The 112,330-nt window shown below is 68.8% G+C and carries 110 protein-coding genes (2 of these 110 cut by a window edge); 50 read left to right on the top strand and 60 right to left on the bottom strand.

Going from position 1 to position 112,330, the window contains the following annotated elements:
* Both G537_RS0103280 and G537_RS0103285 read right to left on the bottom strand, forming a co-directional pair.
* Window positions 1-322: the beginning of an aldo/keto reductase gene (locus tag G537_RS0103280; protein WP_026868887.1), read on the bottom strand. It extends 512 nt beyond the left edge of the window; the window shows 322 of its 834 coding nt (coding positions 1-322); it begins with the start codon at window positions 320-322; its stop codon lies beyond the left edge, outside the window.
* A 17-nt stretch (window positions 323-339) separates the two neighbouring features.
* The gene (locus G537_RS0103285; RefSeq protein WP_026868888.1) at window positions 340-1,344 is read right to left on the bottom strand and encodes an LLM class oxidoreductase; all 1,005 of its coding nucleotides are present in this window, start codon (window positions 1,342-1,344) and stop codon (window positions 340-342) included.
* 193 nt (window positions 1,345-1,537) lie between these two features.
* On the opposite strand from G537_RS0103285, the gene G537_RS0103290 reads away from it, so the two are divergent.
* Window positions 1,538-2,440 carry an NAD-dependent epimerase/dehydratase family protein gene (locus G537_RS0103290; protein WP_026868889.1) on the top strand — a complete coding sequence of 301 codons (903 nt, stop codon included), beginning with the start codon at window positions 1,538-1,540 and terminating at the stop codon, window positions 2,438-2,440.
* A 221-nt stretch (window positions 2,441-2,661) separates the two neighbouring features.
* Here the strand turns inward: G537_RS0103290 and G537_RS36205 are convergent, their stop codons facing one another.
* Window positions 2,662-3,126 (bottom strand): SRPBCC family protein, encoded by a 465-nt coding sequence (locus tag G537_RS36205; protein ID WP_034850383.1) that lies wholly within the window; start codon window positions 3,124-3,126, stop codon window positions 2,662-2,664.
* A 77-nt stretch (window positions 3,127-3,203) separates the two neighbouring features.
* Window positions 3,204-3,989, bottom strand: a complete 786-nt coding sequence (gene lpxA, locus G537_RS0103300; RefSeq protein WP_034850384.1) for an acyl-ACP--UDP-N-acetylglucosamine O-acyltransferase — start codon at window positions 3,987-3,989, stop codon at window positions 3,204-3,206.
* A gap of 182 nt (window positions 3,990-4,171) precedes the next feature.
* Between lpxA and G537_RS0103305 the strand changes: the two genes are divergently transcribed.
* The gene (locus tag G537_RS0103305; protein ID WP_026868891.1) at window positions 4,172-5,722 is read left to right on the top strand and encodes an amidase; all 1,551 of its coding nucleotides are present in this window, start codon (window positions 4,172-4,174) and stop codon (window positions 5,720-5,722) included.
* An 89-nt stretch (window positions 5,723-5,811) separates the two neighbouring features.
* Window positions 5,812-6,423, top strand: coding sequence for a LysE family translocator (locus tag G537_RS0103310; RefSeq protein WP_026868892.1), 612 nt, complete (start codon window positions 5,812-5,814; stop codon window positions 6,421-6,423).
* Window positions 6,424-6,426: 3 nt separating this feature from the next.
* On the opposite strand, the gene G537_RS0103315 is transcribed toward G537_RS0103310, so the two are convergent.
* The 6 genes from G537_RS0103315 to G537_RS0103340 form a co-directional block, all read right to left on the bottom strand.
* A complete protein-coding gene (locus tag G537_RS0103315; RefSeq protein ID WP_026868893.1) occupies window positions 6,427-7,548 on the bottom strand; it encodes a DegT/DnrJ/EryC1/StrS family aminotransferase in 1,122 nt (373 codons plus the stop codon).
* 108 nt (window positions 7,549-7,656) lie between these two features.
* Window positions 7,657-8,100 carry a helix-turn-helix domain-containing protein gene (locus G537_RS0103320; RefSeq protein ID WP_026868894.1) on the bottom strand — a complete coding sequence of 148 codons (444 nt, stop codon included), beginning with the start codon at window positions 8,098-8,100 and terminating at the stop codon, window positions 7,657-7,659.
* Window positions 8,101-8,269: 169 nt separating this feature from the next.
* A complete protein-coding gene (locus G537_RS0103325) occupies window positions 8,270-10,384 on the bottom strand; it encodes a dipeptide ABC transporter ATP-binding protein (protein ID WP_051247754.1) in 2,115 nt (704 codons plus the stop codon).
* 4 nt (window positions 10,385-10,388) lie between these two features.
* The gene (locus G537_RS0103330; RefSeq protein WP_081688537.1) at window positions 10,389-11,282 is read right to left on the bottom strand and encodes an ABC transporter permease; all 894 of its coding nucleotides are present in this window, start codon (window positions 11,280-11,282) and stop codon (window positions 10,389-10,391) included.
* Window positions 11,283-11,292: 10 nt separating this feature from the next.
* Window positions 11,293-12,225 carry an ABC transporter permease gene (locus G537_RS0103335; RefSeq protein WP_026868897.1) on the bottom strand — a complete coding sequence of 311 codons (933 nt, stop codon included), beginning with the start codon at window positions 12,223-12,225 and terminating at the stop codon, window positions 11,293-11,295.
* 271 nt (window positions 12,226-12,496) lie between these two features.
* On the bottom strand, window positions 12,497-14,164 hold the full coding sequence (locus tag G537_RS0103340; protein ID WP_034850387.1) for an ABC transporter substrate-binding protein: 1,668 nt from the start codon (window positions 14,162-14,164) through the stop codon (window positions 12,497-12,499).
* Between the two features lie 310 nt (window positions 14,165-14,474).
* Between G537_RS0103340 and G537_RS36210 the strand changes: the two genes are divergently transcribed.
* From G537_RS36210 to G537_RS0103365, 5 genes are read left to right on the top strand one after another with little or no spacing between them, the layout of a single operon-like run.
* Window positions 14,475-15,110 (top strand): NUDIX domain-containing protein, encoded by a 636-nt coding sequence (locus G537_RS36210; RefSeq protein WP_034850388.1) that lies wholly within the window; start codon window positions 14,475-14,477, stop codon window positions 15,108-15,110.
* A 38-nt stretch (window positions 15,111-15,148) separates the two neighbouring features.
* On the top strand, window positions 15,149-16,177 hold the full coding sequence (locus tag G537_RS0103350) for a cysteine synthase A (RefSeq protein WP_026868899.1): 1,029 nt from the start codon (window positions 15,149-15,151) through the stop codon (window positions 16,175-16,177).
* Window positions 16,174-16,899, top strand: a complete 726-nt coding sequence (locus G537_RS0103355) for an alanyl-tRNA editing protein (protein ID WP_026868900.1) — start codon at window positions 16,174-16,176, stop codon at window positions 16,897-16,899. The genes G537_RS0103350 and G537_RS0103355 overlap by 4 nt, the downstream gene beginning before the upstream one ends.
* A complete protein-coding gene (sseA, locus tag G537_RS0103360) occupies window positions 16,896-17,759 on the top strand; it encodes a 3-mercaptopyruvate sulfurtransferase (protein ID WP_026868901.1) in 864 nt (287 codons plus the stop codon). Before G537_RS0103355 ends, sseA begins: the two co-directional genes overlap by 4 nt.
* Window positions 17,756-18,337 carry a GNAT family N-acetyltransferase gene (locus G537_RS0103365; RefSeq protein ID WP_026868902.1) on the top strand — a complete coding sequence of 194 codons (582 nt, stop codon included), beginning with the start codon at window positions 17,756-17,758 and terminating at the stop codon, window positions 18,335-18,337. Before sseA ends, G537_RS0103365 begins: the two co-directional genes overlap by 4 nt.
* 29 nt (window positions 18,338-18,366) lie before the next feature.
* Here G537_RS0103365 and G537_RS0103370 read toward each other — a convergent pair whose 3' ends face one another.
* From G537_RS0103370 to G537_RS0103400, 7 genes are all read right to left on the bottom strand, one after another.
* Window positions 18,367-19,539, bottom strand: a complete 1,173-nt coding sequence (locus G537_RS0103370) for a porin (RefSeq protein WP_162146076.1) — start codon at window positions 19,537-19,539, stop codon at window positions 18,367-18,369.
* A 432-nt stretch (window positions 19,540-19,971) separates the two neighbouring features.
* Window positions 19,972-21,150, bottom strand: coding sequence for a porin (locus G537_RS0103375; protein WP_162146077.1), 1,179 nt, complete (start codon window positions 21,148-21,150; stop codon window positions 19,972-19,974).
* A gap of 498 nt (window positions 21,151-21,648) precedes the next feature.
* Window positions 21,649-22,416 carry an amino acid ABC transporter ATP-binding protein gene (locus tag G537_RS0103380; RefSeq protein ID WP_026868905.1) on the bottom strand — a complete coding sequence of 256 codons (768 nt, stop codon included), beginning with the start codon at window positions 22,414-22,416 and terminating at the stop codon, window positions 21,649-21,651.
* 13 nt (window positions 22,417-22,429) lie between these two features.
* Complete coding sequence (locus tag G537_RS0103385; protein ID WP_051247756.1) at window positions 22,430-23,608, bottom strand: amino acid ABC transporter permease; 1,179 nt, start codon at window positions 23,606-23,608, stop codon at window positions 22,430-22,432.
* A 1-nt stretch (window position 23,609) separates the two neighbouring features.
* On the bottom strand, window positions 23,610-24,803 hold the full coding sequence (locus G537_RS0103390) for an amino acid ABC transporter permease (protein ID WP_026868907.1): 1,194 nt from the start codon (window positions 24,801-24,803) through the stop codon (window positions 23,610-23,612).
* Between the two features lie 96 nt (window positions 24,804-24,899).
* Window positions 24,900-25,928 (bottom strand): amino acid ABC transporter substrate-binding protein, encoded by a 1,029-nt coding sequence (locus G537_RS0103395; RefSeq protein ID WP_026868908.1) that lies wholly within the window; start codon window positions 25,926-25,928, stop codon window positions 24,900-24,902.
* Between the two features lie 341 nt (window positions 25,929-26,269).
* Window positions 26,270-27,208, bottom strand: coding sequence for a nucleoside hydrolase (locus G537_RS0103400; protein WP_026868909.1), 939 nt, complete (start codon window positions 27,206-27,208; stop codon window positions 26,270-26,272).
* Between the two features lie 133 nt (window positions 27,209-27,341).
* Here G537_RS0103400 and G537_RS0103405 point away from each other — a divergent pair, with 133 nt between their 5' ends.
* Both G537_RS0103405 and G537_RS36215 read left to right on the top strand, forming a co-directional pair.
* Window positions 27,342-27,539, top strand: coding sequence for a hypothetical protein (locus tag G537_RS0103405; protein WP_026868910.1), 198 nt, complete (start codon window positions 27,342-27,344; stop codon window positions 27,537-27,539).
* A gap of 76 nt (window positions 27,540-27,615) precedes the next feature.
* Window positions 27,616-28,338, top strand: coding sequence for a methyltransferase domain-containing protein (locus tag G537_RS36215; protein WP_051247758.1), 723 nt, complete (start codon window positions 27,616-27,618; stop codon window positions 28,336-28,338).
* A 74-nt stretch (window positions 28,339-28,412) separates the two neighbouring features.
* On the opposite strand, the gene G537_RS0103415 is transcribed toward G537_RS36215, so the two are convergent.
* From G537_RS0103415 to G537_RS0103435, 5 genes are all read right to left on the bottom strand, one after another.
* The gene (locus tag G537_RS0103415; protein ID WP_026868911.1) at window positions 28,413-29,381 is read right to left on the bottom strand and encodes a M28 family peptidase; all 969 of its coding nucleotides are present in this window, start codon (window positions 29,379-29,381) and stop codon (window positions 28,413-28,415) included.
* Between the two features lie 60 nt (window positions 29,382-29,441).
* A complete protein-coding gene (locus G537_RS0103420) occupies window positions 29,442-30,533 on the bottom strand; it encodes an ABC transporter ATP-binding protein (RefSeq protein WP_026868912.1) in 1,092 nt (363 codons plus the stop codon).
* Between the two features lie 72 nt (window positions 30,534-30,605).
* Window positions 30,606-32,066: an extracellular solute-binding protein gene (locus G537_RS0103425; protein ID WP_026868913.1), complete on the bottom strand. Its 1,461-nt coding sequence runs from the start codon at window positions 32,064-32,066 to the stop codon at window positions 30,606-30,608.
* A gap of 23 nt (window positions 32,067-32,089) precedes the next feature.
* Window positions 32,090-33,109 carry a carbohydrate ABC transporter permease gene (locus tag G537_RS0103430; RefSeq protein ID WP_026868914.1) on the bottom strand — a complete coding sequence of 340 codons (1,020 nt, stop codon included), beginning with the start codon at window positions 33,107-33,109 and terminating at the stop codon, window positions 32,090-32,092.
* The gene (locus G537_RS0103435; protein WP_026868915.1) at window positions 33,106-33,975 is read right to left on the bottom strand and encodes a carbohydrate ABC transporter permease; all 870 of its coding nucleotides are present in this window, start codon (window positions 33,973-33,975) and stop codon (window positions 33,106-33,108) included. The genes G537_RS0103430 and G537_RS0103435 overlap by 4 nt, the downstream gene beginning before the upstream one ends.
* Before the next feature lie 114 nt (window positions 33,976-34,089).
* On the opposite strand from G537_RS0103435, the gene G537_RS0103440 reads away from it, so the two are divergent.
* On the top strand, window positions 34,090-34,803 hold the full coding sequence (locus tag G537_RS0103440; protein WP_051247760.1) for an HAD family hydrolase: 714 nt from the start codon (window positions 34,090-34,092) through the stop codon (window positions 34,801-34,803).
* A gap of 7 nt (window positions 34,804-34,810) precedes the next feature.
* Here G537_RS0103440 and rnk read toward each other — a convergent pair whose 3' ends face one another.
* The 4 genes from rnk to G537_RS0103460 form a co-directional block, all read right to left on the bottom strand.
* On the bottom strand, window positions 34,811-35,224 hold the full coding sequence (rnk, locus tag G537_RS0103445; protein ID WP_026868917.1) for a nucleoside diphosphate kinase regulator: 414 nt from the start codon (window positions 35,222-35,224) through the stop codon (window positions 34,811-34,813).
* A 372-nt stretch (window positions 35,225-35,596) separates the two neighbouring features.
* Entirely contained in the window at window positions 35,597-37,678 is a 2,082-nt protein-coding gene (locus G537_RS45355; protein WP_155888479.1) for a calcium-binding protein, read from the bottom strand.
* A 253-nt stretch (window positions 37,679-37,931) separates the two neighbouring features.
* Window positions 37,932-38,858, bottom strand: coding sequence for a ribokinase (rbsK, locus tag G537_RS0103455; protein WP_026868918.1), 927 nt, complete (start codon window positions 38,856-38,858; stop codon window positions 37,932-37,934).
* A gap of 278 nt (window positions 38,859-39,136) precedes the next feature.
* On the bottom strand, window positions 39,137-39,586 hold the full coding sequence (locus G537_RS0103460; RefSeq protein ID WP_026868919.1) for an RbsD/FucU family protein: 450 nt from the start codon (window positions 39,584-39,586) through the stop codon (window positions 39,137-39,139).
* Window positions 39,587-39,749: 163 nt separating this feature from the next.
* Between G537_RS0103460 and G537_RS0103465 the strand changes: the two genes are divergently transcribed.
* Entirely contained in the window at window positions 39,750-40,889 is a 1,140-nt protein-coding gene (locus tag G537_RS0103465) for an LptF/LptG family permease (protein WP_026868920.1), read from the top strand.
* A gap of 122 nt (window positions 40,890-41,011) precedes the next feature.
* A complete protein-coding gene (gene recQ / locus G537_RS0103470; RefSeq protein WP_026868921.1) occupies window positions 41,012-42,823 on the top strand; it encodes a DNA helicase RecQ in 1,812 nt (603 codons plus the stop codon).
* Window positions 42,824-42,831: 8 nt separating this feature from the next.
* On the opposite strand, the gene G537_RS0103475 is transcribed toward recQ, so the two are convergent.
* Window positions 42,832-43,509 carry a methyltransferase family protein gene (locus G537_RS0103475; RefSeq protein ID WP_026868922.1) on the bottom strand — a complete coding sequence of 226 codons (678 nt, stop codon included), beginning with the start codon at window positions 43,507-43,509 and terminating at the stop codon, window positions 42,832-42,834.
* A gap of 112 nt (window positions 43,510-43,621) precedes the next feature.
* On the opposite strand from G537_RS0103475, the gene metC reads away from it, so the two are divergent.
* Entirely contained in the window at window positions 43,622-44,806 is a 1,185-nt protein-coding gene (gene metC / locus G537_RS0103480; protein ID WP_026868923.1) for a cystathionine beta-lyase, read from the top strand.
* Entirely contained in the window at window positions 44,803-45,201 is a 399-nt protein-coding gene (gene hisI / locus G537_RS0103485) for a phosphoribosyl-AMP cyclohydrolase (protein WP_026868924.1), read from the top strand. The genes metC and hisI overlap by 4 nt, the downstream gene beginning before the upstream one ends.
* A 28-nt stretch (window positions 45,202-45,229) precedes the next feature.
* Here the strand turns inward: hisI and G537_RS0103490 are convergent, their stop codons facing one another.
* Complete coding sequence (locus G537_RS0103490) at window positions 45,230-45,610, bottom strand: hypothetical protein (RefSeq protein WP_026868925.1); 381 nt, start codon at window positions 45,608-45,610, stop codon at window positions 45,230-45,232.
* A 359-nt stretch (window positions 45,611-45,969) separates the two neighbouring features.
* Here G537_RS0103490 and G537_RS0103495 point away from each other — a divergent pair, with 359 nt between their 5' ends.
* Entirely contained in the window at window positions 45,970-46,797 is an 828-nt protein-coding gene (locus G537_RS0103495; RefSeq protein ID WP_162146078.1) for a polysaccharide deacetylase family protein, read from the top strand.
* A gap of 58 nt (window positions 46,798-46,855) precedes the next feature.
* Here G537_RS0103495 and G537_RS0103500 read toward each other — a convergent pair whose 3' ends face one another.
* Window positions 46,856-48,178, bottom strand: a complete 1,323-nt coding sequence (locus G537_RS0103500; RefSeq protein WP_026868927.1) for an MFS transporter — start codon at window positions 48,176-48,178, stop codon at window positions 46,856-46,858.
* Between the two features lie 246 nt (window positions 48,179-48,424).
* Here G537_RS0103500 and G537_RS0103505 point away from each other — a divergent pair, with 246 nt between their 5' ends.
* The 3 genes from G537_RS0103505 to G537_RS0103515 all read left to right on the top strand — a co-directional run bounded on the left by G537_RS0103505 (window position 48,425) and on the right by G537_RS0103515 (window position 50,511).
* A complete protein-coding gene (locus G537_RS0103505) occupies window positions 48,425-49,024 on the top strand; it encodes a class I SAM-dependent methyltransferase (RefSeq protein ID WP_026868928.1) in 600 nt (199 codons plus the stop codon).
* A 143-nt stretch (window positions 49,025-49,167) separates the two neighbouring features.
* On the top strand, window positions 49,168-50,007 hold the full coding sequence (locus G537_RS0103510) for a hypothetical protein (RefSeq protein WP_026868929.1): 840 nt from the start codon (window positions 49,168-49,170) through the stop codon (window positions 50,005-50,007).
* A 12-nt stretch (window positions 50,008-50,019) separates the two neighbouring features.
* Window positions 50,020-50,511, top strand: a complete 492-nt coding sequence (locus G537_RS0103515; RefSeq protein ID WP_026868930.1) for a GNAT family N-acetyltransferase — start codon at window positions 50,020-50,022, stop codon at window positions 50,509-50,511.
* Here G537_RS0103515 and G537_RS0103520 read toward each other — a convergent pair.
* A complete protein-coding gene (locus G537_RS0103520) occupies window positions 50,508-51,695 on the bottom strand; it encodes an acetyl-CoA C-acyltransferase (protein ID WP_026868931.1) in 1,188 nt (395 codons plus the stop codon). The genes G537_RS0103515 and G537_RS0103520 overlap by 4 nt on opposite strands.
* Before the next feature lie 99 nt (window positions 51,696-51,794).
* On the opposite strand from G537_RS0103520, the gene G537_RS36225 reads away from it, so the two are divergent.
* The 3 genes from G537_RS36225 to G537_RS0103535 all read left to right on the top strand — a co-directional run bounded on the left by G537_RS36225 (window position 51,795) and on the right by G537_RS0103535 (window position 53,661).
* A complete protein-coding gene (locus tag G537_RS36225) occupies window positions 51,795-52,391 on the top strand; it encodes a TetR/AcrR family transcriptional regulator (protein ID WP_034850392.1) in 597 nt (198 codons plus the stop codon).
* A 56-nt stretch (window positions 52,392-52,447) separates the two neighbouring features.
* Window positions 52,448-53,314 (top strand): alpha/beta fold hydrolase, encoded by an 867-nt coding sequence (locus tag G537_RS0103530; RefSeq protein WP_051247764.1) that lies wholly within the window; start codon window positions 52,448-52,450, stop codon window positions 53,312-53,314.
* A gap of 62 nt (window positions 53,315-53,376) precedes the next feature.
* Window positions 53,377-53,661 (top strand): DUF1488 family protein, encoded by a 285-nt coding sequence (locus tag G537_RS0103535; protein ID WP_034850394.1) that lies wholly within the window; start codon window positions 53,377-53,379, stop codon window positions 53,659-53,661.
* A gap of 15 nt (window positions 53,662-53,676) precedes the next feature.
* Here the strand turns inward: G537_RS0103535 and G537_RS0103540 are convergent, their stop codons facing one another.
* Entirely contained in the window at window positions 53,677-54,189 is a 513-nt protein-coding gene (locus G537_RS0103540; protein ID WP_026868934.1) for a hypothetical protein, read from the bottom strand.
* Window positions 54,190-54,467: 278 nt separating this feature from the next.
* Between G537_RS0103540 and fhuF the strand changes: the two genes are divergently transcribed.
* Window positions 54,468-55,217: a siderophore-iron reductase FhuF gene (gene fhuF, locus G537_RS0103545; protein ID WP_026868935.1), complete on the top strand. Its 750-nt coding sequence runs from the start codon at window positions 54,468-54,470 to the stop codon at window positions 55,215-55,217.
* Window positions 55,218-55,752: 535 nt separating this feature from the next.
* On the opposite strand, the gene G537_RS0103550 is transcribed toward fhuF, so the two are convergent.
* The 10 genes from G537_RS0103550 to groL form a co-directional block, all read right to left on the bottom strand.
* Entirely contained in the window at window positions 55,753-56,094 is a 342-nt protein-coding gene (locus G537_RS0103550) for an ATPase inhibitor subunit zeta (protein ID WP_026868936.1), read from the bottom strand.
* A gap of 30 nt (window positions 56,095-56,124) precedes the next feature.
* The gene (locus tag G537_RS41865) at window positions 56,125-56,934 is read right to left on the bottom strand and encodes a universal stress protein (protein WP_162146079.1); all 810 of its coding nucleotides are present in this window, start codon (window positions 56,932-56,934) and stop codon (window positions 56,125-56,127) included.
* A 29-nt stretch (window positions 56,935-56,963) separates the two neighbouring features.
* Window positions 56,964-57,758: a Crp/Fnr family transcriptional regulator gene (locus G537_RS36235; protein WP_155888481.1), complete on the bottom strand. Its 795-nt coding sequence runs from the start codon at window positions 57,756-57,758 to the stop codon at window positions 56,964-56,966.
* A gap of 80 nt (window positions 57,759-57,838) precedes the next feature.
* Entirely contained in the window at window positions 57,839-59,428 is a 1,590-nt protein-coding gene (locus G537_RS0103565; protein WP_026868937.1) for an MBL fold metallo-hydrolase, read from the bottom strand.
* 80 nt (window positions 59,429-59,508) lie between these two features.
* Complete coding sequence (locus tag G537_RS0103570; RefSeq protein WP_026868938.1) at window positions 59,509-60,162, bottom strand: BON domain-containing protein; 654 nt, start codon at window positions 60,160-60,162, stop codon at window positions 59,509-59,511.
* Window positions 60,163-60,331: 169 nt separating this feature from the next.
* Window positions 60,332-61,180 carry a universal stress protein gene (locus G537_RS41870; RefSeq protein WP_051247770.1) on the bottom strand — a complete coding sequence of 283 codons (849 nt, stop codon included), beginning with the start codon at window positions 61,178-61,180 and terminating at the stop codon, window positions 60,332-60,334.
* 102 nt (window positions 61,181-61,282) lie between these two features.
* Window positions 61,283-63,985: a bifunctional acetate--CoA ligase family protein/GNAT family N-acetyltransferase gene (locus G537_RS0103580; protein WP_026868939.1), complete on the bottom strand. Its 2,703-nt coding sequence runs from the start codon at window positions 63,983-63,985 to the stop codon at window positions 61,283-61,285.
* Between the two features lie 161 nt (window positions 63,986-64,146).
* Window positions 64,147-66,687 (bottom strand): magnesium-translocating P-type ATPase, encoded by a 2,541-nt coding sequence (gene mgtA / locus G537_RS0103585; RefSeq protein WP_034850395.1) that lies wholly within the window; start codon window positions 66,685-66,687, stop codon window positions 64,147-64,149.
* Window positions 66,688-66,705: 18 nt separating this feature from the next.
* Window positions 66,706-67,425 carry a CBS domain-containing protein gene (locus tag G537_RS0103590; RefSeq protein WP_034850396.1) on the bottom strand — a complete coding sequence of 240 codons (720 nt, stop codon included), beginning with the start codon at window positions 67,423-67,425 and terminating at the stop codon, window positions 66,706-66,708.
* Between the two features lie 87 nt (window positions 67,426-67,512).
* Window positions 67,513-69,141 (bottom strand): chaperonin GroEL, encoded by a 1,629-nt coding sequence (groL, locus tag G537_RS0103595; protein ID WP_026868942.1) that lies wholly within the window; start codon window positions 69,139-69,141, stop codon window positions 67,513-67,515.
* 183 nt (window positions 69,142-69,324) lie between these two features.
* Between groL and G537_RS44460 the strand changes: the two genes are divergently transcribed.
* A complete protein-coding gene (locus G537_RS44460; RefSeq protein WP_169516718.1) occupies window positions 69,325-69,480 on the top strand; it encodes a hypothetical protein in 156 nt (51 codons plus the stop codon).
* A 213-nt stretch (window positions 69,481-69,693) separates the two neighbouring features.
* Window positions 69,694-72,180, top strand: a complete 2,487-nt coding sequence (gene ppsA, locus G537_RS0103605) for a phosphoenolpyruvate synthase (protein WP_081688545.1) — start codon at window positions 69,694-69,696, stop codon at window positions 72,178-72,180.
* A 413-nt stretch (window positions 72,181-72,593) separates the two neighbouring features.
* Here the strand turns inward: ppsA and G537_RS0103610 are convergent, their stop codons facing one another.
* Window positions 72,594-73,631, bottom strand: a complete 1,038-nt coding sequence (locus G537_RS0103610; protein ID WP_026868944.1) for a zinc-dependent alcohol dehydrogenase family protein — start codon at window positions 73,629-73,631, stop codon at window positions 72,594-72,596.
* Window positions 73,632-73,923: 292 nt separating this feature from the next.
* Between G537_RS0103610 and G537_RS36245 the strand changes: the two genes are divergently transcribed.
* The 3 genes from G537_RS36245 to G537_RS36250 all read left to right on the top strand — a co-directional run bounded on the left by G537_RS36245 (window position 73,924) and on the right by G537_RS36250 (window position 76,540).
* Window positions 73,924-75,447, top strand: a complete 1,524-nt coding sequence (locus tag G537_RS36245) for a PAS domain S-box protein (RefSeq protein ID WP_425402270.1) — start codon at window positions 73,924-73,926, stop codon at window positions 75,445-75,447.
* Window positions 75,440-76,066 (top strand): response regulator FixJ, encoded by a 627-nt coding sequence (gene fixJ, locus G537_RS0103620; protein WP_026868945.1) that lies wholly within the window; start codon window positions 75,440-75,442, stop codon window positions 76,064-76,066. The genes G537_RS36245 and fixJ overlap by 8 nt, the downstream gene beginning before the upstream one ends.
* A 135-nt stretch (window positions 76,067-76,201) precedes the next feature.
* Entirely contained in the window at window positions 76,202-76,540 is a 339-nt protein-coding gene (locus G537_RS36250) for a response regulator (RefSeq protein WP_051247777.1), read from the top strand.
* Window positions 76,541-76,609: 69 nt separating this feature from the next.
* Here the strand turns inward: G537_RS36250 and G537_RS0103630 are convergent, their stop codons facing one another.
* The 4 genes from G537_RS0103630 to G537_RS0103645 all read right to left on the bottom strand — a co-directional run bounded on the left by G537_RS0103630 (window position 76,610) and on the right by G537_RS0103645 (window position 79,967).
* Entirely contained in the window at window positions 76,610-77,062 is a 453-nt protein-coding gene (locus tag G537_RS0103630) for a host attachment protein (RefSeq protein WP_026868946.1), read from the bottom strand.
* Between the two features lie 91 nt (window positions 77,063-77,153).
* Window positions 77,154-77,279 carry a cytochrome bd-I oxidase subunit CydX gene (gene cydX / locus G537_RS41875; protein WP_051247779.1) on the bottom strand — a complete coding sequence of 42 codons (126 nt, stop codon included), beginning with the start codon at window positions 77,277-77,279 and terminating at the stop codon, window positions 77,154-77,156.
* A gap of 14 nt (window positions 77,280-77,293) precedes the next feature.
* Window positions 77,294-78,433, bottom strand: a complete 1,140-nt coding sequence (cydB, locus tag G537_RS0103640; RefSeq protein ID WP_034850397.1) for a cytochrome d ubiquinol oxidase subunit II — start codon at window positions 78,431-78,433, stop codon at window positions 77,294-77,296.
* 13 nt (window positions 78,434-78,446) lie between these two features.
* Entirely contained in the window at window positions 78,447-79,967 is a 1,521-nt protein-coding gene (locus G537_RS0103645; RefSeq protein WP_051247835.1) for a cytochrome ubiquinol oxidase subunit I, read from the bottom strand.
* A gap of 281 nt (window positions 79,968-80,248) precedes the next feature.
* Between G537_RS0103645 and G537_RS36255 the strand changes: the two genes are divergently transcribed.
* The 6 genes from G537_RS36255 to G537_RS0103675 all read left to right on the top strand — a co-directional run bounded on the left by G537_RS36255 (window position 80,249) and on the right by G537_RS0103675 (window position 85,794).
* Window positions 80,249-81,880 carry a bifunctional aminoglycoside phosphotransferase/ATP-binding protein gene (locus G537_RS36255; protein WP_081688548.1) on the top strand — a complete coding sequence of 544 codons (1,632 nt, stop codon included), beginning with the start codon at window positions 80,249-80,251 and terminating at the stop codon, window positions 81,878-81,880.
* Window positions 81,867-82,295: a hypothetical protein gene (locus tag G537_RS0103655; protein ID WP_245578882.1), complete on the top strand. Its 429-nt coding sequence runs from the start codon at window positions 81,867-81,869 to the stop codon at window positions 82,293-82,295. The genes G537_RS36255 and G537_RS0103655 overlap by 14 nt, the downstream gene beginning before the upstream one ends.
* 61 nt (window positions 82,296-82,356) lie before the next feature.
* Window positions 82,357-83,220, top strand: coding sequence for a polyphosphate kinase 2 family protein (locus G537_RS0103660; protein ID WP_026868950.1), 864 nt, complete (start codon window positions 82,357-82,359; stop codon window positions 83,218-83,220).
* A gap of 51 nt (window positions 83,221-83,271) precedes the next feature.
* Window positions 83,272-84,294, top strand: coding sequence for a zinc-dependent alcohol dehydrogenase family protein (locus tag G537_RS36260; protein ID WP_051247782.1), 1,023 nt, complete (start codon window positions 83,272-83,274; stop codon window positions 84,292-84,294).
* A 330-nt stretch (window positions 84,295-84,624) separates the two neighbouring features.
* Entirely contained in the window at window positions 84,625-85,353 is a 729-nt protein-coding gene (locus G537_RS36265; protein WP_051247784.1) for a helix-turn-helix domain-containing protein, read from the top strand.
* Window positions 85,354-85,401: 48 nt separating this feature from the next.
* The gene (locus G537_RS0103675) at window positions 85,402-85,794 is read left to right on the top strand and encodes a hypothetical protein (protein WP_026868951.1); all 393 of its coding nucleotides are present in this window, start codon (window positions 85,402-85,404) and stop codon (window positions 85,792-85,794) included.
* Window positions 85,795-85,890: 96 nt separating this feature from the next.
* Here G537_RS0103675 and G537_RS0103680 read toward each other — a convergent pair whose 3' ends face one another.
* Entirely contained in the window at window positions 85,891-86,586 is a 696-nt protein-coding gene (locus tag G537_RS0103680; RefSeq protein WP_211230268.1) for an Hsp20/alpha crystallin family protein, read from the bottom strand.
* Window positions 86,587-86,694: 108 nt separating this feature from the next.
* Between G537_RS0103680 and G537_RS36270 the strand changes: the two genes are divergently transcribed.
* Together G537_RS36270 and G537_RS36275 are read left to right on the top strand one after the other, a co-directional pair.
* Window positions 86,695-87,408, top strand: a complete 714-nt coding sequence (locus G537_RS36270; RefSeq protein ID WP_064742061.1) for a dienelactone hydrolase family protein — start codon at window positions 86,695-86,697, stop codon at window positions 87,406-87,408.
* 47 nt (window positions 87,409-87,455) lie between these two features.
* Window positions 87,456-89,138: an ABC transporter ATP-binding protein/permease gene (locus tag G537_RS36275; protein ID WP_162146080.1), complete on the top strand. Its 1,683-nt coding sequence runs from the start codon at window positions 87,456-87,458 to the stop codon at window positions 89,136-89,138.
* On the opposite strand, the gene G537_RS0103695 is transcribed toward G537_RS36275, so the two are convergent.
* Window positions 89,139-89,567 (bottom strand): universal stress protein, encoded by a 429-nt coding sequence (locus G537_RS0103695; protein ID WP_026868953.1) that lies wholly within the window; start codon window positions 89,565-89,567, stop codon window positions 89,139-89,141.
* Window positions 89,568-89,772: 205 nt separating this feature from the next.
* On the opposite strand from G537_RS0103695, the gene ftsH reads away from it, so the two are divergent.
* Window positions 89,773-91,647 carry an ATP-dependent zinc metalloprotease FtsH gene (gene ftsH, locus G537_RS36280; protein ID WP_051247788.1) on the top strand — a complete coding sequence of 625 codons (1,875 nt, stop codon included), beginning with the start codon at window positions 89,773-89,775 and terminating at the stop codon, window positions 91,645-91,647.
* Between the two features lie 51 nt (window positions 91,648-91,698).
* Here the strand turns inward: ftsH and G537_RS36285 are convergent, their stop codons facing one another.
* Window positions 91,699-92,499: a hypothetical protein gene (locus G537_RS36285; RefSeq protein WP_245578884.1), complete on the bottom strand. Its 801-nt coding sequence runs from the start codon at window positions 92,497-92,499 to the stop codon at window positions 91,699-91,701.
* 138 nt (window positions 92,500-92,637) lie between these two features.
* Window positions 92,638-92,931: a hypothetical protein gene (locus G537_RS0103710; RefSeq protein ID WP_026868954.1), complete on the bottom strand. Its 294-nt coding sequence runs from the start codon at window positions 92,929-92,931 to the stop codon at window positions 92,638-92,640.
* A gap of 401 nt (window positions 92,932-93,332) precedes the next feature.
* Between G537_RS0103710 and G537_RS36290 the strand changes: the two genes are divergently transcribed.
* The 4 genes from G537_RS36290 (at window position 93,333) to G537_RS0103730 (ending at window position 97,794) form a co-directional block, all read left to right on the top strand.
* Window positions 93,333-94,352 carry a 1-phosphofructokinase family hexose kinase gene (locus G537_RS36290; RefSeq protein WP_064742062.1) on the top strand — a complete coding sequence of 340 codons (1,020 nt, stop codon included), beginning with the start codon at window positions 93,333-93,335 and terminating at the stop codon, window positions 94,350-94,352.
* A 92-nt stretch (window positions 94,353-94,444) separates the two neighbouring features.
* On the top strand, window positions 94,445-96,526 hold the full coding sequence (locus G537_RS0103720) for an NAD(+) synthase (RefSeq protein ID WP_034850398.1): 2,082 nt from the start codon (window positions 94,445-94,447) through the stop codon (window positions 96,524-96,526).
* A 78-nt stretch (window positions 96,527-96,604) separates the two neighbouring features.
* On the top strand, window positions 96,605-97,309 hold the full coding sequence (locus G537_RS36295; RefSeq protein WP_051247790.1) for a phosphoribosyltransferase: 705 nt from the start codon (window positions 96,605-96,607) through the stop codon (window positions 97,307-97,309).
* 32 nt (window positions 97,310-97,341) lie between these two features.
* Window positions 97,342-97,794, top strand: coding sequence for a hypothetical protein (locus G537_RS0103730; protein WP_026868956.1), 453 nt, complete (start codon window positions 97,342-97,344; stop codon window positions 97,792-97,794).
* 5 nt (window positions 97,795-97,799) lie between these two features.
* Here G537_RS0103730 and G537_RS0103735 read toward each other — a convergent pair whose 3' ends face one another.
* The 4 genes from G537_RS0103735 to G537_RS0103750 form a co-directional block, all read right to left on the bottom strand.
* On the bottom strand, window positions 97,800-98,204 hold the full coding sequence (locus G537_RS0103735) for a DUF3775 domain-containing protein (protein ID WP_026868957.1): 405 nt from the start codon (window positions 98,202-98,204) through the stop codon (window positions 97,800-97,802).
* A gap of 26 nt (window positions 98,205-98,230) precedes the next feature.
* Window positions 98,231-98,668 (bottom strand): universal stress protein, encoded by a 438-nt coding sequence (locus G537_RS0103740; protein ID WP_026868958.1) that lies wholly within the window; start codon window positions 98,666-98,668, stop codon window positions 98,231-98,233.
* Window positions 98,669-98,726: 58 nt separating this feature from the next.
* Window positions 98,727-99,227, bottom strand: coding sequence for a Spy/CpxP family protein refolding chaperone (locus G537_RS0103745; RefSeq protein ID WP_155888482.1), 501 nt, complete (start codon window positions 99,225-99,227; stop codon window positions 98,727-98,729).
* Between the two features lie 91 nt (window positions 99,228-99,318).
* Window positions 99,319-100,218 carry an RMD1 family protein gene (locus G537_RS0103750; protein WP_245578886.1) on the bottom strand — a complete coding sequence of 300 codons (900 nt, stop codon included), beginning with the start codon at window positions 100,216-100,218 and terminating at the stop codon, window positions 99,319-99,321.
* Between the two features lie 57 nt (window positions 100,219-100,275).
* Between G537_RS0103750 and G537_RS0103755 the strand changes: the two genes are divergently transcribed.
* Window positions 100,276-101,289 carry a universal stress protein gene (locus G537_RS0103755; protein ID WP_162146081.1) on the top strand — a complete coding sequence of 338 codons (1,014 nt, stop codon included), beginning with the start codon at window positions 100,276-100,278 and terminating at the stop codon, window positions 101,287-101,289.
* Between the two features lie 20 nt (window positions 101,290-101,309).
* On the opposite strand, the gene G537_RS0103760 is transcribed toward G537_RS0103755, so the two are convergent.
* The 4 genes from G537_RS0103760 to G537_RS36305 form a co-directional block, all read right to left on the bottom strand.
* Window positions 101,310-102,716, bottom strand: coding sequence for a nicotinate phosphoribosyltransferase (locus G537_RS0103760; protein WP_245578889.1), 1,407 nt, complete (start codon window positions 102,714-102,716; stop codon window positions 101,310-101,312).
* A 340-nt stretch (window positions 102,717-103,056) separates the two neighbouring features.
* The gene (locus G537_RS42815; protein ID WP_081688551.1) at window positions 103,057-103,752 is read right to left on the bottom strand and encodes a YbhB/YbcL family Raf kinase inhibitor-like protein; all 696 of its coding nucleotides are present in this window, start codon (window positions 103,750-103,752) and stop codon (window positions 103,057-103,059) included.
* Between the two features lie 36 nt (window positions 103,753-103,788).
* Entirely contained in the window at window positions 103,789-104,781 is a 993-nt protein-coding gene (locus G537_RS0103770; RefSeq protein ID WP_026868963.1) for a ribose-phosphate diphosphokinase, read from the bottom strand.
* A 1-nt stretch (window position 104,782) separates the two neighbouring features.
* Complete coding sequence (locus tag G537_RS36305) at window positions 104,783-105,844, bottom strand: hypothetical protein (protein ID WP_051247794.1); 1,062 nt, start codon at window positions 105,842-105,844, stop codon at window positions 104,783-104,785.
* A gap of 159 nt (window positions 105,845-106,003) precedes the next feature.
* Here G537_RS36305 and G537_RS0103780 point away from each other — a divergent pair, with 159 nt between their 5' ends.
* The 8 genes from G537_RS0103780 to G537_RS0103815 all read left to right on the top strand — a co-directional run bounded on the left by G537_RS0103780 (window position 106,004) and on the right by G537_RS0103815 (window position 111,597).
* Window positions 106,004-106,666 (top strand): BON domain-containing protein, encoded by a 663-nt coding sequence (locus tag G537_RS0103780; RefSeq protein ID WP_034850399.1) that lies wholly within the window; start codon window positions 106,004-106,006, stop codon window positions 106,664-106,666.
* 38 nt (window positions 106,667-106,704) lie between these two features.
* The gene (locus G537_RS41880; protein WP_155888483.1) at window positions 106,705-107,376 is read left to right on the top strand and encodes a sigma factor-like helix-turn-helix DNA-binding protein; all 672 of its coding nucleotides are present in this window, start codon (window positions 106,705-106,707) and stop codon (window positions 107,374-107,376) included.
* A 21-nt stretch (window positions 107,377-107,397) separates the two neighbouring features.
* A complete protein-coding gene (gene trxC / locus G537_RS0103790; protein ID WP_026868966.1) occupies window positions 107,398-107,850 on the top strand; it encodes a thioredoxin TrxC in 453 nt (150 codons plus the stop codon).
* A gap of 271 nt (window positions 107,851-108,121) precedes the next feature.
* A complete protein-coding gene (locus G537_RS0103795) occupies window positions 108,122-108,547 on the top strand; it encodes a hypothetical protein (RefSeq protein ID WP_026868967.1) in 426 nt (141 codons plus the stop codon).
* Between the two features lie 48 nt (window positions 108,548-108,595).
* On the top strand, window positions 108,596-108,865 hold the full coding sequence (locus tag G537_RS42820) for a ChaB family protein (RefSeq protein WP_081688552.1): 270 nt from the start codon (window positions 108,596-108,598) through the stop codon (window positions 108,863-108,865).
* 132 nt (window positions 108,866-108,997) lie between these two features.
* Window positions 108,998-109,645 carry a BON domain-containing protein gene (locus G537_RS0103805; RefSeq protein ID WP_026868968.1) on the top strand — a complete coding sequence of 216 codons (648 nt, stop codon included), beginning with the start codon at window positions 108,998-109,000 and terminating at the stop codon, window positions 109,643-109,645.
* A 115-nt stretch (window positions 109,646-109,760) separates the two neighbouring features.
* A complete protein-coding gene (locus G537_RS0103810) occupies window positions 109,761-110,540 on the top strand; it encodes a universal stress protein (RefSeq protein WP_026868969.1) in 780 nt (259 codons plus the stop codon).
* Between the two features lie 109 nt (window positions 110,541-110,649).
* Entirely contained in the window at window positions 110,650-111,597 is a 948-nt protein-coding gene (locus tag G537_RS0103815; RefSeq protein WP_026868970.1) for a metallophosphoesterase, read from the top strand.
* On the opposite strand, the gene G537_RS0103820 is transcribed toward G537_RS0103815, so the two are convergent.
* Both G537_RS0103820 and G537_RS45360 read right to left on the bottom strand, forming a co-directional pair.
* Window positions 111,591-112,079 carry a CDP-archaeol synthase gene (locus G537_RS0103820; RefSeq protein WP_026868971.1) on the bottom strand — a complete coding sequence of 163 codons (489 nt, stop codon included), beginning with the start codon at window positions 112,077-112,079 and terminating at the stop codon, window positions 111,591-111,593. The genes G537_RS0103815 and G537_RS0103820 overlap by 7 nt on opposite strands.
* An 18-nt stretch (window positions 112,080-112,097) precedes the next feature.
* Window positions 112,098-112,330 carry the 3' portion of a DUF2934 domain-containing protein gene (locus G537_RS45360; protein ID WP_342665190.1) on the bottom strand. The gene runs 121 nt beyond the window's last position, so 233 of the gene's 354 nt are visible here — the last part of the coding sequence; its start codon lies off the right edge, out of view — the gene reads right to left on this strand; its stop codon occupies window positions 112,098-112,100.

Genomic DNA, 112,330 nt, shown 5'->3' on the forward strand with positions numbered 1-112,330 from the left:
GCCAGTGCAGCAGCAGCAGGTCGACATGGTCGGTGCGCAGCTTCTTGAGGCTCTCGTCGACCGAGCGCAGGAAGGCGTCGCGCCGGTAGTTGGAGACCCAGACCTTGGTGGTCAGGAACACGTCGTTGCGGGCGACGCCGGAGGCGGCCAGACCTTCGCCGACCTCGGCCTCGTTGCCGTAGATCTGCGCCGTGTCGATGTGGCGGTAGCCGAGCGACAGCACGTGCCGGACCATGCGGACCGTGTCCGGGCCGTTCATCCGGAAGGTGCCGAAGCCGAGCGCCGGGATCTCGGCGCCGTTGGCGGTGACCAGGGGAACCATATCTCAATCCTTTCTCGTCATTCGGCGGCGTCGGCCGCCGGGCGGAGGGGCTGCTGGACCTGCGGCAGGATCTCGCGCGCCAGCTCGTCGAGCACCTCCTCGACCGGCCGGCGGGAATGCCGCAGATGCAGCGCCAGGTGGTCGACGCCCAGCGCGGCGAGGTGCCGCAGATGCTCGACCAGGCGGTTCCGGCCGAGCCGCGCGCCGAAGCGGTGCGGCTGCGGCGCCGCGTCCGGATCCTCGGCGAGGTCGAGGTGGAAGGCGCTGATGAAGGGCCGGCGCGCCTCGTGCCTGCGGTGCCATTGCTGGGCCTGGGCGGCCAGCAGCTCCGGCGTGTTCGGATAGACGAACCAGCCGTCCATCTGCTCCCCGATCCACTCCAGGCTCTGCCGGCCGCGCCCGGCCATCACCAGCGGGATCGTCGGCTGGGCCGGCCGGGGCAGCAGGTCGAGCGTCGGGGCGCGGGTGCCGTCGCCGAGCGGCAGCCCGCCGGGCTGCCAGGCCTGGCGGATATAGGAGACGGCGTCGCGAAAGGCCTCGCCGCGGCCCTCGAAATCGAGCCCCAGCAGCGGGAACTCCACCGGCCGGTCGCCGGTGGCGACGCCGAGGATGAGCCGACCGCCGGACAGGGCGTCGACCGAGGCGGCCGCCTTCGCCGTCATCATCGGGTGGCGCAGCGGCAGCACCACCGCGGCGGTGCCCAGCGCGACAGTCTTCGTGATCCCGGCGAGGAAGCCGAGATGGGCGAAGACGTCGTAGACCGAGCCGGCATCGCCGAAGCGCTGCGGGTCGAAGACCGGGACGTCGCGCATCCAGATGGCGGCGAAGCCGGAACGGTCGACCTGCCGCACCCGGTCGGCATGGCGGGCCAGGTCGGGCACGCCGAAGGGACGGCCATCGGCGCGGCGCGCGGCCTCGTCCATCGGCGACCAGTCATTGTCGAGCGGCAGCTCGATGCCGAGCGTCAGACCCCGCGGCCGGCGGATCAGGTCGAGCGCCGAGCCTTCCATATGAGACGTCATGCTTCTCTCCGACTCCCCTGCCCCGCAGCGGCGGGCGGTTCGTGTCGGGGCGCAATGTGGGTCGGGGTCCCTCCGGCGATAACCCGGCGCGGCAGACCAGAAGTTGTGAATTCAGTTCACGAATGATCGGGTTTTCGGCCTCGAGTTCCGCCCCCATCTTCCTTGTCGACAAGGACACAGCAAAGGGTGCGGCATGACCATCTTCCTGACCGGCGCCAGCGGCTTCATCGGCGGCGCCGTCGCCCTGCGGCTGATGAAGGACGGGCACCGGATCCGTGGCCTGGTGCGGTCGCCGGAGAAGGCGACGCGGCTGCAGGCGCTCGGCATCGAGCCGGTGCTCGGCGACCTCGCGGACACGGCGCTGCTGGCGCGGGAGGCGAAGGCGGCCGACGCGGTGATCAACGCCGCCGATTCCGACCACCGGCCGGCGGTGGAGGCCTTCCTCGACGCCCTCGCCGGCAGCGGCAAGCCGTTCCTGCACACCAGCGGCACCAGCGTGGTGGCCGACGATGCCCGCGGCGACCGGGCCTCGGACCGCATCTACGACGAGGACACGCCGGTGGAGCCGGTGCCGGGCAAGGCGGCGCGGGTCGCCATCGACCGGGTTGTCGTCGACGCTGCCGGCCGCGGCGTGCGCTCCGTCGTGCTGTGCAACAGCCTGATCTACGGCACCGGCCCCGGGCTGCACCCGGACAGCGTGCAGATCCCGACGCTGGTCGCGCAGGCGCGCAAGACCGGCATGGTCCGCCATATCGGGCGCGGCCTGAACATCTGGTCGAACGTGCATGTCGACGACATGGCTGAGCTCTACGCCCTGGCGCTGGAGCGCGCCCCGGCCGGCGCCTTCTATTACGTCGAGAACGGCGAGGCCTCCTTCGCCGAGGCAGCGGCGGCGATCGCCCGGCGCCTCGGCCTCGGCGCGCCGCAGCCCTGGCCGGTCGACGACGCCATCGCCGCGCTGGGCTTCGGCCACGCCGTCTACTCGCTCGGCTCCAACAGCCGGGTCCGTGGCAAGCGCGCCCGGGCGGAGCTGGGCTGGGCACCGAAGCACGCCTCGCTCATCGACTGGATCGAGACCGAGATGCCTATCGCATAGAACAAGCCACGAAGGCTGGAGCGCGTTGCCTCTCCCGCAAGCGAGACCCTTTCACAACGGCCATTCCTCGCCGTCATTGCGAGGAGGCGAAGCCGACGAAGCAATCCAGGGGCCAAGCCAAACGGCCCTGGATTGCTTCGCTGCGCTCGCAATGACGATGTTTTGAAAAAGCCTCGCTTGCGGAAGACGCAACGTGACTGCGCCATAGCCTCGAGCGGCACCTAGCCTCTCAGGTATCGCGCAAAATCGGCGAGGATCAGCGGCCAGCCCTGCGGCGAGGCCATGCCGTCGCGCAGCCGCGCCGCCCCGTCGCCGTGCCGCGCGAGATCACGGTGCTCCAGCTCGATCCGGGTCCGCCCCTGCTCCGGCACGAAGCGGATCTCCAGCTCGCTCGCCCGCTCCGGCGGCTCCGGCGCCCGCTCCGGGCTGATGGCGAAGGACAGCACCAGCCGCGACGGCGGCTCATAGGCCCTGACCTCGCCCCAGGGCGTCTCCTTTCCGTCGCGGTCGCGCTCGAACCACAGCCCGCCGACCCGCGGTTCGACAATGGCGGTGTCGAACGCCGCCAGGGCCCAGGTGTAGGGGAGCGGCCACCACCGCCCGAGCCGGTTGGCGAAGGCGTCGAAGGCGCGGTCCTGCGGCGCGTCGACGGTGATGCTCACCCGAAGCGGGTCCGGTCCTGCCATGGCGTCCTCCCGAAGCGGCGCCGGCCGTGCGGCCAGGCTTCGACTCAATCAACGCGCGGGACGCCGGCCCGTTTCCGTCAGGCCGCGACCAGCCCGCGCCGGGTGTCGGACAGGAACTCCAGCAGCTCCGGCACACCCTTGTCGCCGGCATGGTCGCGCCGCACCCGGGCCATCCGCTCCGCCTTCGTGCCGGTGCCGCGGAACAGCAGGCGGAAGACGCGGCGCAGGGCCAGCACCTCCGGCTCGGTGAAGCCGTGGCGGCGCAGCCCGACCTCGTTCAGCGACACGAGGCGCGCCCGGTCGCCCTGGACCAGGCAGAAGGGCGGCACGTCCTGCGCCACCATTGCGCCGGCGGCGACGAAGGCATGGGCGCCGATGCGGGTGAACTGGTGCACCCCGGCCAAGCCGCTGACATGGACATGGTCGCCGACCTCGATATGGCCGGCCAGGGTCGCGGCGTTGGCGAAGCGGGTGTGGCTGCCGATGCGGCAGTCATGGGCGATGTGGGCGCAGGCCATGAACAGGTTGCCGTCGCCGATCTCGGTCAGCCCGCCGGAGACGCCGACGCCCGGCTGGATGGTGACGTATTCGCGGATGATGTTGTCGTGGCCGATGACGAGCCGCGTCTCCTCGCCCTTCCATTTCAGGTCTTGCGGCGGCGCGCCGACCGAGGCGAACTGGAAGATCTGGTTGCGGTCGCCGATCTCGGTCCGCCCCTCGACCACCGCATGCGGCCCGACGATGCAGTCGCGGCCCAGCCGCACCTTCGGCCCGATCACGGCATAGGGGCCGATGCGCGTGCCCTCGCCGATTTCGGCGCCGGGTTCGATGATCGCGGTTCGGTGGATCAGGGATGACGTCATGCGGGGTCCCGAACGGAGAGTGCCGGACAGTCCGGCACGCCGCCGATCCTGCCGCCCGGAGCACCAGGGGCAAACTCAAAATTTGTTACAAATCATTGCGTTGGCTGCCGGCGCCGCAGCGCGGGCCGGCTTGGCCGGCGGGCACCGGCACGCTATGGTCGCGCAACCCGCCGGGAGCTGCCATGACCACCGCCGCATCGGTTCCGTCCGCCCTCGATCCCGTCGAGATGACCGTCGCGGATGCGCAGGCCGCCTTCGCCGGGGGCATCACGGCGGAGGCCCTGGCACAGGCCTTCCTCGACCGCATCGCGCGTTACAACCCGCGCTACGTCGCCCTGATCACGATGAACCCGGACGCCCTGCGCGAGGCGCGCGAGATCGACCGGCGTCGTGCTGCCGGCGAGGCACTGGGCCCGCTGGCCGGGGTGCCGGTGGTGGTCAAGGACACGATGGACATGGCCGGGCTGCCCAGCACCGGCGGATGGCGCCTGCTGAGCGCCCGGGCCGGCGGCGTCGACCTGATCCCGGCGACGGATTCGCCCGTTGTGGCGCGGATGCGCGCCGCGGGCGCCGTCATCCTGGGCAAGACCAACGTCCCCGTGCTGAGCGCGTCCGGCAGCCATGCCGACGACAGCTGGGCCGGCGCCACGCTGAACGCCGCCGCCCCCGGCCGCATGCCGGGCGGCAGCAGCGCCGGCACCGCCACCGCGGTCGCCGGCAGCCTCGCCGTGCTGGGCCTGGCGGAGGAGACCGGCGGCTCGATCCAGAACCCGGCCTCGGCCCAGGATCTGGTCGGGGTCAAGCCGAGCTTCGGCCTGGTGCCCAATGCCGGCGTCATGCCGCTGGCCGGCAGCACCCGCGACGTCGTCGGCCCGATCGCGCGCTGCGTGCGCGACGCGGCACTGGCGCTGGACGCGATCGCCGGCTTCAGCCCGGAGGATCCGAAGACCGTGGCCGGCATCGGGCACAGACCGCGGGGCGGCACCGCCGCCGGTCTCGACGCCGGGTCGCTGCGCGGCAGGCGCTTCGGCCTGTACGGGCCGGGGTGGCGCAGCCAGCCGCTGTCGGCCGAGACGGCGGCGCTGTACCGGCGCGCGATGGGCGAGCTGCAGGCCCGGGGCGCGGTCCTGGTCGAAGATCCGTTCGCGGGGACGGGCTTCGCCGACATCGCCCGGCCGGCGCCGGGCGCCGAGGGGTTCGACCCGCGCGGCATCGAGGCCCTGCCCTACGACCTGGATGGCTATCTGAAGCGGCTGGGCCCGCAGGCCGCACTCCCGAACTTCGAGGCGTTCAGGACCGCTGTGGCGGCGGAGGATCCCTTCGCCCCGGGAGGCGTGCTCGCCTTCATGGCGGACCGGCCGGCCTTCCGGGCGAGCCTGGCCGACCCGCTGGCGCCGCCGGACCTGAGCGATTTCCTGGAAGCGAAAGAGGCCTATCTGACGATCTTCGCCGAGGTCATGGCGCGGCACGGGCTGGACGGGCTGGCGTTCCCGCAGATGCGGGAGGAGCTGCCGACCGTGGAAAGCTCCGGATCGGTGCAGGAGACCTCGGTCTCCGAGATCAACATCGCCGGCCTGCCCGCCGTTACGGTGCCGGCGGGATATCACGCATCGGGCGCGCCCTTCGGTCTGATCTTCATCGGCCCGATGTGGAGCGAAGCGGCCCTGCTGTCTTTCGCCTTCGATTACGAAAGCGCCACCCGGCACCGAAGACCGCCGGCCCTCAGCGCGTAAGACGCCGGCACGGCGCTGGCCGGCCCGACGGGCGCCGGGCATAATCCGGCGCAACGATGCGGGCGCCGCCTGCCGGGGAGGATCCGCCGATGGAGCTGTCGACGCTGCTGCTCTACGCCGTCACGCTCGGCGTGGCCTGCGCCGTGCCGGGCCCGACCACCGCGGCGCTGGTGGCGCGCGTGCTCGGCCGCGGCAGCCGGGGAGCGCCGGCTTTCTGCCTCGGTCTGGTGGCCGGCGACCTGATGTGGCTCGGCGCCACCGCGCTCGGCCTCGCCATGCTGGCCGCGACGCTGCAACCGGTCTTCGTGGCGATCAAATACGCCGGCGCGGCCTATCTGCTGTATCTCGCCTGGCGGCTGTGGACCGCCCCGGCGTCGGGGCCGGTCGAGGCGCAGCCGGTGCGCGGCGAAGGCCTGCGACTGTTCCTGACCGGCATCTCGGTCTGCCTCGGCAACCCGAAGACGACGCTGTTCTACCTGGCGCTGCTGCCGACCATCATCGACCTGCCGCGGCTGACCTGGGTCGGCTTCGCCGAGCTCGCCGCCACCCTGGTCGTGGTCTATGGCACGGTGCTGGCGGCCTATGTCGTGCTGGCCCTGCGCGCCCGCCGGATGTTCCGGTCGCCGCGGGCGCTCAAGGCGATCAACCGCGGCACCGGCGCGGTGATGGCCGGCGCCGCGGTGGCCGTGGCGACGCGGTAGTCCTCAGCCGACCGCTGCGATCACCGCGTCGCAGACGCGGTCGGCATCGGCATCCGACAGGAAGGGGTGCATCGGCAGGCTCAGCACCTCGCGGCTCAGCGTCTCGCTGACCGGCAGCGAGCCCTCGCCTTCGCCATGGGCGCGGTAGGCCTCCGCCAGATGCATCGGCGTCGGATAGTAGATCGCGGTCGGGATGCCGGCCTCGCCCAGCCTCGCCCGCACCGCGTCGCGCTCCGGCACGCGGATGGTGTACTGCGCCCAGGCGCAGGACAGGCCGTCCGGCATCACCGGCGTCTGGACGCGGTTGGACAGCCGGGCCGAATAGTGCCGGGCCAGCCGGTCGCGGGCCGCCAGCTCCTCGCCGAAGCTGGGCAGCTTGGCCAGCAGCACCGCCGCCTGGATGGTGTCGAACCGGGCGTTGAGGCCGACCCGCACGGTGTCGTAGCGGCTCTTGCCCTCGCCATGGACGCGGATCGACTTCAGCACCGCGGCCAGCTCGTCGTCATCGGTGAAGACGGCGCCGCCATCGCCATAGCAGCCGAGCGGCTTGGCCGGGTAGAAGCTGGTGGCGGTGACCGGCGCCAGCGACCCGACCGGGCGGTCGTGGAAGGCGCCGCCGAAGCTCTGCGCCGCATCGGCGATGACGAACAGGCCATGCGTATCGGCGATCGCCTGCAGCTTCGGATAGTCGACCGGCAGGCCGAACAGGTCGACCGCGATCACCGCCTTCGGCGCCAGCCTGCCCGCCGCCTGGGTGGCGGCGATGCGGCGCTCCAGATCGGCCAGGTCGATCAGATAGGTCACGGGATCGACGTCGACGAAGACCGGCGAGGCGCCGAGCAGCAGGATGGCCTCCGCCGTCGCGGTGAAGGTGAAGGCCGGCACGAAGACGGCGTCGCCCGGGCCGATGCCGCGCGCCATCAGCGGCATGATCAGCGCGTCGGTGCCGCTCGACACCGTCAGGCAGTGGCGGGCGCCGGCGCGGCGCGCCAGCTCGCCCTCCAGCTCCGCCACCTCCGGCCCCAGGATGTACTGGCCGTGGTCGAGCACCGCATGGATGCGGGCGTCGATCAGGGGCTTCAGGCGGGCGTATTGCTGCTTGAGGTCGACGAAGGGAAGCGACACGGGCGAGCCTCTCGGCTGTATTCAGGATCGCGGCTGATGTAGCCCCGCCCCGGCCGCGACACCAGCCGGAAACGCGATCCGGACAAACCGTCTCAGGATCGGGCCGCCTCAGTGCTCGGACACGTCCGGGCCGAGCGAGCGCAGCAGGTCGACCAGGCGGCGGCGGACCGTCGGATCCTCGATCCGGTAATAGGCGCGGACCAGCTCCAGCGTTTCGCGGCTCGCCACCATCTCGGTGTCGGTCACCGGATGGGCGGAGCCGCCGCCGTTCTGCGGCGCGTCGGCCATGCCTTCGAAGAAATAGCCGACGGGGACATTGAGGATGCGCGTCAGCTGGTGCAGCCGGCTGGCGCTGACGCGGTTGGCGCCGCGTTCGTATTTCTGGATCTGCTGGAACGACACGCCGAAGGCCGCGGCCAGTTTCTCCTGGCTCATTCCCAGAAGGGTGCGGCGCTGGCGCAGGCGGGCACCAACGTGGACGTCCACCGGATCCGGGCCATCCTCGGTGATGGTCTTGCGCCGGCGCTGTCGGTCCAAGCCGCGGGTGGCCATACTGTCACTTCCTCCTGCGGGCCTCGGCCCGACACCGAATACGATCGCGAACGACCGATCTGGTGCGGTCCCCCATTGCCGCAGTGTCGAACCCGGCCCGCCACATATGATGGTATGTTGCGAAGAACCGGGCCGCAATACCCGTATTAGGCGATCTGCACCGGAACGCTTAACCCGCACGCCCCAGAACGGGTTCCACCGCCGCGAGGTCCGGCAGCGGAATATGGCAGCGGATGACGTGGCCGTCGCCGTTGGCGCGCTCGGGCGGCGCCTCGGTCTCGCAGATTCCGCCCAGCTTGCGCGGACAGCGGGTGTGGAAGGGGCAGCCGCGCGGCGGGTCGAGCGGGCTGGGCAACGGCCCTTCCAGGATGATGCGCTTCTTCTCGACCGTCGGGTCGGCGACCGGCACGGCGGCGAGCAGCGCCTCGGTGTAGGGGTGGTAGGGCGGCTGGAAGACGGCGTCGGTCGTCCCCTGCTCCATGATCTGGCCGAGATACATCACCACCACCCGATCGGCCAGGTAGCGGACCACGCCGAGATCGTGGCTGATGAACAGGAGGGTGGTGCCGGAGCGGCGCTGGATATCGACCAGAAGGCCGGTGACCGCGGCCTGAACCGAGACGTCGAGGGCCGAGACCGGCTCGTCCGCCACCACCATGGCCGGGGCACCGGCGAAGGCGCGGGCGATGCCGACGCGCTGCTTCTGCCCGCCGGAGAGCTGCCGCGGCTTGCGGTCGATGAAGGCGCGCGGCAGCTTGACCAGGTCGAGCAGGCGCAGCACCTCCTCCTCCACCTCGCGCCGGCCCTTCTTCACCCCGAACTTGCGGATCACCCGGCCGATCTGCTGGCCCACGGTCATGCTGGGGTTCAGCGTGTCGTTCGGGTTCTGGAACACCATCTGCAGCGACGACAGCAGCTTGGCGTCGCGGCGCTGCACCGGCTTGCGGCCGATATCCGTGCCGCGGAAGGAGACGGTGCCGTCGGTCGCGGTCTCCAGCCCCATCAGCACCCTGGCGAAGGTGGACTTGCCGCAGCCGCTCTCGCCGACGATGGCGACGGTCTGGCCGCCGCGGGCCTCGAAGCTGATCGCCTCGTTGGCGCGGACCCAGCGGGTGCGGTCGCTGCCCAGAAGGGCCGCGATCGAGTTGTCGTAGACCGGGTAGTGCTTGCGCATCGCCGCGACCTCCAGCACCGGCTGGTCGTTCGCGGCCGCGGAGACGGAAGCGGCCTCGAGCGGCGCCGGGGCGGGCGCCCGGGACGACAGGAACGCTTCGATCTCCTCCCAGCGCAGGCAGCGCACCCGCCGGGTCTCGCTGGCCGGCAGCATCGGCACCGGCGCGGCGTCGCAGCGCCCGGGCTGGAAATGGTCGCAGCGCGGGCCGAACCAGCAGCCCTGCGGCCGGGCCTGCGGCAGCGGCAGTTGGCCGCGGATCGGCACCAGTGGCCGGCTGGACTTGTCGCGCGCCGGGGTCGGGATGCAGCCGAACAGGCCCTGGGTGTAGGGATGGCGCGGGGCGGCGAAGATCTGGTCGATCGTCCCCTCCTCCACCGCCTGGCCGGCATACATGACGCAGACCCGGTCGCAGGTCTCGCGGATCAGCCCGAGATTGTGGCTGATGTAGAGCATGGCCGTGCCGAGCGTCCGGCCCAGCTCCGCGATCAGGTCGACGATGCCGGCCTCGACCGTGACGTCGAGCGCCGTGGTCGGCTCGTCCAGCAGCAGCAGGGACGGGTTCGACAGCAGCGCCATGGCGATGACCACGCGCTGCTGCTGGCCGCCCGAGATCTGGTGCGGATAGGCCTGCAGCACCCGGTCGGGATCGCCGAGCCGCACCCGGGCCAGCATGTCGCGCGCCCGGGCCAGCGCCTGCTCGCGGCTGCAGCCGGGCTCGTGGCACAGCGGCACCTCGGCCAGCTGGTCGCCGATCCGCATCGCCGGGTTCAGCGCCGCCATCGGCTCCTGATACACCATGGCGATCTCGGCGCCGCGGATCCGCCGCAGCTCCTCCTCCGACATCGCCAGCATGTCGCGGCCGCGGAACTTCATGCTGCCGCCGGCGATGCGGCCGTTGCGGCCGAGATAGCGCATGATCGCCATCGCCACGGTCGACTTGCCGCAGCCGCTCTCGCCCACCAGCCCGACGCATTCGCCGGGGCGGATGGTCAGCGAGAAGTCGACCACCGCCGGGATCTCGGCGGCGCGGGTGAGATAGGAGATCGAGAGCCGGTCGATCTCCAGGATCGGCGAGGTGCTGTCGCGCGGCGGGATCAGCTCGACCGTCATCGCCTCAATCCTTCAATGAGATCTCGCGCAGACCGTCGGCCAGCAGGTTCAGGCCGAGGACCAGCGACGAGATGGCGATGCAGGGGAAGACCGTCATCCACGGCGCGAAGGTGGCCATGGCGCGGGTCTCGTTGACCATGCCGCCCCAGTCCGGGTCCGGCGGCGGCAGGCCGAGGCCGAGGAAGCCCAGCACGCCGATGGTGATGATGGTGTAGCCCAGGCGCAGGCAGGCATCGACGATCAGCGGCCCGCGCGCGTTCGGCAGGATCTCGACGAACATGATGTAGAGCGAGGATTCGCCGCGGGTCTGCGCCGCGGCGACGTAGTCGCGGTTGCGCAGGTCGAGCGTCAGGCCGCGGACGATGCGCATGATGCCGGGGGCGCTGGCGCAGGTGACAGCCAGCACGATGTTGATGCCGGACGGGCCGAAGGTGGTGATGATGACGACGTAGAGCACCAGGATCGGGAAGGACAGGATGATGTCGCCGACCCGGCTGAGCACGTCGTCCCACAGCCCGCGCTTGTAGCCGGCCAGGAGGCCCATGGTGACGCCGAGGACATAGGCGCAGGCGGTGGCCAGGGGGGCGTAGATCAACACCCGCTGGGCGCCCCAGATCACCCGGCTGAGGATGTCGCGGCCGAGCTGGTCGGTGCCGAGCCAGAACACGCCCCCGTCCGGCGCCACGGTGCCGGGCGGCTTGAACGGCAGCAGCGTCTGGTTCGGCGGGAACGGCGCGAGCACCGGCGCGAGGATCGCCACGGCGACCCAGAACAGCACGATCAGCGCGCCGACCAGCCCGACCCAGCTCTCGCGCAGCAGCAGCACCGAGCGGAGCGCGCGGAGGATCGGGTTGCGGCCCAGCGAGGATGGTGGCGGCGGCAGCGAAATCTCGGCCATTCCGTCCCCCTCAGGTGAAGCGGATGCGTGGGTTGAGGTAGGTGTAGCCGACGTCGGCGATGGTCTGGGTCGCGACCGCGACGAAGACCGAGACCATGGCGCAGGCCTGGATCAGGTAGATGTCCTGGTTCAGCGAGGCTTCGAGCAGCAGGGCGCCGAAGCCCTTGTAGCCGAAGAAGGCCTCGACCACGATCACGCCGGACAGCAGCCAGTTGATCTGCAGCACGATCACGGTGAAGGGCGCGATCAGCGCGTTGCGCAGGGCGTGGCGCAGGATCACCCGCCGGTAGGGAATGCCCTTCAGCACCGCGGTGCGGATATAGGGGCTCTGCATCACCTCGGCCATCGAGGCGCGCATCATCCGGGTGACGTAGCCGAAATCGTACAGCACCAGCACCAGGACCGGCATCACCAGCTGAAGGATGTCGAAGCCCTGGTTCATGCCGCTCGTCCCCGGCAGCCATTTCAGGGTGAGGACGAACAGGAAGGACAGGAAGGTCGCCGAGGCGAATTCCGGCACCGAGGTGGTGACGATCGACAGGATAGAGATCGAGCGGTCGGTGGCCGAGCCCTCGCGCATGCCGGCGAGGACGCCGAGCACGACCGAGACGGGCACCATGATCAGGAAGACGAAGGCGGCGAGGATCGCGGTGTTGGCCAGGCGCGGCCAGAGCACGTCGGCGACCGGGATCTTGAAGCGCAGCGAGTCGCCGAACTCACCGCTCGCCATCCGGCCCAGCCAGGCGAGGTAGCGCTCGTACCAGGGCGCGAAGTAGCCATGCGCCTCGAGCCACAGGCGCCGCTGCTCCTCCGAGCTGTAGGGGCCGAGGACCTTCACCGCCACCGCCGACCCGTTCACCTCCAGCAGAAGGAAGACCAGCAGCGACACCGCCAGCATGGTCAGGAGCATGAAGAGGACGCGCTTGGCGAGGAAGATCAGCATGGTGGGACCTCCCCGGAGCCTTCCGAGCCCATCCAAACCGAGTCCCCCCTCCCCTCGCGGGAGGGGGTTAGGGGGAGGGGGTTACCGATCGAGGAGAGCTGGACGTCCTGAATCCGGCCTGTCCGGCGGATGGCGGGTGGGGCCGGCTCTTGCTGCACGAACCCCCTCCCCCTGCCCCCCTCCCGCAAGGGGAGGGGGGACTCATAAGGCTTGGCCGGTGTCCGTGCGAAAGCCACGACACGGGTCAAGCGCTTATCCTGGAGGGAAGCCGTCACGCCGACAGCCACACCTTGTCGAAATACATCTCGCGGGCGAAGTGGTAGGCGAAGCCCTGCACCTTGTCCGTGCTGGCGGTGTAGATCTTCAGCCAGAACGGGATGATGGTGATGGCGTCGTCCTGCAGCATCTGCTCGATCTGCTTCACGATCTCCTTGCGCTTCGGCACGTCGATCGTGGCCTGCGCCTGGTTCAGCAGCTTCTCGAACTCCGGGTTGTCGTAGCCGGTCTCGTTCCAGGCCGCGCCCTTGCGGTAGGCGACGTCGAGCACCTGGACGCCGAGCGGCCGCGTGGTCCACTGCGTCACGCTGAATGGCCAGGACGTCCAGCGGTCCCAATAGGTGCCGCCGGGCAGGATGCTGACCTTCAGGTTGATGCCGGCCGGCTTCATCATCTCCGACAGCACCACGCCGATCTGGCCTTCCCATTTCGGGTCGTCGACGCAGTTGATCTCGATGTCGAGGCCGTTCGGATGGCCGGCCTCGGCCAGCAGCTTCTTGGCCTTCTCGTAGTCCTGCTTCATCGGGCCGAGATCGGTGTATTCCGGATGGATCGGCGCGACGTGGAAATCCTGGCCCGGGACGCCCAGCCCCTGATAGGCGAGCTGCAGCAGCCGGTCGTGGTCGACGCAGGCCTGGACCGCCTGGCGCACCCGCTTGTCGTCGAACGGCTTCTCGGTCACCCGCATGCGGGCGACGCCGACGATCGCCGTGTCCTTGTCGTAGACCTTGAGCTGCGGATTGGCCTGGTAGCCGGGCAAGAGGTTAGGGTCGAGCTTGTACAGGAGGTCGACCTGGCCGGAGGACAGGGCCGCCAGCTCCGCCGCCGGATCGGCGCCGAGGTCGATGAAATGCAGCTCGTCGATATAGGGCTCGCCGCCCCAGTAATCGGCCTTCTTGGTGTACACCGCGCGCTGGCCGACCACGTATTCCTTGAGGTTGAACGGGCCGGTGCCGATCGGGTTCTTGATCAGGTTGGACTCGTATTTGGTGGCGAAGTCGCGGTGGAAGATCAGCGCCGGATAGTCGCCCAGGCTTTCGGGGAAGGAGAGCATGGCGTTCTGGAAGTGGAACCGGACCGTGTGGTCGTCCACCCGCTCCAGCGCGTTCGGCGCCATCTTGATGGTGTCGCCTTCCTTCACCGTCAGGCCGCTGAACCGGCCCTGGTTGGAGGAGCCGGTCTTGCTGTCGAGCCAGCGGGTGAAGGTGTTGATCACGTCGTCGGCGTTGAAGTCGTCGCCGTTGCTCCACTTCACCCCTTTTCGGAGCGACAGCGTCCACACCGTGACGTCGTCATTCGCCGTCCACTTCTCGGCGAGATGGGGATGGGCGAGGTTGTCGGTGCCGATCCGCACCAGCGGCTCGATCAGCTGCCGCGCGGAGTTGCCCTTCTCCGACCAGTCGTAGATGGCCGGGTCGCTGGCATCCATCACGAACATGCCGACCCGCAGCGTGCCGCCCTTGCGCGGCGTGTCCTGCGCCAGGGCCTGCGGCACGATCGGCTCGCCGGTCACCATCGAGGCCACGGAATAGGCGGTCGGGATCGCCAGGCCGAGCAGCACCGAGATGCGCAGGAATTCGCGCCGGTCGACCCGGCCGTCCCGCAGATCCTCGGCCAGTTTCGGAATCGCGACGTGAACCTTCCCCAGATCTTTGATGTCCATCAGGCTCCCCCTGTCGAGACGCTGGAACCACCCTGTCGGGCGGCGGCTTTCTTGCGCTTTTTTCGAAGCCTCGGCCCGCAACCGAGACCATTAGACGGCCGGCCGGCCACCGCCTTGTTTCTCGTGGCGACAATCAAGCGCCCGTCCGCGACATCGCGCCGCCGGACCCGGCCGAAAGTATCGGGGCCGTTCCGCCGCGGCGTCAAACCCTAATCCCCGTCCGTCGCCCGTCTGCGGCGTGCGGCGCCGTGGCGCCCGGCCGGCCGGGCCGCTATCGTCCGCGCGTCGCCCGCCGTGCAGGAGTGAACAAGTGGCCTTCGACAATGACGCCGATGTCGAGCTGATCGAACGGCGGACGGAGCATGCCGGCTTCTTCCGGCTGGACCGGCTGCAGCTGCGCCACCGCCGCTTCGACGGCGGCTGGACCGAGCCGCTGAGCCGCGAGCTGGTGCTGCGCCGCCCGGCCGTCGGCCTGCTGCCCTACGACCCCGTCGCCGACCGGGTGGTGCTGGTGGAGCAGTTCCGCCTCGGCGCCTGGATCGCCGACCGCCCGGCCTGGATGCTCGAGATCCCGGCCGGGCTGATCGATGCCGGCGAATCGCAGGAGCATTCCGCCGCCCGCGAGACCCGGGAGGAGACCGGGCTGGAGGTGGCCGAGCTGCTGCCGGTCGGCGAATTCGCCACCAGCCCCGGCGGCTTCAACGAATGGGTCAGCCTGTTCTGCGGCCGCGTCCAGGCCCCGGCCGAGCGCAGCCTGCACGGCCTGGCGACGGAGCAGGAGGACATCCGCATCCTGCCGATGCCGGCGGAGGATGCCCTGGCGCTGCTGGCCGAGGGCCGGATCCAGAACGCCATCACCCTGATCGCGCTGCAGTGGTTCGCGCTGAACCGGGACTCGCTGCGGCGCCGCTGGGCATCGCTTGAAGCCAAGGAAAGTGCCCACTAAGGTCCAAGGACGCCGTGATCCGAGAATTGAGACCGAGCATGAGCGACACGCCTTCCCGCCAGATCGTCGACGGTTTCGTCGGCGCGATCGGCAACACACCGCTGATCCGGCTGCGCCGCCTGTCGGAGGAGACCGGCTGCGAGATCCTGGGCAAGGCCGAGTTCCTCAACCCCGGCGGCTCGGTCAAGGACCGGGCGGCGCTGGCGATCATCCGCGACGCCGAGGCGCGCGGCACGCTGCGGCCCGGCGGCACCATCGTCGAGGGCACGGCCGGCAACACCGGCATCGGCCTGGCGCTGGTCGGCCGGGCTCTCGGCTACCGCAGCGTCATCGTCCTGCCGCGGACCCAGAGCCAGGAGAAGAAGGACGCGATCCGGCTGGCCGGGGCCAAGCTGGTCGAGGTCGATGCCGTGCCCTACAAGGACCCGAACAACTACGTCCGCTATTCCGAGCGCCTGGCGGCGGAGCTGGCGCAGACCGAGCCGAACGGGGCGATCTGGGCCAACCAGTTCGACAACGTCGCCAACCGTGACGGCCATTACCGCACCACCGGGCCGGAGATCTGGGAACAGACCGGCGGCACCGTCGACGGCTTCACCTGCGCCGTCGGCACCGGCGGCACGCTGGCCGGCGTCGCCCTGGCGCTGAAGGAGCGCAACCCGAAGGTCCAGATCGCCCTGACAGACCCGTTGGGGGCGGCCCTCTACAACTGGTACGAGCATGGCGAGCTGAAGGCCGAAGGCAGCTCGATCACCGAGGGCATCGGCCAGGGCCGGGTGACCAAGAACCTGGAGGGCATGCCGCTGGATTGGGCGCAGCAGGCGACCGACCAGGAAGCGCTGGAGATCCTGTTCGGCTTGGCCCGCGACGAAGGGCTGCTGCTCGGCGGCTCGACCGGCATCAACCTGGCCGGCGCGGTGAAGATGGCGCGGCGGATGGGGCCGGGCCACACCATCGTCACCATCCTGGCCGACCACGGCAGCCGCTATCAGTCCAAGCTCTACAACCGGGACTTCCTGCGCGAGAAGGGATTGCCGGAACCCGACTGGCTGGAGACCGGCGCATGACCGAATTGCTGTTCCGAGCCGACGCCTATGTCCGCGGCGCGACCGCCATCGTGGTCGACGCGGCGCCGGAGGGCATCGTCCTGGACCGGACCGTGTTCTACGCCACTGCCGGCGGCCAGCCGGGCGACACCGGCGTGATCCGCTGGGCCGGCGGCGAGATCACGGTTGCCGACACCCGCAAGGGCGAGGCGCCGGACGAGATCCGCCATGTCACAGCCAACGGCGCCGCCCTGCCCGCCCCCGGCACGGCGGTCGAGCTGGCGCTGGACTGGGAGCGGCGCTACCGCCACATGCGGATGCACACCGCCCTGCACCTGCTGTGCGTCGCCGTGCCCGGCGCCGTCACCGGCGGCCAGATCGGCGCCGAGCGCAGCCGGCTGGACTTCAACGTGCCGGGCGACGCTCTGGACGCCGAGGCGATCACCGCCCGGCTGAACGAGCTGGTCGAGGCCGCCCTGCCGATCGAGACGCAGTGGATCACCGACGACGAAATGGCGGCGCGGCCGGAGCTGGTGCGCACCATGTCGGTCAAGCCGCCGAGCGGCTTCGGCCGGGTGCGGCTGGTGCGGATCGGCGATGCCGCCGCCCCGGTCGACCTGCAGCCCTGCGGCGGAACCCATGTCCGCAGCACGGCGGAAATCGGGAAGCTGGCGGTGGCCAAGATCGAGAACAAGGGCAAGCAGAACCGCCGGGTCGTCATCACCTTCGCGGGCGAAGCATGAACACCATCGTCTCGACATCCTGGCTGGCCGACCACCTCGACGATCCGGACGTCCGCATCGTCGACGCGACCTGGCACATGCCGGGCACCAACCGCGACGCCGCGGCGGAGTTCGCCGAGGCGCATATCCCGGGCGCGGTCTTCTTCGACATCGACGACATCGCGGCGCCGGAGAGCAGGACGCCGGGCGGCCTGCCGCACATGCTGCCGCCGCCCGGGCTGTTCGCCGAGAAGATGGCCGCGCTCGGCATCGGCAACGACAGCTTCGTCGTCTGCTACGACGTGCACGGGCTGATGAGCGCCGCCCGCGCCTGGTGGATGCTGCGCGCCTTCGGCCATGACGGCGTGGCGGTGCTGGATGGCGGGCTGCCGGCCTGGAAGGCCGAGGGCCGGCCGCTGGAGAGCGGCGTGCCGGCCCCCGCCCCGGCGCGCTTCACCCCGCATCTGCGGCCGGCGCTGATCCGCGGCAAGGCCGAGATCCTGGCCGGCAAGGCCGGGACGCTGATCGACGCCCGGGCGCGCGAGCGTTTCGAGGGCACGGCGCCGGAGCCGCGGCCAAGCCTGCGCGGCGGCCACATCCCGGGCGCTCTCAACCTGCCCTTCGGCGATCTCCTCGACCCGTCGACCAAGACCCTGCTGCCGCCCGAGGTGATCGCCGCGCGCTTCGCCGCCGCCGGCCTGCCGGAGAGCGGCCCGGTGACGGCGAGCTGCGGCAGCGGCATCACCGCCTGCGTGCTGGCCCTCGGCCTGCACCGGATCGGCCGGGAGGATGCCGCGGTCTATGACGGATCCTGGTCCGAATGGGGGCTGCCGGGGGATACGCCGGTCGAGACCGGCCCGGCGGCCGGGAGGCGGGCATGAGCAGCAAGCCCGTCCCCGAGCTGGCGATCACCGTCACCCAGCTGGAGATGACGGCCAGGCCGGCGCGCCCGGCGCCGCCGCCGCCCTTGGACCGCCACGTGCTGCTGCGGGCCGAACCGCCGACCGTCTCCTTCTACCGCTATCTCTACGACACGGTCGGCGCCAACTGGCTGTGGACCGACCGGCGGGAATGGGACGACGACCGGCTCGCCGCCCGGCTGAACGATGAGCGCACCGGCGTCTATGTGCTCTACGTCAACGGCACGCCGGCCGGATTCGGAGAGCTGTTCCAGGCCAGCGACGAGGCCACCGACCTCGCCTATTTCGGCCTGATCCCGGAGTTCATCGGCCGCCGGCTGGGGCCGTTCCTGCTGTGGTCGCTGATCGACATTGCCTGGATGCGGCCGATTCGGCGGATGACGGTCGACACCTGCAATCTCGACCACCCGAAGGCCCTGGCCCATTACCAGCGCGCCGGCTTCGTGCCCTATGCCCAGCGCATGGTGCGCCGGCCCGACCCGCGCCTGACCGGCCTGCTGCCGCGGAACGCCGCGCCGCACATCCCGCTCGCGACCTGACGCGGAGGGGATGCGCGGCCGCCGCGGCTTCAGAAGCCGAGGATCACGCCGGTGATCAGGTTGGCGTTCTCGAAATCCCCGCCCTGGCGGAAGTTCTGCTTCTCGTAGATGACCTGGGCGTAGGTGTTCAGGCCGGGCGCAAGCGTGTAGGTCACGTTGGCGCCGACGATGTGGTCGTCCTTCAGGTCCTCGCCGCTGGTGAACTCGGACTCCAGACCGTTGTTCTTGTCGGCCCAGGTATAGGCGTAGGACAGCGAGGCGAGGAACGGCCCCGTCTGATAGCTGATGTCGCCGATGATGGTGTCGACCGGCTTGTCCGAGGCCGCGAGCTGCTCGTTGTGGGTCCAGTTCACGCTGGCCCAGAAGCCCTGGTAGCCGACCTGGCCGCCGAGCGTGTAGACCTCGAGATCGTGGCCGCCCGGGTTGGCCCCGTCCGCCGAGGTCCGGATGCCGGCGCCGTAGGCCGCCGTGGCCGCCGCGCGGACCGACCAGTCGCCGAACGTGTTCTCGTAGTTGAGGCCGCCGGTGACGACGTTCTCGTAATAGGTCTCGTCGTCGTCGAACAAGTCGTTCCGACCGCCATTGCCGGCGTGGTCCGCCCCGCCGACCACCGGCGTGAAGTCGACGGCGAAGCTGAAGCCGCTGAAGGTCGGCGAGGTGTACTTGATCCGGGTGTCCTGGTTGGTCAGGCCGGCGAGATAGGTCGCGTTGATCGAGTAGAACTCGCCGCCACCGAGGGGGAAGTCGCCGTCCAGCAACTCGCCGAAATTCATGCCGCCGGCGCCCATCTTGCCGGCCAGCTCGTCATGGACATAGACGTAGCCGATGTCGTCGGCGACGGTCGGCGCATCACCGAAGGTCACGGTGCCGAAGCCGCCCTGCACATAGGCGTAGACACGGGTGATGTTGACGTCGTCGCGGCGGTTGACCGAGTCGAAGCGGATGCGGCCGCCATATTCGAGACCCGAATCGGTGACGTTCTTGACGTCGAAGATCAACCGCGCATTGGTCTGGAAATCGTAGTCGCGGTCGAAGTCGCTGTGTTGGCTGTCGGTGAGCACCAGCGTGGACTGGAAGCCGATGAAGCCGCTGATCTTCAGCTGCAGACCGGAGGTCACGTTCGTATCGGCCGCCGATGCCGGCGTCGCGCCGGCCAAACCCAAAGCGGCGAGCGCCACACCACCAAGAAGGACCTTCTTCACTTCCCCTCCTCCTCCCCGTCGATTCGGCCGCTCATGTTCCGGACCGCGTCCGCTGCCGGAATCAGCCGCTGCCGAGGCCGTAAGAGCCTGCAACAAGCATCATGAGAGTTATAGAGACGCGGCCCGACGACGAGTTCCGTGCCATCGCTCGAATCGGGAGATGCCGGGGACTCAGCCATCGAGAGATTACTGAACGGTAATCCCGTCGCCGGGTCATGGCAATGTCATTATACAATCACGAACGTATGTATAAGGGCGGATTACTGTCCTCGAAGCGACCCTCACAAAAAAGGGATGCGCGGTCTGCAGAACCGCGCATCCCCATCGACCGGACGTGACTTTTCAGCCTTCGAGGGGACGAGACAGAGACCGTTAGGAGTGGTCTGTCACGTCCGGTCTTCCCGGATGGCCTCCCGGTTGCGTCCTCTGGCCTCAGAAGGCCACGAGCACGCCGGTCAGGAGGTTGCCAGTCTCGAAATCCGCTCCCTGGCGGAAGTTCTGCTTCTCGTACACCACCTCGGCGTAGGTGTTCAGGCCCGGCGCCACCGTGTAGGTGAAGTTCACGCCGGCGATGTGGTTGTCCTCGAGATCGCGGCCGCTGCCCTCGGTCGAGTTGAGGCCGTTGCCCTTGTCCGACCAGGTGTAGGCGTAGGAGGCCGACGCCAGGAACGGACCCCACTGGTAGCTGAGGTCGCCGATGATGGTGTCGACCGGCTTGTCGGCGACGGCGATGCTCTCGTTGTGAGTCCAGTTCACGCTGGCGACGATGCCGCCGGAACCGATCTTGCCGCCGAGAGTGTAGACCTCGAGATCGTTGCCGTTCGGGTTGGCACCGGACGCGGTGGTCCGGACGCCGTTACCGTAGCTGGCCGACGCGAACAGGCCGAGCGACAGGGCGTCGAACGTGTTCTCGTAGGCGATGCCGCCGGTGACGACGTTCTCGTAATAGGTGTCGTCGTCGTTGAACAGGTCGTCGCGACCGCCGTTGCCGGCATGATTCGCACCGCCGACCACCGGCGTGAAGTCGATGCCGAAGCTGAAGCCGTCAAAGCTCGGCGAAGTGTACTTGATGCGAGTGTCGGCGTTGCTCAGACCGGCAAGGTAGGTCGGGCCGATCGAGTAGAACTCGCCGCCGCCCATGATGCCGTAGCTGTCCAGCAGGTCGCCGTAGCCCATGCCGCCGGCGCCCATCTGGCCGGCAAGCTCGTCATGGGCGTAGACATAGCCGAAGTCGTCGCCCGCCGTCGGCGCGTTACCAAGGGTCACCGTGCCGAAGCCGCCCTTCACGTACACATAGGTACGGTCGACCTGGACGTCGTCGCGACGATTGACCGAGTTCAGACGGATACGACCGCCGTACTCCAGCCCCGCATCGGTGACGTTCTTGACGTCGATCTGAAGCCGGGCGTTGGACTGGAAGTCGTAGTCGCGGTCGAAGCTGTCGTTCTCGCTATCGCCCAGGTTCAGCGCGGCCTGGAAACCGACGAAGCCGCTGATCTTCATCTGAAGACCGGACGTCACGTTCGACCCCTGATCCTGCGCCGACGCCGGCATCGCACCGATCAGAGCAGCGGCGGCGAGCGCCGTACCACCCAGCAATACCTTCTTCATCTTCCCTCCTATGCCCCGCATCGGTGCGGAGCGATTCGCTCAAGACGCCTCTCGGCCCGCCTGCTTGCTTGCCCTGTCCTGGCTGGCTGCCGGGGCTTGCAGGCAAGAACCCGACGCTGCCGGTCGGGCGATGGCGGCCGTGTCGAAAGCGATCCCCCGAAACGGCGCCGATCTGTGTCGTCGAAAGCACAGTCCGATCGATCCTGACGGCCGGCCGAACGGGTGCCCCGAGACTTCCGAGACCATAGTCCCGCCCTCGCATGCCCGGCAATTGGATTATACATCCTAGAATGTATGTAAGATGAAATCGCAACGAACTGTGGCCGAGAAGTCACACACATTTGCCGTCGCAGTAAACCCGCAAGGGGCGCACATCATGGCGAGCGGGCTGGCCGGCTTTGCCGTCCCGCGGCGGTTCGGCATGAAAAAGGCCGGCGGGGCATCGCCTCGCCGGCCTCGGATCGAAACGAGCGCCGCCGCTCGGGCGGCGCCCCAGGGTCAGTGCGCCAGGATCTGGCTGAGGAAGAGCTTGGTGCGGTCCGACTTCGGGTTCTTGAAGAACTCCTCCGGCTCGTTCTGCTCCACGATCTGGCCCCGGTCCATGAAGATCACCCGGTTCGCCACCGTGCGGGCGAAGCCCATCTCGTGGGTGACGCAGATCATGGTGATGCCCTCGCGCGCCAGCTCGATCATGACGTCGAGCACTTCCTTGATCATCTCGGGGTCGAGGGCCGAGGTCGGCTCGTCGAACAGGAGGATCTTCGGCTTCATGCACAGCGAGCGGGCGATCGCCACGCGCTGCTGCTGGCCGCCCGAGAGCTGCCCGGGGTACTTGTGCGCCTGTTCGGGGATCTTGACCCGCTTGAGGAAGTACATCGCCGTCTCCTCGGCCTCCTTCTTCGGGATCTTGCGGACCCAGATCGGGGCGAGGGTCAGGTTCTCCAGCACCGTCAGGTGCGGGAACAGGTTGAACTGCTGGAACACCATGCCGACTTCGCGGCGGATGGCGTCGATGTTCTTGACGTCGTTGGTCAGCTCGATGCCGTCGACGACGATGGTGCCCTTCTGATGCTCCTCCAGCCGGTTCAGGCAGCGGATCAGGGTCGACTTGCCGGAGCCCGAGGGGCCGCAGATCACCACCTTCTCGCCCTTCTCGACGGCGAGATTGATGTCCCGCAGGACATGGAACTCACCGTACCATTTGTTGACCCCGGACATCTGGATGAGGATTTCCGGCGCGGCTGCGGTCGCTTGAGTCGCAGTCATACTTGTCTCCCTGTCAGCGGCGGCGCGTGCCGATGTTCAGATACTTCTCCAGGTACTGCGAGTAGCGCGACATGGAGAAGCAGAACACGAAGAAGATCAGCGCCACGAAAATGTAGGCTTCCTTGTAGTACGGCCCCCAGATCGCATCGGCCAGGCCGGCGCGAGCCCCCTGCAGAATGTCGTACATGCTGACCGTGGTGATCAGCGTCGTGTCCATGAAGACGCCGATGAACGAGTTGACCAGGGCCGGGATCGAGATCCGGAGCGCCTGCGGCAGGATGATCAGCCGCTGCTTCTGCCAGTAGCCGAGACCGAGGCTGTCGGCGGCCTCGAACTGGCCCTTCGGCAGCGCCTGCAGCCCGCCGCGCACGACCTCGGCCAGATAGGCAGCCGAGAACAGGATGATCGCGATCTGGGTCCGCAGGAGCCCGTTGAAGCTCCATCCCGTCGGCAGGAACAGCGGGAACAGGTAGCTCGACATGAACAGGACGGTGATCAGCGGCACGCCGCGGATCATCTCGATATAGGTGACCGAGAGCACCCGGGCGACCGGCATCGAGGACGCGCGGCCGAGCGCGAGGAGGATGCCGAAGGGGAAGGCGACGGCGAGCCCCACCATCGACAGGCCGATCGTCAGCGGCAGGCCGCCCCATTTCACGGTCTCGACAAGGCTCAGGCCCGGAATGGGAATGTCGACGAAGCCGAGGGGAATGGCCCCGTACATCAGCGCGATCGCCGCCACGATCACCACGGCCCAGGCCCAGATCAGCCACCGGCTCCAGAACCGGCGCATCGTGCTGATGACCACCACCCCGACCATCAGGATCATGGCCAGGACCGGCCGCCATTCCTCGCCGTACGGATAGAGGCCGAAGAAGATCAGCCGGTACTTCTCGCCGATGAAGGCCCAGCACGCCCCTGCCGCGGCGCGACAGGCGTCCACCACCTCGCGCGCCGGCTGGTCCGGCGTCGCCGGCCCCCAGACCGGGTCGATGAACGCCCAGGAGAACAGCGGCGGCAGCAGCTGATACGCCAGATAGACGATCAGCACGGTCAGGATGGCGTTGTACCAGGTGTTGAAGAGATTCCGCCGCAACCAGGCGATCGGCCCGATCGCGTTGCTGGGCGGCGGCTGGGCCGGGATTTCCCCCGTGGCGACGAAGGGATCGGTCAAGGAGCGTCCGTCCGACATCTCAACGCTCCCGCAGCGCCATACGGCGGTTGTACATGTTCATGGCGATCGAGATCGCCAGGCTGATCGTCAGGTAGATCGCCATGTAGATCGAGATCGCCTCGACCCAGCGGCCGGTCTGGTTGCCCATGGTGTTGCCCACCAGCACCAGGTCGAAGTACCCGACGAAGACCGAGAGCGAGGAGTTCTTGGTCAGGTTGAGGTACTGGCTGGTCAAGGGCGGCAGGATGGTCCGCAGCGCCTGCGGCAGGATGATTCGCCGCAGGGTGATGCCGGAATGCAACCCCAGTGCGCGGGCCGCTTCGGTCTGGCCATGCGACACGGCGAGGATGCCGCCGCGCACTATCTCGGCGATGAAGGCCGCGGTGTACACCGAAAGCCCGATCAGCACGGCCGCGAATTCGGGGCTCCGCGTCCATCCGCCGGTGAAGTCGAACCGGCCGAGCTGCGGCAGCTCGAGCACCACCGGGGCGCCGCCCGCGAGCCACACCGCGATTGGCAGGATCAGGATCACGGCCAGACCTGCCCAGATGCTCGGGAAGGGCTGTCCTGTCCTCGCCTGGCGCGCCTTCGCCCAGCGGCCGATTCCCCAGGCCGCAGCCAGTCCGATCAGCGTTGCGATGCCGACCCACAGGAAGATCGGATCGCTCTGCACCGCGGGCACCCGGAGGCCCTTGTTGCTGATGAAGACGTCGGGCAGGAGGGTGATCGCTTCCCTCGGCGGCGGCGCGAACCGGATCAGGCCGATCCAGAGAAGGAGCTGGATCGGCAGCGGAATGTTCCGGAGGACGTCGACATAGACGGCGGCCAGCTTGGCCACCAGCCAGTTGCTCGACAGCCGGGCCACGCCGATCACGGTGCCCAGGATCGTGGCCAGGATGATGCCGAGAACGGAGACGACGAGGGTGTTGAGAACGCCGACCTGGAGCGCGCGGATCCACGAGTCCGAGGGGACGTATGAGATCAGCGAATCGTCACTGAGGCGAATATTCGCAGGGCCATAGAGGAAGTCGTAGCCGACTGCGATGCCGCTTGCGGCGCGGTTGTGCAGCATGGTCGAGATCAGGAACCATCCGACCCCCACCACGACCGCGAGGATGATGATCTGATAGACGACCGACCGCAGTCGCGGGTCGTTGAGCGCACGCCCGCGGCGGACGCTTTTCCCGGCTGCCCCGGAAACAGTTATGGTCATAGATGATCCTCGGCCTGTGCCATTCCTGCTGACGTTAGGCTTCGGCCAAGACCGCCGCCGGCTACCGGCGGAGCCGGCGGCGGTCTCGATCCGATGTCAGCGAATCGGCATCGCGTACTGCAGACCCCCGTTGGTCCACAGGGCGTTCAGGCCGCGCTCGAGCTTGAGCGCGGAGTCCTTGCCCACGTTGCGGTCGAAGATCTCGCCATAGTTGCCAACCTGCTTGATCGCGTCATAGGCCCAGGTCTCCGGCAGGCCGAGCGCCTTGCCCATGCCGGGGTCGGTGCCGAGCATGCGCCGGATCGTCGGATCGTTGGAGTCCTTGAACTCGTCGATGTTCTTGCTGGTGATGCCGCTCTCCTCCGCCTGGACCAGGGCGTTGAAGACCCAGCGGGTGACGTCGGCCCATTGCTCGTCGCCCTGGCGCACGGCGACCGCCAGCGGCTCCTTCGAGATCACCTCGGGCAGCAGCATGTAGTCGTCCGGGTTGGGCGCCTTGGCGACCCGGGTGCCGGCGAGGCTGGACAGGTCCGTGGTATAGGCGTCGCAGCGGCCGGAGAAGAAGGCGGCCTCGATATCCTCCAGCCGCTCGATCACGACCGGCGTGAAGTCCAGCTTGTTCGCCCGGAACCAGTCGGCCAGGTTCAGCTCCGTGGTCGTGCCCGGCTGGACGCAGATCGAGGCGCCGTTCAGCTCCTTGGCGCTCTTGACGCCCAGGCTCTTCGGCACCAGGAACCCGGTGCCGTCATAGAAGTTGACGGCGGTGAAGTTCAGGCCGAGCTCGGTGTCGCGAGTCAGCGAATAGGTGGTGTTGCGGGCCAGGACGTCGACCTCGCCCGACTGCAGCGCCGTGAAGCGGACCTGCGCATTCAGCGGCGTGAACTTGATCTTGGTCGCATCACCGAAGATCGCTGCCGCGAAGGCGCGGCAGGTGTCGACATCGAGACCGGTCCAGTTGCCCTGGCTGTCGGGCACCGACATGCCCGGCGCGCCGGTGTTGACGCCGCACTGGATGAAGCCCTTCTGCTTGATGGCATCGAACACGGCGCCAGCCTGGGCCGAGGTGGCGAAACCCACTGCGGCGACGACCGCAGCCCCCGCCGCGAGCAGAGTACGAACCTTCATGAAACCTCCCCTTCTTGCCCCGGCATTCGCCGAGGCGAAACCGCAAACCGTCCCGGCAGCACGCGCTGCCGGAGGGAGGGTCATTTAATGGAACATCCTCGACGAATGCACGGCTTTTTTGATTAGCCGCGGCGGCCGGACCACTGGGATATGGTATTTCAATCAAGGACCGGCCGAGCTTTGTGCTTTCCGAATAATCATCCGACCAATCCACGCGCAGCCGACTGACGGTTCTTTCGGCAGCGCCCGCTTCGCCGCGTCCGGCGGCGAAGTCGCCGACGGCGCTCGACCGTTTGTATCGGGACAATCGGCAAGAAAAGACGGCGGCTCGACTTCCCCCGTCAGCGCAGCAGCCCGTCGAGGAATCCCCCGACCAACCGGTCGCGATGGATCCGCGTCGCCACCCGGACGGAGGGCCGCCCCGCCGTCTGCGGCTCGGAGAGGGCGCGGCGGTCGGCCAGGGTCATGCCGCGGGTCAGGCTGCCGCTGAGCTCGACCCGGACCGGCCAGTCGGCGTAGTCGGCGAGGCCCGGATCGACCGCCAGCATCGCCGCGGCCGGATCGTGCAGGGCACAGCCCCGGATGCCGTACCAGCCGTGATAGAAGCCGACATAATGCTGCAGGATCGACCAGGCGAAACGCCCGCGCGGCCGGGGATCGGCGGCGATGCGCGCCAGTTCCGCCTCGCCCAGCCAGGCGGTCATGGTGACGTCGAGCCCGACCAGCGTGACCGGCCAGGCGGCGGCGAACACCGCCTCCGCCGCCTCCGGATCGTGGAAGATGTTGGCCTCGGCCGCGGCGGTGATGTTGCCCGGCACCGTCACCGCCCCGCCCATCACCACAACCCGCTCGACCAGCCGCGGCAGGTCGGGCTCGAGATGCAGGGCGAGCGCGAGGTTGGTCAGCGGGCCGGTGGCCAGGATGGTGTGGGCGCCCGGCTCGGCCCGCGCCAGGCGGACCAGCTGCTCGGCCGCGGTCTCGGCCGCAAAGGGCCGCAGCGGCGCCTTCGGGCCCTGGCCGCCGAGGCCGTCATCGCCATGGACATGGCCGCTGATGCTGACCGGCTGGGCCAGCGGCGCCCTGGCCCCGACCGCGACCGGCACATGGCCCAGCCCGACCAGGTCGAAAACGTGCTGGGCGTTGGCGGCGGCGACATCGGCATAGGCGTTGCCGTGCACGCTGCCGAGGGCCGCGATCTCCACCCCCGGCCGGTCCGCCAGCCACAGGATGGCCAGCGCGTCGTCGATGCCGACATCGCAGTCGAGGATGATCTTCGGCATCGGCGGGGTCCTTTCCGGCGTCGCGTCGTCGGGCCCGACCATAGCGCGGGACGCGGGACGCCGCGACGGTCTGGATACCGGGCGCGGTCCGTGCCACTCTCCCCGCCCCCGCCCCGCCGACGCGCTGGAGACGATGCCGACGCCGCAAGCCCATCCCTGGCTCGAACCCCTCTGGGTCCGGCTGCTGATCATCGTCTTCCTGGTCGCCGCCCTGGCGGCGGAGGTCCTTTGGCTGGGCGACCGGCTGTGGCTGTTCCTGTGGGGCGCGGCCCTGGTCTATGCGATCTGGGACTTCTTCCTGCGCGGGGTCTACGGCAAGCCGAAGGAATGATCTCCTCGCCCCGGGGGTGTTCGGAGCGATGTCCGGCCTGCTATCATCAGGCACGTTCCATTGGGGGAGGTGGAGCATGCCCAGTGCGCTGCGCTGGTATATCGGCAACGCCCGCTATCTCGCGGCGATCGTTTTGCACCTGTCCGGTGTCCACAAGCGGACCTGCAACATCTGCGACTACACGGGCCATTTCCGGGCCGCGGGATTGCCGCCGCGATACGATGCCCAATGCCCGAGCTGCGGCAGCCTCGAGCGGCACCGGCAGCTGTTCCTCTGGTTCAAGGATAACGAGCAACTCGTTGCGAAGTCGAAGATCCTGCACTTCGCGGCAGAACCCATCCTGCGTCGCTACCTGAAGCAGACGGCGATGTCATACCAGTCCGCCGACCTGATGCCCGGCGCGGGCGACATCGCCCTCAACATCGAAGCGATCGACCTTCCATCGGCCTCGGTCGATATGGTGATCTGCAACCACGTGCTGGAGCATGTCGACGACCGAAAGGCGCTGTCGGAGATCTTCCGCATCCTGACGCCGTCGGGCGTGGCCGTGCTGTCCTTCCCCTATGTCGACGGCTGGGAGGAGACCTATGAGAACCCGGCCATCGTCAGCCCGCGCGACCGGCTGCTCCATTTCGGCCAGGCCGACCATGTCCGCTATTTCGGCCACGACGTGCGCAAGCGAATTACGGATGCCGGCTTCGGGTTGGAGGAGATCACCGCAACCGAGCCGCTGGTGAGCCGGCACGCCCTGCGGCGGGGCGTGAAGATCTTCATCGCCACCAAGCCGGCCCCGGTCTGACGCGTCGCAACGCCGGCCGCCCGCCGTCTCGAGGAAGCGCGGCCGGTCCGGACCGACAGCCGGGCCGCCGGCCGTCAGGCACCGGCCCGGGCGGGGAACTCGTCCAGCCTGTCGTCCAGCACGGCGATCGCGCGGGTGATCATCTCGACCGTGCGGACAAAGAAGACAGGGTTGATCCGCCCGAAATCGTCGGTGGGGCGATGATAGTCGGCGTGGTCATCGCCCCCGAAGCAGATGAAGGGGATACCCGCCTTGTGGAACGGTGCGTGGTCGGACCGCAGGGTCCAGTCCTCCTCCTTCGGTTCCGGCGTGTCGTGGCCGAACACCAGCGTCGGTGCCCCCGCCTTGCCCGAGAGAGGCTCGAGCCAGGGCCGCAGGAACGGATAGTGCCAGGTCCCGAGAACGTTGATCTCGTTGCGGGTGCTGCGGCTGATCATGTCCATGTTGATCTCCACCCCCATGGTCGAGAGCGGGACCGGCGGCGACCGGACGAACCCCTCGCTGCCCTGCAGGCCCAGCTCCTCGCCCGAGAAGGCGGCGAAGATCACCGGATGCCTTGTCGGGTGCTTTCCCAGGTACTCGGCGAGCGCGAGCAGTGCCGCGGTGCCCGACGCGTTGTCGTCCGCCCCGTTGTAGATGCGGCCGCTGCGGATGCCGAGATGGTCGTAGTGCGCCGTGACGAAGATGTAGCGCTGCTCGGCGCCAGTGCCCGGCAGGTAGCCGACCAGGTTGGTGCCGCTCACCTCCACGCCCCGCCGGTTGCGGCCGGAGAAGGGCTGGTCAGAGGAGGCGCCGAAGGGCCGGATCCCGACCTGCCGGAGACGCTCGGCCAGATAGGCGCGGGCCTTCTCGATCCCGGCGGTGCCGGTGCCGCGCCCCTCCATGTCGTCGGCCGAGAGCAGCCGCACATCCTGCAGCAGCGCGGCGGAGTCGATGATGGCGGAGGGCGGCGGCGGAGCGGTTGGCGTCGGAGGCGCCGCCGGGGTCGGAACGCAGGCGGCCAGAGTCAGCAGGAGCAGAAGCCCCCGACGCACAGAGTTCATTCGTTCCCCCTAATGATTAGACTATGCGACTGGACGATATGACTGGACTATATGGCCGGACTATGGTCCCACGGCCCGGCCGCTCTCGGTTTCGAACAGATGCAGCCGGTCGGGATCGAGGCTGATCGTTGCCGGCTCGTCCGGCTGGGCCGGGAAATGCGCATCGACCTGGGCGGTGAACTTGCTGCCCGCGACCTCGCCCAGGATTAGGGTGTGGGCGCCGAGGGGCTCGATCACCCGCGGCAGGATCGGCAGCGTCACCGGTCCGGCGGCGCCGCCCACCACATGCTCCGGCCGCAGGCCGATGGTGATGGGGAGGCCATCGCGCCCGGCCAGTGCCGCCTGCTTGGCCGCCGGCATCGGCAGCATCGTGCCGTCCTCCAGCCGCAGCCCCGGCGCGCCGCCATCGGCGACCAGCGTCGCCGGCAGGAAGTTCATGCTGGGGGCGCCGATGAAGGCGGCGACGAACAGGTTGGCCGGGCGTTCGTAGAGCGTCAGCGGCTCCGCCGCCTGCTCGATCCGGCCCTGGTTCATCACGACCACCCGGTCGGCCATGGTCATGGCCTCGACCTGGTCATGGGTGACGTAGACGATGGTGGTCTTGAGGCGCCGGTGCAGCGCCTTGATCTCGGCCCGCATCTCGATCCGCAGCTTGGCGTCGAGATTGGACAGCGGCTCGTCGAACAGGAACACGTCCGGGTCGCGGACGATGGCGCGGCCGATGGCGACGCGCTGGCGCTGCCCGCCCGAGAGCTGCTTCGGCCGGCGGTCGAGATAGGGATCGAGGCCGAGGATGCGCGCAGCCTCCTTGATCTTGGCGTCGATCGTAGCCTTCGGCTCGCCCCGCACCTTCATGCCGTAGCCGATGTTCTCGCGCACCGTCATGTGCGGATAGAGCGCGTAGTTCTGGAACACCATGGCGCAGTTGCGCAGTCCAGGGCGGAGCTGGGTGACGTCGCGGTCGCCGATGCGGATGGTGCCGCCGCTCGCCGCCTCCAGCCCGGCGATCATGCGCAGCGTCGTGGTCTTGCCGCAGCCCGACGGGCCGACCAGGACGACGAATTCGCGATCCGCGATCTCGAGGTCGAGCGACGGGATGACGGAGACGTCGCCATAGCTCTTGGTGACGGCTTCGAGTCTGACGCGGGCCATGATGTCCTTGGTCTCTGGAGACTCCGGTGGGGCACCGCCCCGCCGCCGGACGACGGCGGGGCGGCCTTGCTCCTACTTCTGCAAGGGCGGCAGCCCCATCGAGGCGCGGTAGGCGGCGAGTTGGGCGTCCCGGCCGAACTCATCGGTCAGCTTGTTCCACTGCTCGGCGATCGAATCGAGCGCCTGCTGCGGCGTCACCTCGCCCGCCAGCGCCTTGGACAGCTCGATCTCCAACACCTCGGTATAGGAGAAGTAGCCGGGGATGCGCATGTCGAGCGCCACGTTCTTGGCCTCGAGGCTGCCGCGCTGGGCCGCCAGGTACTCGTCCGCCTCCTCCTTGGTCATCTTGGCGAGCCAGCGGTCCGGCGCGAAATGGCTGAGGCGGTAGGGGTTGACGCCCGAGCCGCCGGTCACCGTCGCGGTGCCGCTGTTCTCCGGGTTCGAGACCCATTCGACGAAGTTCCAGGCGGCCTCGACGTTCTTGCCCGCCGAAGGCACCGCCGCCTGCCAGCCGCCGAAGGCCATGAAGGGCGAGAACACCGGCTGGTCGAACTTGTCCCAGCTCTTGGTCTTGTGGTTCCAGATTTCGGTCGAGCCCGGGGTCAGGGCCGAGCCGACATGGCCGGCCACCTTGCTCTGCGTCTTGTCGGCGCCGATCACGCCGGTGTCGCCCCAGTCGAAGTTCATCGCCACCTGGCCCCCGGAGAAGGCGGTGCGGATGTCGCCGGAGGAGAAGTTCAGAGCGCCGGGCGGCGAGAACTTCACCGACTTGATGTAGTCCTCCAGCGCCTTGGCCCAGCCCGGGTTGCTGACCTGGGCGTCCATGGTCTCCGGGTCGAAGAACATGCTGCCCGGATTCTGCGGGTCGTTGGTGTAGCTGGCGGCATGGGTGAAGAAGAACCAGAACTGCTGGCCGCCGCGCCGGAACGCCTCCGCCGTGCCCCACAGCTTCTGGTCGGGCCGGGTGAAGAACTCGGCGATGTCGTAGTATTCCTTCCAGGTCTTCGGCGGGGCAAGGTCGTAGCCGTACTTGGCCTTGAACGCCTCCTTCTCCTTCGGGTCGTCGAACAGGTCCTTGCGATAGGACAGGGTGTGGAGGTCGCCGTCGATGGTCTGCGACAGGTGCTTGCCGTCCCACACCATCAGCCGGTCGCGATAGACCGGGGCGATGTCCTCCCAGTCCTTGCCCTGGCGCACCGACTCCGGCATCTCCGACAGGTAGGGTGAGAAGTCCGGCATCCAGGCCGGGGCGAAGGTGATGACGTCGAAGGTGGATTCGCCCGCCGTCATCGCCGTCAGGTATTTCGGGTACAGCTCGCCGAACGGGAATTCGACGACATTGACCTTGCCGCAGGTCTTCTGCTCCCAGGTCTTGGCCGCCATCTGCAGCGCCAGGGCGATGAACGGCCCGGTCTGCGAGCCCGCGGTCAGCGTCACCCCGGAATAGTCGGGATCGCAGGCCGCCGCGGCGGGGCCGTGGAGCGCCGCGGTCAGCGCCAGGGCGCCGGCGGCGGCAAGAAGCATCGATTTCATTCTTGGTCCTCCCTGTCTCGCGATCATCGGATGCTGCCCAGCAGCAGGCCGGATCGCATCAGCCTGGCCAGGATGATCGCCATCACCATCATCGGCCCGATCGAGATCATGGCGGCGACCGAGATCGCCCACCACTCGTCGCCGCGATAGGAGTTCTGCCCCGACAGCATGATCGGCAGGGTCTGCCAGCTTCCGGCGGTCAGCAGCAACGAGAAGAGGAACTCGTTCCAGACGAAGCTGAGCGTGATCATCCCCGTCGCGATCAGCCCGGGCCGCGCCATCGGCAGCACGATCTCGAGAAAGATGCGGAAGCGCGGCACGTCGTCGACCAGCGCCGCCTCCTCGATCTCGACCGGCAGCGCCTGGAAGAAGTCGCGCATCAGCCAGACCACGATCGGCAGCGAGAACGCCGTGTAGCACAGGGTCATGCCCCAGAAGCTGTCGAGCAGCGGCAGGCCCGCCTTGCCGACCTCGGAATAGAGGAGATAGAGCGCGAAGGCGGTGACGATCGGCGGGAACATGCGCTGGCTGACGAACCAGAACACGACGTCGTCATTGCCCAGCACCGGTCCGGGCAGGCGCAGCGCGTTGAGAGGGACGGACACCAGCAGCGCCGTGACCAGCGCGCCGCCCAGCGCCTGCAGCCGGGTCAGGCCGAGGACGTTCGACAGCAGCAGGAAGCCGCCGATCGCGACCACGGCGAAGGCGATTCCGGCCAGGAGGCGGACCTGGAACGGAAACCGCACCAGCGCATAGGCCGCCATCGATCCCAGGATCACCGACAGCACCGTGGCCGACAGCCCGATCAGGGTGGAGTTGACGAAGGGCGTGATGAAGTTGCCGCGGACGCCCGTCAAGGCATCGATCCAGGCCTGCAGCGTCGGCTGGAAATCGATCCAGGGCAGATAGGTCGGCCCGCCGCTGACGGCGGTCGGCGGCTTGAACGAGGTGATCAGCGCCCAGTAGACCGGGAACAGAGTCACCAGGAACCAGGCCAGGCAGAGCAGGAAGACGAGGCGGCGCCGCGTGCCGGAAGGAGTCATCGCCGCTTCTCCAGATGCGGCTTCAGGACCGCGAGATAGATCGTGCCGAAGACGATGATCACGATCAGGAACAGGAAGCTGAGGGCCGAAGTGTAGCCCAGGTTGAACTTCTTGAACCCTTCCTGATAGGCGAACAGGGTCAGGGTCTCGGTCGAGACGCCAGGGCCGCCGCCGGTCAGGACGAAGACCGTGTCGATGATCTTGAAGCCTTCGACGATGCGGATGAAGACGACCGCGGCCGAAATCGGCAGCAGCATCGGGAAGGTGATGCCCCAGAACTGCTGCCAGGCGCTTGCGTTCTCGAGCTGCGCCGCCTCGTACACGTCCTGCGGCAGGCTCTGCAGCCCGGCCAGCATCATCAGGATGACGAAGGGCGTCCATTGCCAGACCTCGACCGCGATGATGGTGCCCAGCGCCCAGGTCGCGTCGGTCAGGAACGGCAGGTTCGGCAGGCCGAACTGGGTGAACATGTCGTTCACCGGCCCTACGGTCGAATGGAACAGCATGCGCCCGACCAGCGACACGGCGATCGGCGCCATCAGCATCGGCAGCAGGAAGCCGACGCGGAACAGACGCTCACCCGGAATTTTGCTATGCAGCGCCAGCGCGATGGCGAAGCCGAGCACGTACTGGACCGCGACCGAGAGGAAGACGACGGTCGCGGTGGTCCGGACGGTGGCCCAGAAGCGCGGATTGGCGAGCAGCGAGGCGTAGTTGTCGAGCCCGACGAAGCGCGGCGGCAGCGGCGGCACCAGCCGCATGCTCTGGAAGCTGATGGTCAGCGAGTAGATGAGAGGAAAGATGCCGACCACGAGGACGACGAGGAAGGCCGGCCAGATGAAGGCGTGCTTGATCGGCTCCCGCAACGTCGATGCCTCCCCTCGCCGGCGCTCGCTGTCGCACGGCTTCGTTCACTTGTCGTACGTTATGGTGACTCGCCCCGCCGGCGCAACCGGCGGAACGGAAGGGAGAAGGAACTGATGGACACCGTCGACCCCGCGCGCAATGCCGCCCCTGCCCTGCCGGCCGGCGGCATCTCGGCGGTGATCTTCGATTGCGACGGGGTGCTGGTCGACAGCGAGATCATCGCCTGCCGCGCGGTGGCCGAGCTGATCGCGCGGCACGAACCGCGGGCGCCGGTCGAGGAGCTGGTGGAGCAGCTGGTCGGCACCCCTGATCTGCACATCGTGCGCCAGGTGGCGGCGCGCTTCGGCACGGTGTTTCCGGAGGATATCGGCCCGCGCATGGCGCAGGTGATCGACGACGCGCTGGCGCTGAGCCTCGACGCGATCCCGGGGGTGCAGGCGGCACTGGCCGACCTCGGCCTGCCGATGGCGGTGGCCTCGAACAGCCACGCCGCGCGGGTTCGCCGCTCGCTGGAGATCGCTGGCCTCACCAGCCTGTTCGGCGCGCATGTCTACACGCCGGAGGTGGTGCCGCGGCCGAAGCCGGCGCCGGACCTTTACCTGCACGCGGCGGCGCAGTTGGGCGTCGAGTCCGGCCGCTGCCTGGTGATCGAGGACAGCGTCACCGGCACCACGGCCGGCGTCGCCGCCGGCATGACGGTGATCGGCTTCTTCGGCGGCCGCCACATCCGCGACGGCCATGCCGACCGGCTGCGCGCCGCCGGCGCCCGGCTGATCTGCCCGCATATGGACGATCTGGCCGGGCTGGTGGCGGGCCTCCGGGGCTGACCTGCGGTCAGGCGACGGCCGCCTGCGCGGGCTCGACCCGGACCACGGTCAGGTTGCGCGGCTTGCCGGAGGGGGTGATCCAGGTGATGGTCTGGCCGCGGCGCAGGCCGATCAGCGCGGCGCCGACCGGGGTCAGCACCGACAGGCGGCCGGCCTCGATGTCGGCCTCGTCCGGATACACCAGGGTGACCGTGTGCTCCTCACCGGTCTCGTCGTCGCGGTAGGTGACGGTCGAGTGCATCTGGACCACGCCTTTGGCCGCGGTCGCATCGATGATCCGGGCGCGGTCGAGCTCCGCCGCCAGGAAGTCGGCGACCGCCGGGAAGGCATCCGCCGCGGCGTCGGCCAGCGCCGCGAGGCGATCATAGTCGCCGGCGGTGACATGGATCTCCGGACGCTTGGGCAGGCTTCTGCGGGACATGCCGACTTTCCTTTCTTCTGGCGGCCATCTCGGGGATCACGCCCCGAAGGCCTTGGTTGCGACCGGCGCCGCATGACGGCCGGGACGCGGGAAACTTGGAACAGGGGGGAAACGGGGTCGCGCGGCGCGACGAAGGCGAGAACGGACGGACGGGGGCGGCCCAACCATGGGGGCATCGCCCCCGAGGTCAGCAGCCCCGGGCTTGAAGCGGCGTTCGACGCGCCGCCAACGGGTTCGTCCACAGTGTTCTCATGATGATTGAGAGATAGGTGGTCGGGCCGCAACCGTCAACCGGCTCGGTCCGGATCCGCATCGGTCAAGAAAAAGGCCGCGCGGCGAGGACGCCGCGCGGCCGCTCTTGCCGGAGGCCGGTCAGAGCACGAAGTCGGACGCCTCCAGGACGGTGTGGGTCCGGACGAAGATCTCGAAATCCGCCCGGCCGTCGCCGTTGATGTCGCCGACCACGCTGCCGCTGTTGAACTCGCCGGCGATGAAGCGCAGCTCGCCCGCGACATTGTGGAAGGCCTGGCCGCCGATGAAGGTGAAGGCCTGGTTGCCGGCCAGGGTGGTGTTCGCGTCGATCGCGGACAGGTCGACCTTGTCGCCCTCGACGCGGATGAAGTCGTAGACGATGTCCCGGCCGCCGCCGACCGGGCTTTCCGACGGGGCGGTGAAACGGAACGTGTCGGCATCGTCGCCGCCGCTCATGATGTCGGCGCCGGCGCCGCCGATCAGCACGTCCTGGCCCAGCCCGCCCTTGAGGTTGTCGTTGCCGGCCCCGCCCCTGAGCAGGTCGGCGCCGGTTCCGCCGGAGAGCTGGTCGTTGCCGGCCCCACCGTCGAGCGTGTCGTCGCCGAGCCAGCCGTTCATCGTGTCCGCGCCGGAGGTGCCGGCCCGGATGTCGTTGACGTCACGGATCGCGGTATGGAGCTCGGTCAGCGCCTGCGCCGACGTCTCGGCAATCCCCTCGAGCGTCCCGGCCAGGGCGATCAGGGCGTCGAGCTGCGGCACCCCGCCGCCGATGTCCTGGAACTCGGCGATCACCTCCTTCAGGTCCTGGACCACGTCGGAGATGTTCATCACACTCATATCGAGCACGGCCTGCAGGCCGTCCCGGCCGTTGACGCCGCCGATCAGGCTCTCCAGCGCGGCGCCGATCACACCGTTCTCGCCGAAGAACTGGTTGATCACCGCCTCGGGCGCCACGCCGTGCAGCAGGCCGTTGTCGCCGGCCAGGAGGTCGGCGACCGTGCCGGCGATGGCCAGCGGGCCCGCGACCTTGATCACCTCACCGCCGACGGCCAGCACGCCGACATCCAGCAGGGTGTTGAACACGTCCCCGATCAGACCATCGCCGAGCGCCCCACGCAAGCCGATCTGGTCGCCGCCGAGGATGCCGAACTCGCCGAAGAAGTTGCCGATCAGGCCGCCATCGCCTTGCAGCAGGCTGCCGTTCAGCGCCCCGCCGAGCACGTCGCCGAGCAGCGTGTTGAGCACGCCGGCGGCCCCGCCGAGCACGCTGTCGAGCAGGCCGGACACGCCGCCGCTGTCGATCACGTTCTGCAACAAGACGTCCGGCGACAGGGCGCCGAGGGCGCCGAGCAGCAGGTCGGTCAGGCCGCTGCCGTCCGGGCCCAGCACGTCGCCGAGCAGACCGCCGAGGATGCCGTCGGTCAGCAGCCCGTCGAGGACGTCCAGCCCCGGCAGCTGATCGAAGATCCCGCCGATGGCCTCGCCGATGTCGGTGCCGACGCCGAGCTCGGCCAGGACGCCGCCGATCAGGCCGTCCGGATCGAGCAGGTTGCCGATGATGCCGGTGACGCTGAGGTCGTCGAACAGCCCGCCGACATCGCCCAGAACGCCGCCGATCAGGCTGGTGACGAGCCCGCCGTCGCCCACCAGGCCGTCGGCGAGGCCGCCGAGGATGTCGGCCACGTTGGCGAGCAGGCCGTCGGGGTCGAGCAGCGAGCCGACCAGGTCGCCGGAGCCCTGCACGACCTCGACGAGCTGGGTCAGCAGCCCGTCCTCGCCCAGCAGGCCGCCGAGCACACCGTCGGCGCTGAGCAGACCGCCCTCGCCGAACAGCCCGCCGAGCAGGTCGTCGAGCGGCACGCCGCCGATCGCGCCGCCGAGCAGGCCACCGAGATTGCCGAGCAGGCCGGTCACGATCCCGCCGATCAGGTCGGGGGTGAGCAGCTCGCCGAGCAGGCCGCCGGCATCGGTGAGCCCGCCGAGGAGATCCCCGAGCAGGCCGCCGAGGCCGCCGCCGAGCAGGCCGCCGAGCAGACTGTCCAGGAGCCCGCCGACACCCCCGAGAAGGCCGCCGAGCAAGCCACCGACGCCGTCCACGACGCCGTCCAGAAGACCGCCCTCGCCCAGAAGACCGTCCAGCAGCCCTCCAAGCAAGCCGTCGCCATCAAGAAGTCCATCCAAGGAATCTGTGGAAACCATCATCTCCTCCTCCAGGGAAATGGATATCCCAGACGCCACCGTTCTCTTGACGGTTTTGAGCCTCTGCTTTCGAGGCTATCACGCATCGTGGAGGACAATAAGACTTTATGCAGGAAAAATTAGGAATCAGAACAGATCAATTGCAGCAATATTTACAGGACATTCGATTTCATTTTGCATAAAATGTTAATCAGAATGAACCGCATCGCTGCATCCGTCGAGCGGCCGACGGATGCAAGGCGACGCTTCCGGCACGTCAGGAACGGCGGAGCAGATCCTCGACCTCGTCGCGCCGCGGCATCGACGGCGCGGTGCCCGCGCGGGTCACCGAGATCCCGGCGACGGCGCAGCCGAAGCGGACCGCCTCGGCCACCGGACGGTCCTCGGCCAGGGCCAGGGCGAAGCCGCCGTTGAAGGCGTCGCCCGCGCCGGCGGTCTCGACCGCCTCTCCCGCCGAGAAGGCCGGGACATGCACGGTCTCCGACCGACTCCTCAGCAGCGCGCCCTTGGCCCCGAGGGTGACGATCACCGTGCCGACGCCCTTGCCCAGCAGCACCTCCGCCGCCCGGGCGGCCTGCTGACCGCTGTCGACCGCGAAATCGACCAGGCTCTCCGCCTCGGTCTCGTTCGGCGTGAGATAGTCGACCAGGGGGTAGAGGTCGTCCGGCAGGGTCATGGCCGGTGCCGGGTTCAGGATCGTGGTCACCCCGTGCCGCCGCGCGATCTCCAGCCCGCGGCGCACCACCGGCAGCGGCAGCTCGAGCTGGGCGACGAAGACCCGCGCCGCGGCGATGGCGGGCGCCGCCGCCTCCATCTCGGCCTCGGTCAGCGCCGCAGCGGCCCCCGGCTCGATGATGATGGCGTTCTCGCCGGTCTTGCCGTCGACGAAGATGAAGGCGGCGCCGGTCGGCCGTTCCGGATCGGTCAGAACATGGGTGGCGTCGATCCCTTCCTCGGCGTAGAGCCCGCGCGCCATCTGGCCGAACGGGTCGGTGCCGAGCTTGGTGATGAAGGCGACGTCGGCGCCGGCCCGCGCCGCGGCGACCGACTGGTTCGAGCCCTTGCCGCCGGGGCCGAGCTTGAACCCGTTCGACAGCAGGGTCTCGCCCATCACCGGCAGTCGGGCGGCGCGGAAGGCGAGATCGGCGACGAACACGCCTTGGATGGCGATCTTAACCCGCATGTCTCCCTCTCTCTGCGTCCTGCGTCGCCTTGCGGTGAGTCGAATGCGGGCGCGGGCCGCGAAGAGCGTATCGGGTCATATGGTCGAGCGGCCCGCGCCCGCAGGCGGCCACCGCAAGGCGACCCTCCGGGCCGGTTGAAAATGCCGACCAGGGGCGTCGAACGGCTTGCGCGATGAACCACATCGCGCCGCGCCCTCCTCCTGCCCGGTCGGCATTTTGAACCGGCGCAGGACACAGGGAGGGGGAGGCATGCGGGTTGGAAGCCATGGGTCCGATCCTACTTCGGCGGGATCACGCCCATCTTCAGCAGGAAGCAGCCGTAGAAGCGCCCTTCCCCGGCCCGGACCACGGCATAGGCGCGCTTCGCCTCCTCGTAGAAGGCGAAGCGCTCGATCGAACCCATTGGCCAGGGCCGCCCCTCTGCCCGGTCGATCTCGGCCTGGACCTCGCGCTGCACCTCCGGGATCTCGTCCGGCTGCCCCACCACCTCCATCCGCCGCGCCGGATGCTCGACGAAGCTGTCGAGGGGCATCAGCGACAGGATCGCCCGCACCGCCCGGGCGGCGCTGACGCCCGGCAGCTCGATCGGGGTCTTGATCATGGTGTGCTGCGCCACCGACCGGGACGGGAAATTGGTGTCGCAGATCACCAGGTCGTCGCCATGCCCCATGCCGGCCAGGACGGTCAGCAGATCCGGGGTGATGATCGGATCGATATTTTTCAGCATTTTTCAGCAGCTTCCCTGGGTTTCCTCAGGCGACACGGGACCTTGGCCGCGCCCGCCCTCGCGCCTTGATTTGTCGTGCTTTTCGGCACGGCGCATTCTGGATCACCGGCGCGACGCTTGGCAACATGGCCGTCGCGCCCCGGCTCGTGTATACGGTGCCGCCATGTCGCTCCTCAGCCGCTACATGCTCCGCCAGATCGCGGTCGCCACGGTGCTCGCCACCGTGATTCTGGTCTTCGCGATCATGCTCACCACCTCGATGCGGCTGATCCAGCTGATCGTCGACGGCGGCGTCGGCGTCGGGATGTTCCTCGAGCTGGTCTTCCTGTCGATGCCGGAGTTCCTGATCGCGGTGCTGCCGGTCGGCGTCGTGGCGGCCTGCCTGATCGTCTACAACCGGATGCTGGCCGACGGCGAGCTGCTGGTGATGCGCGGCGCCGGCATCGGCCAGATCCGGCTGGCCCTGCCCGGCCTGCTGATGGGGCTGGTCATCACCGGCGTCAGCTACAGCATGACGCTGTATTTCTGGCCGGTGGCCAATCGCGAGTTCCGCGACCTGACGGCGATGGCCCAGTCGGACGTCTCCGCCGCCTTCCTGCAGACCGGCGAGTTCAACGCCATCGGCGACACCAAGACGGTGTTCGTGCGCAGCCGCAACCCGGTGACCGGCGATCTCAGCGGCATCCTGGTGCACATCACCGACAACGAGGACCAGCCGGTCACCATCATCGCCGATCGCGGCTATGTCGAGGACAGCGAGGACGGGCCGCGGATCGTGGCGCTGGACGGCGTGATCCAGCAGCTCGACCGCAAGACCGGCAAGGTCGACCCGGTGGCCTTCGACAGCTACACCGTGCCGCTGAACACCCCCGGCGCCGAGGACCTCGCCCGCAGCTACCGCGCCCCGTCCGAGCGGTTCCTGCCCGAACTGCTGTACCCCGACACGAACTCACCCCGCGATCAGAAGAACTACAACCGGTTGGTGATGGAGGGGCACAAGCGCATCACCGATCCCCTGCTGCCCTTCGCCTATGTCGTTTTCTGCCTCGGCGTTCTTCTGAGCGGCGACTACAATCGCCGTGGCCTGGGCCGCCGCATCCTGGCCGCCACGATCGGCGTCGTCGCGGTGCAGGCCACGACGATGAGCATCGCCGGCATGGCCCGCGATTCGCTGCAGCTGGTGCCGATCATGTATGTGCTGCCGGTCCTGACCATGATCGCCGGCTTCACCATCCTGCTGCTGTCGCGGCGACGGAAGGTCCCGACGGAGGCTCCCGCAGGCCCCGATCTGGCGCCGGCCTGAGGCGTCCGGGGCCTATCACAGGGCCTGGACGATACCACTGCCCGAACCACAATCTGTTGTGGTTCAAAGGCCGGTCACAAACGGCATTTGGTCTGATCCCGGTGGGCCGCTATAAGCGCTCCATGCCCCGCGACCCGCTCTCCGTCCTGCACGACGTCTTCGGCTACACCGCCTTCCGCGGCCAGCAGGCGGAGATCGTCGGCCATGTCGTGTCCGGCGGCGACGCGCTGGTGCTGATGCCGACCGGCGGCGGCAAGTCGCTGTGCTACCAGGTGCCGGCGCTGGTGCGGCCGGGGCTCGGCGTCGTCGTGTCGCCGCTGATCGCGCTGATGCAGGACCAGGTCGAGACGCTGCGCCAGCTCGGCGTCCGCGCCGCGGCGCTGCATTCCGCCCTGCCGCCCGGCTCTACGCGCGGCATCGCCCGGGCGATGCGGTCGGGCGAGCTGGACCTGCTCTACGTCTCGCCCGAGCGGCTGTTGACCGACGGGCTGCTCGACATGCTGGACGACTGCAAGCTGGCGCTGTTCGCCATCGACGAGGCGCATTGCGTGTCGCAATGGGGCCACGACTTCCGGCCGGAATACCTGCAGCTGGATATGCTGGCGACGCGCTATCCGGGCGTGCCCCGCATCGCGCTCACCGCCACCGCCGACGGCCCGACCCGGCGCGACATCGCCGAGCGGCTGAAGCTGCAGAACGGCCGCGTCTTCGTCGCCGGCTTCGACCGGCCGAACATCCGCTACCGCATCGTGCCGAAGGAGAATCCCAGGGCGCAGCTGCTGTCCTTCATCCGGCGCGAGCATCCGAACGAGGCCGGCATCGTCTACTGCCTGTCGCGCAGCAAGGTCGAGGCGACGGCGGAATGGCTGCGCGGCGAGGGCATCGAGGCCCTGCCCTACCATGCCGGGCTGGACCGCGAGGTGCGGGCCGGCAACCAGGACCGTTTCCTCAAGGAGGACGGCGTGGTCATGGTCGCGACCATCGCCTTCGGCATGGGCATCGACAAGCCGGATGTCCGCTTCGTCGCCCATCTCGACCTGCCGAAGAGCCTGGAGGCCTATTACCAGGAGACCGGCCGCGCCGGCCGCGACGGGCTGCCGTCCGACGCCTGGATGGCCTACGGCATCCAGGATGTCGGCAAGATCCAGGGGCTGATCGCCGACTCGGACGCGCCGGAGCGGCAGAAGCAGATCGATCGGCAGAAGCTGGACGCCCTGCTCGGCTATTGCGAGACGGTGCGCTGCCGGCGCCAGGTGCTGCTGGAGTATTTCGCCGACGCGCTGCCGCAGCCCTGCGGAAACTGCGATACCTGCCTGGAGCCGGTCGAGTCCTTCGACGGCACCGAGCTGGCGCGCAAGGCGCTGTCCTGCGTCTACCGCACCGGCCAGCGCTTCGGCGTCGGCCATGTCATCGACGTGCTGACCGGCAGCGAGACCGACCGCGTCCGCCAGCTCGGCCACGACCGGCTGAGCACCTGGGGCATCGGCCGCGATCTGTCGAAGCAGGAATGGAAGTCGGTGTTCCGCCAGCTGGTGGCCGCCGGCCTCTTGATCGTCGACACCGAGGGCCATGGCGGGCTGCATCTGGCGCCCGACTGCCGCGAGGTGCTGCGCGGCGAGAAGCAGATCCATCTGCGGCGCGAGGCGGTGAAGCGGGCCGCCCGCGGCAAGGCTGGCGGCCGCACCGTGCGGGCGCTGCCGGACGACCCGGCCGAGGCGTCGCTGTTCCAGGCGCTGCGGGCGAAGCGGCTGGAGCTGGCGCGCGAGCAGGGCGTGCCGCCCTATGTCATCTTCCACGATGCGACCCTGACCGAGCTGGCCCATGCCCGGCCGCGCTCGATCACCGAATTCGCCGCCATCCCCGGCGTCGGCCAGGCCAAGCTGCTGCGCTATGCCGATGCCTTCCTCGAGGTGATCGAGCAGCACGCGGAGTAGCGGCCCTTTCACCAGACGAACGGCACCAGCCGGTGACGAACGCGCCGGGCATAGTCCGGATAGCCGGGCAGGCCGCGATGCAGCTCGCGGTCCTCGAGCGCGGTGCGCATCGCCAGGATGACGGCGAAGGCGATGCAGGCGACGAGCCCCCACCAGGAGCCGAGCATCAGCGCGGTCGCCGCGAACCAGACCAGTGCCGCGGTGTAGAGCGGGTGTCGCACCACCGCATAGGGCCCGGTCGTGATCACCCTGTGCGCCCGCTCCTCCTGGATCCGCACCACCGGCGCCAGGAAGGTGTTCTCGCGGAAGACGAGGCCCATGGCGAGGAGCGAGAGAATCAGTGCCGCCGCCCCGGCCCATTGCAGCCAGGCCGGCATCGCCGACCAGCCGAAGCGCACCGCATCCAACCCGATCAGCACCAGCCAGAGCGGGAACAGCGCGAACAGGACCGGCAGCAGGATCCGGTCCCACAGCGGCTGGCCCTTCTGGAACGGCGATTTCATCCGTTCCTGCAGCAGCGCCGGGTCGTGCCGCGCCAGCCAAAGGCAGAACGGCACGGCGAGGCCGAAGAACAGGACCAGATAGACCCAGGCGGCCGGCCAGCGCAGCGTCCCGGCCGCGCCGAACAGCAGCAGCGCGAAGACCAGGGCTTCGATCGCGAGGGCGATCCAGACCTTCCTCGGCATCGCTCCGTTCCTCCGTCAGGCCGGCCCTGCGCCGATCGGGTTTGACCGGCCCGTCCCGCTGGCCGAAAGATGTCGGCCCGGTTTCGACTGAACAACATCGCCGCCGACCGACATGTCCAAGTCCCGCCGCCCCGCCACCATCCTCGCCCATGCCGGCCGCCACCCGAGAGCCAATCACGGCATGGTCAACCCGCCCGTCTATCACACGTCGACCGTGCTGTGGCCGACGGTGGCGACGATGGACGCGGCGCATAGCGGCTTCGAGCACGGCCAGTACAGCTACGGCCGGATCGGCACCCCGACCAGCGAAGCCTTCGAGGACGCGGTCGCGGCGATCGAGGGCGGCCATGGCGCCATCGCCGTCTCCTCCGGCCTCGCCGCGGTCAACGTGGCGCTGACCGCCTTCGTCCGGGCCGGCGACCATGTGCTGATCACCGACAGCGCCTATGGCCCGACCCGGCGCTACGCCGATGCGGTGCTGAGCCGGTTCGGCGTCGAGGTCGAGTACTACGACCCGCTGATCGGCGCCGGGATCGAGCGGCTGTTCCGCGACAACACCCGGCTGGTCTATCTCGAATCGCCGGGCTCGCTGACCTTCGAGGTGCAAGACGTGCCGGCGATCGCGACCGCCGCCCGGGCGCGCGGCATCGTGACGGCCCTGGACAACACCTGGGCCACGCCGCTCCATTTCGACGCCTTCGGCCACGGCGTCGACGTCACGGTGCATGCCGCGACCAAATACATGGTCGGCCATTCCGACGCGATGATGGGCATCATCGGGGCCAAGGACAAATCGGTCTGGCAGACGCTGAAGACCTGTGCCGTCCTGGCCGGCCACTGCGCCGGGCCGGACGACCTGTATCTCGCCCAGCGCGGCCTGCGCACCATGGGGGTGCGGCTGCGCCAGCACCAGGAGAACGCGCTGGAGGTCGCGCTCTGGCTGCAGGCCCGGCCCGAAGTGTCGCGCGTGCTGTACCCCGCCCTGCCCCAGGATCCTGGCCATGCGCTGTGGCGCCGCGACTTCACCGGCGCCTCCGGCCTGTTCGCGATCGTGCTGAAGCCGGCCTCCAAGGCCCAGGTTGCGGCGATGCTGGACGGCATGGAGCTGTTCCAGATGGGCGCCAGCTGGGGCGGCTATGAGAGCCTGATCCTGCCGACCCATCCTGAGAAGATCCGCACCGCCACGCGCTGGGAGGCCGAGGGGCCGGGCATCCGGCTGCATGTCGGGCTGGAGGATCCGGCCGACCTGATCGCCGATCTGGAGGCCGGCCTCGACCGGCTGAGGGCCGCGGCATGAACGCGGAGACGCTTCTCGACGAGGTCCGGTTCGACGCCGACGGGCTGGTCCCGACCATCGCCCAGCAGCACGACAGCGGCGAGATCCTGATGCTGGCCTGGATGAACCGTGAGGCGCTGGCCGAGACGCTGGCGACCGGCCGGGTCTGCTACTGGTCGCGCTCGCGCCGGGCGCTGTGGCGCAAGGGCGACACCTCCGGCCAGGTGCAGCGACTGGTCGAGCTGCGCCTGGACTGCGACGGCGACGCCGTGCTGGTCCGGGTCGACCAGACCGGCGTGGCCTGCCACACCGGCCGGCGCAGCTGCTTCTTCCGGGTTGCCCGCGACGGCGCCTGGCACACCGACCTGCCGGTGCTGCAGGACCCGAAGGCGCTGTACGGGCACGGTCACGAGTGATCGGGCGGGTGGAGCGCTAGCGCCGGATTCAGCCGAGCGGGACGTCCGCGGCGACGAGAAACCACGGCAGGGCGAGGCCGGCGATCCGGCCGATCCTCCATGTCCACGACAGGTCGAAACCGGGCCGCTCGACCACGCGGTCCAAGTCGATCACCAGCACCTCGTGCAGGCTGGTGTCGTTGGTCGCGGCCCAGTGGTTGATGCGGTTCGAGCCGTCGATCACCCAGAACGCACCCGACCGGCGGGCCAGGATCACCGGCCCCCGCAGCCCCCAGGGCTCCAGCCGGTCATGGCGCCCGCCGCCGTGCCGCGCGAGCGCGTCGGTCGACCACAGCTCCTTGGAGATGCGCCACCGGCCATCGCCGGGCGGCAGCTCGCCGAACCGCTTCGCCAGAAGGCGCCGCAGCACGTTGCGACCCCGCCACGCCCCCCTCCGGCGATGGTTCCGCAGGACACGCCAGACCTCGCGCCAAAGGCGATCCCGGTACCGCACTCGTACTTTCCCCTTCCCGAGCCTGGGGCCTTTTTTTGGCAAGCCCACAGGCGATGCGCGCACCCTGCCGCCGAGGGGCGGCATCAATCACGGGTTGCAAACGGCAGATTACATTTTTGTGACACTTCAGCCAACACGTCATCCTCGCCGCCTCGATCGCAGTCCGCGGCAGCGAAGAGGGCTAGGATTCGAATCGTGGCTGGGAACGGGGGATCGCGGAGGCGCCTCGGCCAGGCTCCACCTACGGATGAGGAACCTCAGGCAAGATGCTGAAAATGCTCGCTACTGTCCTGCTCGCGTCGGTCGCGGCGGCACGACCGGGCCTGGCCGCCGAGGTCGCCATCACCCTGGATGACCTGCCCTATGCCGTGCCGTCGCGCGTGTCGCCGCAGGAAGGGCTGGTGATCGTCGAGGCGGTCAACCGGACCCTCGCCCGGTACGGCGTGACCGCGACGGGCTTCGCCATCGGGGAGAAGGTGGCCCCGGACAGCCTCCCGGCCCTCCGCGCCTTCGTGCGGGCCGGCCATGGGCTGGGGAACCACAGCTGGTCGCATCCGGACTACAACCAGCTCACGCCGGAAGCGTTCAGGCTGGAGACGGTCCGGGCCGACCGTGCGCTCGCGGACTGGCTGACCGAGGGCAAATACTATCGTTTCCCCTTCCTCCATCAGGGCGAGACGCCGGAGAAGCGGGAAGCGGCGGCGGCGATCCTGGCGCAGCTCGGCTACCGGAACGTGCCGGTCTCGATCGACAACGACGAGTACCGGTTCAACGACGACTACATGAAGGCCCTGGCCAAGGGCGACCGCGAAGCGGCGCAGGAGATCGCCGGCCGCTACCTGCGGCACATGCAGGAGAGGACCGGGTACTTCCAGGCGCTGGCGCAGGGCAGGCTCAGCCGCGACGTCAGGCACATCCTGCTGCTGCACATGAACCGGATCAACGCCGACCACCTCGGCGACCTGCTCGGCTGGTACAAGGCCCAGGGCTGGAGCTTCATCACGGTGCAGGAAGCGCTGACCGACCCCGTCTATTCGGCGGATGACCGCTATGTCGGGCCGAAGGGCCTGTCGCAGATCGAGCGCGTGACCGCGCGGCCCTGAACCTCCTGGAAACGGCCTGCGAGGGACACCGACGCTCCGGCGCCCCTCGCCTGTCGCGTCAGCGGTCGCCGGCGACCCGGGTCAGGTCCTGGTCATGGGTCTCCCGGATCAGCCACACCGCGGTCAGGCTGATCACCGCAGCGATGCTGATGTAGCCGCCGACCCAGCCGAGCCCGCCCTGCTCGACCAGCGTCTGGGCGATGTAGGGCGCCAGCGAGGCGCCGAGGATGCCGGCCAGGTTGTAGGTCAGCGAGGCGCCGGTGTAGCGCACCCGGGTCGGGAACAGCTCGGGCAGGAAGGCGCCCATCGGGCCGAAGATCAGCCCCATCAGGAACAGCCCGAGGCACAGGAACAGCGTCACCAGAAGCACCGAGCCGCTGCCCAGCAGCGGGGCGAGGGCGAAGCCGAACAGCGCCGTCAGCACGCCGCCGATGATCAGCACCGGACGCCGCCCGATGCGGTCGCTGAGGCGCGAGGCGATCGGAATGCCGATGCCGAGGAAGATGATGGCGAAGCACTCCAGCCCGAGGAAGGCCTGGCGCGAATAGCCGAGCGCCTTGGTGCCGTAGCCGAGCGCGAACACCGTGGTGATGTAGAACAGGGCGTAGCACGACACCATCGCCAGGGTGCCGAGGATGGTGAGCCGGCCGTGGCGGACCAGCACCTCGCCGATCGGCACGCGCACCCGCTCCTGCCGCTCCATCGCGTCGCGGAATACCGGGGTTTCGACCAGCTTCAGCCGGACATAGAGGCCGACCGCCACCAGCGCGGCGCTGAGCAGGAAGGGCACGCGCCAGCCCCAGCTGCGGAACTGGTCATCGTCCAGCCCCAGCGCTAGCAGCAGGAACAGCCCGTTGGCGGCGAGGAAGCCGATCGGCGCGCCGAGCTGCGGGAACATGCCGAACCAGCCGCGCTTGCCGGCCGGGGCGTTCTCCACCGCCAGCAGCGCCGCGCCGCCCCATTCGCCGCCGAGGCCGAGCCCCTGGCCGAAGCGCATCAGGCACAGGAGGGCGGGCGCCACCCAGCCGATCGCGGCATAGCCGGGCAGGACGCCGATCAGCGTGGTCGAGATGCCCATCAGCAGCAGCGACGTCACCAGAGTCGCCTTGCGGCCGATGCGGTCGCCGAAATGGCCGAGCAGCGCCGAGCCGATCGGCCGGGCGAGGAAGGCGATGGCGAAGGTCGCGAAGGCGGCGAGAAGCTGCGCCGTCTCGGACTCCTGGGGGAAGAACACCGGCCCGAAGACCAGGGCCGCGGCCGTGCCGTAGATGTAGAAATCGTAGAACTCGATGGCTGTGCCGACCAGGCTGGCCACCACGATCCGGCCAGTGGTGTTGGCGGCGGCCGGGGCGGCCGTCCTCCCGAATGTTGTGTCCGTCATGAAGGGATGTACCAATCGTTGCGCAGCTTTTCGAGGCTGCGTTCCTTTTCTGTCGCTGTTGCCGGTCCCGTCAACCGCAAGCGGACCGGCCGGCCCGGCGTCTCGGACATGACTGCAGCGCGCAAGGCGAAGATTGCCGTCCCGCCGCGACGATCTTGCGATCGGAGCCGGAACGGAGCATCAAGCGTTCGTCGCCCGGAGGACCCGGCGCCTCCATCCGTTCGACGTCGAAGGACCCGTTGCTCGATGACCGACCGTAAAGCCGGCCAAGTCCGGCCGGACATGAATCCCTGGCTGTTCTTCCGCCGCTGGCTCGCCAACCCGCGCGAGGTGGGGTCGGTGACGCCCTCCTCTCCCGCCCTGACGCGACGGCTGACCCAGGAGATCGTCCGCGGTCCCGACGAGTATGTGATCGAGCTGGGCGGCGGCACCGGGGCCATCACCCGCGGCATTCTCGAGCGCGGCGTCCCGGCCGAGCGCCTCTACGTGCTCGAGATCAACCCGGAGATGGCGCAGCATCTGCGCGAGACCTTCCCGGGCATCCATGTGGTCGAGGGCGATGCCCGCCGCCTGCGCGAGATCCTGCCGCCCGAGGTGGTCGGCAAGGTCGGCACCACCGTGTGCGGCATCCCGATGCTGCTGCTGACGCTGGAGGAGCAGAAGGCGATCCTCGATTCGGCTTATTCGGTGATGCCGAAGGGGCGGCAGGTCGTGCTCTACACCTATGCCCTTTCCTCGCCGCTGCAGCGCGAGGCGCTGGACCTGACCGGCCGCCGCGTCGGCTTCGTCCCGGCCAACATCCCGCCGGCCTCGGTCTGGGCCTACCGGCAGCGCAGCGCCGGCTGACGCGCCCTGCTCCGCTTCCGCCGTTATGCGCGACAGGGCATAATTCCCACCTGACGGATTCGACCGGCGACGGCCCGGCCGGCCGGTCATGCATTCATGGCCGGCACGATGCCGGGTCGCCGGGGCTTCGAGGGATGGTGACGATGAGACCTTCGCTTCTTCTGATCGCCGCGCTCGGGCTCGCGCTGCCGACTGCGCCGCCGGCCCACGCCCAAGGCCCCGCCTATCACCTCCAGCTCCAGGTCAACAGCACGATGGGCCTGGGCGGCGGATCGTGCCGGGTCAGCACCGGGGTGATCGGCACCTATCCCGACAGCGCCGGCCGGCTGGCCATCGGCACGCCGGTCGATCTGGTCATCCCCTGCGCCGCGGCCGGGGCGTCCTTCTTCGATGCCCGTCTGGCCGGCCGTCCGGGCGCTTTCCAGCCCGCCGGGCCGGATGCGCTGCGGCCGCTGGCGACCCCCGTGCCGCTGCCGGCGGCCACCCCGGCGGCGCCGAGCCTGGCGCCGCCTCCGCCACAGCCGCAGCAGGTGCTGCAGCCGCAGCCGCGGCAGGTGCTGATCGCCCCGACCGCGCCCACGACCCGGACCGCACCCCCCGCCGCGCCGCGGTGGCAGGCGCCTCAGACGCCGCAGCCGATGCAGCCGCTGCCGGCCACGCCGGTGGCGCCGTCGCGCCCGCTGGTCATCCAAGGGGCAGCGCCGCCGGTGACCGCCGCCCCGGTCACGGCGCCGCCGGGCCCCGCCTTCACCCCGCCGCCATCCCCCTCCTTCGGAACGCCGACGCCGCTGCAGCCGGCCCAGGGCGGCGACACCGCCACGATGCGCCCGGACGCCGCGATCGTGCTGAACTTCGGCCCCGCCAGCGCCGCTCGGACCGGGACGTCGCAGCGCGTCGTGCTGCCGACCGATCCGGGTTATCCGGCGCTGCTGACCCAGCTCGGCGGCATCGTGCCGGGGCAGACCAAGCCGCTGCCGCGATAGGTGCGTGGGCCCATGCTGCCGTCCTTCGAGACGCCGCGCCTGTTGCTGCGGCCGCGGATCATGGCCGATCTCGAGGACTGCCTGGCGATGGACCGCGATCCCGAGGTGGTGCGCCATATCGACGGGCCCTGGGCCGATCCGGAGGCGCACCGCCGCTTCGTCGAGGACCGGATCACCCGAGCCTATCCGGACGGCATGGGCTACTGGACGGTGCGGACGAAGGCACCCGAAGGCCGCTTCCTCGGCTGGGTGCTGTTGATCCCCGCCGACGCCGTGGGGCCGGAGATCGAGATCGGCTGGCGGCTGGTTCGCGCCGCCTGGGGCCGGGGCTACGCCACCGAAGCTGCGGCGCCGGTCCTGGACCATGCGCGTGAGACGCTGGGAGTGACGGTGATCGCCGACATCGATCCGGGCAACACCGGTTCGATCCGGGTGGCCGAGAAGATCGGGATGCACCGCGTCAATCCCGCCGGCGCGGGCCGTTATATCCGCTATTCCAGCTAGGCCCGCTCGATCGCGATCGCCGTGGCCTCGCCGCCGCCGATGCAGAGGGCGGCGACGCCGCGGCGCAGGCCGTGGCGCCGCATCGCCGCCAGCAGGGTGACGATCAGCCGGGCGCCGGTGGCGCCGATCGGGTGGCCGAGGGCGCAGGCGCCGCCATGGATGTTGACCCTGTCCTGCGGCAGGTCGAGCTCGCGCATCGCCGCCATCACCACGCAGGCGAAGGCCTCGTTGATCTCGAACAGCTCGACCTCGCCCGCCCGCCAGCCGATGCGGTCGAGCAGCGTCCGGATCGCGCCGATCGGCGCCGTGGTGAACCATTCCGGCGCCTGGGAATGGGTGGCGTGGCCGCGGATCGCCGCCAGCACCGGCAGGCCCAGCCGGTCGGCGACCGAGCGCCGGGCCAGGACCAACGCCGCGGCGCCGTCGGCATTGGCGCTGGAGCTGGCGGCGGTGATGGCGCCGTCCGAGCGGAAGGCCGGCTTGAGCATCGGGATCCTGTCGGCCGACAGGCCCTGCGGATTCTCGTCGACCGCGATCTCGACGGTGCCGCTCTTGGCAGGGACCGGGACCGGCGTGATCTCGGCGGCGAAGGCTCCGGCCGCGATGGCCGCCTGGGCCCGCTGCAGCGAGACCGCGGCATAGGCGTCCTGGTCCGCCCGGCTGAAGCCGTAGCGGGCGGCCGTGGCCTCGCCGAAATCGCCCATCGCCCGGCCCTTGTCATAGGCGTCCTCGAGCCCGTCCAGCGCCGCGTGGTCGAAGATCCGGCCATGGCCGAAGCGCAGCCCGTCGCGGACACCGGGCAGCAGCCAGGGCGCGTTCGACATGCTCTCCATGCCGCCGGCGACGACGATGCCGGCGGAGCCGGCGGCGATCAGGTCGCGGCCGAGCATCGCCGCCTTCATGCCGGAGCCGCAGACCTTGTTCACCGTGGTCGCCCCGGCCGCATCCGGCAGGCCGGCGCCACGGGCAGCCTGGCGCGCCGGGGCCTGGCCCTGCCCTGCCGGCAGCACGCAGCCCATCAGCACTTCGTCGACCTGCGCCGGGGCCACACCGGCCCGGGCCACAGCGGCGGCGATCGCGGCCGCGCCGAGTTGCGGCGCAGCCAGCGGCGCCAGCGCGCCGCGGAAGCGGCCGAGCGGCGTGCGGGCGGATCCGACGATCACGACGGGATCTTCGGCGGACATCGGAATTCCCTTGGATCGTTATATGACGATCACAATATTATAACCGTCATCTAAAAAGGCAATCTCCGCCGTCATCGGCGAGGACACCGGGAGGCCGGCATGCGCTACAGCAAGGACCACAAGCAGGAGACGCGGGAGCGGATCATCCGCACCGCGGCGAAACGGTTCCGCGAGGACGGGGTGGAGGCGGTGGGCGTCGCTTCGCTGATGGCCGATGCCGGGCTGACCCATGGCGGCTTCTACGCCCATTTCCCGTCCAAGGAGGCGCTGGTGGCCGCCGCCTGCACCGAGGGTTTCGGCGAGAGCCAGACCCGCCTGCGCCAGATCGTCGAGCGCCACCCGCCCGGCGAGCGGCTGACGGCGCTGGCGGAGGCCTATCTGTCGCCGACGCATCGCGACCATCCGGGCGAAGGCTGCACCGCCGCCGCGATCGGGCCGGAGATCGCCCGCCATCCGGCGGACACCCGTGCCGCGTTCACCCATGGTTTGCGCGGGCTCCTGGCGCTGGCCGAGGAAGCGATCGAGGCCGATGGCGGCGATCCGACGGCGGCACCCCAGGCGGTCGCCGCGATGATCGGCGCCCTGATCCTGGCCCGCGCGGTGACCGACGAAGCCCTGTCGGACCGTCTCCTCACGGACGGGGTGCAGGCCGTCCGCCGTCTCGCGCCACGCGGGGCCAAGCCGCCGCCCGGGTGATATGATCCGAGCTCCTTGTGATTCGACCCCAATTCACGTCACCGGGAGCACCCGTCATGGTTCGTGGTCTGGGAAGAACACTGCTGCGCGCCATCGCCGCGATCACCATCGGCTTCGCGACGACGGCCGCCCAGGCGGCCGAGGTCTGGCAGACCCTGCCGGAGCCGCCGCCGATGCCGAAGCCGGCCGAGAGCGGCATGGCCCCGGTCAACGACATCCAGATGTACTATGCCGTGTTCGGCACGGGCCGGCCGGTGCTCCTGCTGCACGGCGGCCTGTCCAGCTCCGACTACTGGGGCGGCCTGGTGCCGGCGCTCACCGCCCAGGGCTTCCGGGTGATCGTGGCGGACAGCCGCGGTCACGGCCGCAGCACCCGCTCGGCCCAGCCCTACAGCTACGACCTGATGGCGTCGGACGTGCTGGCGCTGCTCGACCACCTGAAGATCCAGAAGGCCGACCTGGTCGGCTGGAGCGACGGCGGCATCATCGGCCTCGACATCGCGATCCATCATCCGGAGCGGCTGAACCGCCTCTACGCCTACGGCGCCAACTCCGACCTGAGCGGCCTGAAGCCGGATTTCGACAAGAACCCGATCTTCGCCGCCTTCATCGAGCGCGCCGGCGCGGAATACCGGAAGCTGTCCAAGACGCCGGACCAGTATGATGCCTTCCTGCAGCAGATCTCGCAGATGTGGGCGACGCAGCCGAACTTCACCGTCGACCAGCTGCGCGGCATCAAGGTGCGCACCGCGATCGCCGACGGCGAGCACGACGAGGGCATCAGGCGCGAGCACACCGAATATCTGGCCCGCACCATCCCCGGCGCGGAGCTGCACATCCTGCCGAACCTCAGCCATTTCGGCATGCTGCAGGACCCGAAGGCGTTCAATCAGTCGGTGCTGGACTTTCTCACCGCCCCGTGAGCCGCGCGGCGACGGCGGAGGGCGGCATTGCCGGGCGCCGGCGCCGGCTGATAGAAGGCGCCATGGCCCGCCCGATCTTCACCTTCCCCGACGACGCCGCCTGGAACGATGCGCGCCAGGCGGTCGAGTTCGGGGTCGAGATCGGCGACTATGCCGGCCGGGTGTTCCTGCCGGCGGCGGCGCTGCGGTCACTGCTCGGGCATCGCCCCACCCCGGCCGAGGCGGTCGAGATCTACCACCTCCACCGCGCCACGATCGAGCGCGCGGCGGAGCTGCGGATCGAGGAGCGACGGCTGGATCCCGACGCCAATGTGACGCTGGACGGGCGCGACTTGCGGCACGGCTGAGGACAGCCGCTCCTCTCAGGGCCTGAGCGGAGGGTCGAAAGCCGGCATCCGGAAGCCGGCGCCCCACACGACGGTGTAGCCGGATTCCATAAGGCAGACCTGGATCCTCGTTCGAGCGTCAATTCCCGGATTCGTTGCCATGGTCTCGGCCAGCCCGTTGAAGCCGGCCGCCGCCCCCACCAGCGCGCCCATACCGGTCGCATTCCTGACATTGCCGTGGAAGAGCGTCGCACCGCCGCCTCCGACCGCCGCCCCTGTCGACACCGCCGACACCGCCGCCAGGACGGCCAGCCCCTCATTCGGACCGGATGGTCGCTCCGCAGCCTCGTCCTGGCAGAGTTTCAAATCCTCCTCATAGCGGATGCCGCCGTCTCGCGAGGCCAGCGGGTCGATGTCGGGCCGGATGTCGTAGACGCTGCAGGCGGAGAGAAGGAATGAGGCAATCGCCAGGGCCGGAGCGAGGGAGAGCGGAGGCCGCAGCCCGCCTGGGTCAGATCGTGCCGGTGCGGCCTGGTTTCGTGCATTCATGGATGGCCTCGCCGCTGGGTAACCTCGCCGATCTTCGTTATATATCAAAAATAGAAATTAACATAATGATACAATTTTTTATCCATATTCACCCGCGGCATGCCGACTCCGCCACGGATCTATATTGCGATTGGTTCTTACTTGCGATACCGAACGCCCATGGCCTGCAGTGACACGATTCAGCGGAACAGGAGTGGTCGCATCCCACCCGCTTCGACCGGCCGGGGCGGTGCGTCCCGGCGATCCCGCGGCCTCTTCGTCCGGATCGCGAGGCCGGCGTGATCGAGATCCTGCGGCCGGTCTTCACCGGGGACCTGGCGCATTGCGGCGAGGCCGTGGTGCTGCCGGATGACGAGCGCCCCGCCCTTCCCGGCCCCAGCCTGCTCGACCCCGCGGTGATCGACCGGGTGCTCGACGACTATGCGGCCCGGTATCCCGGGGCGGATCGGCGCGCCGTCGCCTCCTTCTGGTCGCAATGGTACTTCGCCCGGCTGCTGCCGCCGGTGATGGCGGCGAGCCTGCTGCTCGGCCGCCGCTTCCCGGTCGCGTTGGCGGAGGTCGCGGTGATCCGGGCGCCGGAAGGCCACCCAATCGCCTTCCGCATGGCGCATGAGGGCGAGCCCGATGAGGAGACGGACGTCTTCCGCCGGTTCGACCGGTTGATCGGCGGCCATGTCGAGCCCTTCATCGCCGCCTGGGCCCCGCACACGCGGGTGGCGCCGCGGCTCTACTGGAACAACGCGGCGGTCTATCTCGACTGGATCCTGGGCGAGATCGCGGCCCATCCGCTGGCCGGCGACAGTGGCCTGACGGCCGGGGCCGGCCGCCTGCTGTCCAGCCGAGAGCGGCCGGACGGCACGCCGAACCCGCTGTTCGACCCGATCCAGACGATCGAGGAGGCGGGCGAGGCCCGGCAGTGGCGCCGGCTGTGCTGCCTGCGCTACCGGTTGCCGGATATCCCGGAATGCGGCACCTGCCCGCATCTGCGGGCGCGGCTGCGCAAGGCTCCGGCGCCACAGGTTGCCTGAGAGATACGGATGGTGAGCCGGGTGGAAGCTAAAGACTCTTGATGAATCAATAGATTACTATCTACAAACCTCAATCTTGGGCCTACGACAAGTCAATGGGTTGGAGGCGCATTTCCAAACCGGACCACCTATCGAGACCGTCGCCTCTCGCCTCTATCCGCCGCCTCCCCAACCGTGGCTGCGTTGTAATCCGGTCTGCAGATGCATGCCGCACCTATTTTAGCTGCGCCCCAAGTCACTCCAGGTGCACCCAAATCAGCGCAGGTTCAAATCGGGGACCCGCAACCAATACGCTTTCGCACTCCGATGCACGATCATCGGACCGATGGAACGGTCCTCAATGCGCGGTTACCGCCCCTGTCGCACGCTACTCACGCCGCAGACCACGCCGCGCTCATGGCGGCGGCAAGGGTACGATCACGATGCTGGACGACCGTCCATTGAGCTATGGTCCGAACACAGACAGCTTCGGCGTCCGGGTTTCGTGGCCCGGGGTTGTACGGCGTGGTGACAGCTCGTTCAGTGGCTGGCCACCTTATTCCTTCGCAAGGGCGCCTGATTCATCCATGACTTGCTGTCGGGCCAGCCGCTCCAGCGCATCTATCTTGCGGCCCAGGCGGTGCGCCGAGAGGCTGACACCATGGGCTGCCAGATCGTGCCGGACCTTGCGAGCGATCGCCGAACCCTGTCTCTGCTCGACACCCTCGGCGACAAGATCTGCCGCATAGGCGTCGGCGACAGCCCCCGCGAACCCGATCAGCTCGGCTGCCCAGAAACCCAGCAGCCGATCACGGCGTGTCCGGATACGGAACGCCGTCTCTTGATCGTGCTGGAAAGCAGCCTCGATCGCCCTTTCCCTCGAATCCAGGGATGTCATGCTTCCTCCATTCGGTCTTGCGCCAGCCAGTCAGCTCGACCAGAGGACGAGCGTGCGCGGGTCCCGCATCACGTCGCGCGTCGTCCCACCAAAGATCCGCTCTCGCGTCCGATCATGCGAATAGGCGCCCATGACGAGCAGATCCGCACACGCCTCGTCCGCCGCCATCATCAATGTCTCACCAGTGGACAGGCCGATCGGCTTCCGAACTTCCACCTCCGCCTTGAGGCCATGGCTCGCGAGATAGGCCTGCACCGGCTCGAGCGGCGGGGTCGCACCATGCTCCTCGACCGCGAGCACAATGATCTTCCGGCACCCATCGAGAAGAGGCAGGGCACCCGTGACTGCCCTGGCCGCCTGGGGAGTGTCGTTCCAGGCGATCAGGGCCGACCCGCAGCGGTTCAGGATGGTTCGGCCGGGCACCAGAAGGACGGGGCGCCCGGTCATCAGCAGCGCCGCCTCGAAGATCCGGTCGGCGACCGAAGGACGGCCACGCTCGGCCTTCGCCACGACGATCAGGTCTGCGGCACGGCCGGCCGGCCCGATCGCCTCGGCATAGGGTGTCGGGCACTCCGTCCAGCGGACGGGAGCTGGCTCCACCGGGTCGTGGCTGTGCCGACACCGGATCCGATCCTGTTCTCGCCACTGCTCGAACCAAGCCCGGGCGCGGTCGGCCGAGGCGCGCACCTCCTTGCTCAGCGCCTCGGCGAAGTCCTCCGTCCATCCCGGCGCGAAGATCTCGCCGAGGAAGCGGTCAGACATGTCCGCCGGCCGGCAGAAGTAAAGGCACTCGAGCTCCGCCTTCTGCCGACGGGCGATCATCGCCGCGATATCCAGCATGTCGTCCCGCGGGGTACCCGCGAAGGGAGTCAGGATCCGACGGATCGACATCTCAGATCTCCTTCTTTCGGGCGAACCGTGGAGGCCTCGTCGTCGCCTTGGGCGAGCTCCTCCAATCGGCCCATCGCTTCGAGCGTGATCTCGTGCCGGCCGCGAACAGCGATCAGCCCTTGATCCTTCAATCGGCCGAACGTCCGGCTGACCGTCTCCAGGGTCAGGCCGAGATAGTCGGCGATCTCCGCCCGGGTCATCGGCAACTGCACGGGATTGCCCGGAAGACCGAGACGGCAAGCCCGGTCGCTGAGCTGCAGCAAGAATCCCGCCAAGCGCTCCAGCGCGGACTTCTGGCCGAGTGACAGCATGTGCTCCTGCGCTGCGGCCAGATCTCCGATCAGACGCTCGCGAAGGGCTGTCTCCACGGCCGGGAGACGCCCCAGCAATGCCTCGAAGCGGGCGCGCTCAAAGCGGCACAGCCGCGCTTCGCCGATCGCGTCGACGCTGTAGGGATAGGCGCCCTGGACGGGGAGCCCGAAAAAATCACCGCTGAGAAGAAAGCCGACGATCTGCTGCCGGCCGTCCGGCAGCGCCTTCACCAGCTTCGCCGCGCCGGACACGATGTTGAAGGTGTGGTCCGCCGGATCGCCCTCGGTGACGACGCGCTGGTGCGGACGCAGCCGGACCGTTTCGGCGATGTCGGCGAACTCCGTCAGGTGTTCTTCCGAAACGCTGCTGCAGAGGCTTCGGCAGCGCGCCTCGCAGTTGCGACAGTCGTCGAGCGCCGATCGCGTCGCCGGAACCAGAAGCCTCAGTACGCCGGCTACCATCGACCGCTCCCCGATGAGTGCCATCTCTTGCCATTGGCAATTCATCACCGGGTCGCCCCCGCGACTTTGATCTAGATCAATCAGCTCTCGTCCAAGGCGTGGCGGAGATGTCGCAGGATCGCACTCCGAGCGCGGTTGTGGCCGGCGGCTTCGAGCCGAGCGTCGATGTCGAGCAGAAGCCGAGCCCGTTCGTTGTGCCAGTCGAGGGCCGCGACCGCCTCCGGCAGGATGCGCGGCCTCTGCGGCATCGGGATGAGTTCGGGCCCGCCGCCTCGAAGCGTGTAGCCGTCGTCGAGCTGCGGCACGATCACCGCCGGCGCGGGATCGAAGCTCTTGACCACCCGTTCCCGCAGCGCCCCGAGCGCCGGCCGCTCGCCATGCACGAGGAACACGGCGCCGCGGATCGGCCCGCGATCGGCGATCCAGCGCGCGAGCTCCGGCCCGTCGGCATGTCCGGAATAGTCCTCGATCATCCGGATCCGCGCGCGGACCTGCAGCTCCTCGCCCTGGATGCGCACGGCCTTGGCTCCGTCCTGCAGCAGCCGACCGAGCGTGCCCTGAGCCTGGAACCCGGTCAGCAGGACGGTGGCGGCGGGATTCCAGAGATGATGCTTCAGGTGATGCCGAATGCGGCCCGCATCGCACATTCCGCTCGCGGCGATGACGATCCTGAACCCGTCCACGCCATTGATCGCCCGGCTCTGGTCCGGCGTCTCGGCGAAATGGATCTGCTTCGATCGCAGCGCCCGGGCGAAGTCCGGACCGTCTTCCAGCGCCTTGTGGTTCTGCAGGAACACGTCGGTGGCCCGGATGGCGAGCGGCGAGTCGACATAGATCGGTGACGTCGGCACGACGCCCTCGCCCATCAGCCGCACGAGATCGAGGATGAGCTCCTGGGTCCGCTCCACCGCGAAGGCGGGGATGATCAGCACGCCCTGGGGCGTCATGGCCTCCCGGATTTCGGCCGCAAGGTGGGCCCGCCGCATCTCGGGCGTGATCTCCGGTCGGTCCACGTCGCCATAGGTCGCCTCGCAGATCAGGACGTCGACGTCTGTCGGCGCCCGAGCGTCGGGCTGGAGCATCTTGGCATCGGGTCCGAGATCGCCGGACACCAGGAGGCGAAGGGGCCTGCCCTCCTCGCCCGCGAGCTCGATCTCGATCGACGCCGATCCCAGGATGTGCCCCGCATTCCAGTAGCGAACACGGATGCCGGGCAGCGGCTCGAACCACGTCTCGTAGCCGACCGTGCGGAAGGCCGCGAGGGTCGTTTCCGCATCCGCCACGGTGTAGATCGGCGTCACCTTCGCCCGGCCCCGGCGCTGGTTCCGCTGGTTCAGCGTGAGCACCTCCGACTCCTGGATATGGCCCGCATCAGGCAGCATCACGCCGCAGAGATCGATCGTGCCGGACGTGGCGTAGACCGGTCCGCGGAAGCCGTCGTGGACGAGCTTCGGCATCAGGCCGCTGTGATCGATATGGGCATGGGTCAGCAGCACGCAGTCGATCTGGTCCGGCCGGAAGGGAAAGGGGATGTAGTTGAGCCCTTTGAGCGTCTTCGTCCCCTGAAACAACCCGCAGTCGATCAGGATTCGGCCGCCGTCGGCCTCGAGCAGGAGGCAGGAACCGGTGACGGTACCGGCCGCGCCGTGGAAATGCAGGGCAGGTGTCATCAGGAGCCTCGTCAAGGGTGCACGGCGCGCCGACCGCCATCGATGCCGTCGGCGCACCGCGGTTGCCGTCGAACGACCGGCTAGCCAACCAGCAGATGATCCTCGACCGCGGTGACCCCGGGGGCGGACCAGGCTGCCCGCTCCGCCGTGTTGCGCTCTGACCAGTTCCGCACCCGGCCGTTCAGGGTGATGGTGCCGTCCACAGCCGATACCCGGATCTCGCCGGCATCGAGAACGGCATTCCGCCGGAACGCATCCTCGATCTTCTGCTTGACGTCCGCGGCGCGGACCGCCGGCTCGACCTTGATCAGGTTCATCAGGCCCACGACACCGCTCAGCTTCTGAATGTCGGCCGCCGCCGCGCCACGCTGATAGTCCCAGTCGACGGTGCCGGTGAGGGTCACCCATCCCTTCTCCACCTTCACCGAGATGCGTCCGGGCGGCACCGACACATCCCATTGCAGGATGCGCACGGCTCGCTCGGCGATCTCGTCATCCTTCGTCTTCTTGGCGTAGGGCGGGCGCACCTCGATCTCCTCGGCGATGCCCCGCACGCCGGTCACGCGCTGGGCCGCCCGCTCGGCCGCCAGCTTCTCCGCATAGGTCGATACATGTCCGGTGAGCGTCACCACGCCGTTATCCGCGGCGACACCGATATGGGTGGCGTCGAAGGTGGGATCCCACGCCAGCTCATTCAGCACGTTGCGCCGAAGGTCCTCGTTCTTGCCGGTCATCACCAGCCTCCGTTGTAAGGGTTGACGGACAATGCCTAACGCTGCTGCCGCGGATCGGCTTTGACCCAGATCAACTCGGCCATCGGCTGTCTGGCTCCGGCGAGATCTCAGAACCAAAAGAGGCCCGCGCCGCCATCGGCGCGGGCCTGTGTCCCGGAATCCCAGTGGCTCAATGGGCCAAGAGGACGCCGATACGCGCCTGCTCGACCACGTCGCGCGTGGTGCCGCCGAGGATCGCTTCCCTGACCCGGCTGTGGGTGTAGGCGCCCATGACCAGGAGTCCGGCCTGCATGCGATCCACCTCGTCGAGCAGCACCTGCCCGACGGTGCGGTTCTCGAGAGGTTTGGCCTCGGTCTCGACCAGGATGCCGTGCCGCTGGAAATAGGCCCGCATCGGATCGAGCGTCACCTCTTGGCCCGCCTCGTCCAGGACGGTGACCAGCTTGATCCACTTGCGGTCGCGCAACAGCGGCAGCGCCCCCGCCACTGCGCGCGCCGACTGGACGCTGTCGTTCCAGGCAATGAGGACGGTGTCGGTGCGGCTGAGGAACGGTGTGTCCGGCACCATCAGCACCGGCCGCCCGGACGCCAGAAGTGCATCCTTGAAGATCTCCCGCGACCAGGCCGTCGCGGTGTTCTCCGGACCGCGGGTGATGATGAGATCGGACACCCGGCAGGCGGCGCCGATCACGTCGCTGTTGACGCCAGTCTCGTCGCGCCAAGTGACGATCGGTGTATCGGATTCGCCGCCGACATGGTTGCGGTGGCGCCAGCCGTCGAAATAGCGGCGGGCGCCTCCGGCGGTCTCCTTCACCTGAGCCTCGATCTCGGCTTGGTATTGCCCGCTCCAGGCCCCGTAGTCGAACTCCCACTCCGGGAAATTGCCCACGATGGAGGGGCGCAGATACAACAGCTCGACCGCGGCGGCCTGCTCCCGCGCCATTGCGAGCGCCGCGTCGAGCAGGCTGTCGTCGTTGAGCTTGCCCGCCACGGGCACCAGAATCTTGCGGATCGGCATGGCGATCTCCTGAGTTCCGACAGCGCCGCGCGGTCTCGGAACATCACCGCCGGTCGCAGGCGACATCCTGCGGCGGGTCCCGCCTCCTGGCTTTGAGGTGGATCAAGCGCCGAGGCCGATCGTCACCCGCACCAGCTCCGGCTCGTCCGGCACGGTTTCGCGCTCGAAGCCCAGTTCCTCTGCCATGCGCAGCATCGTGGCGTTCTCATGCAGGATCTCCCCGGAGATCCGCGCCAGTCCCCGGCTGCGCGCATAGGCGATGATCTCGGTCATCAGCCGATAGCCCAGCCCCTGCCCTTTCAGGTCCGTGCGCACCATGATGCCGTATTCGGCGGCGACGTTGTCCGGATCGGCGACGATGCGCACCGTGCCGAGGAGCACAAGGCGCCCGCCCTCCTCCGCCTCCGCCACCAGCGCCATCTCGCGGTCGTAGTCGATCTGGGTCAGCCGCGCGGCGAAGTCGTGGTCGAGCCGCATCGGGCCGAAAAAGCGCAGCCGGATGTCCTCGGCGCTCGACCGCTGCAGCATCTCCCGCATCGCCGGCTCGTCTTCCGGCCGCACCGGCCGCAAGGTGAAGTCCCGCCCGTCGCGGAGCGTCAGACGCTGCACCAGATGCTGCGGATAGGGCCGGATCGCAAAGCGCGGCGTGCCGGGCGGCAGCGGCGCCTGCACCCGGATGCGGGCGTCGAGCGCCATGACGCCGTCGCCGTCGGCCAGGAGCGGGTTGATGTCGAGCTCCACCACCTCGGACAGGTCGGCGGCCAGCTGCGACAGCTTCACCAGGATGAAGGCGATTGCATCGAGATCGGCCCTGGGGCGGGCGCGGTAGCCCTGCAGCAGGTGCCAGACCCGGGTGCGCGCCATCAGGTCGCGCGCCAGCACCGTGTTCAGAGGCGGCAGAGCGACGGCGCTGTCGCGCAGCACCTCGACCGCGGTGCCGCCATGGCCGAACAGGATGGTCGGACCGAACAACCGGTCCTGGCCGATGCCGAGGATCAGCTCATGCGCATCAGACTTGCGCGCCATCTCCTGCACGGTGAAGCCGAGTAGCCGGGCCTCGGGCGCCGCCTTGCAGATCGTCGCCAGCATCTCCCGCGCCGCCGCCCGCACCTGCTCCGCCCCTTGCAAGTTGAGCCTCACTCCACCGAGATCGGATTTGTGCGTGATGTCGGGCGACAGGATCTTCAGCGCCACGGCCCCCGAAAAGCCGGCCGCCGCCTCTGCCGCGGCATCCGGGTCCGCAGCGACACTCCGGGTCCGCACCACCGGGATGCGATAGGCGTCCAGCACCTGCTTTGACTCGGGCTCAGTCAGCATCGTCCGTCCCTCCGCCAGCGCCGCCGCGATCACCGCCCTGGCCGCGGCCGGGTCGGGCGCGAAATCCTGCGACAGCGCCGGCGGCGTCTCCATCAGCAGCGTCTGGTTCCGGCGGTAGCGGGCCAGATGCATGAAGGCGCGCACTGCCTGGCCGGGGGTGGCGTAGCTCGGGATCCGATGCTCGGCGAACAGCCGGCGCGCGGCCGCGGCGGCGCCCTCGCCCAGCCAGCAGGTCAGGACCGGCGGGCGGCGCCCATCCCGGACCGCCGCCTCTTCCACCGACCGGACGACGGCCTGCGCCGCGTCGATCGGATCGGCCACGGCGGTCGGGCAGTTCATCACCAGCACCGCGTCCTTCCCGGGATCGCCCAGCATCGCATCAAGCGCGCGGGCGTAGCGCTCGCCCGTGGCGTCGCCGATGATGTCGACCGGGTTGCCGCGGCTCCAGGTCCGCGGCAGCGTCGCCTCAAGCCGTGCCATCGTCTCGGCCGAGATGGTCGCCATAGTGCCGCCAGATTCCCCCAGTGCTTCCGTGGCCAGAACGCCTGTGCCGCCGCCATTGGTCAGGATCGCCAGCCGGTCGCCGTCGACATGCAGCCGGCTCGCCAGGGTCTCGACTGCGTCGAACAGCTCGGCCAAGTCGAACACCCGCAGCATACCGGCTCGGCGGAAAGCGGCGTCGTAGACCGCGTCCGATCCCGCGAGCGCCCCGGTGTGGCTGGCGGCAGCGCGCGCCGCAGCCTCGGTGCGGCCGGCCTTGATCACCACCACCGGCTTGGTCCGGGCGGCGATGCGGGCGGCCGACATGAATTTGCGGGCATGAGTGATCGCCTCGACATAGAGCAGGATCGCCCGGGTGCGTCCGTCGGCGGCCAGCCAGTCCAGCATGTCGCCGAAATCGACATCGGCCATGTCGCCCAGCGACACCACATGGCTGAAGCCGATGCCGCGATGGGTCGCCCAGTCCAGCACCGCGGTGGCGATGGCGCCGGATTGGCTGACGAAGGCGAGGTCGCCCGGCAACGGCGCGATATGGGCGAAGCTGGCGTTCACGCCGTGATGCGGCGCCATCAGGCCCAGGCAGTTGGGGCCGAGGACGCGCAGCAGATGCGGCCGCGCCGCCTCCAGCATCGCCTGACGCAACGCCGTGCCTTCAACCTGGCCGTCGCCCTCGCCGAAGCCGGCGGTGACCACGACGGCGGCACGGGTGCCGCGGGCGCCGAGCTCGGCGATGAGGCCCGGCACGGTCGCCGGCGGAGTGGCGATCACCGCCAGGTCCGGGGGGACCGGCAGCTCGGCGACGGAAGCATAGGCCAGGGTGCTGCCGATCGACTGCGCCTTGGGATTGACCGGCATCACCGGCCCGTCGAAGCCGCCGGCAAACAGATTGCGGGCCACGACCGCCCCGACCGAGCCAGGGCGCCGGCTGGCCCCGATCACGGCGATCGAGCCCGGGCGGAACAAGGCGTCCAGGTTGCGGACCGACATCGTATCCTCTCATCCGTTGCCGTGCCGGGGGCGGATCTCCGAGCGAGCCCCGGAAGGTCGATGGCTGGATCCTTATTGGCTCTCCCGAAGCCGGCCTTGAGGCAGATCAAGGCCTGGGCCGAAGTGCCGCTTTGGTCTGCGCCATGGAGGCATGATCGCGATCATCCCGCCGCTTCTCGGGACAGCCGCCGCTTGGCGACTTCCACGATCGCCAGATAGGTCGGCACCGCCATGATCAGGAACAGGTAAAAGGCCGGAGGCAACGGCGTCATGCCGAGCAAGGCGCCTGGCCCCGTGAACGGCAGGAGGATCGCTAGGCCGGCGACGCCGAGGGACAGCGCCGCAAGCAGCGGATGCGGCCGGCTCGCCCAGGGCGCGCTGCGGGTCCGGATCACGAAGATCACCAACACCTGGGTGAGCAGGGACTCGACGAACCAACCGGTCTGAAAGGCCGCCTCGTCCCCGCCGAGCAGGGCGAGAAGAGCAGCGAAGGTGAGGACATCGAACAGCGAGCTGATCGGGCCGAGCACCAGCATGAATCGGGTGATCCGGTTCAGATCCCAGCGCACGGGACGTCGCAATGCGTCCTCATCGACCCGGTCGAAAGGCAGGCCGAGCTCCGACAGGTCGTAGAGCAGGTTGTTGAGCAGCACCTGGACCGGCCGCATCGGCAGGAACGGCAACAGCAGAGCGGCACCGGCCATGCTCATCATGTTGCCCAGATTCGAGCTGCTGCCCATCAGGATGTATTTGGTGACATTGGCGACCGTACGGCGTCCCTCCAGCACCCCAGCGTGGACAACCGACAGGTCGTGATCGAGCAGGACCAGGTCCGCCGCTTCCTTCGCCACATCCGTCGCGGTCTCGACCGAGATGCCGACATCGGCCTCGTGCAGGGCGGAGGCGTCGTTCGCCCCGTCGCCGAGGAAGCCGGTCACATGCCCGAGCCGCCGGAAGGCCGCGAGCACCCGGCGCTTCTGCTGCGGCGTTACCCGGCAGAACAGGTTGACCGTCTTGAGCCGTCCCAAGAGCGCCTCGTCCGACATCCTGGTGATCTCGTCCCCGGTCAGCACGCCCGTGACCTGGATTCCCAGCTCGGCGCAGACGTGCTGGGTGACGCGTTCGTTGTCGCCTGTGAGGATCCGGACCGAGACGCCGGCCTCCCCGAGGGCACGAATCGCGGCCGCAGCATCAGCCTTCGGCGGATCGACGAAGGTCACGAAGCCGGCAAAGGTCAGGCCGACTTCGTCGTCGAGCGCAGCGCGTCCGTGGCACGACGCGACCGTCCGGAAACCGATTGCCAGCCCCCGCAGGCCGTCGGCGCCGATCTGCTCGAACATGGCCTCAAGGCGTCCGCGCCCGGCCGTATCGAGCGGCCGCGTCTCGCCGGCCCCTGCCGCAACGGTGGTCGAGATCCGCAGGATGTCCTCCGGTGCCCCCTTGACGACGAGCAGCCGGTCGCCGCCTGCCGCGGGCTCGACCAGCACCGAGACCCGCCGGCGCTCAAAGTCGAACGGCACCTCGTCGATTTTGCGCCAGGCCGATGCGTCCAGGCCGCCATGCTCCAGGATCGCATCGTCGAGCGGGCTCCTGAGGCCGCTTTCGAAGACGCTGGCGAGACAGGCCAGGCGCAGCACCTCCTGGCTCTCAGCGCCCTTCGGATCGATGTGCGCGACGAGGCGGATGCGGGCCTCGGTAAGGGTGCCGGTCTTGTCGGCGCAGAGCACATCCATGGCGCCGAGATCATGGATCGCGGCAAGGCGCTTGACGATGACCCGCCGCGTTGCCATCCGCCGGGCGCCCCGCGCCAGAGTCACGGTGACGATCATGGGCAAGAGCTCCGGTGTCAGGCCGACCGCCAGCGCCAGGGCGAACATCAGCGCCTCGAGCCAGGGGCGATGGAAGGCGAGGTTGACCGCCAGGACGAACACGACCAGGAACAGGGTGAGGCGCAGCATCAGGAAGCCGAAGCGGCGCACGCCGATCTCGAAGGCGTCGGGCGGGCGCCGCCGCCCGAGGCTGGCCGCGACCGTGCCCAGCATCGCCGCCCTCCCCGTCCGCAGGACGAGGGCGGTCGCCGAACCGCTGACGATCGAGCTTCCCATTGCGACCTCGTCCGCCGCTCCCGCCGGTCCTTGGCCCGTGAGCGTGCGATCGCCGGTGTTCTTCTCGACGGGATAGGATTCGCCCGTCAGCAGGGCCTGGTTGACGAAGAGATGACGACTCTCGATCAGCCGGCAATCGGCGGGAACGATGTCGGCGGCGGAGAAGCTGACGACGTCGCCGGGCACGAGCTCGTCGACCGGCATATCCCGGTCGACCCCGTCGCGCCGGACCCGGACCCGCGGCGCGACCGAGCGCTGCAGCGCCTCGACCGTCCGGTGAGCCTGGAGCTCCTGTACGAAATCGATCGCCATGCTGATCGACAGGATCGCGAGGACGATGACGAAGCTCTGCGTCTCTCCCACCGCGACGGACAGGCCGCTGGCCAGCAGCAGCAGCAGGATCAGCGGATTCCGAAGCCTGTCGAGCAACAGGCCCGCCACGGATGCGCGCCGGTGCGCCAGCACGTCGTTCCGGCCCCAGCGCCGCCGTGCGGCCGACACTTGGGCGGAGCTCAACCCGTTGGATGCGGCACCAGCGCGCTCAAGCGATCCTTCGATCGGGCCGGACCAGCCCTCGGCGCCTTCCAGCGTGTGCATGGCCCGGCGCCGACGTGGTCAGAGCCGCCGTTCGAGGATAGGGTCGAGCACCGTGCCCGTGAAGGGCTCGAGCAGGACCATATCGTCCTTCACGGCCTTCACCCCGGGCACGTTCTCCACGGCCACGCGCAGCGCGTCGCGGACCCACTCGTCGGTGATGACGCCGCCGAGCGTCGCGTCCCCGTCTTTCACATCGATCCGCATCCCCTCGACCCGCGCCCAGAGCTGTTCGCCGAGCTCGGCGAAGATCCGCTCGCGGATCGCCTTGTCGTCATTGCCGTTCTCGGCCCGGACATCCAGCAGGTCGGCCAGGAGACGCAGCAGATTGGCGCGCGTGACGATGCCGACCAGCTTGGTGCCGCGCAGCACCGGCACGCGCTTGATCCGCCGGCCGATCATCAGCTCCACGATTTCTTCCAGCGGCGCATCCTCGGAGACCGAGATCACGTCCCGGGTCATCACGTCGGCGACGTTGCGGCTGTGCGACTGGACGTACTCGCGCGCCAGCCGGTCGGTGCCGGTGAAGAAGGCGAGCCAGTCCGGCCGGCGCCTCTCGGTGCCCATCTCGACCCGGCGCAAGAGGTCGCCTTCGGTGATCATGCCGACCAGGTCGCCCTCCTCGTCGACGACAGGCAGGCCGCTGATCCCGCGCCCGAGCATGATCCGGATCGCGGCCAGGATCGGCAGATCCGAGCGCACGGTCACCGGCTTCCTGGTCATGATGTCGATGGCGTTCATCGTCTTTCTCCTCCTCGGGTGTGGGAGGACGATGGCCGGTCGTAGCACTCGCAGCCTTGATCCTGATCAAATCCGCGATGGCGCGACCTACACGTCCATCGCCATGTCGAGCGGCTGTTTCGCCTCCGCCTTGGTCTCGGGGACCTCGGTCATGGTCGCCTCGGTCAAGAGAAGCGTGCTCGCGACCGACACGGCGTTCTCCATCGCCACCCGGACCACCTTGGTCGGATCGACGATCCCGACCTCGATCAGGTCGACATAGATCTTCTGCGCCGCGTCGAACCCCATCGCCCCGTCACCGCTGCGCATCCGCTCGACCACCACGCCGCCTTCGACCGCGGAGTTCTCCGCAATCTGGCGTGCCGGCGCCTCGAGCGCGCGCTTCAGAATCTGGGCGCCGGTCCGCTCGTCGCCCTCGAGCGTCTCCTCGACCTTGGCGACGGCATCGATACAGCGCAGCAGCGCAAGGCCACCGCCCGGCACGATGCCTTCGGCCACCGCCGCCTTGGTGGCGCTGATCGCGTCGTCCAGCGCTTCCTTGCGCGCCTTCATCTCGGTCTCGGCGGGCGCACCCACCCGGATCACCGCGACGCCGCCGGACAGCTTGGCCAGGCGCTCCTGCAGCTTCTCGCGGTCGTAGTCCGAGGTGGTGTCGGCGATCTGCTGCCGGATCTGCTTCATCCGGGCCTCGATCTCCTCCTTGCGGCCGGCGCCGCTGACGATCGTTGTGTGCTCGCCCGTGATGATCACCCGCTTGGCGCGCCCCAGACGCTCGAGGCCGACATTCTCGAGCTTGATCCCGAGCTCTTCGGCGACCACCTGGCCGCCCGTCAGCACCGCGATGTCCTCGAGCATCGCCTTGCGCCGGTCGCCGAAGCCGGGCGCCTTGACCGCGGCCACGCGAAGGCCACCGCGGATCTTGTTGACGACAAGCGTCGCCAGCGCCTCGCCTTCCACGTCCTCGGCAATGATCACGAGAGGCCGTCCCGACTGCACCACGGCCTCGAGCAGGGGCAGGAGGCCCTGCAGATTTGTCAGCCGCTTCTCATGGAGCAGGATGAAGACATCCTCGAGCTCAGCCGAAAGCTTTTCCGGGTCGGTCATGAAGTAGGGCGAGATGTAGCCGCGGTCGAACCGCATGCCCTCGACCACATCGAGGGTGGTCTCGGTGGTCTTCGATTCCTCGACCGTGATGACCCCCTCCCCTCCTACCTTCTCCATCGCATCGGCCACGAGCCGGCCGATCACCGGGTCGTTGTGCGCCGAGATGGTCGCGACCTGCTCTTTCTCGCGACGCGCCGCGACTGGGTGCGACATGGCCACCAACGCCTGGATGGCAGCTTTCGCGGCCACGTCCAGCCCGCGCTTGATGTCGATCGCGCTGGCGCCGGCGACGACGTTCCGCAGCCCATCGGCGAACAGCGCATGGGCGAGAATGGTCGCGGTGCTGGTGCCGTCGCCCACCGCGTCCCCCGTCTTCTCGGCCGCCTGGCGCAGCATCTGCGCCCCGAGATTCTCCTCGGGCTCCTTGAGCTCGAATTCCTTGGCGATGGTCACGCCGTCATTGCAGATGACGGGCGCTCCCCATCGCCGCTGGATCAGCACGGATTTCGACTTCGGCCCCAGCGTGACCCGCACAGCGTCGGCGAGCTGGGTGACGCCCTGGAGGATCTTCTCGCGCGCCGCCGACCGGAACAGAACCCGCTTGTAGGTCATCGCCATGCTCCCTTTTGCTCAGCGCACCGGCTCTGCCGAGCGGCCTTCGATCGGGGAGAATGGGGGCGGCGGACCGCCGAGGCTTTGATCCGGATCAAGTCGCGAGCCCCCGGGCGTATTGACCTGGATCAAGGCCCGCCCCCGTCAATCACAGCAGGATGGCGAGCGACACGGGAGGTGGACATGTCGTTCCTGGCTCGTCTGGTGCTGATCGTCGCGGCCCCGATCGCCGCAGTCTTCGTCGCCCGAGAAGCGCCGAACTTCGGCGTGTTTCAAGCCTTCATCGGCATGTTCCTGATCATCGCCGTGGTCGGCCTCCTGGCCTGGCTGCGGCGCTGAACTGGCGGGGCAACGCTCGTGTGGATGCTCGTCCTGACGCTGACGCTCGCCCTCCTCCTCCCCTTCGGCCTCGTCGTCGCGACCTGGCTGGAACCGGGAGCTGACGATTTTGTCACCCCGGCCCGCCGCCCTCCGCTGCGGCGGCCCGACGGCCGGCCGCCACGTCCCTGATAGCCAGTCCCGCCATCGGGACGGCTTGCAAAGGAGTCATCCATGGGTCGTTCATTCTCCGCCCAGGCGGTCTTGCCCGCAGCCGGAAACCACGCCGAAGAGCAAACCAGGCCGAAGGCGGACTCCCATGTCCGCTGGTTCGAGACGATCGGCCTGGACGACGTCCCTTTGGTCGGAGGCAAGAACGCCTCGCTCGGGGAGCTCTATTCGGCGATGTCCCGGGAGGGGATCAATATCCCCAACGGCTTCGTCCTCACGGCTCAGGCGTATCGGGACGCTCTGGCGCGGACCGGAGCGTGGGATCGGCTCCATCAGCTTCTCGACGGGCTCGATCCCCGCCGCGTCGACCTTCTGGCCGAGCGAGCCGCTGAAGCGAGGTCGATCGTCTACGAAGCGACGGGCGGCGCCGAGATCGCCCGGATCGTCGCCGAGAATTACCGCCGGCTCGAGGACCAGTACGGCCAGCAGGTCGCGGTCGCCGTCCGCAGCTCAGCGACCGCCGAGGATCTGCCGAACGCCAGCTTCGCCGGGCAGCATGACAGCTTTCTCAACGTCCGGGGCGCGGAGGCGCTGATCGAAGCCTGCCGCCGGTGCTTTGCCTCGATCTTCACCGACCGCGCCATCGTCTATCGCCACGACAACGGCTTCGACCACTTCAAGGTGGCGCTCTCCGTCGGGATCATGAAGATGGTCCGGTCCGACCGCGCCGCGAGCGGCGTGATCTTCACGCTGGACACGGAATCCGGTTTCCGCGACGTGGCGTTCGTCACCGGCGTCTACGGCCTCGGCGAGACCATCGTGCAGGGCCAGGTCGACCCCGACGAGTTCTATGTCCACAAGCCGACCTTCCGGGCCGGCCATCGCGCCGTGCTGAGCCGCAGGCTTGGCCGCAAGCAGCGCAAGCTGATCTATGCCGGACAGCCCGCCGCCAAGGCGACGCGGAGCGTCGCGGTGAGTCCCTCGGACCGCGCACGCTTCTGCATCTCGGACGCGGAGGTCCTCGAGCTCGCCGGTCAGGCCATGCGGATCGAGGAGCATTACTCGCGGCGCGCCGGCAAGCCGATGCCGATGGACATCGAATGGGCGAAGGATGCCGAGGACGGACGGCTGTACATCGTCCAGGCGCGTCCGGAAACGGTGGCGTCCAGGCGCGCGCCGGGGGCGCTGGAGACCCATGTGCTGACACAGAAGGGCCGTGTCCTCGCCACCGGCCGCGCCGTGGGCGAGCGGATCGCCGCCGGGCCGGTCCGCATCGTCGCCGGCGCGCAGGATCTCGAGCGCTTCCAGCCGGGCGAGATCCTGGTCGCCCGGTCCACCAGCCCGGACTGGGAGCCGGTGATGAAGATCGCCGGCGCCATCGTGACCGATCAGGGCGGACGCACCTGCCACGCCGCGATCGTCGCCCGCGAGCTGGGCGTCCCGGCCGTGGTCGGCACGACGGATGCGACGACGGCGCTGGCCGCGGGTGCGACCGTCACCGTCTCCTGCGCCGAGGGCGAAGCGGGGCGCGTCTACGAAGGTGCCCTGCCCTTCGAGGTGGTCAGGACGGAGGTCGGCCGGATCGACATGCCGCGCACCGCGATCATGGTCAATCTCGGCAATCCGGGCCTCGCCTTCCGCACGGCGATGCTGCCGAATGCCGGCGTCGGGCTGGCGCGGATGGAGTTCATCATCAGCGAGCACACCGGCGGACACCCGATGGCTTTCGCCCATCCGGAGCGCGTGACCTCGACGCCCGCCCGTCGGGCGATCGAGCGGCTGACGCGCAGCTATTCCCATCCGTCGGAGTTCTTTGTCCAGCGCTTGTCGGAGGGGCTGGGAACGTTGGCGGCCGCCTTCTATCCCAAGCCCGTGCTCGCGCGCTTTTCCGATTTCAAGACGAACGAATATGCGGGTCTGACCGGCGGCCTCGACTTCGAGCCCCAGGAGGCCAATCCGATGATCGGCTTCCGCGGCGCCTCTCGCTACGCGCACCCGGCCTATGCCGACGGCTTCGCCCTGGAGTGCCGCGCCATCCGCCGCGTCCGGGACGAGATGGGGCTGGCCAATCTGCACGTCATGGTGCCCTTCTGCCGGCGCGAGAAAGAAGCACGCCGGGTGCTGGACGCCATGGCGAAGCAGGGGCTGGAGCGCGGCAAGGGCGGGTTCCAGATCCACCTGATGTGCGAGATCCCGAACAACGTCATCCGGATCGACGCCTTCTCCGCCCTGTTCGACGGCTTCTCCATCGGCTCGAACGACCTGACCCAGCTGACGCTGGGCGTCGACCGGGATTCCGAAACCGTCGCCTTCGACTTCGACGAGGGAGACCCGGGCATGCTGGAGATGCTGCGCCTGGCCGTCACCGGCGCCAAGCGCAACGGCCGGCACGTCGGCATCTGCGGCGAGGCGCCGGCCAACCACCCGGAGATCGCTCAGTACCTGACCCGCCTCGGGATCGACGCGATCAGCGTCAACCCGTCCAGCCTGCTGCGGACCATCACGGTGGTCCGGGAGGCCGAGGCTGACCTCGCGATGCCCTCCGACTGACGCGGCGCGGCGGCGAGAGCGATCTCTCGCCGCCGCCCGGCTTCACGCCGGCACCGGATCCGATCGAGCGATCGCCGTGCCGACGTCGCGGCCGTGGAGAGCTCCGCGCCAACGACCGCCCTTAGGACGACCTCGGGCGACGGCGAAGCCTTCGATCTCTCAAGGGCTTCGACATTTCCCGATGGCTTGAGGCCGCCGCCTCGCGGGTCTCCCTGACCGTCGGGTGCGTTTCGGGCGCGGACAGCGGGACATCGGTGAAGGGCCGGTTCGGATCGACGGTCCTGGCATCCGGGCTGCACGTCCTGTTCATCGGGATCGACATCGCCTGGCTCCTCTCCAGAAATCCCGTCGCGCTCCAGTTCACGATGCCGTGCTGCCGCCGGCGTCGGCGGCTTGGCAGCACGGTCTTGTCGTCACATCGTGATCACGACCTTCAACGCCTTGGTATCGGCGGCCCGGGCGAAGGTGTCGTAGGCGTCGAGGATCCGGTCGAAGGGGAAGCGATGCGTGATCAGGCGCGCCGGGTCGATCTTCCCGGACTGCACCGTCTTCAGGAGCATAGGCGTGCTGACGGTGTCCACCAGCCGAGTCGTGATCGTGATGTTCTCCGACCATAGCCGCTCCAGGTGGAGGTCGACCTTCTGCCCGTGGACGCCGACATTGGCGATGGTGCCGCCGGCATTGACGATCTCCTGGCACAGCAGGAAGGTCGCGGGCACGCCGACTGCCTCGATCGCGGTGTCGACGCCACGCCCGTCGGTCAAGCCCCTGACGTTCTCGGCAACGCCGCCGTCGCGGCTGTTGATGACGTCGGTGGCGCCGAACTGCCTCGCCACTTCGAGCCGGTTCTCGTCAAGATCGATCATGATGATCTGCGCCGGCGAGTAGAACTGGGCGGTCAGAAGGGCGGCGAGCCCGATCGGGCCGCCCCCGACGATCGCGACGGTCGAGCCCGGTGCGACCTTGCCGTTCAGCACGCCGCATTCGAAGCCGGTCGGCAGGATGTCGCTCAGCATGACGAGCGCCTCCTCATCCGCGCCGTCGGGGATAGGATACAGGCTGGTATCGGCATGCGGCGTGCGGACGAACTCCGCCTGTGTGCCGTCGATCCGGTGGCCGAGGATCCAGCCGCCTGTCCTGCAGTGCGAATACATGCCGCGGCGGCACTTCTCGCATGTGCCGCAGGCCGAGATGCAGGAGATCAGCACCCGGTTGCCCGGCCGGAAGGCGGTGACACCGGCGCCGACGGCGTCGATGATGCCGACGCCCTCGTGGCCGAGGACGCGCCCCGGCGCGCAGGTCGCGACGTCGCCCTTGAGGATGTGCAGGTCGGTGCCGCAGATCGTCGTCTTGACCATCCGGACGATCGCGTCGCCGGGGGCCTCGATGTCAGGCTTGGGCCGATCCTCGACGGCCTTCATCCCGGGTCCGCGATAAGCCAGCGCCTTCATTCCGTCCTCCTGCATCCGAGAGAAGCGGCGCTGCCCGGCGGCCGAAGCCATGTTCGTTCCGGGCATCCGCAGGGCAAGAAGACGATGTGGCGCGACCGGCCGCCTTGATCTGTGTCAAGCGCCCCGAAGAGCCGCGCCGCACCTCCCAGATTGTCGCGGTGTCGGGCCACTGCTACCTTGGCCTCCATTGGCGCGAGCGGCGGCGGTCGCCAGCCCGACGACGGCAACCGATCCCCCGTGGCACGGCAAAGCGACCTGATCAACCGGCCGAACAGGCCGTTGGGGGTGGATGGTGACGACGTCACCGGAGTCAGGCTACAGCGCGGCGATCCTTGACGCCCTGCCCGGTCAGATCGCGCTGCTCGACCGCGACGGGGTTATCGTCTCGGCCAACCGCAGCTGGTCCGCCAATATCTCAGGCAATGTGCTGGCCGGTGCCTCGATTGGCACGAATTACGTCGCGCTCTGCGAGCACGAGGCCGATCAGGGCAGTCCCGAAGCCCGGCGTTTGGCCGATCAGCTGCGGCTGATGCTCTCCAGGCAGAGCGACAGCTTCCAGCTGGACTACTCCTTTCCCGGACCGGCCGGCCCTCTATGGTTCCGCTGCAGCGGCGCCAAGCCTGCCGACGGCACAAGTGAGGGTGTCGTCGTGCTGCATGCGGACGTCACCGACGCGCGGGCTGCCCAGACGACTGCCGAGGCCCGCGAGGCCCATCTGCGCTCGATCCTCGAGACCATCCCCGATGCGATGGTGGTGATCGATGCGCAGGGCCTGATCCAATCCTTCAGCAATGCGGCCGAACGCCTGTTCGGCTACACCCGAGAGGAGGTGCAGGGCCGCAACGTCAACATGCTGATGCCCTCGCCATACCGGGAGGCACATGACGGCTATCTGGCGCGCTACTTCGCGACCGGCGAGCGCCGCATCATCGGCATCGGTCGCGTGGTCGTCGGCCGGCGCAAGGATGGCGGCACCTTCCCGATGGAGCTCGCGGTCGGCGAGGTCTCGCGCGAGGGACATCGCCTGTTCACCGGCTTCATCCGCGATCTGACCGAGCGCCAGGAGACTGAGGCGCGCCTGCAGGAGCTGCAGAGCGAGCTGCTGCACGTCTCGCGCCTCAGCGCCATGGGGCAAATGGCAGCCACCCTGGCGCATGAGCTGAACCAGCCGCTGACCGCCGTCACCAATTACTGCCAGGCGATGCGGCGCGTGCTCGGCAGCGGGGATCCGTCCAATCTCACGAAGCTGCGCGAGGCGGTCGAGCTCAGCGCCGAGCAGGCACTGCGCGCCGGGCAGATCATCCGGCGGCTGCGCGACTTCGTCGCCCGCGGCGAGACCGAGAAGCATGTCGAGACCGTCGCTAAGATGGTCGAGGAAGCCAGCGCGCTCGCGCTTGTCGGCGCGAAGGAGCACGGTGTCAGGGTGAACCTCACGGTCGACGCAAAGCCTCGACATGTCGTCGTCGACAAGATCCAGATCCAGCAGGTGCTCTTGAACCTGATGCGGAACGCGATCGAGGCCATGGACGGCAGCCCCAGGCGCGAACTGGAGATCGCGGCGGCGGCGCGAGGCGATATGATCGAGTTCGCCGTGACCGACACCGGCCCGGGCCTGTCGCCGGAGGTCGAGGGACAGCTGTTCCAGCCCTTCGTCACGACCAAGCGCCACGGCATGGGCATCGGTCTCTCGATCTGCCGGACGATCGTCGAGGCGCATGGCGGGCGCTTGTGGACCGAGCCGACGCCCGGGGGCGGCGCCACCTTCCGCTTCACCCTGCCGGCCGCTGCAGCCAATGGGAACGGCAGCCATGGCTGATGCTCCCATCGTCCATATCATCGACGACGACGAGGCGGTGCGCCTGTCACTGAGCTTCCTGCTCGATTCGGCGGGCTTTCGGGTCGAGACGCATCATTCGGCCGTTGCCTTCCTGGACCGGTCCCAGATCCCGCCGCAGGGCTGCATCGTCACCGATGTTCGCATGCCGGAGATGGACGGCCTGACGCTGCAGCAGAAGCTGGTCGAGCGCGGGATCGCGCTGCCGGTGATCGTGATGACCGGTCACGGCGACATCCCCATCGCGGTCCAGGCGCTGAAGGCCGGCGCGGTCGACTTCCTTGAGAAGCCCTTCGACGACGAGCTGCTGATCAACGCGATCCGGACTGCCCTGGAGCGCAATCAGCGCGACCGGAGCCGGCAAAGCGAGACCTCGGCGCTGTCTTCGCGCCTGGCAGCCTTGACGCCGCGCGAACAGGAGGTCCTCGCGGCCCTGGTCAAAGGCTATCCCAACAAGACCATCGCCTATGACCTCGGCATCAGCGCTCGCACGGTCGAGGTGCACCGCGCCCGGGTGATGGACAAGATGCAGGCCCGGAACCTGTCCGATCTCGTCCGGATGTGGCTCGCTCTCCGCCCCGCGGGCGACTCGCGCGACTAGCTCCACGCGGCACGGGGCTTTGATCCAGATCAAGGTGAGCGCTCCCTGGCACGCTAATGTACGGCCCCTGCGCCCAACCAGCGACTCCGTATGTCCACGTCTATTGCCCTGGCCGACCGCCCGACCATTCATGTCGTGGACGATGACGAGGCGGTGCGCCGGTCCCTCGCCTTCCTTCTCGAAGCCGCATCATTCACGGTCTGCGTTCACGCATCGGCGGCCGGATTCCTCGCCATGCCGGCCGTGACCGGCTGCCTTTTGGTCGACTACGACATGCCGGGGATCGGCGGCCTGGAACTGTTGCGCCGCCTTCGCCTGCGCGGAATGGCCCTGCCCTGCATCGTGCTCACAGGCAAGCACGCGACCGGCATCCGGGAGGCCGCGCAGGCACTGGGGGCCGCGGCGGTGATCGAGAAGCCGTTCGACAGCGAAGACCTGATCCTGACGATCCGCAAGGCCCTCTCGCCGACCTGATCGGCCGGCCTGTGCCGGGCCGCATTCCGAAGGCCGGACACCGACGAAGCCGGCGTCGGCGCCCGCCCTTCATCTTCCGGCGGTCAGCAGCCGCTCGATCTCATGGACCGGATGCTTCGTCAGATCCTTCGCGATTTCCGCCTCGACCGAGGCCGAGGCCGCCGGCCCCAGGGCCCGGCGCAAAGAACCCAAAATGCGCGGCGGCGCGACAAGAACGATCGGGCTGGCGGGCCCCTCACGATGCAGCTGGTCGAGCCTCCCCGCAATCCGCAGCGCGAAGTCATCTTTCGCCTGATCATGCCAGTCGGTCTGCTCGATCGTGCTTGCAGGCGCCGAACGGTTCTGCAGGAGCCCGGGCCGGTCTGTTCCCTGGTCCGAGGTCCGGCCGCTGTCGGGAGCGTCCATGCGCTCGATCACGCGGAGATCCGGGAGACGTGCGTCGCCAGCGTTTCTCAGGAATAGGACCTTCATGGCATCGCAGACAACGATCCAGGCGTCGTGGCACAGGCGAAGGGCGGTCATGGCTGCTCCCTCTTCAGAAGACGCTCATCACACGACGGCATCGGCCCCTCCGCCTTGATCTGGATCAGGAAGAGAGCCTGCGGCCCGAGGATCAGGGCTGGAGGCTGTCGCGGATCGCGGCGCCTGACCGGCCCTCGTGCAGCTCGAACCACATGGCATTGAGGATGGAGAAGGCGCAGGCGAAGCCGACGCCAAGTCCCCAGGCGAAGTACCACATCGGTATTCTCCCCGTCAGTACGAGTGGGCGGAGGTATCGGAGACATGGGCCTGGGTCACGCGGCCGCGCAGCACGCGGTAGACCCAGGCGGTGTAGACCAGGACGACCGGCAGGAAGACCACAGTCGCGCCCAGCATGACCGCGAGGGTCAGGCGGCTCGATGAGGCGTCCCACACGGTCAGGCTGGCGTTCGGATCGAGCGAGGACGGCAGCAGGAAAGGGAACACGCCGAGCCCCGCCGTCGCGATCACGCCCGCGACGCTCAGTGCGCTCGCCAGGAGCGTAAGGCCAGGCTGCCGCAGACCCGACAGGGCGATCACGCCGAATGCCCCGACGAAAGCGAGAACCGGCGCGGCGAGGGTCCAGGGAAGCGTTCCGTAGTTGGCGAGCCAGGCGCCGGACTCCCGTGTCACCTGTTTCAACAGGGGGTTCGAGGGGCCGTCATGCGCCATCGACCCGACGATCGCGTAGCCGTCGACGCCGATCGTCACCCAAAGGCCGGCAACGGCGAACAACGCGATCAGGACGATCGCCGCCAGATGCATGATCATGACCGCGCGGGCCGCGACCGGCTCCGCCGCCTTCAGCGCCAGCCAGGCGCCGCCGTGCATGACCAGCATGGCGACGCTGACCAGGCCGCAGAGCAGCGCGAAGGGGTTGAGGAGCCCGAGCAGCGTGCCCTCATAGGTCATGCGCAGGGTCTCGTCGAAGCGGAAGGGCACGCCCTGCAGCACATTGCCGAAGGCGACGCCGAAGACCAGCGACGGCACCAGCCCGCCGATGAAGAGCGCCCAATCCCAGGTCCGGCGCCAGGCCGGGTGCTCGACCTTGGAGCGGAACTTGAACGCCACCGGCCGCAGGATCAGCGCGAACAGCACCAGGAACATCGCGAGGTAGAAGCCGGAGAAGGCGACGGCGTAGAGCGGCGGCCAGGCGGCAAAGATCGCGCCGCCGCCGAGAATGAACCAGACCTGGTTGCCCTCCCAGACCGGGCCGACGGTGTTGATGACGACCCGGCGTTCCGCGTCGGTCCGGCCAACGAAGGGCAGCAGCGTCGCGGCGCCGAGATCGAACCCGTCCATGACGGCGAAGCCGATCAGGAGGATGCCGAGCAGCGCCCACCAGATCAGGCGCAGGACTTCGTAGTCGAACATGATGCGATCCTCGCTATTCGGCTGCGGCCGGGGCGGCGGCCAGGCGCGACTCGGCCGAGAGGTCCGGCCCCGACGGTGTAGGGCCGAGGCGGATGGCCTTGGTCATCAGGTACACGTCGACGATCAGCAGGACGGAGTAGATGGCGATGAAGCCCAGCAGCGTGGTCAGGACGCTGCCGGCCGACAGGCTGGACACCGCCAGGAAGGTCGGCAGCACGCCTTCGATCACCCAGGGCTGGCGCCCCACCTCGGCCACGTACCAGCCGAGCTCCGCCGCGATCCACGGCAGCGGCAGCGACCACAGCGCGACCCGCAGAAACAGGCGGGAGGTGTACAGGCGGCGCAGCGATGCCAGGGTAAAGGCGACGGCGAAGAGGCCGATGAAGAAGAAGCCGAGCCCGACCATCAGCCGGAAGCTCCAGAACAGCGGCGAGACGCTCGGCACCGTGCTCCAGGCTGCTTGCTCGATCTCGGCGTCGGTCGCCGCGAGGATGTCCGGGCGGATCGCCTTCAGCAGCAGCGCGTAGCCGAGATCGCCGGCATGGGCGGCCAGGCGCGCCCGGGCCTCGGCGTCGGCGCGGTCGGCCTGCAGCCGCTGCAGCGCGTCATAGGCGACGAGGCCCGAGCGGATGCGGGTCTGTGCGCGCGTCACCAGCTGGTTGATGCCCGGCACCTCGCCGTCGATCGACCGGGTGGCGATCAGGCCGAGCATCCAGGGCACCTTGACCTCGTAGTCGGTCCGCCGCGCCTCCTGGTCCGGCAGGCCAAACAGGGTGAAGGAGGCCGGCGCCGGCTCGGTGTCCCACATCGCCTCGATCGCGGCGATCTTCATCTTCTGGTTCTCGCCGGCGGTGTAGCCGCTCTCGTCGCCGAGCACGACCACCGACAGGGCGGCGGCGAGGCCGAAGCTGGCCGCCACCGTCATCGACCGCTTGGCGATCTCGACATGCCGGCCGCGCAGCAGGTAGAGCGCGCTGATCGACAGCACGAACACCGCGCCGGTCACGTAGCCGGCGCTGACGGTGTGGACGAATTTCGCCTGCGCCACCGGGTTGAAGATGACGGCCATGAAATCCGTCACCTCCATGCGCATTGTGTCGGGATTGAAGCGGGCCCCGACCGGGTGCTGCATCCAGCCATTGGCGACCAGGATCCACAGCGCCGAGAGGTTGGACCCGAGCGCCACCATCCAGGTGACGACCAGGTGGCCGACCTTCGACAGCCGGTCCCAGCCGAAGAAGAACAGGCCGATGAAGGTCGCCTCGAGGAAGAAGGCCATCACCCCTTCGATCGCCAGCGGCGCGCCGAAGATGTCGCCGACATACTGGCTGTAATAGGCCCAGTTCATGCCGAACTGGAACTCCATGGTGATGCCGGTGGCGACCCCCATGGCGAAGTTGATGCCGAACAGAACGCCCCAGAACTTGGTCATCCGGCGCCAGACCTCGCGGCCGGTCATGACATAGACGCTCTCCATGATGCCGAGGAGGACGGCCAGGCCGAGCGTCAGGGGCACGAACAGGAAGTGGTACATGGCCGTCAGGCCGAACTGCAGCCGCGAGAGCTGCACGAGATCGAGGGCTGTGGTCACGGCGCGAGTTCCCCCTGGCGGTCCGACATCGGAGCCGGAGCGGCGCGCGCTTCGGCATCCGTCGCTATCGGCCAGGCGAGGCGGGACCGCTTTGATCTGGATCAAACCTGAGCGCCGGGGCGGGTGGATCGGGCTGCGGGCAAGAGCGGAGCGCGCTTGATCTACCTCAAGGTCCCGCGCGTCCGGCAAGGCCAGGATTGGCGCCATTCCATAGGAGGCGCCGGATGTCGGCAGATCCACAGCAAGAGGTGATCGCGTTCCTCTCCCAGCCGGAGGCGTACGGCGTGGCATTCGTCCAGCGCGTTGAGACGCACGCCTCGATCGTCTTCCTGGCCGGCGGCCATGCCTACAAGCTCAAGAAGGCGGTCCGCTTCAGCTATCTCGACTATTCCTCCCCCGAGCTCCGGCGGGCGGCCTGCGAAAAGGAGCTGGAGCTGAACCAGCGGACGGCGCCGGACCTCTATCTGCGCGTCATGCCGGTGTGCCGGGCTGCGTCAGGCGGCCTGGCCCTCGGCGGCGACGGCACGATCATCGACTGGCTGCTCGTCATGCTGCGCTTCGACGGGGCGGGGCAGTTGGACCGGCTGGCCCGACATGGGCAGCTCAGCCCCGCGCTGATGCGCCAGCTTGCCGACCGGATCGCCGACTTCCACCGGTCGCTGCCGGAGGAACCGCAGCATGGCGGGCCCGCCGCGATCGTCGGGATCATCGTCGAAAACCGGGCCAATCTGGAACGCTTCGGCGCCGGGCTGTTCGACGCGACGGCGATCGGCCGGTTGACCGAGCAATCGTTGGACGAGGCCGCCTGTCGCGAAGAGCTGCTCGAGCTGCGCCAGCGGTCGGGGCATGTGCGCCGCGGCCATGGCGATCTCCATCTCGGCAACATCGCGCTGTGGCATGGCGCGCCGACGCTGTTCGACGCGATCGAGTTCTCTGACCGCCTGTCCTGTGTGGACGTCCTGTACGACCTGTCTTTCCTGCTGATGGACCTGATCGAGCGGTCGCATCGCGAGCTCGCCAGCGTCGTGTTCAACCGCTATCTCGACCGGATGCCGGAGGAGACGGACGGCACCGCCCTGCTGCCGCTGTTCCTGTCGATCCATGCCGCCATCCGCGCTCACGTCCAGGCGACGGTGGCCGGCACCACGACCGGCGGCGCCGCACGAGTGGAGGCCCGTCGCCGCGGAGCGGGCTACTTCGCGCTCGCGGGCGATCTGCTGCGGGCCAGCTCGCCGCGGCTCCTGGCCATCGGTGGGGTAAGCGGCACCGGCAAGTCGACCCTCGCCGCGCATCTCTCCCCCTATGCCGGTCGCCACCTCGGGGCCCGGATCCTGCGGTCGGACGTCATCCGCAAACAGTTGCATGGCGCGGCACCTGAGGACCGCCTGCCCGACAGCGCCTACGCCCCGGAGCAGACGGCGCGGGTCTACGAGGCCCTGCGCCGGGAAGCGGAGCAACTCCTGGCGGCGGGCTGCCCGGTGATCGCCGACGCCACCTTCCTGGACCCGGCCGAACGCGCTGCGATCCGGGCCGTCGCCAGTCGCCGTCAGGTGCCCTTTGCCGCAGTTTGGCTGGACGCACCAGACGCCGTTCTGGCGTCGCGGCTGTCAGCCCGTGTGAGCGATGCGTCGGACGCCACGCCGACGATGATCGAGCGGCAGCGCCGCGGCACGACGCCCCCCACCGACTGGGCCGGCTTCGCCGCCGATTGCCCGATCTCGACTCTGGTGTTCCGAAGCTTGCGTTACCTGGGCCGGCTGGGGTGGCTGGTCGGGCTGCCGGACGACACCCGGGTCGGCGCCCTCATGGCCGACCCAGCCCCTTTGAGGACAGGAGCCCGCCATGGCGCCCCATGATCAGCAGAGCGATCGCCGACCGCAGAGCCACGCCAAATCCCTCGCTCGCATCCGAATGGAGCTGGCGCGCACGCCGGACGCTCCCGAAGGTGCCCGCGATTGCGGCTACGAGCTGATCGCACCTCTCGACCCGGACGGGCATCTCGACGCCGATGCCTGGCGGGAACGCCGGGCGGAGTGCACCGTGCGCCGCTTCTGGTCCGGCACCGACGATGAGCACGGTCGACTGATCCATACCCGCGACCGCCGCTGGGCTTTTTCCTACGCTCCCGGAGAGGATGACGACGAGCCGATCTGGCGGCTCGACACCCATCGCTTCGTCGAAGGCGAGTACGTCTCGGTCACCGAGCATGACGGCGTCACCCGCCCCTTCCGCATCGTCCGGGTGCGGCCATGGCCGGCCGCATTCGGCTGAGGCGCCGACACGAGCATTCGCGGCGCCGAGCGCGGTGTCACACCGTTGTGGAGAGCGGTCGATGATGAAGCTGAACGGGCTGGCCAAGCGCTACCGCGTCGACGACGGACGCGGATTCCGCCTGGCCGTGTGGGACCCGGCCGACACCAATGGCCTGGCCGACGAAACCTCGGAGCACAATCTCGTCCAGCTGTCCGAGATCCAGGAACGGCTCTGCGCTCAGGACCATTGGGCCGTGCTGCTGATCTTCCAAGGCATGGATACCGCCGGCAAGGGCAGCGCCGCCAGATACATCATGTCCCGGATCGATCCGCAGGGCTGCCAGGTCACGGCCTTCACGCAGCCCTCGGCGGAGGAGCTGGACCATGACTTCCTGTGGCGCGCCACCCGCCGCCTGCCGGCGCGCGGGCAGATCGGCATCTTCCGCCGCTCCTACTACGAGGAGGTGCTGGTGGTCCGGGTCCATTCCGGCATCCTCGGCAGCCAGCGGCTGCCCCCGAATCTGGTCACGAAGACGATCTGGAGGGAGCGGTTCGAGGACATCAACGCCTTCGAGCGCCACCTCGTCCGCAACGGCACCCTGGTCCTGAAGTTCTTCCTCAATGTCTCGAAAGAGGAGCAGAAACGGCGCCTCCTGGCACGGCTCGATGATCCCACCAAGCAATGGAGATTCGACCCGGGGTGGGTGACGGAACGCCAGCGCTGGGACGACTACATGAAAGCCTATGATGAGATGATCCGGGCCACCGCCACACCGGACGCGCCCTGGCATGTGATCCCGGCCGACAACCGATGGTTCGCCCTTCTCACTGTCGCGTCCGCCATCGTCGATGCGCTGGAAGGTCTCGGCCTGGCGGTGCCGGAGGTCGGACCCGAACTGCGAGAGCAGCTGCTGTCGGCCCGGACGATGCTGGAGACCGAATAGGCGCAGGACCGGCGCCGGCTGCCGCCGGAGCCAAAAGGAGCAAGCTTGTCCATGAAGGCCATGATCCTCACGAAACCGGGGACGCGACTCAAGTCCGCGGATCTGCCGCAGCCCGTTCCGGGCCCGACCGAGATCGTCATCCGCGTCGCGGCCTGCGGCGTCTGCCGGACCGATCTGCACGTCGTCGATGGCAAGCTGCCGTCACCCAAGCCGCGGCTCGTTCCGGGGCACGAGATCGTCGGCCGGGTGGTCGCCGCCGGCAGCGAGGCCACCCGGTTCAATGCCGGCGACCGGGTCGGCGTGCCTTGGCTCGGATGGGCTTGCGGCATCTGCGAATTCTGTCATCGCGGCCAGGAGAACCTCTGCGAGAGCGCGCGGTTCACCGGATATCAACTCGATGGCGGCTATGCGGAGTATGCGAAGGCCGACGAACGGTTCTGCGTGCCGATCCCGGAGCGCTACGGCGACGTCGAGGCGGCGCCGCTTCTCTGCGCCGGTCTGATCGGCTATCGCGCCCTGCGCCTGGCCGGGGACGCGCCGCGGCTCGGCCTCTACGGCTTCGGCGCCTCCGCGCACATCGTCATCCAGGTGGCGCGCCACCGCGGCCAGGAGGTCGCCGTCTTCACCAAGCCGGGCGACCTCAATGCCCAAGCCTTCGCCCGGCGCCTCTGCGCCGCCTGGGTCGGCGGCTCCGACGAGTTGCCGCCGGCGCCGCTCGACGCCGCCATCATCTTCGCCCCGGCCGGCGAGCTGGTTCCGGCCGCGCTGCGGGCGGTCCGGAAGGGCGGAAGCGTGATCTGCGCCGGCATCCACATGTCCGATATCCCGCGCTTCCCCTACGCGCTGCTCTGGCCGGAGCGGACCATTCGCGCGATCGCCAACCTGACCCGCCAGGACGCCGAGGCCTTCATGGCCGTGGCCGCGGAGATCCCGATCCGAACCGAGACCCTCGCCATGCCGCTGGACCAGGCGAACGAGGCGCTGGCGCGGCTTCGCGGCGGCCGCCTGACCGGGGCCGCCGTTCTCGTTCCGAATACGGACCCCGACGGAGCCGGCTCACCAGCGCCAAGCTGATTGCGAACACGACAAAGGCGCCGACGATCGCCGCGAGGATGATCGCTTCATGGCTTGTCATGACAGTCCCCGATCGTCGCTGTGACACGACAGGCTGGCCCTACCGGCCCTTTATCTCCTTGATCCAAGTCAATGATCACGGCGATCGGTTGTGCTCGATTGCTCATGCCCTGGTTCTGCATACGGGGCAACGGCAGGAACTTGCCCGGCTTCGGCCGGGCTCCTTTTTTGTCTGATACGTAGTTTCCCGTACGTATCCTTCACAATGATGCAGGGCGCGACCGAAGCGTAAGACAGCTGCACATTCAACGGCACGCAGCAGAGGCCGACATGCAGACGCACCATGCCCTCCCCGTGTCCCGGTCGCCGCAGGGCCCTGCCCCGGCCCTGACCGCCCGTCGCGACGCAAGCATCGACGACGCCCCGCCCAGCCTTGCGGCTCTGGGGGTCGTGGCCCCTCTGAACCGCGGGGCGGCTGCCTATCGCGAGGGGGACCCCGCCCTGCACTGGTACCGCGTCGTCTCCGGCACCGGCTGCACCAGCAAGCTGCTGCCCGACGGCCGGCGGCAGATCGGTGCCTTCCTTCACGCCGGCGACTTCTTCGGCTTCGAGGCGCTCCACGAGCACGGTTTCGCCGCCGAGGCCCTGACGGACATGGTCGTGATCCGTTACCCGCGGCAGCGCGCCGAGGCTCTGGCCCAGGCCGACGATGCCGTCGGCCATCGCTTCCGCGAGATGGCCTGCCGCTCCCTGACCGCCGCCTATGAGCGGCTGCTCACCCTCGGGCGCAAGACCGCGACCGAACGCGTCGTCACCTTCCTGCTCGAGCTGGCCCGCACGGCCACGGACGGGCGGACGATCTGCCTCCCAATGTCCCGCGGCGACATCGGGGACTATCTCGGCCTGACGCTCGAGACCGTCAGCCGGACCTTCGCCGCCCTCAAGCACGACGGACTGATCGAATTGGCCGGGGCGCACCGCGTGCTGCTTCTCGACCGTCCCGCCCTCGAGTCGATCACCGAAGGCGACGAACCGGCCGTCAGGCTCGGGCATGCCTGAGAACGACGCCTCGCCGCCCCACGGCGAGCACTTCAAAGGGAGGCATCCATGGACGACGCTCGAACAGTCTCGATCCTGGCGGAATGCCTGGAGGCCATGCGGGCCCGCTATCTGCGTTTCCGCTCGACGGGCCAGGAGCTGCTTCCGCGGGAGCAGGCGAAGTTCTGCTCCGCCACACGGCTGCTCCATGACGCCATCGCCTCCCGGGACGAGATGCTGCTCGACCAGGCGCTGGCATGCCTGAGGAGCGGCGGCTCGTCGACCGGCAGCATCATGATCGAGCCCAAGACCCGGCACTACACGGCGTCGACCCTCGCCCTGGACGTCTGCGATCTCGCCGATCTCTGCCGCGGTCTGCAGGCATCGGCGCTTCCGCGCGCTCGCGAAGCCGCCCGGCACCGGCCATTCCATCGCGAGCGGCCAAGCGCAATAGACCTGTGACCATCCGGTCCCCAAGGCCCCGCTCCGATCATCGTGGGAGCGGAAGGGGCCGGAGGTGCGGAGCAGCGACCGCACGCCTCCGGCCCGGCCAGAGCTTCAGGCCGCCTTCACCTCGATCTTCTTCTCGGATTTCAGGGCCTCGGCCGTCTTCGGCAGCGAGATCGTCAGCACGCCGTTCTTGAAGCTCGCCGCGATCTTGGCCGTGTCGACGTCATCCGGCAGCGTGAAAGAGCGTTGGAACGCGCCGTAACGCCGCTCGGTGAGATGGTAGTCCTTCTCCCGCTCCTCCTTCCGCTCGGACTTTTCGCCTTTGATGGTCAAGGTGCCGCTCGACAGCTTGACCTCGACATCGTGCTCGTCCAGGCCCGGCAGTTCGGCGGTGAGCTGATACTCCTTGTCCTTCTCGGCGATGTCGACCGCGGGGGCGATACCCTGGATCATCCCACGCGGCCAGGTCGGCTCGATGTCGAACATCGTCCGGCCGAACGGCAGGAAATGCAGCCCCCGATGGAAGCCGTCGAACACGCGGTCGATCTCCTGCCGCAGGCTCTGGAAGGGATCCCAGGCGCGCGCGGCCGCAGGGGCCGGAGCGGATGCCGGCTCGGTCTTGACCGGGATCTTGGACACCTCTGTCATCGTCAATCCTCCTGTTGGCGAGCAGCACGGGCCGCCTCGGAAATCGGCCTTGCCCGCTGCCCATGGATGCGCGCCGCCGATCGGCACCCCGGAACGGCCGGACGCGCCTGGGCATGATGAAACCGTGCGACCCGGGCGTGCCTTGACCTGGCTCAAGTCCGGCATCCGGGATCGATGCCGAGGGGCGGACAGGGTTGATCCTGATCAAAACCGCGTTCCGCCGTGCCGGATAGGGTGCTCCGACGAGACCCATCGAGGCCGGCCATGGACCTCCGCCACATCCACATCCCGCCAGTCGGGCTGCCCGGCACGCTGCGCCTGCCGCATCGGCTCCGGTCGCTTGTCGTCTTTGCGCAGGGAAGCGGTTCGAGCCGGTTCGAGCCCCGCAACGTGGCGGTGGCCGAGGCTCTCTGCCGGCACGGTTTCGCGACCCTCCTGCTCGACCTCCTGACCTTCGAGGAAGAACGCAACCAGGCGAATATCTTCAGTATCCCGCTGCTCGCGGCCCGGCTCATCGGCACCATCCGCTGGATCGAAAGCCAGCCGGACCTCGCGGCACTTTCCCTCGGCCTCTTCGCGACCGGGACCGGAGCCGCGGCGGCCCTGGTCGTCGCCGCGAACCGCGGGCAGATTCGGGCGATTGTGACATATGAAGGTCGTCCCGACCTCGCCCATGAGGCGATCGACGATGTCCGGGTCCCGACGCTCATGATCGTCGGCGGTCACCAGGATCGCCTGATCGAGCACAACCGACATGTCCATGCCCGACTGAAGGGGCCGAAGGCGATCAAGACCGTCGCCACGGCCCGCTACCAGTTCGCAGAGCCGGACGCGACGGCCGCGGTCGTCGATCAGGCAACGCGCTGGTTCGGACGTCATCTGGCCCACGGACGGCTCCGGGACATGGACGCGGCGAATTTGCAGGGTGACAGCGACGCAGCGGGATGCAGCGCTCGCCCGCGAGCGGAAGACTTATGAGTCAGGTCGCAACCTTCCTCGGCGCCCTCAAGACAGCCAGGGACAAAATGGCCTTGATGCTCCTGGCCGGCGGCATCGCCCTTGTCGTCGTGGCGACGACCGTTCTCCAGATCCGGCTGAACGCCTGGAACCAGCCCTTCTATGACGCCCTTGCCCAGCGGAACGTCGCCGCCTTCGTCCACCAGCTTCTGGTGTTCGCCGCGATCGCCGGCCCCCTCCTCATGCTGAACGTCGCCCAGACCTGGATGCACGAGATGATCAAGCTCCGCCTGCGCAGCTGGCTCACCGGCGACCTGATCGGCGACTGGCTGCAGCCCGGCCGCGCCTACCGGCTGGTCTGGGCCGGAGGCGCCGGCGTCAATCCCGACCAGCGCATCCATGAGGATGCCCGCCATCTGGCCGAACTTTCTGCCGATCTCGGCGTCGGCCTGCTGCAATCCGGGCTCCTGCTCCTCAGCTTCGTCGGAGTCCTGTGGGTGCTGTCGGAGGACGTCGTCTTCATGCTCCAGGGGCGCAGCATCACCATCCCCGGATACATGGTGTGGTGCGCACTGATCTACGCCGCGACGGCATCCTGGTTCAGCTGGCGCGTCGGACGGCCCCTGATCGGATTGAATGCCGAGCGGTACGCCCAGGAGGCCGAGCTCCGCTTCGCTCTCGTCCGTGTCGGCGACAACGCCGACGGCATCGCGCTCGGCGGCGGCGAAGCCGACGAGCGCCAGCGCCTGCAGCAGGGACTCGAAGAGGTGCTTTCGGCGATGCGTCGGATCGTCGGCGCGGCCACCAGGCTCACCTGGGTCACCTCCGGCTACGGCTGGTTCGCCCTCGTGGCGCCGATCCTTGTCGCCGCGCCGGGGTATTTCGGGGGCAGCCTGTCCTTCGGCAATCTGATGATGGCGGTCGGCGCCTTCCTCCAGGTGCAGCAGGCGCTGCGCTGGTTCGTCGACAATTTCGGCCGCATCGCCGACTGGCAAGCCACGCTGGGGCGCATCGTGGCCTTCCGGCAGGCGTTGTCGCGGATCGACGGCCGCGACGGGCAGACGGATCGCATCGGCATCCTGGACCATCCGGCCGGCGGACTTTCCTTCGACCACCTGGCGGTTACGACCGCGACAGGCCGCGCGGCTCTCGCCGAGACGCAGGTCGAGATCGCGCCGGGCAGCCGGATCCTCATCCTCGGCCGGCCGGGATCGGGCAAGAGCACGCTGTTCCGGGCATTCGCCGGGCTATGGCCCTGGGGCACCGGCCGGCTGCTTCTACCGCCGCGGGACAGCATGATGTTCCTGCCGCAACGACCCTACATGCCGCTCGGGCCGCTGCGCGCCGCCCTCGCCTATCCGGCCGATCCCGCGGGCATCGGCGACGATGCCCTGGCGGAGGCTCTCCACCGGACCGGGCTCGACTATCTCGTGCTCGACCTCGACAACACCCGGCGCTGGGACAAGGAGCTGTCGATGGACGAGCAGCAGCGCATCGCCTTCGCCCGCCTGCTGCTGCACAAGCCGAAATGGGTCTTCATCGACGAGGCGATCGACCTGCTCGACGAAGATCATCGCCGCATCGTGCTGTCGATCTTCCGCAAGGAGCTCGCGGATGCCGCCGTGATCAGCATCGGCCGCCGCGCCGCCAGACCCGGCTTCTACGCTCGGACCCTGCATCTGAGCCGATATCCGGCGGCAAGGCCGCATGCACCGACGCCGCCCTCCCGCCCCGAAAGCGACGCAGCCTGATCAGCGCAGCACCAGGACGGGGATCCTCGTGTGCGTCAGCACCTGCTGCGTCGTGCTGCCGAGGATCACCGCCGAGATCCCGCGCCGACCGTGGGACGCCATCGCGATCACGTCGCACCCCCGGCTCATGGCGGCATCGATGATCGCCGCATAGGGGACCTCATGTTCGACCACGACGGTCTCGCAGATCACGCCGAGCGTCCCTGCCAGGGCCGCTCCCGAGGCAAGCCGCTGCTGCCCGTGCTGCCGCGCGTAGTCGGCGTATTCTTCCGCGCCAACCAGGGGCCAGCTGGCGGCGATATGATACGGCTCGGTCACCGCCAGCAGCGTCACCCGCGCGTGCATCTCTGCGGCGAGATGGAGGGCTTGGTCGACCGCCCGTTCCGAAAGCGGCGAGCCGTCCGTCGGGATCAGAATGTGCTTGAACATCCGCTTACGCTCCCTTGCGGACCGGCGATAAGCGCCCTCCGCCGCTGCAACGCCGAACGGTGCCTCGTGGAGAGGGCGAAGGCCTTGATCCAGGTCAAGCGGCCCAGCGCGCGCCCAAGGGTTTGCGCTGGATCAAGGTCACCCAACGGCGCGGCGAGGATGCTTTCGTCGGCAACGGGTTGAAGAGCGAACCGGAGACAGCGTCATGGAGATCAAGAAGGAGCATCACATCAACTTCTGTTATGTGATCGGCTCGGTCCTGGCGGTCCTGGTGGTCCAAAGCCTGCTGACGCAGGCGAGCCGCGTCGAGGCCATCCCCTACAGCACCTTCCTCGAGCTGGTCCACGACGGCAAGGTCGCCGATCTGGTGGTCGGCCCGACCAGGATCACCGGCAACTATCGCGAGCCGGCGGCCGGACAACCGCGGGAATTCTCCACCATCCGGGTGGAACCCGGCCTGTCGGACACGCTCGCCAAGTCCGGGATCGGCTTTTCCGGCGAGCCCGAGCCCGGTCTCCTGCAAACGATCCTCGGCTGGTTCCTGCCCACGATCGGGTTCATCCTCCTCTGGCTCTTCCTGGTGCGCCCCTTCGCGCTCGGCCAGGGCTCTGGTGGGCTGCTGTCGATCGGCAAGAGCCGGGCGAAGGTCTATGTCGAGCAGGATGTCGGGGTCCGCTTCGCCGATGTCGCCGGCGTCGACGAGGCCAAGGAGGAGCTCCGCGAGGTCGTCGCCTTCCTGAAGAATCCGGCGACGCATGGCCGCCTCGGCGCCAGGGTGCCCAAGGGCGTGCTCCTGGTCGGCCCGCCCGGAACCGGGAAGACCCTGCTGGCCCGCGCCGTCGCCGGCGAGGCGGAGGTTCCCTTCTACTCGATCTCCGGCTCCGAGTTCGTGGAGATGTTCGTCGGGGTCGGTGCCGCCCGGGTGCGGGATCTGTTCGAGCAGGCCCGGCAGAATGCGCCGGCGATCGTCTTCATCGACGAGCTCGACGCGCTCGGCCGGGCCCGCGGTGCCTTCTTTCCCGGCGGCGGCCACGACGAAAAGGAGCAGACGCTGAACCAGCTCCTCGCCGAGCTCGACGGCTTCGACCCGAGTGCCGGCGTGGTGCTGCTGGCGGCCACCAACCGGCCGGAGATCCTCGACCCCGCCCTCCTCCGCGCCGGACGCTTCGACCGCCAGATCCTGGTCGATCGGCCGGACAAGAAGGGCCGCATCGATATTCTTCAGGTCCACATCAGGAAGATCAAAATCGCCACGGACGTGCCGGTGGAAGGAGTGGCCGCTCTGACGCCGGGCTTCACGGGCGCCGATCTCGCCAATCTCGTGAACGAGGCAGCGCTCCTGGCGACCCGCCGCGGCGCCGCCTGCGTCACCTTCGACGACTTCACCCAGGCGATCGAACGCATCGTCGCCGGGCTGGAGAAGCGCAACCGGCTGCTCAACCCGCACGAGCGCACGGTGGTCGCGCATCACGAGATGGGCCACGCCATCGTCGCCATGGCGCTGCCCGGCGTCGATCCGGTTCAGAAGATCTCGATCATCCCCCGCGGGATCACCGCCCTCGGCTACACCATGCAGCGGCCGATCGAGGATCGCTTCCTGATGGACCGCGCGGAGCTGGCCAACCGCATGACCGTGCTGCTCGGCGGGCGGGCGGCCGAGAGCCTGGTCTTCGGCGAGATCTCGACCGGCGCGGCCGATGATCTGGCGAAGGCAACGGACATCGCCCGGAACATGGTGGCCCGGTTCGGGATGGATGAGAGGCTGGGCCAGGTCGCCTACGAAACGGAGCCGACGACCTTCCTCGGCGGCCCCGCGGGAGCGGGCTGGCAGCCCCGCCGCTACGGCGAAGCGACCGCGGAGGCGATCGACGCGGCGATCCGAAGCCTCGTCGACACGGCCTTCCGGCAGGCGACAGCGATCCTCACGGCCAACCGCGCCCTGCTGGTCCAGGCGGCCGCCGACCTGATGACCAAGGAGACCATCGCCGGCGCCGACCTCGACACCATCGCCAAGACGGTGATAGCGGCACCCAAGGACGAGACGAAGCCCAAGCCGATCGCCGCCGTCGCTCCGCCGTGACGGCGCAGGGATCCGGTCAGGGAAGCGGTTCAGCCGTTGGCACCATCCGGATCATTCGATCGGGGTGGAGGTCCGGGCCCGCGGCATCTCGGCGGAATCGACGACCACGAGCATGGTCCCGGCGAGTGGTGTCGGCCTGCGGTCCGGAAGAAGCAGGGCCGCGATGCGGCTGTCGAACCGGGCGGCCGCCTCATAGTCCGCGTCGAGCACGCCATGGCGGTCCAGAAAGCGGTTCATCGCCGAGGGAATGCGTACGCAGCCCTTCGAAGCCGCTTGTCCGAGGCGTTGCTCGAGGGTGTCCGGATCGGTCGCATGCAGGAGCAGACGGATATCGCCCTCTTCGCCCGGGCGGCCCCAGCCTCGCTCGGCACGCTGCCATCCGAAGTCCCAGACGCGCATGCCCTTGAGGCCAAGGCCCCGGATACGGTTGGCGTTGAACGTGCCCTCGGCCCGCCAGTCGAGAATGGCATCGGTGTGGACGTACACGCCTGTCGGGGTCAGAAAATAGCCGTGCCGCCCCGCCTGTCCGGTGGACACCTTGGTGCCCCCGAGGTTTCGCCACGCGTCCGAGGGGCTGGCCAGCAGGATGCGCATCTCCTGAACCGCCGGGTTGCGGTCGACGACCACCAGAAGCTGTGGCCGGGTGACAGGCCGGCGGGCCGCGGCGACGGCTCGTTCGGCCAGGGCCAGCCATCGGTTCGTGCTTTCTGCCGTGTCCGAACTGAGGTCCGGGACCTCCCGCATCAGATCGGACGTCAGGCGCTCGGCTGCTGCCGCGACATCGACCGGCCTCGGCGTGGGAGCAGGGTCATCGAGAGGGTTTCCCGAGGCGACAAGGCGCTGCTCCGGCACGGTGCCGCATCCGGGAGCCGCGAACGACAGGGCGATCAGGAGGGACGAGAGGCAGATGAGCCTCGCGCGGCAAGGTCGATGAAGTCTCATGAGAAACGTCCAGCCGAAGGAGAGGCGGTCGCCTGCCAGACGCAGCCCTTAGCCCGCTGGCCGCTCACCCGCCTGCCCCTGCATTTCGATCATGCGGACGAGCCGCCGCCGCAGGCGATCCGCGTCCTTCTCCGTCATGGGAGTTGCGGACGTCTCCCCCGAATAGACCTCCGATCGGCGCCCCGGCGGAAGGGCCATGGCGTTCCAGCTGGACGCGGCGCCGCGGACGACCCCGAATTCCAGGAAGCCGCAGGTGCGGCGGAAGCATTCCGCCTCCCAGTCGTCGAACGGCTGCTCAAGCCGCTTCAGGCATTTGTGCGCCAGCATCGCCGCCTTGCTCATCGTTTCATCCCCTCTGCGTCGTGAGAAAGGAGGGATCAGGACCAGGCTCCAACCTGCACACCCCGCGGAGACTCCGGCCGGCCGTCCGTGGCCGGCGGACCGTGCGGAGTGGTCGGGCCGCCCCCGAACAACGGGCTCTGCCCCGCCCCTCGCGTCAGCACGCCGCGATCTTAGGGGCTCGGGAAATCCTGGATTATCCGGTTTCCTACGTACGGAGATCTGCGTATCCGCCGTTCCCGCGCCGGTCGGTCATCGTGCCGGGATCACCCGCTTTTTCCTTGGAGCGGCCGGCCTGCCCGGTTGATCCGCGTCAAGTTGGCGTTCGGGGCGAGCGGGTATCGTCCGCAGGAGGGCCCTCGGCGGCAACCAACGGGATGTCCCACCTACGAGCCAGGATCTCCATGAAGCCGATCGTCTGCCTTACGCCCAATCCGGCGCTCGACGTGTCCACCGCCGTCGCCGAGCTGGTGGACCAGCACAAGATGCGGTGCGATCCGGGCATCGAGCAGCCCGGCGGCGGAGGCATCAACGTCGCGCGCGTCATCCACCGGCTCGGCGGCGACGCGATCGCCCTCTATCCCGCAGGAGGCTCCTACGGCGAGCGGCTCAGCGACCTCTTGGACGCCGAGCGCGTGCCGAGGCAGAGCGTGCCGATCACCGCCCCGACGCGCTTCAGCTTCATCGTCCGCGACAGGGCCGGCCGCCGGCAGTATCGCTTCGTGCTTCCCGGCCCGACGATCTCGGATCACGAGGGCACCCAGATTCTCGCGCAGTTCGACCGCCTCGTCTCGGAGGGAACGATCGCCGTGGGAAGCGGCAGCCTGCCGCCCGGCCTTCCCGAGGACTTCTACGGCCGCGCGGCGCGGATCGCGACCCGGCAGCACGCCCGCTTTGTCCTCGACACGTCGGGCGCGGCCCTTGCCGCGGCGCTGCGCGAAGGAGTCTACCTGGTCAAGCCCAGCCTGCGGGAACTCGAGACGGTCGCGGGCCGAGCGCTTGGTTCTGCCGAGGAGGCCGTCGCGTTCTCCCGCGAGCTCGTGGCCCGCCACGCCGCCGAGATCGTGGTGGTCTCCCTCGGCGCGGACGGCGCCGTCCTGGTGACGGAACGGACCTGCCGGAACCACCCGGCCGTGCAGGTGGCGGTGGGAGGCACCGTCGGTGCCGGGGACAGCCTGGTCGGGGGGATGCTGACGGCGGTCGCCCGCGGCTGGTCCGTCGAGGACGCCTTCGGATACGGAATGGCGGCAGCCGGAGCCACCCTTCTCGCCCCGGGAACCGCGCTCTGCGACCGCGCGACGACCGACCGCCTCTACGCGAGCCTGGCAGGATCGCACCCCCTCGACCGACAGCTGTGCGACGCCCGGCCGAAGGCAAACCCCGAAGCGAGCGCGGAAACACCTGGCGGATCGCTTGAATCTTGACCTGCGTCAAAACGGCAGGAGCCGTTCCGCCAGATCTTGAGAGCGATCCTTCCGGCGGAGGGACGAGGACGAAGGGAAGCCCGCACGACACCATGTCCGATGACCGCCTGCCGTTCTGCTCGATCTACGCCCATGGCTTCGTGCGGGCCGCGGTGTGCACGCCACAGCCTGCGATCGCCTCACCGGCGGAGAACCTGCGGCGCACGCTCGACCTCGTCCGCCAGGCCGAGACGCATCACGCCGCGATCGCGGTCTTCCCCGAGCTCGGGCTGTCGGCCTATTCAAACGAGGATCTCTTCCTCCAGGACGCGCTGCTCGACGCGGTCGAGTCGGCTGTGGCCGAGCTCGTCGAGGCGAGCCGGGCGCTCGGCCCTGTCATCATTGCCGGAGCCCCGTTGCGGCACGAGGCGAAGCTCTTCAACTGCGCTCTCGTCGTGCACCGCGGCCGCATCCTGGGGATCGTGCCCAAAACCTACCTGCCGAACTATCGCGAGTTCTACGAAAGGCGGCAATTCACCCCGGGCGACGCCGCAGTCACCCGGACCATCCGGATCAAGGGCGAGGACATCCCGTTCGGCCGCGACCTGCTTTTCAGCGCCGCCGACCATGACGGCCTCGCGATCCACGTCGAGATCTGCGAAGACCTTTGGGTGCCGATCCCGCCCAGCACCGATGCAGCGCTCGCCGGCGCCACGGTCCTGGTGAATCTCTCCGCCAGCAACGCCACCATCGGCAAGGCGGACTACCGGCGTCTGCTGTGCGCCTCGCAGTCCGGCCGATGCCTCGCGGCGTATCTCTATTCCGCCGCCGGACCCGGCGAGTCGACCACGGATCTCGCCTGGGACGGGCACGCGCTGATCTACGAGAACGCCGAGCTCCTGGCCGAGGGCGAGCGTTTCACCGGAGGAGCCCGGCTGGTCCTCGCCGATCTCGATCTCGACCGTCTCCGCCAGGAGCGGACTCGGACGACCAGCTTCAACGATTGCGCCGCGGCGCACCGCGCCCGCCTCGCGGCCCTGCGCCGCATCCCCTTCCGGCTCGAGCCGCCGACGGGCGAGGTGCCGACCATCCGGCGAATCGACCGTTTCCCGTTCGTGCCCGCCGACCGCGCGCGGCGCGACGAGCGTTGCCGCGAAGCCTACGATATCCAGGTCCAGGGACTGGCCCAGCGGCTCCGGGCGACAGGCATCGGCAAGGCGGTGATCGGCGTCTCGGGTGGGCTCGATTCCGCCCAGGCCCTGCTCGTCACGGCGAAGGCCTTCGACGAGCTCGGCCTGCCCCGCGGCAGCATCCTGGGCTTCAGCCTGCCGGGTTTCGCGAGCAGCCGCAGAACGCAGGACAGCGCCCACAGGCTGATGGCGGCGCTGGGCGTGACCGCCGCCGAGATCGACATAAGGCCTTCGGCGTTGCAGATGTTGAAGGACATCGACCATCCCTTCGCCCGCGGCGAGGCGGTCCACGACATCACCTTCGAGAACGTCCAGGCGGGGGAGCGAACCTCGCACCTCTTCCGTCTCGCCAACCTGCACGGCGCGATCGTGATCGGAACCAGCGACCTGTCCGAGCTGGCGCTCGGCTACACGACCTACGGCGTCGGCGATCACATGTCACACTATGCCGTCAACGTCTCGGTGCCGAAGACCCTGATCCGCCATCTTGTCCGCTGGTCGGCGGAGACCGAAGCCTTCGGTGACGACGCCCGGGGCGCGCTGCGGTCGATCCTCGACACACCGATCTCGCCGGAGCTGGTGCCCGGCAGCGGCGACGTCCCCTCGCAGCTGGCGGAAGAAACCGTCGGCCCTTATGAGCTGCAGGACTTCAACCTCTACTATCTCAGTCGATACGGCTATCGGCCGAGCAAGGTCGCCTTCCTGGCAGAATATGCCTGGGGGAACATCGATGCCGGCGACTGGCCCGACTGGGTGCCGGCCGCCGAGCGCCGGGAATACGACCTGGCGACGATCCTGAAGTGGCTGGAGCTGTTCCTCGTCCGGTTCTTCCAGTCGAGCCAGTTCAAGCGGTCGGCAATGCCCAACGGACCGAAGATCGGGTCGGGCGGATCGCTGTCGCCGCGCGGCGACTGGCGGGCACCGAGCGATGCCGGCGCCCAAACCTGGGTGGACGAGTTGCATCGGAACGCCCCCGCTCCGAAGACAACGACCGAATCCGATTGATCCCGCTCAAGGACGATACGGGCGGTCGCGGCCAGGTATCCGGCACCTTTCAGCACCAGTCGGGAATGGGAGGCTCCTGTGACCTATGTCGATCGGTCCGATGCCGGGCGAAGCCTCGCCCGCGCGCTCGACCCTTACAAGGCGACGCGGCCGGTGATCCTGGCGCTGCCGCGAGGAGGCGTTCCCGTGGCCGCCGAGGTGGCCGTAGCGCTCGAGGCACCGTTGGATCTGATCCTGGTCCGCAAGATCGGCGTGCCGACCCATCCGGAGCTGGCGATGGGAGCGGTGGTCGACGGATCGAACCCGGTGATTGTTCGCAACGACGACATCATTCGTGCAGCGGGAGTTTCCGAGAGCAGGTTCCAGACGCTCTGCAACCGCGAACTCAGGAAGATCGAGCGGCGGCGACGCCTCTATGTGGGTGATCGTGCCTCGATCGATGTCGCCGGACGGGTTGCCATCGTGATCGACGACGGCATCGCCACCGGAGCCACCGTCCGGGCGGCGCTACTGGCGCTTCGACGCCGGAAGCCGAAGCGGTCCGTGCTGGCCGTGCCGGTTGGCCCGCTCGCGACGATCTCGGCCTTCCATGGCTTGGCCGGTGAGGTCGTCTGCCTCGAGGACCTCGAGCCGTATGGGGCTGTCGGGGCGGTCTACAGAGACTTCAGCCAAGTCACCGACCAGGACGTGATCGATCGTCTCGGACGCCTTTCCTCCGCGCCTTCGCTGTCGATCCAGCGGGAAATTGATCCCGGTCAATCCTCCGTCTCCAAGAAAGCCTAACCTCGCTCTCGGGTGCGTTTCGGGAGGATCAGATGAGCCGGCGATTGCTCGCGGCGTGTCTTCTGGGGTTCATCCTCGTGATCCTTTCGGGGCTGCTCCACACCGCGATCGCCGCCGGCCTCGCGGGAGGCTGGAGGTATGCCTGGGTGGCATGGACGATCGCCGGGCTCCTCGCGGCGCTGATCGCCTTTGGTGCGAAGACGGAACGGGACGCCTGGGCATGGCTGTGCCTGGTCAACGCCGCGGTGAGCATCGGCGTCCTCGTCGCAGTGCTGGTGCTGGCCCTGACCGGATCGGCGGCAACGGTCCCCGACGCGGCGCCCCTTCCCGAGCCCCTGCCGGACGCCGCGATCCCGACCGCGAGCGCCTTCCGGTTCGCCGTCGCCTCCGGCCTGCTCGGATTCGTCGTTACGGTCCTCGCCGCGGGCTTCCTTGTGGCGGCCTATCTGCTCATGCGAGGCAGGGACCACCCGCCGCATCGGTGACGGACCTACATGCGTCCGACCTCGAACTCCTCCAGCGAAGTGCCGAACTGGCCGAGGCCTTCGGCAATGTAGTCACCGAGAAGAGGCGTTCCGACGAGATAATCGGTCTCCCGCTCGTCATGCAGGTCCTTGGCCTGCTCCAGCACCTCGGGCCACTCCTCGCGCGTGACATCGCCGCGCCCCAGCCAGACGAGGGCGAGCAGCTCGACACGTTCCTCATCGCTCAGCGAGTCGATCGCATCGACCAGCTCCGCGTAGGTCGGATTGTCCGGCGTGTCCTCGAGGATGTCGCGGCTGCCATCATCCGACGGGTTCGAGCCCGAGCTGTCGTCGACCGGAGGCACCTCGGCGTCGAACGCGCGTGCCTTTGCGACGATGTAGGCAAGCTTCTCGAGAGGAATCGTGATCATGGAATGTGCCTCCAGGCGACGACGGATCAGCGGAACACCAGGACCGGGATCTTGGAGTGCGTCAGCACCTTCTGGGTCTCGCTGCCGAGCACCAATGCGGAGACGCCTCGCCGCCCGTGAGACGCCATCGCGATCAGGTCGCAGTCCCGTTCCGTGGCGACATCGATGATGGCGTTGTACGGATGCTCGTCCTCGACGACGACCGGCTCGCAGGGGACGCCCAGCTCCCGCGCCAGGGTCGTGCCTCCCGTCAGGAGATCATGGCCTCGCTGGTCCATGGCGGCGGCGTAGTCGGCCTCGCTCATCGACACCTGGATGGGCCTGAGGCTGAAGACGTGGAACGGCTCGGTGACCATCACCAGAGTGGCTCTGGCGTGGAAAGCCGCGGCCAGGCGAAGGCCGCGATCGACGGCGCGCTCGGCCAGCGGCGACCCGTCGGTCGGGATCAGGATGTGCTTGAACATGTCTGCCTCCGATCTCACGGGGTCCGGCCCGCTCCGTCCGGCCGCCATTCGGCCGCGTCTAGTCCTCGGCCTCGCCGTCTCCCCAGCCCATGGCATTCTCGAGACGGCTTTTCTGCTCGTCGCTCAGCTGGCCGTAGAAGGCATCGAAGGCGGGGCAGATGATGGCGAAGGCCAGGAGCACCGCCTCGATCTCCCTGGGCAATTCCTCCGGTTCGTCCGACGGACCGGCCCGGCAGGCCGCGCGCATCGTCTCCTGCGCTTCCTGCACGGCCAGCTCGAGAGCATCGAAGGAGGTGCGCTGGCTTTCGGTCGGCCTGACGATGTCCTTGATCCAGGCCAGGTCTCGGGCAGCGCCGTCGCCGAGCCAGTAGCCGCAGACCGCCATGCCATGCGGATCCGGGGTGACTTCGCTGCGATCACTAAGGCCCGCCGGCGCATCGACGGACCCGGCCGCGAGCGACGCACTGACCAGCACCGCCGCTGCGGCCAGGGGCGCCGACCGCAGAAGCAGGACGATGTCTCGGATCCACATGGCGGCTCCTCCGGCGACGCCCCGCATGCAGAGCGTGTCGGAACACTGTTCCAGGCGGTGCCGCTCTCGGCCTTGACCTGGATCAAGCCGGCCGCGGCCGCATCGTCCCGCGCCCGGTCTAGCCCGTCTGTACCAGGGCGAAGATCGACAGGCGGAGCTCGGCCATGATCAGGAAGACGACATACCATTCGACGCGCAGGCTGCGCCGAGCCTGGACCAGGCCGATCAGCGTCTCGCAGCTGCGCGACAGGAGATCGAGCTTGGCGTCGAGCGCCCGGGCACGGTCACGCAGCTCGTATTCCGCTTCGAGCCGCGCATACAGCCGCTCGAGCTCCGGAAATTCCCAGAGCAGCTCGGGCTTGTCCATCGCTTCGGCCCGGCCGACCATCTTGTGTTGCGTGAACAGCACGTCGCCGATCTGGCGCAGCAAATCCCGGTCGCGCCAGCCGATGCGGCCCTCGCGGCGCAGCGCGATCGCGAGCGGCTCGACCCGGTCGAACAGCTGCGCGATGGTTGCTTCATGGTGCGACAGCAATGCGTTCCCCGCCAGGATCTCCGCGATCGCCCGCAAGCGGTCGACAGAAGCCTGCCGCACGACGATGGCACCAGCGGCATCGAGCGTTTCCTCGTGCTCCCCACCCACCAGGATGCGGACATCTTCGCATTCCGGCGCCGGCAGAGGTTCGCTGACCGCGTGCGCGAGTGAGTCGAGGAACGCGGCCTCGGCCGGCCGCGACAGGCCGAAGGAGACGATCACGCCATAGCGGAACAGCACCACCCAGCTATCCCCGACCCGGACCGTCATCGGCAGCAGCAGAGCAGCCTCTTCCGCAAGCCTGAGCGCACGGGTATCAAGGCGCTCGCCGAGCAGGAGCGCTCGCGCCAGGATCCCGCCGCTCTCTTCGCCTGCGGACATGCGTCCACGGATCGCCGCCGATACATCCGGCGCGCCGGGTGATGCCGGCTTCCCGAAATGATCGTCCGCCTGTCCCGCCCGAGCCGTGTCCCGGATCGACACCTTCTGTCTCCACCGCAACGTCGTTCTTCCGGCTACACGAAGGAAGGTCCGGCCGCTTTGCGCCAGATCAAGGGGCCGGCATCGGCCCCATGGCGGCGCCGACGCGGCCATCCGGCATCCGTGCGAACATCGAGGCCCTGTTTGATCCCGATCAAGGAATCGGGACCGGGAAGTTCCGATGGTTGGGGCGTGCTGGGACGGCCGCGCACCCCGCCGGCGCTGTCCTCGCCCCGGACCTCAGGAGGTGAGATCATGCCCTATCGCGATGTTCTGGTTCACGTCGGCAGCGACGAAACCCCCGCCCTGGCCGCTGCGATCGACTTCGCCCGCCGCCAGGATGCCCGGCTGATCGGGCTCGGTGTCCGCCCGGACGCCTGGACCGGCCTCGTCGGCATCGAGGGGCTTCCGGCCTCGGCGATCGAGGCGCTGGAGCGTGCCAACGACCAGGATCTTGCCGACGCGAAGCGCCGGTTCGAGGCGACGATCGAGCGCTATGGCTATGCCGGGCATGGCGAATGGCGCTCCGGCCGCGGCGACCTCATCGACACCATCGCGATCCACGGACGCTATGCCGACGTCATCGTGGTCGACCAGAGCGATCCGGAACGGGAACCTGCCTCCTTCGGGCTGGCGCCAGAGCTGGCGCTGACCAGCGGACGGCCGGTCCTGATCATTCCTCGTGCCGGCGCGGCGGCCACCCCGTGCGAGCATGTCGTCGTCGCCTGGAACGCGAGCCGTGAAGCCGCCCGTGCAGTCGCCGACGCGATGCCGCTGCTGCAGCGCGCGCGACAGGTTGACGTTCTGGCGGTCACGCCGCCGAAGCGAGACCAGATCCCGGGCATCGATATCGCGCGACATCTGGCGAGCCATGACGTCCGCGCCGATGTCGTGGTCCGCGAGGTCCCCGCCCCGGACATCTCGACGGAGATCCTGAACTTCATTTCCGAGCGAAGCGCGGACCTTCTGGTCATGGGATGTTACGGCCACGCCCGATTCCACGAGATGATCTTCGGCGGCGTCACGCGGTCGATCCTGCGGTCCATGACCGTGCCGGTGCTGATGTCGCATTGAGTGCGACGGGACCTGCTCCCTCACCGCGGCGGGAGCGGGTCCCGGCGATCACAGGCCTCGGCCAGCCTTTGCAGCGCGACACTGATCTGGACGGCAGGCACCGCCACCCCCAGTTGCCGGAGCGCGGCAGGCAGGGAGGCGAGCTCGCCGGTCGCACGCCGCCGCGCTTCGGCCAGTGTCGGCAGGCCCGGCAGCCGCCGCCCGCCGCGCATGACCGGCTGGAGCAAAGGCCGGCCCTCCTCCTGCTCCGCTTCCAGCGCGACGACATCGCCCGCGATCGTCCCGCCGGTGTCGTGCCGGCGCCAGACCTGCTTCCGGCCGGGCCAGGTCGCCTTCCCCTCCGAGCGCTTTCGGCGAGCCACCCCGTCATATTCCTGCAGCTTGTAGGCGCAGTCGAGGGCAGGTGCGTCGAAGGAGGTCGTCAGGCTGGTGCCGATCCCGTAGGCGTCGATCGGCACCGCCCGAGCGGTGAAGACCGACAAGTCGTCCTCGTCCAACCCGCCGCTCGCGAAGATCTGCGCGCCGGAGAGCCCGCCGGCGTCCAGGATCGCCCGCACCCGCCGTGCGTGCTCGGCGAGGTCGCCGCTGTCGATCCTGACGCCGCGAATGACGATGCCGTCGCGCGCCAGACGTGGCGCCAGCTCGACGACGCGACGCGCTCCCCGATCGGTGTCGTAGGTGTCGATGAGGAGGACGAGGTCGCGGGGCCGCGCCCGGGCGAAGCGCTCGAAGGCCAGGGCTTCGTCGTCATGAGCCTGGATGAAGGAATGCGCCATGGTGCCGAAGGCGGGAACACCGAAGCGCTGCTCGGCGAGCAGCGTCGCGGTGCCGGTGAAGCCGGCGAGATAGGCGGCCCGCGCCGCGAGCAGCCCGGCCTCCGCACCGTGAGCGCGGCGCAGGCCGAAATCCACGAGCGGCCTGCCGGCTGCCGCGAGCACCATCCGCGCGGCCTTGGAGGCCACGATCGTCTGGAACTGCAGCAGATTGACGAGCCGCGTCTCGACCATCTGAGCTTCGGGCAGCGGCGCCGTCACGCGGATCACAGGCTCGTCGGGGAAGAACACCGTGCCTTCCGGCATGGCGTCGACGTCGCCGGAGAACCGGAAGCCGGCGAGATAGTTCAGGAAATCGGCGGAAAACCGGTCGGTCTGCGCCAGATACCGCAAATCGTCTTCGCCGAAGCACAGCCCCTCGAGATGATCGAGGACCTGCTCGAGCCCGGCGGCCATCAGGAAGCCGCGCCGGGCCGGCAGCTTGCGGACGAAGAACTCGAACGCTGCCGGTGCCGTCATGCCGTGCTCCAGATAGGCAGCCATCATCGTGAATTGGTAGAGATCCAGCAGAAGCGGACTCTCCGACGGGCCCATCGGTATCTCCAAGATCAGACCGGACCGTGCGAGCCCGATGAATGGCTGGAAGCGCCGCACATTGCATCCCAGGGCGGGATGGGGATGCGGCGAGACCCGCCATCCCGGCGCTTGGCGTGAAGAGAGACGTCGTGGCCGAGCGAACGGCAGAAACTGGCATCGTGCCTCGCCGAGCGGAGCGCCTCGCGACGCGTCTCGAAGTGGCCGAAATCCATATGCCCGAACACTATGGTCCATCCATGGTGCCTCGGTTCCACGACATAGGCCAGATGACAGGTCTGGGACATATCGAAACTCCCTTATGCGGCGCCGGATCGACCATCTCCTGGCAGATCGACGGGGTCAGGCGGCGGGACAGTACGGAGCGGGGCCGGCCGGCGACCTTCCCGCTACCGGGTCTTCATCGACGGTAGAGCCCGACGAGCTCCGCCTCGGCGATGGCGAGGCGACGGGCGGCTCGCTCGACATCCCGACAGCTCGGCTCGCGCGAGAGCTTCAGCCGCTCGACCGGAAGCGCGAACAGCCGGAAGCGATAGTGATGGGTGCCGTGCCCCCGGGGCGGGCATGGCCCGCCATAGCCGAGGCGGCCGAAATCGTTCTTCGCCTGGCGAATACCGCGCACGGCGTTCACCTCGGGCAAACCTTCCGCGAGCGCCGCCTGCTCTCGCGGGATGTCGTAGACCGCCCAATGACGCCATGCGTGTCCGGGGGCGTCCGGGTCCTCGCACACGAGCGCGAAGCTCCGGGTCTCCGGCGGCGCGTCGCGCCAGGCCAGGGGCGGCGAGAGATTTCCCCCGTCGAGGGCGCACTCGCAAGGGATCTCGGCGCCGTCGTGAACAAGGGCGAGGTGATCTGCATGAGGCCTCCAGAGACGGCCCAGGCCGACAGCGAGAGGATCGGGGACGCCGGAGCGGACGCGACATCGAGCTTCGATCGCAGTCCACCCGCCCCGGCGCGGCACGGCGGGTTGCGCCTTCGTCCTGCGGGAGTTCGTGCCGCGCTCCCGGACAGTCCGGGACGAGATCCCGCCATGCCGCGCCGCCGACGATATCGGGGACCGACGCCCGCCACTTTGATCCAAGTCAAGCCGATACATTTCCGGCGGCACGGCCCGACACAGCAGCCGCGGGTCTCAGACGGGAGACGCGGAGCCGGATGCGGATGTGCCTCCCAGGATCGTCCGGATCGCATCGGCGACGAGGCCGCTGGTGTCGATGCGTTCGAGCTTCGATCCCGCCGCAGGGTGCGCGCATTGCGGCTCGACCGTATCGGTCACCACGATGCGGTCGAAGGCCGGGTCCGAGAGCAGTGCCGCCGCCCCCTCGCCGATCAGAAGACCGTGCGTTGCCGCGGCGAAGACCGCAGAAGCGCCGCCCGCCCGGCAGTGCCCGGCGGCCCGGCGAAGCGTTCCGCCGGTGCTCACGAGGTCGTCGATCACGATCGCCGTGCGACCCGCGACATCGCCGAGGAAGAGATCGCCGGCGACCACGCCCCCGCCCCGATGCTTTTCCTGGACCGCGAAGCCCGGCTCCCGGCCCAACGCCCGGGCGAGGCCCCGACGGAACTGCTCGGCGCGCTTGGTCCCGCCGATATCCGGCGACACGACCACGACCGGCGCCTCACCCAAGAGCGGCACGAAATGATCGACGAAGAGCGGCCAGGCTTCGAGATGCATGGTTGGGCGACGGAACGCATTCTGGAACGCCGCGACGTTGTGCACATCGAGCGTGACCACGGCATCGGCCCCGCAGGCCTCCAGCATCTGGGCCACATAGCGCGTCGTGGTCGGGTCCTGGGCCTGGGTCTTGCGGTCCTTGCGGGCGTAGCAGAGATAGGGAGCGACGACCGTCACGCGCGCAGCCCCGGCATCCTGGACCGCGCCGACGAAGAAGAGGAGCCGGCACAGCTTGTCGTTGACGCTCTGCCCGGCCTCGCCATGAAGAGACTGGATGACGAAGACCTCGCGGCCCTGAATGTCGGCCAGCGGCCGCGTCTTGTGCTCGCCGTCCTCGAAGCCGCGCTCCTCGTGCAGCGTGAGCGGGACCCCGAGGCGATGCGCGACGCGCTCGCCATAGGCACGGGTTTCCGAGAGCGCGAACAGGACCGGGGTTTCTCCGGCAGGCATGTCAGCGTCCCTTGGATCGGAGCGCCGCAGTCGGGCTCGACCGGCCCATCGAAGGCCCACGCAGCTCCGCCGCCGCCCGATCGGCCAGGCGAAGATATTCGGCGGCCTGCCGTGGCCATCGTTCGGGGGTGCGGATCGGGGTCTCCGTCAGGTGGCGGACCCCGATCCGCGCCCGCACCAGCGCCCTGAGACCTCGGTAGAAGGCACAGAGATCCGGAGACGGCGGAGCGCCTGCCACCTGGCCGTAGGTCTCGAGGAGCACCGGGCCGATCCAGGCCACCCCGAGCCGCTCGCATTCCATCCCGAGCGCGGCCAGCTCGTCGACCGGATCCCTCCGGCGCAGGGTGTCCGAGAATTCGAGACAATCGATGATCCGCAGCGGAGGCCCGAGAAACACATGCTCGGGTCGGAGATCGCCATGACCGTCGACGAGGCGATCACGCCCCGGCACGTCGGAGCGATATTCGAGAAAGGCGAGAAGACGAGCCGTCACTCTGCGGGCCGCCTGCTCGAAACATCCGTCGCAGGCGACCGCGAGATCCCGAAGGGAGGTGTTGATTTCCTTTCGAAGAGGCACCGGCGACACCGGTTCCAGGGAGGGCTGAGAGGTCAAGAACTCGGCGAGGCCACGGGCGATCCGCGCCACGTCCTCAGGCGAGACCCGACCCTGCTTCAGGCGGGTCTCGAGGCAGTCGTCCTCCGGCAGCCGACGCATCCGGACGAGCCTGTCGACCACTTTTCCGGAGCCGGACAGGCGGAGCCGCCCGTCCTCGCCCGCCATCAGGTCGACGATGCCAAGATAGACATCGGGCGCCAGCCGGCGATTGAGATAGACCTCGCGTTCGCAGTTCCTGGTCCGGCCGGCCAGGCTGGTGAGGTCCATCTCTTCCGTCCTGAGCGGCTTCTTGAGCTTGTAGGCGAACCCGTCCGTGAGGAAGACCCAGGAGAAGTGGGTCTCGACCGCCGAAACGGTCGCCGTGGGCTCCGGGTAGGCAGCCGGATCGCTCAGCGCCGCGACCTTCTCGACCAGGGGGACGTCTCCCGTGTCCTCGACTGAAGCCATCGTTTCATGCTCCCGCCTGCCGGCTCCGGTGGAGGAGGTCCGCCGGCGAGACCTGACGGGCACAGTATCGACCCTCGCCGCGGCCCGGTTTGATCCAGGTCAAGGCCCGTCCTGACGTCACGGCCTAACGTGCCGCCATCCCATTTGCGGAGGTCGGCCATGGATACGGACAAGAGCCTGCAGCGCCTGGTCCTCGAAGAGCTCGACTACGAGCCGAGCATCGATGCGGCCGAGATCGGCGTCGCGGTCACGGACGGCGTCGTCACCCTCTCGGGCCATGTCTCCAACCACGCCCAGAAGCTCGCCGCCGCCGAGGCGGCCCTCAGGATCGAGGGCGTCAGGGCCGTGGTCCAGGACATCACCGTCCGCCTGTCGGGCGACGAGAAACTCTCCGACGAGGAGATCGGCAAACGCGCCGTCGCCGCCCTCGAGTGGCACAGCACCCTCCCCGCCGAGCGGATCCACGTCACCGTCGAGCATGGCGTCGTCCGGCTGACCGGCGATCTCGACTGGCAGTGCCACAAGCGCGAGGCGGAGCATGCGGTCGAGGCGCTGAAAGGGGTGGTCGCCGTCATCAATGCGATCCGGGTCAATCCGGCGCATCGCATGGCGTCGGTTCCCGAAGTCCGCCGCGAGATCGAGGCGGCGCTGAAGCGCAGCGCCGATCTCGACGCCTCGCACATCGTTGTGGCCGCCTCGGACGGCAAGATCTCCCTCTCCGGCAAGGTCCGCGCCTCATTCGAGCGCGATGCCGCCGAGATCGCCGCCTGGTCGGTGCCCGGCGTGATCGATGTCGAGAACCGGGTCGAGATCCAGCCCTGACGGCCGCGACGTCGCTGCAATCGAAGGAGAACGCCCCCGTGATTCCCGAACCTTTTGCATCATTGGTGCCGCGGCTGCGGCGCTACGCCCACAATCTCACAGGCTCTATCGCGCGCGGCGACGCCCTCGTCCAGGCCTGCCTCGACGTCGCCGCCGCCGATCCCGAACGGTTCGGCATCGATCCCCATCCGAGAATACTGTCCCTCCTGAACGAGTTCTGGGCCGCTGCCGAAGCGGTGGCCGGCGAGGGTGGAGAGGCCGACCCTGGCCAGACTGTCCGCCACGGCATCGCCATGCTGCCCGCGGCCGAGCGACAGGTCCTGCTCCTGACCCTCCTGGAGGGCTTCTCGCTGGCGGAAACCGCGCGGTCTCTTGGCTTGAGCCGCGACGAAGCGGTCGAGCTCTTTGACCGCGGGCGTGCGGGTATCGCGCGGCAGGACGGCCTCGGCCCGGCAGGCAAAGCCTCCGCATCCCTCCCCGTGGGCGAAAGCGAGTCCCAGGCCGCGCCGTACCGACCTGCCGGCCACGGCACCGGCTGGCCCTTCGCCTCGACCGCGGCGCCCATGGAGATGGCGGGGCTGCTGACGCCGGACACCACGAACTATCCCGCAGCCTTCGGATGGCCGGCGGGACCGGCAGCCGGCGTCCCATCGCATTCCGGCCGGACTATCGGGCCTGATGCGGCATCGCGCCGTGACCTCGTCCCTTGAGCCCGTGGACGGCGCAGCCCGATGACGTCGATCGGCGGGATGATTGTCGTTCCCTGTCCGCACTGCGATAGCCTCAACAGGCTGCCGACGGACCGCCGGGGCGAGCGCGGCCGGTGCGGCCGCTGCCGAAGCCCGCTCTTCACCCGCGCTCCGATCATCCCCGACGAGGCCCGCTTCGACCGGCACGCCGGCTCGTCGGATCTGCCGATCCTGGTTGACTTCTGGGCTCCGTGGTGCGGGCCATGCCGGGCCATGGAACCGGCCTTCGCGGCCCTGGCGGAGGAACTGGAGCCTCATCTGCGCCTCGGCAAGGTCGATGTCGATGCCGAACCGCGGCTGCCGGCACACTACGGCGTCCGAACCGTGCCGACGCTCGTGCTCTTCAAGGGTGGCCGCGAGTTGGCGCGGTATGCGGGAAGCCTGCCCGGCAGCGCCCTGCGGCAGTGGGTGGTGCGGCACCTGCCGCCTGCGTGAGCCGGCGCCGTTCCCTTCCCCCGCTATCCCCCGGCAGCTTGATCTGGGTCAAAGGCATTCGTTCCGAGCCAGCGCAGACTGTTGCGGTTCCGGGTCGGCAGGCAGGCGATCCCTCCGCCGGCCGCAAGACAATATCGCACCGGAGACGGCCATGCACGCCCGCACGCATCATCCCGGCGTCCGACGCGATCCGACGTCCGAAGCCCGGCATGGGAGGCTCCGTCCCCAAGCGTCACTCCCCTTCGCGCAGACGCTCCGCCGACTTGGAAGGATGGGTCTGTCGCCGGATATCGTCGGACTGGACGTGATGGAGCTGAGCGGCTGCTTCTCCGACCGGCTCGAATTGCGCGTCGTCGCCCGGCGCCCGGGGCCGGACGACGCTGCCGCGCCGCTTGTCTTCGATATCCGCGGCCGCTGGCGCGTGCCGCGCCGCCTGGGCCTCGGCCCTTGTGACGCCGAGGAATGGCTGGGACTCGACGGCCTCGACGCCCTGGCCTTCCTGCGCGGCCTCCGGAACGATGCGATCGCCGAAACCCGGGGCATCGCCGCGGTCACGGACGGCTTCGATTGCCACGGTCGTCACGTGATCAATCCGTTCCGCGACCGCTTCGGCAACGAGACCAGTCCGGAGAGCGACTACGGCGACGCCTACCGACGATGGCGGGACCGCGCCTTGGATCCATGGCCGTGCCTATGAAGGCAAGGCATTGGCCGAGCCCAGGTTCGAAGCTTTCGGAGAGAAGCGATGCCCTATCGATCCACGGAAGATCTCCCGTTGCCGGTCCGGCTGCACCTGCCCCCGCATGCCCAGGAGATCTATCGTGGGGCCTTCAATGGCGCCTGGTCGGGCTACGCCGACCGGGGCGCCGATCAGCGCGAGCAGATCGCCCATCGGGTGGCCTGGACGGCGGTCAAGCGCCACTACCGCAAGGAGGGCGACCTCTGGGTGGCCGGCACAGCTGATGCGACCGACGGGCGAAGCGCATCTCATCGTCGGCGACGACTTGGCCGATGACGGCCATCCGGACGCCGCCAACCGACCCCGAAGCACCGGCTCGTTGATCCAGGTCAAAGGCAGCCGGACTCCATTGCCGCACGATGCCGAGACCGGCTCGTCCGGTCCCGAACAGCTTTGATGGAGGAAATCATGAGCGACCTGGATCTGCGGCAGCGCGTCATCGACGAGCTCGAGTTCGAGCCGAGCGTGGATGCCGCCCATATCGGCGTCGCTGCCGACAAGGGGATCGTCACCCTGACGGGCCATGTCGCGAGCTACGCCGAGAAGCTCGCGGCCGAGCGCGCCGCCCAGCGGGTCAAGGGTGTGCGCGGCCTCGCCCAGGAGATCGAGGTGCGCACTCCGGCCGGAAAGAGGAAGGCCGACGACGAGATCGCGGCCCAGGCGGTCAACATCATCACCTGGGACACGACGATCCCGAACGACATGCTGAAGGTCAAGGTCCAGTCGGGCTGGATCACGCTCACCGGAAAGGTCGACTGGCAGTACCAGAAGGTGGCGGCCGAACACGCGGTGCGGAAACTGTCGGGCGTCGTCGGGGTGAGCAACCTGATCGAGATCAAGGCGCAGGTCCAGGTGACCGACGTGAAGAGCCGGATCGAGAACGCCCTGAAGCGAAGCGCCGAGCTCGAGGCCGGCGGGATCCGGATCCATGTCAGTGATACCAAGGTCGTGGTCGACGGCCGGGTGCACAGCTGGCACGAGCGCGATGCAGTGAAACGCGCCGCCTGGTCGGTGCCCGGCGTCACCGCGGTCGACGACCAGCTGGCCATCGGCTGAACGGGCCGCGCCGCCGCCGACCGATCGTGCCGGCCCTCCATGTGTCCGGCACGATCCCGACCGTCCCCCCGGACGGTGCAGAGCCACCGCTTCCGGCTCGATCATGGAGGTTCTGATGCCTTACAAGGACATCCTGGTGTTCCTCGACGCGACGAGCGATACCCCGGTGCGCCTGGATGTGGCGATCACCCTCGCCCGGCAGCACGGTGCTCGCGTGCTCGGCGTCGACGTCAGCACGCCCGCGGCCTTTGAGGGCCGATGGAAGGAGCAGGCGACGGGCCTTCAGGATCTGTTCCTCTCCCGGCTGAACCATGCCCATCTCAACGGCGAATTCCGGGTCGCGGACCGCTCGACCGGCAGTTGGAAGGCGGCCTACGCGCATTTCGCCGATCTGGTCATCGCCACGCAGCGGCATGAGTCGAACGTCGGACTCGTCCTGCCGGCCATGCCCGAGGACGTCCTGATCTCCGCCGGAGTGCCCGTCCTGATCCTGCCCCCGGATTGGCGGCCGAAGCCGGTGGGCCAAAGCATCGTCCTCGCCTGGACTCCGAGCCGCGAGGCGACCCGCGCCGCGCACGACGCGCTGCCGCTTATGGCACGGGCCGAACGGGTGACGCTCTTCGAGTTCGCGCCGCCCACCGACGGGCTGGACTCCGCTCCCCACCTCATGGCCGACCATCTCCGGCAGCACGGCGTCGAGGCGGAACTCTTCACCTGGCCCGATATGGGCGACAGCTCGCCGGTTGACGCGCTGTTCTCATGCCTCGACCGGCAGGAGGCCGATCTCATCGTGGCCGGCGCCTATGGCCATTCCCGATTGATCGAGGGCCTGTTCGGCGGCGTGAGCGCGGACCTGATCCGCAACGCCTCGATGCCGGTCCTGATGTCGCACTAGGCTTGCGAACGGTGTCTGGCGAAGGGCCCGACATCACCGCGAGGCTTCGACCGGACCACAGCCTTCATGCGCTGCGGAGACCGGGGTCGGGTCCGGCATGACGCGGCCGTTGGACAGCGACCTGGTCCGACGGCTGGAGCTGCGGCTGGGCGCCGTGCACGCACGACAGCGCATCGGCATCGAGGAGGACCACGAGGCGCGGATCTTCGGCCAGGGCCTCAATCTCGTTCACATCGAGAACTGGTATTCGATCCACTCGGTCATCAGGGGCGCTCTCTGGCTGTCCGGCCTCTATGCGCGGGGACGCAGGAATGCGGCGCAGGTCCGGCTTCAGACCACGCGGATTGCCTCGGCGCGCGTGCCTTCGTCGTTCGACGGCTTCACCATCCTGCAGATCAGCGATCCTCATGTGGACATGAACCGGCCCGCCATGGACCGCGTCGTCGATCTCCTGCGAGACCTTCGGTACGACATCGCCGTCCTGACGGGCGACTATCGTGCCGCGACCTTCGGGGGGTTCGAGGCCGCCCTCGACGGCATGGCGCGGCTGCGGCCACATCTGCGCGCGCCGGTCTACGGCGTCCTCGGCAATCATGACACCATCCGGATGCTTCCCGGGCTCGAGGACATGGGCATCCGGATGCTCCTGAACGAAGCGGAGACCATCGCCCGGGGAGGCGATCGGCTTCACCTGTGCGGCATCGACGACGCACACTTCTTCAGGGTCGACAATATCGAGAAAGCCGCAGAGAACATTCCGCCCGACCACTACTCGATCCTGCTGTCGCACACGCCGGAGATCTACCGCCAGGCGGCCCATGCCGGCTTCGATCTGCTCCTTGCCGGTCATACCCATGGCGGCCAGATCTGCCTTCCCGGTTCGATTCCGATTACCCTCGATTCCGTGCTGCCGCGGGCCTTCGGCTCCGGACTGTGGCGCTATGGACGCATGGCCGGCTATACCTCGACGGGCGCCGGCTCCAGCATTGTCGCCGTGAGGTTCAACTGCCCCCCGGAAATCACCCTGCATCGGCTTGAGCACGGATCCGCTCAGTAAGGACGGTCGCGCAGCCCCAACCGATATAGCAGGCGCGACACGACCAGTTCGCCCATCCAGAACAGACCGGTGGCGAGCAGGGTCTGGGCAAGATCGAGCCCGAGGAGCGGCCGGCACACGACCAGGGGGATGAGCGATTCCGGAACCTGGTCGAGCCCGGGAGCCTCGCCGCTGGACCGGAGGCCGAGGCGCCGCTTGACAAAGCTCGACAGAAGGTCGCCGGCCATCGCCGTCATGCCGACAAGCGCCCCCGTCGTCCAGTCGAGCCCGAACGGCCCGGCCAGGACCGAGGCGGCCAGGGTGCCGAGGAGAACGCCGCGGATCGTCTTCGAGGGGCCGAGCAGCGGCCGGCCATCGATGAAGCGCGTGCCGAAGTCGAGCGGCCAGGCGCATCGCCGGCCGAAGAGGCTCTTGGCGATGACGGGCGCGCCATTCGCCGCCGCGAGAAGGGCCAGGGCCCGCAGGATCAGCCAGATCTCCATCGCGATTCGACACCGGTTTCAAGGATGTGGAGACACCGGAGCGTCACGCGCCTTCGGCGCCCGGAGGCATGCCGCCTTCGCCGCCCGGACGGCCGGTGCAATTCGCCTCCGGCAGCGACGCGGCTCCGTCTTGGCGCGCCGCCAGTGCTCCTCGGCACGCCCTTCCGGGCGGCCTTCCCGTTCCCAGATCTCGTAAGCATGCCGGCGGATCTCGTCCTCCTCGACCGGACGCCGGACCGCGTGCCCGGCAT

This window comes from Inquilinus limosus DSM 16000, from assembly GCF_000423185.1.
Lineage (GTDB): Bacteria > Pseudomonadota > Alphaproteobacteria > DSM-16000 > Inquilinaceae > Inquilinus > Inquilinus limosus.

Bases quoted from the DNA above. Each gene is read 5' to 3' on its own strand.
- G537_RS0103630 (WP_026868946.1), bottom strand. From the start codon at position 77,062: ATGACCGCCCTTCGCCTGTGCCACGACGCCTGGATCGTTGTCTGCGAT.
- G537_RS0103660 (WP_026868950.1), top strand. From the start codon at position 82,357: ATGATGAAGCTGAACGGGCTGGCCAAGCGCTACCGCGTCGACGACGGA.
- G537_RS36275 (WP_162146080.1), top strand. From the start codon at position 87,456: ATGGCCTTGATGCTCCTGGCCGGCGGCATCGCCCTTGTCGTCGTGGCG.
- G537_RS0103735 (WP_026868957.1), bottom strand. From the start codon at position 98,204: ATGATCACGATTCCTCTCGAGAAGCTTGCCTACATCGTCGCAAAGGCA.
- G537_RS0103320 (WP_026868894.1), bottom strand. From the start codon at position 8,100: ATGGCCACCCGCGGCTTGGACCGACAGCGCCGGCGCAAGACCATCACC.
- G537_RS0103510 (WP_026868929.1), top strand. From the start codon at position 49,168: ATGAGACCTTCGCTTCTTCTGATCGCCGCGCTCGGGCTCGCGCTGCCG.
- G537_RS0103350 (WP_026868899.1), top strand. From the start codon at position 15,149: ATGAGCGACACGCCTTCCCGCCAGATCGTCGACGGTTTCGTCGGCGCG.
- G537_RS0103380 (WP_026868905.1), bottom strand. From the start codon at position 22,416: ATGACTGCGACTCAAGCGACCGCAGCCGCGCCGGAAATCCTCATCCAG.
- G537_RS0103740 (WP_026868958.1), bottom strand. From the start codon at position 98,668: ATGTTCAAGCACATCCTGATCCCGACCGACGGGTCGCCGCTGGCCGAG.
- G537_RS36235 (WP_155888481.1), bottom strand. From the start codon at position 57,758: ATGGTAGCCGGCGTACTGAGGCTTCTGGTTCCGGCGACGCGATCGGCG.
- G537_RS0103655 (WP_245578882.1), top strand. From the start codon at position 81,867: ATGGCGCCCCATGATCAGCAGAGCGATCGCCGACCGCAGAGCCACGCC.
- G537_RS0103565 (WP_026868937.1), bottom strand. From the start codon at position 59,428: ATGACACCTGCCCTGCATTTCCACGGCGCGGCCGGTACCGTCACCGGT.
- G537_RS44460 (WP_169516718.1), top strand. From the start codon at position 69,325: ATGTCGTTCCTGGCTCGTCTGGTGCTGATCGTCGCGGCCCCGATCGCC.
- recQ (WP_026868921.1), top strand. From the start codon at position 41,012: ATGCCCCGCGACCCGCTCTCCGTCCTGCACGACGTCTTCGGCTACACC.
- G537_RS0103330 (WP_081688537.1), bottom strand. From the start codon at position 11,282: ATGGCCGAGATTTCGCTGCCGCCGCCACCATCCTCGCTGGGCCGCAAC.
- G537_RS0103475 (WP_026868922.1), bottom strand. From the start codon at position 43,509: ATGCCGAGGAAGGTCTGGATCGCCCTCGCGATCGAAGCCCTGGTCTTC.
- G537_RS42820 (WP_081688552.1), top strand. From the start codon at position 108,596: ATGCCCTATCGATCCACGGAAGATCTCCCGTTGCCGGTCCGGCTGCAC.
- sseA (WP_026868901.1), top strand. From the start codon at position 16,896: ATGAACACCATCGTCTCGACATCCTGGCTGGCCGACCACCTCGACGAT.
- trxC (WP_026868966.1), top strand. From the start codon at position 107,398: ATGACGTCGATCGGCGGGATGATTGTCGTTCCCTGTCCGCACTGCGAT.
- G537_RS0103375 (WP_162146077.1), bottom strand. From the start codon at position 21,150: ATGAAGAAGGTATTGCTGGGTGGTACGGCGCTCGCCGCCGCTGCTCTG.
- G537_RS41865 (WP_162146079.1), bottom strand. From the start codon at position 56,934: ATGCTGGATATCGCGGCGATGATCGCCCGTCGGCAGAAGGCGGAGCTC.
- G537_RS0103780 (WP_034850399.1), top strand. From the start codon at position 106,004: ATGGATACGGACAAGAGCCTGCAGCGCCTGGTCCTCGAAGAGCTCGAC.
- G537_RS0103420 (WP_026868912.1), bottom strand. From the start codon at position 30,533: ATGGCCCGCGTCAGACTCGAAGCCGTCACCAAGAGCTATGGCGACGTC.
- G537_RS0103590 (WP_034850396.1), bottom strand. From the start codon at position 67,425: ATGAACGCCATCGACATCATGACCAGGAAGCCGGTGACCGTGCGCTCG.
- mgtA (WP_034850395.1), bottom strand. From the start codon at position 66,687: ATGCACACGCTGGAAGGCGCCGAGGGCTGGTCCGGCCCGATCGAAGGA.
- G537_RS0103500 (WP_026868927.1), bottom strand. From the start codon at position 48,178: ATGACGGACACAACATTCGGGAGGACGGCCGCCCCGGCCGCCGCCAAC.
- G537_RS0103580 (WP_026868939.1), bottom strand. From the start codon at position 63,985: ATGTCGGTCCGCAACCTGGACGCCTTGTTCCGCCCGGGCTCGATCGCC.
- G537_RS0103430 (WP_026868914.1), bottom strand. From the start codon at position 33,109: ATGACTCCTTCCGGCACGCGGCGCCGCCTCGTCTTCCTGCTCTGCCTG.
- G537_RS0103440 (WP_051247760.1), top strand. From the start codon at position 34,090: ATGGACACCGTCGACCCCGCGCGCAATGCCGCCCCTGCCCTGCCGGCC.
- G537_RS0103795 (WP_026868967.1), top strand. From the start codon at position 108,122: ATGGGTCTGTCGCCGGATATCGTCGGACTGGACGTGATGGAGCTGAGC.
- G537_RS0103710 (WP_026868954.1), bottom strand. From the start codon at position 92,931: ATGAGCAAGGCGGCGATGCTGGCGCACAAATGCCTGAAGCGGCTTGAG.
- G537_RS36270 (WP_064742061.1), top strand. From the start codon at position 86,695: ATGGACCTCCGCCACATCCACATCCCGCCAGTCGGGCTGCCCGGCACG.
- G537_RS0103405 (WP_026868910.1), top strand. From the start codon at position 27,342: ATGCCGACGCCGCAAGCCCATCCCTGGCTCGAACCCCTCTGGGTCCGG.
- G537_RS36290 (WP_064742062.1), top strand. From the start codon at position 93,333: ATGAAGCCGATCGTCTGCCTTACGCCCAATCCGGCGCTCGACGTGTCC.
- G537_RS0103530 (WP_051247764.1), top strand. From the start codon at position 52,448: ATGGTTCGTGGTCTGGGAAGAACACTGCTGCGCGCCATCGCCGCGATC.
- G537_RS0103520 (WP_026868931.1), bottom strand. From the start codon at position 51,695: ATGTCCGCCGAAGATCCCGTCGTGATCGTCGGATCCGCCCGCACGCCG.
- G537_RS0103550 (WP_026868936.1), bottom strand. From the start codon at position 56,094: ATGACATCCCTGGATTCGAGGGAAAGGGCGATCGAGGCTGCTTTCCAG.
- G537_RS0103820 (WP_026868971.1), bottom strand. From the start codon at position 112,079: ATGGAGATCTGGCTGATCCTGCGGGCCCTGGCCCTTCTCGCGGCGGCG.
- G537_RS36255 (WP_081688548.1), top strand. From the start codon at position 80,249: ATGTCGGCAGATCCACAGCAAGAGGTGATCGCGTTCCTCTCCCAGCCG.
- metC (WP_026868923.1), top strand. From the start codon at position 43,622: ATGTCCAAGTCCCGCCGCCCCGCCACCATCCTCGCCCATGCCGGCCGC.
- rnk (WP_026868917.1), bottom strand. From the start codon at position 35,224: ATGTCCCGCAGAAGCCTGCCCAAGCGTCCGGAGATCCATGTCACCGCC.
- G537_RS41870 (WP_051247770.1), bottom strand. From the start codon at position 61,180: ATGCCGATCCGCAAGATTCTGGTGCCCGTGGCGGGCAAGCTCAACGAC.
- G537_RS0103425 (WP_026868913.1), bottom strand. From the start codon at position 32,066: ATGAAATCGATGCTTCTTGCCGCCGCCGGCGCCCTGGCGCTGACCGCG.
- G537_RS0103645 (WP_051247835.1), bottom strand. From the start codon at position 79,967: ATGTACCACTTCCTGTTCGTGCCCCTGACGCTCGGCCTGGCCGTCCTC.
- G537_RS0103505 (WP_026868928.1), top strand. From the start codon at position 48,425: ATGACCGACCGTAAAGCCGGCCAAGTCCGGCCGGACATGAATCCCTGG.
- G537_RS0103570 (WP_026868938.1), bottom strand. From the start codon at position 60,162: ATGACCGGCAAGAACGAGGACCTTCGGCGCAACGTGCTGAATGAGCTG.
- G537_RS0103720 (WP_034850398.1), top strand. From the start codon at position 94,445: ATGTCCGATGACCGCCTGCCGTTCTGCTCGATCTACGCCCATGGCTTC.
- G537_RS0103495 (WP_162146078.1), top strand. From the start codon at position 45,970: ATGCTCGCTACTGTCCTGCTCGCGTCGGTCGCGGCGGCACGACCGGGC.
- groL (WP_026868942.1), bottom strand. From the start codon at position 69,141: ATGACCTACAAGCGGGTTCTGTTCCGGTCGGCGGCGCGCGAGAAGATC.
- fixJ (WP_026868945.1), top strand. From the start codon at position 75,440: ATGGCTGATGCTCCCATCGTCCATATCATCGACGACGACGAGGCGGTG.
- hisI (WP_026868924.1), top strand. From the start codon at position 44,803: ATGAACGCGGAGACGCTTCTCGACGAGGTCCGGTTCGACGCCGACGGG.
- G537_RS0103610 (WP_026868944.1), bottom strand. From the start codon at position 73,631: ATGAAGGCGCTGGCTTATCGCGGACCCGGGATGAAGGCCGTCGAGGAT.
- G537_RS36205 (WP_034850383.1), bottom strand. From the start codon at position 3,126: ATGGCAGGACCGGACCCGCTTCGGGTGAGCATCACCGTCGACGCGCCG.
- G537_RS0103395 (WP_026868908.1), bottom strand. From the start codon at position 25,928: ATGAAGGTTCGTACTCTGCTCGCGGCGGGGGCTGCGGTCGTCGCCGCA.
- G537_RS0103325 (WP_051247754.1), bottom strand. From the start codon at position 10,384: ATGACGGTCGAGCTGATCCCGCCGCGCGACAGCACCTCGCCGATCCTG.
- cydB (WP_034850397.1), bottom strand. From the start codon at position 78,433: ATGTTCGACTACGAAGTCCTGCGCCTGATCTGGTGGGCGCTGCTCGGC.
- G537_RS0103805 (WP_026868968.1), top strand. From the start codon at position 108,998: ATGAGCGACCTGGATCTGCGGCAGCGCGTCATCGACGAGCTCGAGTTC.
- G537_RS0103335 (WP_026868897.1), bottom strand. From the start codon at position 12,225: ATGCTGATCTTCCTCGCCAAGCGCGTCCTCTTCATGCTCCTGACCATG.
- G537_RS36225 (WP_034850392.1), top strand. From the start codon at position 51,795: ATGCGCTACAGCAAGGACCACAAGCAGGAGACGCGGGAGCGGATCATC.
- G537_RS0103340 (WP_034850387.1), bottom strand. From the start codon at position 14,164: ATGGACATCAAAGATCTGGGGAAGGTTCACGTCGCGATTCCGAAACTG.
- G537_RS36265 (WP_051247784.1), top strand. From the start codon at position 84,625: ATGCAGACGCACCATGCCCTCCCCGTGTCCCGGTCGCCGCAGGGCCCT.
- G537_RS42815 (WP_081688551.1), bottom strand. From the start codon at position 103,752: ATGTATCGGCTTGACTTGGATCAAAGTGGCGGGCGTCGGTCCCCGATA.
- G537_RS0103400 (WP_026868909.1), bottom strand. From the start codon at position 27,208: ATGCCGAAGATCATCCTCGACTGCGATGTCGGCATCGACGACGCGCTG.
- G537_RS0103415 (WP_026868911.1), bottom strand. From the start codon at position 29,381: ATGAACTCTGTGCGTCGGGGGCTTCTGCTCCTGCTGACTCTGGCCGCC.
- ftsH (WP_051247788.1), top strand. From the start codon at position 89,773: ATGGAGATCAAGAAGGAGCATCACATCAACTTCTGTTATGTGATCGGC.
- G537_RS0103385 (WP_051247756.1), bottom strand. From the start codon at position 23,608: ATGTCGGACGGACGCTCCTTGACCGATCCCTTCGTCGCCACGGGGGAA.
- G537_RS36215 (WP_051247758.1), top strand. From the start codon at position 27,616: ATGCCCAGTGCGCTGCGCTGGTATATCGGCAACGCCCGCTATCTCGCG.
- G537_RS0103365 (WP_026868902.1), top strand. From the start codon at position 17,756: ATGAGCAGCAAGCCCGTCCCCGAGCTGGCGATCACCGTCACCCAGCTG.
- G537_RS0103465 (WP_026868920.1), top strand. From the start codon at position 39,750: ATGTCGCTCCTCAGCCGCTACATGCTCCGCCAGATCGCGGTCGCCACG.
- G537_RS0103695 (WP_026868953.1), bottom strand. From the start codon at position 89,567: ATGTTCAAGCACATTCTGATCCCGACGGACGGCTCGCCGCTTTCGGAA.
- G537_RS0103810 (WP_026868969.1), top strand. From the start codon at position 109,761: ATGCCTTACAAGGACATCCTGGTGTTCCTCGACGCGACGAGCGATACC.
- G537_RS0103285 (WP_026868888.1), bottom strand. From the start codon at position 1,344: ATGACGTCTCATATGGAAGGCTCGGCGCTCGACCTGATCCGCCGGCCG.
- G537_RS0103355 (WP_026868900.1), top strand. From the start codon at position 16,174: ATGACCGAATTGCTGTTCCGAGCCGACGCCTATGTCCGCGGCGCGACC.
- G537_RS0103390 (WP_026868907.1), bottom strand. From the start codon at position 24,803: ATGACCATAACTGTTTCCGGGGCAGCCGGGAAAAGCGTCCGCCGCGGG.
- G537_RS0103675 (WP_026868951.1), top strand. From the start codon at position 85,402: ATGGACGACGCTCGAACAGTCTCGATCCTGGCGGAATGCCTGGAGGCC.
- G537_RS45355 (WP_155888479.1), bottom strand. From the start codon at position 37,678: ATGATGGTTTCCACAGATTCCTTGGATGGACTTCTTGATGGCGACGGC.
- G537_RS0103745 (WP_155888482.1), bottom strand. From the start codon at position 99,227: ATGCGGGGCGTCGCCGGAGGAGCCGCCATGTGGATCCGAGACATCGTC.
- G537_RS0103460 (WP_026868919.1), bottom strand. From the start codon at position 39,586: ATGCTGAAAAATATCGATCCGATCATCACCCCGGATCTGCTGACCGTC.
- G537_RS0103290 (WP_026868889.1), top strand. From the start codon at position 1,538: ATGACCATCTTCCTGACCGGCGCCAGCGGCTTCATCGGCGGCGCCGTC.
- ppsA (WP_081688545.1), top strand. From the start codon at position 69,694: ATGGGTCGTTCATTCTCCGCCCAGGCGGTCTTGCCCGCAGCCGGAAAC.
- G537_RS36305 (WP_051247794.1), bottom strand. From the start codon at position 105,844: ATGGCTTCAGTCGAGGACACGGGAGACGTCCCCCTGGTCGAGAAGGTC.
- G537_RS0103310 (WP_026868892.1), top strand. From the start codon at position 5,812: ATGGAGCTGTCGACGCTGCTGCTCTACGCCGTCACGCTCGGCGTGGCC.
- cydX (WP_051247779.1), bottom strand. From the start codon at position 77,279: ATGTGGTACTTCGCCTGGGGACTTGGCGTCGGCTTCGCCTGCGCCTTC.
- G537_RS0103305 (WP_026868891.1), top strand. From the start codon at position 4,172: ATGACCACCGCCGCATCGGTTCCGTCCGCCCTCGATCCCGTCGAGATG.
- lpxA (WP_034850384.1), bottom strand. From the start codon at position 3,989: ATGACGTCATCCCTGATCCACCGAACCGCGATCATCGAACCCGGCGCC.
- rbsK (WP_026868918.1), bottom strand. From the start codon at position 38,858: ATGCGGGTTAAGATCGCCATCCAAGGCGTGTTCGTCGCCGATCTCGCC.
- G537_RS0103770 (WP_026868963.1), bottom strand. From the start codon at position 104,781: ATGCCTGCCGGAGAAACCCCGGTCCTGTTCGCGCTCTCGGAAACCCGT.
- G537_RS0103515 (WP_026868930.1), top strand. From the start codon at position 50,020: ATGCTGCCGTCCTTCGAGACGCCGCGCCTGTTGCTGCGGCCGCGGATC.
- G537_RS36260 (WP_051247782.1), top strand. From the start codon at position 83,272: ATGAAGGCCATGATCCTCACGAAACCGGGGACGCGACTCAAGTCCGCG.
- G537_RS0103730 (WP_026868956.1), top strand. From the start codon at position 97,342: ATGAGCCGGCGATTGCTCGCGGCGTGTCTTCTGGGGTTCATCCTCGTG.
- G537_RS0103540 (WP_026868934.1), bottom strand. From the start codon at position 54,189: ATGAATGCACGAAACCAGGCCGCACCGGCACGATCTGACCCAGGCGGG.
- G537_RS0103535 (WP_034850394.1), top strand. From the start codon at position 53,377: ATGGCCCGCCCGATCTTCACCTTCCCCGACGACGCCGCCTGGAACGAT.